General features: G+C 59.0%; 106 protein-coding genes, 6 tRNA genes, 1 rRNA gene and 1 riboswitch (1 of these 114 only partly in view). Of the genes, 47 read left to right on the top strand and 66 right to left on the bottom strand.

Annotated elements, in window-relative coordinates; translation table 11 throughout:
• A protein-coding gene (gene gltX / locus ACB035_RS11570; protein WP_257696650.1) for a glutamate--tRNA ligase crosses the window boundary here: on the bottom strand, positions 1-671 show its start. Its footprint begins 745 nt before the window's first position; only the first 671 of its 1,416 coding nucleotides appear in the window; the start codon lies at positions 669-671; its stop codon lies beyond the left edge, outside the window.
• Between the two features lie 274 nt (positions 672-945).
• On the opposite strand from gltX, the gene ACB035_RS11565 reads away from it, so the two are divergent.
• The 3 genes from ACB035_RS11565 to ACB035_RS11555 all read left to right on the top strand — a co-directional run bounded on the left by ACB035_RS11565 (position 946) and on the right by ACB035_RS11555 (position 4,300).
• Positions 946-3,048, top strand: coding sequence for a methyl-accepting chemotaxis protein (locus tag ACB035_RS11565; protein WP_371167326.1), 2,103 nt, complete (start codon positions 946-948; stop codon positions 3,046-3,048).
• Between the two features lie 99 nt (positions 3,049-3,147).
• Positions 3,148-3,816 (top strand): LysM-like peptidoglycan-binding domain-containing protein, encoded by a 669-nt coding sequence (locus tag ACB035_RS11560; protein WP_279464387.1) that lies wholly within the window; start codon positions 3,148-3,150, stop codon positions 3,814-3,816.
• A 274-nt stretch (positions 3,817-4,090) separates the two neighbouring features.
• The gene (locus ACB035_RS11555; RefSeq protein ID WP_005338972.1) at positions 4,091-4,300 is read left to right on the top strand and encodes a cold-shock protein; all 210 of its coding nucleotides are present in this window, start codon (positions 4,091-4,093) and stop codon (positions 4,298-4,300) included.
• Between the two features lie 228 nt (positions 4,301-4,528).
• Here ACB035_RS11555 and ACB035_RS11550 read toward each other — a convergent pair.
• The 7 genes from ACB035_RS11550 to orn form a co-directional block, all read right to left on the bottom strand.
• Positions 4,529-4,604: transfer RNA gene (locus ACB035_RS11550), tRNA-Gly, on the bottom strand.
• Positions 4,605-4,628: 24 nt separating this feature from the next.
• Positions 4,629-4,704: transfer RNA gene (locus tag ACB035_RS11545), tRNA-Gly, on the bottom strand.
• Between the two features lie 24 nt (positions 4,705-4,728).
• Positions 4,729-4,804 (bottom strand) — tRNA-Gly (locus tag ACB035_RS11540).
• Between the two features lie 25 nt (positions 4,805-4,829).
• A tRNA-Gly gene (locus tag ACB035_RS11535) sits at positions 4,830-4,905 on the bottom strand.
• Between the two features lie 33 nt (positions 4,906-4,938).
• A tRNA-Gly gene (locus ACB035_RS11530) sits at positions 4,939-5,014 on the bottom strand.
• 37 nt (positions 5,015-5,051) lie between these two features.
• Positions 5,052-5,127, bottom strand: a tRNA-Gly gene (locus tag ACB035_RS11525).
• A gap of 178 nt (positions 5,128-5,305) precedes the next feature.
• Positions 5,306-5,851, bottom strand: coding sequence for an oligoribonuclease (gene orn, locus ACB035_RS11520; protein ID WP_042080584.1), 546 nt, complete (start codon positions 5,849-5,851; stop codon positions 5,306-5,308).
• 91 nt (positions 5,852-5,942) lie between these two features.
• Between orn and rsgA the strand changes: the two genes are divergently transcribed.
• From rsgA to ACB035_RS11495, 5 genes are read left to right on the top strand one after another with little or no spacing between them, the layout of a single operon-like run.
• Positions 5,943-6,977 (top strand): small ribosomal subunit biogenesis GTPase RsgA, encoded by a 1,035-nt coding sequence (gene rsgA / locus ACB035_RS11515; protein ID WP_043822940.1) that lies wholly within the window; start codon positions 5,943-5,945, stop codon positions 6,975-6,977.
• A 28-nt stretch (positions 6,978-7,005) separates the two neighbouring features.
• Complete coding sequence (asd, locus tag ACB035_RS11510) at positions 7,006-7,878, top strand: archaetidylserine decarboxylase (protein WP_026034874.1); 873 nt, start codon at positions 7,006-7,008, stop codon at positions 7,876-7,878.
• Positions 7,875-8,144 carry a VF530 family DNA-binding protein gene (locus ACB035_RS11505; protein ID WP_005349372.1) on the top strand — a complete coding sequence of 90 codons (270 nt, stop codon included), beginning with the start codon at positions 7,875-7,877 and terminating at the stop codon, positions 8,142-8,144. Before asd ends, ACB035_RS11505 begins: the two co-directional genes overlap by 4 nt.
• Entirely contained in the window at positions 8,134-8,385 is a 252-nt protein-coding gene (locus ACB035_RS11500) for a DUF2960 domain-containing protein (protein ID WP_005338984.1), read from the top strand. The genes ACB035_RS11505 and ACB035_RS11500 overlap by 11 nt, the downstream gene beginning before the upstream one ends.
• Positions 8,386-8,387: 2 nt before the next feature.
• A complete protein-coding gene (locus ACB035_RS11495) occupies positions 8,388-8,777 on the top strand; it encodes a hypothetical protein (protein ID WP_371167325.1) in 390 nt (129 codons plus the stop codon).
• An 85-nt stretch (positions 8,778-8,862) separates the two neighbouring features.
• Here ACB035_RS11495 and ACB035_RS11490 read toward each other — a convergent pair whose 3' ends face one another.
• From ACB035_RS11490 to gpt, 5 genes are all read right to left on the bottom strand, one after another.
• Positions 8,863-10,116: a glutamate-5-semialdehyde dehydrogenase gene (locus ACB035_RS11490; RefSeq protein ID WP_236372646.1), complete on the bottom strand. Its 1,254-nt coding sequence runs from the start codon at positions 10,114-10,116 to the stop codon at positions 8,863-8,865.
• 34 nt (positions 10,117-10,150) lie between these two features.
• Positions 10,151-11,254: a glutamate 5-kinase gene (proB, locus tag ACB035_RS11485; protein ID WP_279497509.1), complete on the bottom strand. Its 1,104-nt coding sequence runs from the start codon at positions 11,252-11,254 to the stop codon at positions 10,151-10,153.
• Positions 11,255-11,434: 180 nt separating this feature from the next.
• Positions 11,435-11,827, bottom strand: a complete 393-nt coding sequence (gene crl / locus ACB035_RS11480; protein WP_005339003.1) for a sigma factor-binding protein Crl — start codon at positions 11,825-11,827, stop codon at positions 11,435-11,437.
• A 62-nt stretch (positions 11,828-11,889) separates the two neighbouring features.
• Positions 11,890-13,158, bottom strand: a complete 1,269-nt coding sequence (gene frsA, locus ACB035_RS11475; RefSeq protein ID WP_005349360.1) for an esterase FrsA — start codon at positions 13,156-13,158, stop codon at positions 11,890-11,892.
• A gap of 172 nt (positions 13,159-13,330) precedes the next feature.
• Positions 13,331-13,798, bottom strand: coding sequence for a xanthine phosphoribosyltransferase (gene gpt, locus ACB035_RS11470; protein WP_005339007.1), 468 nt, complete (start codon positions 13,796-13,798; stop codon positions 13,331-13,333).
• Positions 13,799-14,745: 947 nt separating this feature from the next.
• On the opposite strand from gpt, the gene ACB035_RS11465 reads away from it, so the two are divergent.
• The gene (locus ACB035_RS11465; protein ID WP_371167324.1) at positions 14,746-16,197 is read left to right on the top strand and encodes an aminoacyl-histidine dipeptidase; all 1,452 of its coding nucleotides are present in this window, start codon (positions 14,746-14,748) and stop codon (positions 16,195-16,197) included.
• 81 nt (positions 16,198-16,278) lie between these two features.
• Here ACB035_RS11465 and djlA read toward each other — a convergent pair whose 3' ends face one another.
• The 3 genes from djlA to ACB035_RS11450 are packed head-to-tail and all read right to left on the bottom strand — an operon-like array spanning position 16,279 to position 18,807.
• Positions 16,279-17,112, bottom strand: coding sequence for a co-chaperone DjlA (gene djlA / locus ACB035_RS11460; RefSeq protein WP_040065084.1), 834 nt, complete (start codon positions 17,110-17,112; stop codon positions 16,279-16,281).
• A 19-nt stretch (positions 17,113-17,131) separates the two neighbouring features.
• Complete coding sequence (murU, locus tag ACB035_RS11455) at positions 17,132-17,800, bottom strand: N-acetylmuramate alpha-1-phosphate uridylyltransferase MurU (RefSeq protein WP_371167323.1); 669 nt, start codon at positions 17,798-17,800, stop codon at positions 17,132-17,134.
• Positions 17,797-18,807: an aminoglycoside phosphotransferase family protein gene (locus ACB035_RS11450; protein WP_371167322.1), complete on the bottom strand. Its 1,011-nt coding sequence runs from the start codon at positions 18,805-18,807 to the stop codon at positions 17,797-17,799. Before ACB035_RS11450 ends, murU begins: the two co-directional genes overlap by 4 nt.
• A gap of 174 nt (positions 18,808-18,981) precedes the next feature.
• Between ACB035_RS11450 and lptD the strand changes: the two genes are divergently transcribed.
• From lptD to ACB035_RS11420, 6 genes are read left to right on the top strand one after another with little or no spacing between them, the layout of a single operon-like run.
• The gene (lptD, locus tag ACB035_RS11445) at positions 18,982-21,426 is read left to right on the top strand and encodes an LPS assembly protein LptD (RefSeq protein ID WP_088870070.1); all 2,445 of its coding nucleotides are present in this window, start codon (positions 18,982-18,984) and stop codon (positions 21,424-21,426) included.
• 26 nt (positions 21,427-21,452) lie between these two features.
• Positions 21,453-22,751: a peptidylprolyl isomerase SurA gene (gene surA / locus ACB035_RS11440; protein WP_005349338.1), complete on the top strand. Its 1,299-nt coding sequence runs from the start codon at positions 21,453-21,455 to the stop codon at positions 22,749-22,751.
• Positions 22,751-23,746 carry a 4-hydroxythreonine-4-phosphate dehydrogenase PdxA gene (gene pdxA / locus ACB035_RS11435; RefSeq protein ID WP_371167321.1) on the top strand — a complete coding sequence of 332 codons (996 nt, stop codon included), beginning with the start codon at positions 22,751-22,753 and terminating at the stop codon, positions 23,744-23,746. The genes surA and pdxA overlap by 1 nt, the downstream gene beginning before the upstream one ends.
• Positions 23,736-24,548: a 16S rRNA (adenine(1518)-N(6)/adenine(1519)-N(6))-dimethyltransferase RsmA gene (gene rsmA, locus ACB035_RS11430; protein WP_005339016.1), complete on the top strand. Its 813-nt coding sequence runs from the start codon at positions 23,736-23,738 to the stop codon at positions 24,546-24,548. The genes pdxA and rsmA overlap by 11 nt, the downstream gene beginning before the upstream one ends.
• A gap of 4 nt (positions 24,549-24,552) precedes the next feature.
• On the top strand, positions 24,553-24,915 hold the full coding sequence (gene apaG / locus ACB035_RS11425) for a Co2+/Mg2+ efflux protein ApaG (RefSeq protein WP_204419561.1): 363 nt from the start codon (positions 24,553-24,555) through the stop codon (positions 24,913-24,915).
• A gap of 6 nt (positions 24,916-24,921) precedes the next feature.
• Entirely contained in the window at positions 24,922-25,743 is an 822-nt protein-coding gene (locus tag ACB035_RS11420) for a symmetrical bis(5'-nucleosyl)-tetraphosphatase (RefSeq protein ID WP_005339018.1), read from the top strand.
• A 119-nt stretch (positions 25,744-25,862) separates the two neighbouring features.
• On the opposite strand, the gene ACB035_RS11415 is transcribed toward ACB035_RS11420, so the two are convergent.
• The 3 genes from ACB035_RS11415 to ACB035_RS11405 form a co-directional block, all read right to left on the bottom strand.
• Entirely contained in the window at positions 25,863-26,363 is a 501-nt protein-coding gene (locus ACB035_RS11415) for a 2TM domain-containing protein (RefSeq protein ID WP_279499101.1), read from the bottom strand.
• A gap of 123 nt (positions 26,364-26,486) precedes the next feature.
• Complete coding sequence (locus ACB035_RS11410; protein ID WP_236563162.1) at positions 26,487-26,933, bottom strand: VOC family protein; 447 nt, start codon at positions 26,931-26,933, stop codon at positions 26,487-26,489.
• 3 nt (positions 26,934-26,936) lie between these two features.
• The gene (locus tag ACB035_RS11405) at positions 26,937-27,926 is read right to left on the bottom strand and encodes a luciferase-like monooxygenase (RefSeq protein ID WP_371167320.1); all 990 of its coding nucleotides are present in this window, start codon (positions 27,924-27,926) and stop codon (positions 26,937-26,939) included.
• A gap of 301 nt (positions 27,927-28,227) precedes the next feature.
• On the opposite strand from ACB035_RS11405, the gene ACB035_RS11400 reads away from it, so the two are divergent.
• Complete coding sequence (locus ACB035_RS11400) at positions 28,228-28,566, top strand: hypothetical protein (protein WP_236340950.1); 339 nt, start codon at positions 28,228-28,230, stop codon at positions 28,564-28,566.
• An 84-nt stretch (positions 28,567-28,650) separates the two neighbouring features.
• Here ACB035_RS11400 and ACB035_RS11395 read toward each other — a convergent pair whose 3' ends face one another.
• The 4 genes from ACB035_RS11395 to rplU form a co-directional block, all read right to left on the bottom strand.
• Positions 28,651-30,021, bottom strand: coding sequence for a YjiH family protein (locus tag ACB035_RS11395; RefSeq protein ID WP_101531092.1), 1,371 nt, complete (start codon positions 30,019-30,021; stop codon positions 28,651-28,653).
• 366 nt (positions 30,022-30,387) lie between these two features.
• Positions 30,388-31,590: an Obg family GTPase CgtA gene (gene cgtA / locus ACB035_RS11390; protein ID WP_005339026.1), complete on the bottom strand. Its 1,203-nt coding sequence runs from the start codon at positions 31,588-31,590 to the stop codon at positions 30,388-30,390.
• 200 nt (positions 31,591-31,790) lie between these two features.
• On the bottom strand, positions 31,791-32,048 hold the full coding sequence (rpmA, locus tag ACB035_RS11385) for a 50S ribosomal protein L27 (RefSeq protein WP_005339028.1): 258 nt from the start codon (positions 32,046-32,048) through the stop codon (positions 31,791-31,793).
• A gap of 17 nt (positions 32,049-32,065) precedes the next feature.
• Complete coding sequence (gene rplU / locus ACB035_RS11380) at positions 32,066-32,377, bottom strand: 50S ribosomal protein L21 (protein WP_371167319.1); 312 nt, start codon at positions 32,375-32,377, stop codon at positions 32,066-32,068.
• A 242-nt stretch (positions 32,378-32,619) separates the two neighbouring features.
• Between rplU and ispB the strand changes: the two genes are divergently transcribed.
• Positions 32,620-33,591 carry an octaprenyl diphosphate synthase gene (gene ispB / locus ACB035_RS11375; RefSeq protein WP_371167318.1) on the top strand — a complete coding sequence of 324 codons (972 nt, stop codon included), beginning with the start codon at positions 32,620-32,622 and terminating at the stop codon, positions 33,589-33,591.
• An 81-nt stretch (positions 33,592-33,672) separates the two neighbouring features.
• On the opposite strand, the gene ACB035_RS11370 is transcribed toward ispB, so the two are convergent.
• The 10 genes from ACB035_RS11370 to ACB035_RS11325 form a co-directional block, all read right to left on the bottom strand.
• The gene (locus ACB035_RS11370; RefSeq protein WP_005339036.1) at positions 33,673-33,861 is read right to left on the bottom strand and encodes a DUF2065 family protein; all 189 of its coding nucleotides are present in this window, start codon (positions 33,859-33,861) and stop codon (positions 33,673-33,675) included.
• A gap of 105 nt (positions 33,862-33,966) precedes the next feature.
• On the bottom strand, positions 33,967-34,851 hold the full coding sequence (gene hflC, locus ACB035_RS11365; protein WP_005339038.1) for a protease modulator HflC: 885 nt from the start codon (positions 34,849-34,851) through the stop codon (positions 33,967-33,969).
• A 3-nt stretch (positions 34,852-34,854) separates the two neighbouring features.
• Positions 34,855-36,006 carry an FtsH protease activity modulator HflK gene (hflK, locus tag ACB035_RS11360; RefSeq protein WP_216949617.1) on the bottom strand — a complete coding sequence of 384 codons (1,152 nt, stop codon included), beginning with the start codon at positions 36,004-36,006 and terminating at the stop codon, positions 34,855-34,857.
• Between the two features lie 91 nt (positions 36,007-36,097).
• Positions 36,098-37,384, bottom strand: coding sequence for a ribosome rescue GTPase HflX (hflX, locus tag ACB035_RS11355; protein ID WP_371167317.1), 1,287 nt, complete (start codon positions 37,382-37,384; stop codon positions 36,098-36,100).
• A gap of 63 nt (positions 37,385-37,447) precedes the next feature.
• Positions 37,448-37,711 (bottom strand): RNA chaperone Hfq, encoded by a 264-nt coding sequence (hfq, locus tag ACB035_RS11350; protein ID WP_005339045.1) that lies wholly within the window; start codon positions 37,709-37,711, stop codon positions 37,448-37,450.
• Between the two features lie 72 nt (positions 37,712-37,783).
• Positions 37,784-38,713, bottom strand: a complete 930-nt coding sequence (miaA, locus tag ACB035_RS11345; RefSeq protein WP_371167316.1) for a tRNA (adenosine(37)-N6)-dimethylallyltransferase MiaA — start codon at positions 38,711-38,713, stop codon at positions 37,784-37,786.
• The gene (mutL, locus tag ACB035_RS11340; RefSeq protein ID WP_371167346.1) at positions 38,703-40,571 is read right to left on the bottom strand and encodes a DNA mismatch repair endonuclease MutL; all 1,869 of its coding nucleotides are present in this window, start codon (positions 40,569-40,571) and stop codon (positions 38,703-38,705) included. The genes miaA and mutL overlap by 11 nt, the downstream gene beginning before the upstream one ends.
• Before the next feature lie 73 nt (positions 40,572-40,644).
• Positions 40,645-42,336, bottom strand: a complete 1,692-nt coding sequence (locus tag ACB035_RS11335; protein ID WP_371167315.1) for an N-acetylmuramoyl-L-alanine amidase — start codon at positions 42,334-42,336, stop codon at positions 40,645-40,647.
• A gap of 23 nt (positions 42,337-42,359) precedes the next feature.
• Positions 42,360-42,833 (bottom strand): tRNA (adenosine(37)-N6)-threonylcarbamoyltransferase complex ATPase subunit type 1 TsaE, encoded by a 474-nt coding sequence (tsaE, locus tag ACB035_RS11330; protein WP_005358296.1) that lies wholly within the window; start codon positions 42,831-42,833, stop codon positions 42,360-42,362.
• A 10-nt stretch (positions 42,834-42,843) separates the two neighbouring features.
• Positions 42,844-44,355 carry an NAD(P)H-hydrate dehydratase gene (locus tag ACB035_RS11325; protein WP_371167314.1) on the bottom strand — a complete coding sequence of 504 codons (1,512 nt, stop codon included), beginning with the start codon at positions 44,353-44,355 and terminating at the stop codon, positions 42,844-42,846.
• Positions 44,356-44,415: 60 nt separating this feature from the next.
• On the opposite strand from ACB035_RS11325, the gene queG reads away from it, so the two are divergent.
• Together queG and ppgK are read left to right on the top strand one after the other, a co-directional pair.
• The gene (gene queG / locus ACB035_RS11320; protein ID WP_371167313.1) at positions 44,416-45,570 is read left to right on the top strand and encodes a tRNA epoxyqueuosine(34) reductase QueG; all 1,155 of its coding nucleotides are present in this window, start codon (positions 44,416-44,418) and stop codon (positions 45,568-45,570) included.
• A 111-nt stretch (positions 45,571-45,681) separates the two neighbouring features.
• Positions 45,682-46,422, top strand: a complete 741-nt coding sequence (gene ppgK, locus ACB035_RS11315; protein ID WP_005339062.1) for a polyphosphate--glucose phosphotransferase — start codon at positions 45,682-45,684, stop codon at positions 46,420-46,422.
• Between the two features lie 105 nt (positions 46,423-46,527).
• On the opposite strand, the gene ACB035_RS11310 is transcribed toward ppgK, so the two are convergent.
• Positions 46,528-46,983, bottom strand: coding sequence for a hypothetical protein (locus ACB035_RS11310; protein ID WP_043822996.1), 456 nt, complete (start codon positions 46,981-46,983; stop codon positions 46,528-46,530).
• Between the two features lie 505 nt (positions 46,984-47,488).
• On the opposite strand from ACB035_RS11310, the gene metN reads away from it, so the two are divergent.
• The 4 genes from metN to rfaH all read left to right on the top strand — a co-directional run bounded on the left by metN (position 47,489) and on the right by rfaH (position 50,589).
• Complete coding sequence (gene metN / locus ACB035_RS11305) at positions 47,489-48,532, top strand: methionine ABC transporter ATP-binding protein MetN (RefSeq protein WP_371167312.1); 1,044 nt, start codon at positions 47,489-47,491, stop codon at positions 48,530-48,532.
• On the top strand, positions 48,513-49,166 hold the full coding sequence (locus ACB035_RS11300) for a methionine ABC transporter permease (protein ID WP_005339070.1): 654 nt from the start codon (positions 48,513-48,515) through the stop codon (positions 49,164-49,166). Before metN ends, ACB035_RS11300 begins: the two co-directional genes overlap by 20 nt.
• Before the next feature lie 25 nt (positions 49,167-49,191).
• The gene (gene metQ / locus ACB035_RS11295) at positions 49,192-49,992 is read left to right on the top strand and encodes a methionine ABC transporter substrate-binding lipoprotein MetQ (RefSeq protein WP_236282801.1); all 801 of its coding nucleotides are present in this window, start codon (positions 49,192-49,194) and stop codon (positions 49,990-49,992) included.
• Between the two features lie 96 nt (positions 49,993-50,088).
• Positions 50,089-50,589 carry a transcription/translation regulatory transformer protein RfaH gene (gene rfaH, locus ACB035_RS11290; protein WP_005339074.1) on the top strand — a complete coding sequence of 167 codons (501 nt, stop codon included), beginning with the start codon at positions 50,089-50,091 and terminating at the stop codon, positions 50,587-50,589.
• A 59-nt stretch (positions 50,590-50,648) separates the two neighbouring features.
• On the opposite strand, the gene ACB035_RS11285 is transcribed toward rfaH, so the two are convergent.
• The 6 genes from ACB035_RS11285 to arcB form a co-directional block, all read right to left on the bottom strand.
• Positions 50,649-52,625: a methyl-accepting chemotaxis protein gene (locus ACB035_RS11285; protein WP_371167311.1), complete on the bottom strand. Its 1,977-nt coding sequence runs from the start codon at positions 52,623-52,625 to the stop codon at positions 50,649-50,651.
• Between the two features lie 39 nt (positions 52,626-52,664).
• Complete coding sequence (locus ACB035_RS11280) at positions 52,665-53,876, bottom strand: EAL domain-containing protein (RefSeq protein ID WP_371167310.1); 1,212 nt, start codon at positions 53,874-53,876, stop codon at positions 52,665-52,667.
• Positions 53,857-58,098, bottom strand: a complete 4,242-nt coding sequence (locus ACB035_RS11275; protein ID WP_371167309.1) for an ATP-binding protein — start codon at positions 58,096-58,098, stop codon at positions 53,857-53,859. The genes ACB035_RS11280 and ACB035_RS11275 overlap by 20 nt, the downstream gene beginning before the upstream one ends.
• 223 nt (positions 58,099-58,321) lie before the next feature.
• Positions 58,322-58,525 carry a hypothetical protein gene (locus tag ACB035_RS11270; RefSeq protein WP_005349248.1) on the bottom strand — a complete coding sequence of 68 codons (204 nt, stop codon included), beginning with the start codon at positions 58,523-58,525 and terminating at the stop codon, positions 58,322-58,324.
• 315 nt (positions 58,526-58,840) lie between these two features.
• The gene (gene dgt / locus ACB035_RS11265; RefSeq protein WP_371167308.1) at positions 58,841-60,205 is read right to left on the bottom strand and encodes a dGTPase; all 1,365 of its coding nucleotides are present in this window, start codon (positions 60,203-60,205) and stop codon (positions 58,841-58,843) included.
• A 51-nt stretch (positions 60,206-60,256) separates the two neighbouring features.
• On the bottom strand, positions 60,257-62,569 hold the full coding sequence (gene arcB, locus ACB035_RS11260; RefSeq protein ID WP_371167307.1) for an aerobic respiration two-component sensor histidine kinase ArcB: 2,313 nt from the start codon (positions 62,567-62,569) through the stop codon (positions 60,257-60,259).
• Between the two features lie 206 nt (positions 62,570-62,775).
• Here arcB and ACB035_RS11255 point away from each other — a divergent pair, with 206 nt between their 5' ends.
• Positions 62,776-63,762 (top strand): DUF2860 family protein, encoded by a 987-nt coding sequence (locus tag ACB035_RS11255; RefSeq protein WP_129504681.1) that lies wholly within the window; start codon positions 62,776-62,778, stop codon positions 63,760-63,762.
• 67 nt (positions 63,763-63,829) lie between these two features.
• Here the strand turns inward: ACB035_RS11255 and ACB035_RS11250 are convergent, their stop codons facing one another.
• The 4 genes from ACB035_RS11250 to ACB035_RS11235 form a co-directional block, all read right to left on the bottom strand.
• On the bottom strand, positions 63,830-64,528 hold the full coding sequence (locus tag ACB035_RS11250; protein ID WP_021231953.1) for a DUF3334 family protein: 699 nt from the start codon (positions 64,526-64,528) through the stop codon (positions 63,830-63,832).
• An 89-nt stretch (positions 64,529-64,617) separates the two neighbouring features.
• Entirely contained in the window at positions 64,618-65,064 is a 447-nt protein-coding gene (locus tag ACB035_RS11245) for an HIT domain-containing protein (protein ID WP_005358267.1), read from the bottom strand.
• Positions 65,065-65,137: 73 nt separating this feature from the next.
• Complete coding sequence (locus ACB035_RS11240) at positions 65,138-65,779, bottom strand: DUF2057 domain-containing protein (RefSeq protein ID WP_371167306.1); 642 nt, start codon at positions 65,777-65,779, stop codon at positions 65,138-65,140.
• Between the two features lie 71 nt (positions 65,780-65,850).
• On the bottom strand, positions 65,851-66,750 hold the full coding sequence (locus ACB035_RS11235) for a LysR family transcriptional regulator (RefSeq protein WP_371167345.1): 900 nt from the start codon (positions 66,748-66,750) through the stop codon (positions 65,851-65,853).
• Positions 66,751-66,847: 97 nt separating this feature from the next.
• Here ACB035_RS11235 and ACB035_RS11230 point away from each other — a divergent pair, with 97 nt between their 5' ends.
• Positions 66,848-67,450, top strand: a complete 603-nt coding sequence (locus ACB035_RS11230) for a short chain dehydrogenase (RefSeq protein WP_064338734.1) — start codon at positions 66,848-66,850, stop codon at positions 67,448-67,450.
• A 128-nt stretch (positions 67,451-67,578) separates the two neighbouring features.
• Here the strand turns inward: ACB035_RS11230 and ACB035_RS11225 are convergent, their stop codons facing one another.
• The 3 genes from ACB035_RS11225 to dapA form a co-directional block, all read right to left on the bottom strand.
• Positions 67,579-68,682: a phosphoribosylaminoimidazolesuccinocarboxamide synthase gene (locus ACB035_RS11225; protein ID WP_181269940.1), complete on the bottom strand. Its 1,104-nt coding sequence runs from the start codon at positions 68,680-68,682 to the stop codon at positions 67,579-67,581.
• A 167-nt stretch (positions 68,683-68,849) separates the two neighbouring features.
• The gene (gene bamC / locus ACB035_RS11220) at positions 68,850-69,977 is read right to left on the bottom strand and encodes an outer membrane protein assembly factor BamC (protein WP_005349235.1); all 1,128 of its coding nucleotides are present in this window, start codon (positions 69,975-69,977) and stop codon (positions 68,850-68,852) included.
• Positions 69,970-70,857, bottom strand: coding sequence for a 4-hydroxy-tetrahydrodipicolinate synthase (gene dapA / locus ACB035_RS11215; RefSeq protein WP_371167305.1), 888 nt, complete (start codon positions 70,855-70,857; stop codon positions 69,970-69,972). The genes bamC and dapA overlap by 8 nt, the downstream gene beginning before the upstream one ends.
• A gap of 205 nt (positions 70,858-71,062) precedes the next feature.
• Here dapA and ACB035_RS11210 point away from each other — a divergent pair, with 205 nt between their 5' ends.
• The 3 genes from ACB035_RS11210 (at position 71,063) to ACB035_RS11200 (ending at position 72,749) form a co-directional block, all read left to right on the top strand.
• Positions 71,063-71,596 (top strand): glycine cleavage system protein R, encoded by a 534-nt coding sequence (locus ACB035_RS11210; RefSeq protein ID WP_005349229.1) that lies wholly within the window; start codon positions 71,063-71,065, stop codon positions 71,594-71,596.
• 24 nt (positions 71,597-71,620) lie between these two features.
• Positions 71,621-72,085: a thioredoxin-dependent thiol peroxidase gene (gene bcp, locus ACB035_RS11205; protein WP_371167304.1), complete on the top strand. Its 465-nt coding sequence runs from the start codon at positions 71,621-71,623 to the stop codon at positions 72,083-72,085.
• 163 nt (positions 72,086-72,248) lie between these two features.
• Complete coding sequence (locus ACB035_RS11200) at positions 72,249-72,749, top strand: YfbU family protein (protein WP_371167303.1); 501 nt, start codon at positions 72,249-72,251, stop codon at positions 72,747-72,749.
• 59 nt (positions 72,750-72,808) lie between these two features.
• Here ACB035_RS11200 and yfbV read toward each other — a convergent pair whose 3' ends face one another.
• Positions 72,809-73,249, bottom strand: a complete 441-nt coding sequence (yfbV, locus tag ACB035_RS11195) for a terminus macrodomain insulation protein YfbV (RefSeq protein ID WP_371167302.1) — start codon at positions 73,247-73,249, stop codon at positions 72,809-72,811.
• A gap of 304 nt (positions 73,250-73,553) precedes the next feature.
• Here yfbV and ACB035_RS11190 point away from each other — a divergent pair, with 304 nt between their 5' ends.
• The 5 genes from ACB035_RS11190 to ACB035_RS11170 all read left to right on the top strand — a co-directional run bounded on the left by ACB035_RS11190 (position 73,554) and on the right by ACB035_RS11170 (position 80,308).
• Positions 73,554-74,756, top strand: a complete 1,203-nt coding sequence (locus tag ACB035_RS11190) for an acetate kinase (protein ID WP_005349210.1) — start codon at positions 73,554-73,556, stop codon at positions 74,754-74,756.
• 55 nt (positions 74,757-74,811) lie between these two features.
• Complete coding sequence (gene pta / locus ACB035_RS11185) at positions 74,812-76,992, top strand: phosphate acetyltransferase (RefSeq protein ID WP_005339119.1); 2,181 nt, start codon at positions 74,812-74,814, stop codon at positions 76,990-76,992.
• Between the two features lie 377 nt (positions 76,993-77,369).
• Complete coding sequence (locus ACB035_RS11180) at positions 77,370-77,690, top strand: ComEA family DNA-binding protein (RefSeq protein ID WP_139440512.1); 321 nt, start codon at positions 77,370-77,372, stop codon at positions 77,688-77,690.
• A gap of 95 nt (positions 77,691-77,785) precedes the next feature.
• Positions 77,786-78,697 (top strand): UTP--glucose-1-phosphate uridylyltransferase GalU, encoded by a 912-nt coding sequence (galU, locus tag ACB035_RS11175; protein WP_111900684.1) that lies wholly within the window; start codon positions 77,786-77,788, stop codon positions 78,695-78,697.
• A 213-nt stretch (positions 78,698-78,910) separates the two neighbouring features.
• Positions 78,911-80,308, top strand: coding sequence for a peptide MFS transporter (locus tag ACB035_RS11170; protein WP_021231963.1), 1,398 nt, complete (start codon positions 78,911-78,913; stop codon positions 80,306-80,308).
• Between the two features lie 74 nt (positions 80,309-80,382).
• Here ACB035_RS11170 and ACB035_RS11165 read toward each other — a convergent pair whose 3' ends face one another.
• The gene (locus tag ACB035_RS11165; RefSeq protein WP_371167301.1) at positions 80,383-81,354 is read right to left on the bottom strand and encodes a response regulator; all 972 of its coding nucleotides are present in this window, start codon (positions 81,352-81,354) and stop codon (positions 80,383-80,385) included.
• Between the two features lie 240 nt (positions 81,355-81,594).
• Between ACB035_RS11165 and ACB035_RS11160 the strand changes: the two genes are divergently transcribed.
• The 3 genes from ACB035_RS11160 (at position 81,595) to ACB035_RS11150 (ending at position 83,988) form a co-directional block, all read left to right on the top strand.
• Positions 81,595-82,293: a DnaT-like ssDNA-binding domain-containing protein gene (locus tag ACB035_RS11160; RefSeq protein ID WP_021231965.1), complete on the top strand. Its 699-nt coding sequence runs from the start codon at positions 81,595-81,597 to the stop codon at positions 82,291-82,293.
• Positions 82,294-82,364: 71 nt separating this feature from the next.
• The gene (locus ACB035_RS11155) at positions 82,365-83,219 is read left to right on the top strand and encodes a DnaA ATPase domain-containing protein (protein ID WP_019445022.1); all 855 of its coding nucleotides are present in this window, start codon (positions 82,365-82,367) and stop codon (positions 83,217-83,219) included.
• A gap of 133 nt (positions 83,220-83,352) precedes the next feature.
• Entirely contained in the window at positions 83,353-83,988 is a 636-nt protein-coding gene (locus ACB035_RS11150) for an SDR family oxidoreductase (protein ID WP_371167300.1), read from the top strand.
• Between the two features lie 109 nt (positions 83,989-84,097).
• Here ACB035_RS11150 and ACB035_RS11145 read toward each other — a convergent pair whose 3' ends face one another.
• The 4 genes from ACB035_RS11145 to ACB035_RS11130 all read right to left on the bottom strand — a co-directional run bounded on the left by ACB035_RS11145 (position 84,098) and on the right by ACB035_RS11130 (position 88,923).
• Positions 84,098-85,294, bottom strand: a complete 1,197-nt coding sequence (locus ACB035_RS11145; protein ID WP_371167299.1) for an ABC transporter permease — start codon at positions 85,292-85,294, stop codon at positions 84,098-84,100.
• Positions 85,294-86,448, bottom strand: coding sequence for an ABC transporter permease (locus ACB035_RS11140; RefSeq protein ID WP_371167298.1), 1,155 nt, complete (start codon positions 86,446-86,448; stop codon positions 85,294-85,296). The genes ACB035_RS11145 and ACB035_RS11140 overlap by 1 nt, the downstream gene beginning before the upstream one ends.
• Positions 86,448-87,452, bottom strand: coding sequence for an HlyD family secretion protein (locus ACB035_RS11135; RefSeq protein WP_371167297.1), 1,005 nt, complete (start codon positions 87,450-87,452; stop codon positions 86,448-86,450). Before ACB035_RS11135 ends, ACB035_RS11140 begins: the two co-directional genes overlap by 1 nt.
• Positions 87,453-87,525: 73 nt before the next feature.
• Positions 87,526-88,923 (bottom strand): TolC family protein, encoded by a 1,398-nt coding sequence (locus ACB035_RS11130; protein WP_371167296.1) that lies wholly within the window; start codon positions 88,921-88,923, stop codon positions 87,526-87,528.
• A 292-nt stretch (positions 88,924-89,215) separates the two neighbouring features.
• Between ACB035_RS11130 and dusB the strand changes: the two genes are divergently transcribed.
• The 3 genes from dusB to ACB035_RS11115 all read left to right on the top strand — a co-directional run bounded on the left by dusB (position 89,216) and on the right by ACB035_RS11115 (position 91,483).
• On the top strand, positions 89,216-90,181 hold the full coding sequence (gene dusB / locus ACB035_RS11125) for a tRNA dihydrouridine synthase DusB (RefSeq protein WP_019445016.1): 966 nt from the start codon (positions 89,216-89,218) through the stop codon (positions 90,179-90,181).
• A gap of 26 nt (positions 90,182-90,207) precedes the next feature.
• Complete coding sequence (gene fis / locus ACB035_RS11120) at positions 90,208-90,504, top strand: DNA-binding transcriptional regulator Fis (RefSeq protein ID WP_005309538.1); 297 nt, start codon at positions 90,208-90,210, stop codon at positions 90,502-90,504.
• A gap of 112 nt (positions 90,505-90,616) precedes the next feature.
• On the top strand, positions 90,617-91,483 hold the full coding sequence (locus ACB035_RS11115; protein ID WP_371167295.1) for a DMT family transporter: 867 nt from the start codon (positions 90,617-90,619) through the stop codon (positions 91,481-91,483).
• A gap of 175 nt (positions 91,484-91,658) precedes the next feature.
• Here the strand turns inward: ACB035_RS11115 and ACB035_RS11110 are convergent, their stop codons facing one another.
• The 7 genes from ACB035_RS11110 to ACB035_RS11080 all read right to left on the bottom strand — a co-directional run bounded on the left by ACB035_RS11110 (position 91,659) and on the right by ACB035_RS11080 (position 97,545).
• Positions 91,659-92,291: a LysE family translocator gene (locus tag ACB035_RS11110; protein WP_371167344.1), complete on the bottom strand. Its 633-nt coding sequence runs from the start codon at positions 92,289-92,291 to the stop codon at positions 91,659-91,661.
• Positions 92,292-92,395: 104 nt separating this feature from the next.
• Positions 92,396-92,890 carry an acetolactate synthase small subunit gene (ilvN, locus tag ACB035_RS11105; RefSeq protein ID WP_005311605.1) on the bottom strand — a complete coding sequence of 165 codons (495 nt, stop codon included), beginning with the start codon at positions 92,888-92,890 and terminating at the stop codon, positions 92,396-92,398.
• A complete protein-coding gene (locus ACB035_RS11100) occupies positions 92,890-94,608 on the bottom strand; it encodes an acetolactate synthase 3 large subunit (protein ID WP_371167294.1) in 1,719 nt (572 codons plus the stop codon). Before ACB035_RS11100 ends, ilvN begins: the two co-directional genes overlap by 1 nt.
• Before the next feature lie 390 nt (positions 94,609-94,998).
• Entirely contained in the window at positions 94,999-95,151 is a 153-nt protein-coding gene (locus tag ACB035_RS11095) for a hypothetical protein (RefSeq protein ID WP_005339147.1), read from the bottom strand.
• Positions 95,152-95,188: 37 nt separating this feature from the next.
• A complete protein-coding gene (locus ACB035_RS11090; protein WP_371167293.1) occupies positions 95,189-96,298 on the bottom strand; it encodes an MJ1255/VC2487 family glycosyltransferase in 1,110 nt (369 codons plus the stop codon).
• Positions 96,295-96,798 carry a phosphatase PAP2 family protein gene (locus ACB035_RS11085; protein ID WP_005358196.1) on the bottom strand — a complete coding sequence of 168 codons (504 nt, stop codon included), beginning with the start codon at positions 96,796-96,798 and terminating at the stop codon, positions 96,295-96,297. The genes ACB035_RS11090 and ACB035_RS11085 overlap by 4 nt, the downstream gene beginning before the upstream one ends.
• Positions 96,799-96,924: 126 nt before the next feature.
• Positions 96,925-97,545, bottom strand: a complete 621-nt coding sequence (locus ACB035_RS11080; protein ID WP_005349170.1) for a TetR/AcrR family transcriptional regulator — start codon at positions 97,543-97,545, stop codon at positions 96,925-96,927.
• Between the two features lie 408 nt (positions 97,546-97,953).
• Between ACB035_RS11080 and leuA the strand changes: the two genes are divergently transcribed.
• From leuA to ACB035_RS11055, 5 genes are all read left to right on the top strand, one after another.
• Positions 97,954-99,516, top strand: a complete 1,563-nt coding sequence (gene leuA / locus ACB035_RS11075; RefSeq protein WP_005341192.1) for a 2-isopropylmalate synthase — start codon at positions 97,954-97,956, stop codon at positions 99,514-99,516.
• A gap of 132 nt (positions 99,517-99,648) precedes the next feature.
• Positions 99,649-100,734 carry a 3-isopropylmalate dehydrogenase gene (gene leuB, locus ACB035_RS11070; protein ID WP_201952726.1) on the top strand — a complete coding sequence of 362 codons (1,086 nt, stop codon included), beginning with the start codon at positions 99,649-99,651 and terminating at the stop codon, positions 100,732-100,734.
• 33 nt (positions 100,735-100,767) lie between these two features.
• The gene (gene leuC, locus ACB035_RS11065; protein WP_201952728.1) at positions 100,768-102,165 is read left to right on the top strand and encodes a 3-isopropylmalate dehydratase large subunit; all 1,398 of its coding nucleotides are present in this window, start codon (positions 100,768-100,770) and stop codon (positions 102,163-102,165) included.
• Between the two features lie 12 nt (positions 102,166-102,177).
• Complete coding sequence (gene leuD / locus ACB035_RS11060) at positions 102,178-102,777, top strand: 3-isopropylmalate dehydratase small subunit (protein ID WP_100654506.1); 600 nt, start codon at positions 102,178-102,180, stop codon at positions 102,775-102,777.
• Positions 102,778-102,894: 117 nt separating this feature from the next.
• On the top strand, positions 102,895-103,824 hold the full coding sequence (locus ACB035_RS11055) for a transglutaminase domain-containing protein (RefSeq protein WP_265776353.1): 930 nt from the start codon (positions 102,895-102,897) through the stop codon (positions 103,822-103,824).
• A 30-nt stretch (positions 103,825-103,854) separates the two neighbouring features.
• Here the strand turns inward: ACB035_RS11055 and ACB035_RS11050 are convergent, their stop codons facing one another.
• Positions 103,855-104,145 carry a PilZ domain-containing protein gene (locus ACB035_RS11050; RefSeq protein ID WP_005339160.1) on the bottom strand — a complete coding sequence of 97 codons (291 nt, stop codon included), beginning with the start codon at positions 104,143-104,145 and terminating at the stop codon, positions 103,855-103,857.
• Between the two features lie 89 nt (positions 104,146-104,234).
• Positions 104,235-104,325, top strand: a riboswitch (TPP riboswitch).
• Between the two features lie 60 nt (positions 104,326-104,385).
• On the opposite strand from ACB035_RS11050, the gene thiB reads away from it, so the two are divergent.
• The 3 genes from thiB (at position 104,386) to thiQ (ending at position 107,762) form a co-directional block, all read left to right on the top strand.
• Positions 104,386-105,366 carry a thiamine ABC transporter substrate binding subunit gene (gene thiB / locus ACB035_RS11045; protein ID WP_371167292.1) on the top strand — a complete coding sequence of 327 codons (981 nt, stop codon included), beginning with the start codon at positions 104,386-104,388 and terminating at the stop codon, positions 105,364-105,366.
• Positions 105,363-106,985: a thiamine/thiamine pyrophosphate ABC transporter permease gene (thiP, locus tag ACB035_RS11040; RefSeq protein WP_371167343.1), complete on the top strand. Its 1,623-nt coding sequence runs from the start codon at positions 105,363-105,365 to the stop codon at positions 106,983-106,985. The genes thiB and thiP overlap by 4 nt, the downstream gene beginning before the upstream one ends.
• A gap of 81 nt (positions 106,986-107,066) precedes the next feature.
• Positions 107,067-107,762, top strand: coding sequence for a thiamine ABC transporter ATP-binding protein (thiQ, locus tag ACB035_RS11035; RefSeq protein WP_129504702.1), 696 nt, complete (start codon positions 107,067-107,069; stop codon positions 107,760-107,762).
• A 78-nt stretch (positions 107,763-107,840) separates the two neighbouring features.
• On the opposite strand, the gene ACB035_RS11030 is transcribed toward thiQ, so the two are convergent.
• The 5 genes from ACB035_RS11030 to rrf form a co-directional block, all read right to left on the bottom strand.
• The gene (locus ACB035_RS11030) at positions 107,841-109,211 is read right to left on the bottom strand and encodes a PhoH family protein (RefSeq protein WP_279464349.1); all 1,371 of its coding nucleotides are present in this window, start codon (positions 109,209-109,211) and stop codon (positions 107,841-107,843) included.
• A 220-nt stretch (positions 109,212-109,431) separates the two neighbouring features.
• Complete coding sequence (locus tag ACB035_RS11025; RefSeq protein ID WP_201908708.1) at positions 109,432-110,115, bottom strand: NrdJb; 684 nt, start codon at positions 110,113-110,115, stop codon at positions 109,432-109,434.
• Positions 110,116-110,125: 10 nt separating this feature from the next.
• Entirely contained in the window at positions 110,126-112,273 is a 2,148-nt protein-coding gene (locus tag ACB035_RS11020; protein WP_371167291.1) for an adenosylcobalamin-dependent ribonucleoside-diphosphate reductase, read from the bottom strand.
• Between the two features lie 211 nt (positions 112,274-112,484).
• Complete coding sequence (locus tag ACB035_RS11015) at positions 112,485-112,937, bottom strand: pullulanase (RefSeq protein WP_371167290.1); 453 nt, start codon at positions 112,935-112,937, stop codon at positions 112,485-112,487.
• 284 nt (positions 112,938-113,221) lie between these two features.
• Positions 113,222-113,325: ribosomal RNA gene (rrf, locus tag ACB035_RS11010) — 5S ribosomal RNA — on the bottom strand; the annotation flags it as partial.

Below are 113,325 nucleotides of genomic sequence, written 5' to 3'. Positions count from 1 at the left end.
AACTCCGGCACCGGCGCGTTCAGCGCCTTGTAGATGTTGATCTGGCGCGGGGTGTTGTTGATGTGATCTTCACCACGCACCACGTGGGTGATCTCCATGTCCCAGTCATCGACTACAACACAGAAGTTGTAGGTCGGCGCGCCGTCGGTACGGCGGATGATCAGATCGTCGAGCTCGGTGTTGGCGAACTCGATGCGGCCACGGACGTGGTCATCGAACACCACGGAACCTTCGGTCGGGTTGCGGAAGCGGATAACGTGCGGCGCATCGGCCGGGTGATCGTGGGCGTGGTCGCGGCACTTGCCGTCATAACGGGGCTTCTCGCCGTTGGCCATCTGGCCTTCACGCAGCGCTTCCAGACGCTCTTTGGAGCAGTAGCACTTGTAGGCGCGGCCATCGGCCAGCATCTCGTCGATCAGCGCGTTGTAGCGATCGAAGCGCTTGGTCTGGTAGTAGGGGCCCTCATCCCAGTTCAGCTCCAGCCATTCCATGCCCTCAATGATGGCGTCGATCGCCTCCTGAGTGGAACGTTCCAGGTCGGTATCCTCAATACGCAGCACGAACTCACCGCCCTGGTTCTTTGCAAACAACCAGGAATAGAGTGCGGTACGGGCACCGCCGACATGCAAAAAGCCGGTCGGGCTGGGAGCAAAACGGGTTTTGACTTTCATCTTTAAGCCTTGTGTAGAGGGCCTTGGGCCAATTCGTTAGAAAAAACCGTCGCATTTTAGCACCGACAATCACGGATGGGAAAACCATGACGCCATTGCGGGCTAAAGTAGGGGATTAAATCTGTCGCCATTTGCATCTGTAGCCCGATATTTGAAGAGGATCGCAAAACAGAAGCCCCGTTTCCGATTTGCTATGCACAATGCTGGAGAGCTGCCTCCTCCGGTCGATACCCAAATAACGCTCACCACACTTCTCACGAACAAGGAAGAGACGATGCAGTTCCGTTCTATCCAGAATCGCATTCTAGTGATGGCCGGGATCGCCATGACCGCAGCCCTAGTCATCCTGATCCTGCTCAACCAATACTCGGGTCAGCAGACTCAACAACTCACCATCAGCTCCAGCCGTGAAGCGCTGCAGCAGGAGGCCTGGCAGAAGGTCAGCGCCAATGCCCGCGCCGAGGCGGCCACCATCACCCAACTGCTGCAAAAAGGGCTCTCCTACACCCAGCAGATGGCCAGCGCCCTCGCCCTGCAACAACAGGGCAAACTGCCGCTGGATCGCCAGCAGGCCACCGACCTGCTCAAAGCACAGTTGGCGTTGGAGCCCCAGCTCTATGGCGCCTTTGCCGGCTTCGAGCCCAACGGTTTCGACGGTCAGGATGCCAGCTTTGCTGGCCAGAGTGCGCTGGGCAGTGATGACAAGGGGCGCTTCGTGCCCTACTTCTATCGCGACAAGGATCAAATCGGTACCGATCTGCTGCTCTCCATCGAAAAAACCGACCCGGACGAATTCGGCAATCCCGCCAACGACTACTACGCCTGCCCAAAGCGGGAAGGACGGTCTTGTCTGATCGATCCCTTCAAGGTGGATATCAACGGCCAGCAGGTGCTGGTGAGCACTATCACCACCCCCATCATGGTGGATGGTCAGTTCAAGGGGATCGCCGCGCTGGATCTGGCGGTGGACTCCATCAGCCGTCAGGCCAAGAGCCTCAACAGCAACATCTATGACGGCAAGGGCGAAACCCTGATCGTCAGCGCCGCCGGTGTCATCACCGGCACCAGCGGCGATGCCAGCCTGCTCGGCAGCAGCGCAAGTAAGGTGCTGGGCAACCAGTGGCAGCAGTACCTGAAACCGGAAGTTCAGCGTCAAGAGCTGGACGAGTCATTCCGTATTTCCGTCCCCATCATGGTGCCGGGAATGAGCCGCAACTGGGCCATCATCGTCACCCTGCCCTACAAGGTGGTACTGGCGGGCGCCGATCAACTGGAGAGCCAGCTCAATGAGATGAACCGGGCCGCGGTGACCCAGCAGCTGGTCGGTGCCTTTATCGTACTGGTGCTGGCGCTGGCCACCATGCTGGTGATTGCCCGCAGCATCACTGGTCCCATCCGCAAGATGGTCAGCCTGGTGGATGACATCGCCGATGGTGAAGGGGACCTCACCAAACGTCTCGCAACCCGCTCTGTCGATGAGCTGGGGGATCTCGCCAAGGGGATCAACCGCTTTATCGACAAGCTGCAAGGGCTGCTCGGGGATGTGCTCAAGACTGCCAGCGAGGTGAACCGCTACGCCGGTGACACCGATCGCATCGCCGGTCAGACCGACAACAACCTGCAGCACCATCAGGCGGAGATGGAGCAGATGCTGACCGCGGTACAGGAGATGTCCTACGTCAGTCAGGAGGTCGCCACCCACGCCAACAACACCGCCGACTCGGCCAAACAGGCGCAAGGCGCAGCCGATCAGGGCAAGGAGCGCTTCCAGCAGGTGATCCAGTCGATGCACAAGGTCGCGGCAGAAGCCGGCAAAGGGGCCGAAGTGGTGGAAGGGCTGGCTCACGACAGCGCCCAGATCACCAGCATCCTCACCGTCATTCAGGGAATTGCCGATCAGACCAACCTGCTGGCTCTCAACGCCGCCATCGAGGCTGCACGGGCTGGCGAACAGGGCCGCGGCTTTGCGGTGGTGGCCGACGAGGTGCGCAAACTGGCGGGCAATACCCAGCAGGCGGTGCAGAATACCCAGGAGTTGATAGAGAAGATCCGCCTCAGCTCCACCAATGCAGTCAACGCCATCACCCAGAGCCAGCAGCTGACCCATCAGGCGGTGGGCGAGGCGGATCTGGCGGAAGAGGCGCTCGGCAGCATCTACCAGGCCATCTCCACCATCAACGACATGACCTATCAGATCGCCTCCGCCGCCGAAGAGCAGAGCTCGGTCTCAGAAACCGTCTCCGGCAACCTGTCAAAAACCAACGCACTGGCCAACGACATTGCTCAGGATGCGACCGAAACGGCCAAAGCCAGTCAGGCATTGCGTCAGGCGGCCGACAAATTGCAGCAATTATTGGGTCAATTTCGTCTCAGCTGATAATTTTCCGCCTCAGGACTCTCCCCCTCGGGGGCGAGTCCGTTTACCATAGGCGGCGAATTTGCCTGATGGCAGGCAATGTAGTGAGAGGTAAATGCCGTGCCCACCCCGGACCGTCGCCCACGAGGCCATAACAGACGAGCCCAGCAGCGTCGCCAAGACGAATCACAAGGATCCCTGCTCCATCGCATCAATGCCGCGACCCTGTCCCTGCGCCAACGTTTTGGCCAAGGGATGAGCAACCTCGGCCAACGCCGCCAGGATGCCAAAGCAGGCAAATTCAAGCTGTCCAGCCCGCTGCCCCGCAAAAACACCATAGGTCTGCTGATCCTGATCCCGCTCTGGTTGCTGGTGCTGGCCTGGGAGCCGGCACCATCCGCCCCCAAAGCCGCCCCTTCCGGCTCGCTGGAAGTGCCGCTGGCCGTGCCCGCTCAGGCGCTAACTGTCGGTAATGGCGCGGCAGGCAGTGCCCCCATGGCAGCCAAACCAGTCGAAGAGAAGGTCAACGGTACCTGGCTGCAACACGATGTGCAGGCGGGTGAGACCCTCTACTCCATCTGGCGCAAATTCGAGTTGCCGGGTGCCGAGCTGAGCCGCCTGATCGCCATCGAGGGGCCGGATCGTCCCCTGACCCGCCTGCAATCGGGCCGCTCTATCTTCATCCTGGTGGACGACACCCGCCGCATCCAGCGGGTGGAGATCCGCTCATACGGTCAGGCGGTTTACCGCTACGACCGGCAGGGTGAAGGGTTCGCCCTCAAGGAATAACAAAAACGGGAGGCGCTGGCCTCCCGTTTTTTTCAGTCAAATATCTTCAAATAAGCTACTGACTTCACAATATTTTTAGCTTGTTCAAAAAACGAAAGGGGTCAAATTGACAAGGATCGGCGCTAACGTACAATCGTTTGTGCTTTAGACAGGGATTGTTCTACGTGCTACTGGGACAAAGAGACGTGGTCAGTCATGAGCCAACCCCTGATTGCAAGGCAAATGCAGCCCAGCACGGGCTTAGTTTCATTTTGTTATTGATAGGATTTAGCACATGTCTGACATTCGCACCGGCCAGGTAAAATGGTTCAACGAAACCAAGGGTTTTGGCTTTATTGAACAATCCCAGGGTCCGGACGTATTCGTTCACTTCTCCTCCATCCAGAGCACCGGTTTCAAAACCCTGGCTGAAGGTCAAAAAGTCCAGTTCACTGTGACCCAGGGCAAAAAAGGCCCTCAGGCTGAAAACGTTACTCTGGTCTAAGCCCGCGCCAGTGAATCATGCAGGAGGAGCCAAGGCCCCTCCTCTTTTTTGCCCGCAATTCTTCCTGCCAACCACCTTTCCCACGTACAACCCGCACAATGAACCCGTACCGCCTTCCTGTTTGCAGGAGGTGGTAGAGACGCGCCTAGTAAACGCCAGATACGATAAAGCATCGCAGTGCGATGTGAGGGGCAATTCAGAGGGATTATGAAAACTTCGAAGAGATATTGGAGCGGGAAACGAGACTCGAACTCGCGACCCCGACCTTGGCAAGGTCGTGCTCTACCAACTGAGCTATTCCCGCAACGGAATGTCACTTACAAATGTTTGGAGCGGGAAACGAGACTCGAACTCGCGACCCCGACCTTGGCAAGGTCGTGCTCTACCAACTGAGCTATTCCCGCAACAGAATGTCATTTACAAGTGATTGGAGCGGGAAACGAGACTCGAACTCGCGACCCCGACCTTGGCAAGGTCGTGCTCTACCAACTGAGCTATTCCCGCATCGGAATATCACTTACAAATTTTTTGGAGCGGGAAACGAGACTCGAACTCGCGACCCCGACCTTGGCAAGGTCGTGCTCTACCAACTGAGCTATTCCCGCAACAATTTGGTTGTCTTGAGGCTGGCTGATGATTGGAGCGGGAAACGAGACTCGAACTCGCGACCCCGACCTTGGCAAGGTCGTGCTCTACCAACTGAGCTATTCCCGCATCGGGCTGGTTTGCACCAGTGTCATCATCAGATTTTTGGAGCGGGAAACGAGACTCGAACTCGCGACCCCGACCTTGGCAAGGTCGTGCTCTACCAACTGAGCTATTCCCGCAACTACCTTAAAACAGGCCGTACAGCATTTGGTTGCTTGCGCTACTGTACGGGAGCCGAATTATAAGAGCAGTCATTCCAATTGCAAGGGCTTTTTTGTCTGGTTGCGCGCGTTCGCTCAAAAGCTGGCCGAACTGTCGATTTTAGCAGCCAGAGTATGACAACCCCTTGCCGGGGAATCAGATCTTGAAGACGTGGCTGCGATAGAACTGCAGCTCGGCGATGGATTCGCGGATATCGTCCAGCGCCTGGTGGGTGCCGCTCTTCTTGAACTGATCCAGCAACTCCGGCTGCCAGCGGCGTACCAGCTCCTTGATGGTGCTGACGTCGACGTTGCGGTAGTGGAAGAAGGCTTCCAGCTCGGCCATGTGCTTGACCATGAAGCGGCGATCCTGACCGATGCTGTTGCCGCACAGCGGGCTGGTGCGCTCCGGCACCCACTGGCGAATGAACTCGAGGGTCTCGGCAATAGCTTTCGCCTCATCGTGCTGACTCGCCTTGACCCGGGCCACCAGACCGCTCTTGGTATGGGTGTTGACGTTCCAGTCGTCCATCTTGGCCAGCTCTTCATCACTCTGATGAATGGCGATGACCGGCCCTTCGGCCAGTACGTTCAGATCCTTGTCGGTGACTATGGTGGCAATCTCCAGTACCACGTTCTCTTCGGGGTCGAGACCCGTCATCTCCATGTCGATCCATACCAGGTTCTGCGCGCTGACTGTCATGATTGCTCTCTCTATTGGGAGGAATGGCGGAATTTTGCCAATTTGCATGTATCATACTGGCTTTGGATCTGTTCATAAACTGGCGAATCGAGTGGCAAAGAAAGCAAAACTCAATCTGGGTCAACAAAGGCGCGTCCAGGCCAACCGCGAGCGGCGGCTGCAAAAAGATCACACCACAGTGGTGGATGACACCCTGTTTGGCCCCGCCATCGAAGGGGTGGTGATCAGCCGTTTTGGTCAGCACGCAGACGTGGAAGCGGTCGATGGCACCATCCACCGCAGCAATCTGCGGCGCAGCAGCATCAGCAGTCTGGTGTGCGGCGACAAGGTGGTGTGGCGTCCCGGCCTCAATGCCGCGACAGCGGGCGTTATCGAGGCGGTGCATCCGCGCCACTCGGTACTGACCCGGCCGGACTTCTACGACGGGGTCAAACCCATCGCCGCCAATATCGACCAGATCATCATCGTCTCGGCGGTGATGCCCGAGTTCTCCACCAATATCGTCGACCGCTACCTGGTGGCCGCCGAGGATGTGGAGATCCGCCCCCTCATCGTGCTGAACAAGGTCGATATGCTCGATGATGCCGCCAGAGCGCGCATCGAAAGCCAGCTCGAAACCTACCGCAAACTCAATTACGAGGTGCTGCTGGTGAGCTGCGAGAGCGGCGAAGGGCTGGATGAACTCAAGGCAGCCCTAACCGACAAGATCAGCATCTTCGTCGGCCAGTCCGGGGTGGGCAAGTCGTCGCTCACCAACGCCCTGATGCCGGGGCTGGATGTACTCACCGGCGAGATCTCCGAAAACTCGGGGCTCGGCCAGCACACCACCACCACGGCGCGGCTCTACCACTTCCCGAGCGGTGGCGATCTCATCGACTCCCCCGGGATCCGCGAGTTCGCCCTCTGGCATCTGGAGGCCGACCGCATCACCTGGTGCTTCGTTGAGTTTCGAGACTATCTGGGTGGCTGCAAGTTCCGCGACTGTACCCACAAGGACGATCCCGGCTGTGCCCTGCGCGCCGCGGTCGAGGCGGGCGCCATCAGCGCCGATCGCTTCCACAACTATCACCGCATCCTGGAAACCATGCAGGAAGCCCGTCACGGTCGCCAGCAAGCGCGCCTGTGACCCTAATAAACCTACGTTGATGATGAACATGAGCATTACTGACAACCTGAAAATTGCCGGTCAATACTGTCTGCCCAAGCACGCCCTCTCCCGTCTGATCGGCAAATTTGCCGCCGCCGAAGCGGGTAACATCACCACCAAAGTGATCGAGGCCTTTATCAAGCAGTATCAGGTCGACATGAGCGAGGCGCTGCACGAGAGCCCGGCCCACTACAAGAGCTTCAACGAGTTCTTCACCCGCGAGCTCAAGCCCGGTATCCGCCCCGTGGTAGAAGATGCCATGACTCTGGCGCTGCCGGTGGATGGCACCGTCAGCCAGCTCGGCCCGATCCAGCAGGGGCGCATCATCCAAGCCAAAGGTCACGACTACAGCGCCCGCGAGCTGCTGGGCGGCTATGAGGATCTGGTGGCGCCGTTCAAGGATGGCGACTTCGCCACCATCTATCTGGCGCCCAAGGATTACCACCGCATCCACATGCCGCTGGATGGCGTGCTGGAGAGCATGGTGTTCGTGCCGGGGGATCTCTTCTCCGTCAACCCGCTCACCGCCGAGAACGTGCCAAACCTGTTTGCCCGCAACGAGCGGGTGGTCGCCACCTTCCGCACCCCGCACGGCCCGATGGCGCTGGTGCTGGTCGGTGCGACTATCGTGGCCAGCATCGAGACCATCTGGGCCGGCAACATTGCGCCGACCAAAGAGAAGAAGGTGGTGCGCTGGGACTACACCGGCGACGAGGCCATTACCCTGCAAAAAGGTGCCGAGATGGGGCTGTTCAAACTGGGCAGTACTGTCGTCTGCCTGTTTGGCCCGGGCATGCTGGCCGGTTTCGAGCCCCATCTGGCCAATGGCGTCACCACCCGCATGGGTCAGCCCTTTGCCAAGCTGGCGGAGCAGGCATGAGCGAGCAACCGAACGCCTCGCAGAAGAACAACCCGCTGCACGGGCTGACGCTGGAAGCCATCGTCACTGCGCTGGTCGAACACTACGGCTGGGAAGAGCTGGGGCAGCAGATCAATATCCGCTGCTTCACCGATAATCCCAGCATCAAGTCCAGCCTGAAGTTCTTGCGCAAGACCCCCTGGGCTCGGGAGAAGGTCGAAAGCCTCTACCTCTACGTCCAGCGCAAGCAAGCCAAATCGAAGAAGGAAGGGCAAGATGGCCTTTAAGATTACGTACACCTATAAAAAACAGGCCAAAGAGATCGGCTACGCGAACGATAAGTTCCGCAGCATCTACGACGCCATCGCCGCTGCCGAAGGGCTGGATCTCACCAGTTTTCACGCCATGGAGGCCCAGCTGGCTCAGGTTTGCCGCCGTGACAAAAAGAGCGTGAAAGATTATCAGGAGAACTACTTCAAAGAGTTGGGATTCTCCAACATCGTCATCGAACGGGATCTTCAGGAGTAACCATGCGCACCTTGACTCTGATGGCCGCCTCTCTGCTACTGGCGGCATGCAGTACACCGGAACAACATCTGGTTGGCAGCGATCGCGACAGCCACGGCTGTATCGGCAGTGCGGGCTATCAGTGGTCAGCACTGACTGGCAAATGTATGCGCCTGTTTGAAGAGGGTATCCGGCTCAATCCAACCGATGCCAGCCAGACCAGCAGCGCCTTCGTGCTGTTCAACGCCGATCAGACGCAGGCCGAACTGCATCTACCAAGCGGCGAGCTGCTTGCGCTGACCCGTCAGGGTGCGGAGGGCAACTGGTCGTGGCAGGGCAGCGGCTACACCCTCTTTATCTGGAAGGGTTATGTGCTCAAGCAAGGTGACAAGGCGCTCTATCACGGGGAATAACCCGAGCGCCTGATATCTTCACGATATCCACCAAATAAAATGCCGACCCTGGGGTCGGCATTTTTGTTTTTGCAAAAGCCTGTTATCAGGCGCGGCTGAGGTAATCGGCCTGCCCTACCCACTTGTAGCTGGTGAGCTCGGTCAACCCCATGGGGCCACGGGCATGCAGCATCTGGGTCGACACCGCCACTTCAGCCCCCAGCCCAAACTGGCCGCCATCGGTGAAGCGGGTCGAAGCGTTGACGTAGACAGCCGCCGAACCGGCCCCGTTGACGAAACGCTCGGCGTTGGCCAGATCGTTGGTGAGGATGGCATCGGAGTGGCCTGCGTTATGCTCGCGCATATGGGCCAGCGCCTCGTTCACATCCGCCACCAGCTTGACCCCCAGAGTCAATCCCAGCCACTCGGTATCGAAATCCTCCGGCCCCGCCTCGCACAGGTTGTCGGCGCCCGCCAGCAGCGTCATGGCGTTGGGCGCAGCCACCAGCGTCACCTTGCGCTCGTTCATCAGCGTCACCAGCTGCGGCAGGAAGGTGGCAGCCACCTTCTCGTGCACCAGCAGGGTATCGAGGGCATTGCAGGCGGAGGGGCGTTGCACCTTGGCGTTGTCGATAACCGCCAGAGAGCGCACCAGATCGGCGCTCTCGTCGACGAAGATGTGGCTGATGCCGAAACCGCCGATGATGACCGGAATCGAGCTGTTCTCCTTGCACATCTTGTGCAAGCCGGCACCACCGCGGGGAATGATCATGTCCACATAGCGGTCGAGACGCAGCAACTCGCCGACCAGCGCCCGATCCGGGTTGTCAATGTACTGCACCGCCGCCTCGGGCAGACCGGAGGCCGCCAAGGCATGCTGGATCACCCGCACCAGCTCCAGATTGGAGTGGAAGGTCTCGCGCCCGCCACGCAATATGCTGGCGTTGCCAGTCTTGAGGCAGAGGCTGGCGATATCGATGGTGACGTTGGGGCGCGCCTCGTAGATGACGCCGATAACCCCGATGGGCACCCGACGACGGGAGAGCCGCAGGCCATTTTCCAGCACTCGGCTATCCATTTCGGCGCCGACCGGATCATCCAGAGTAATTACCTTGCGCACATCCGCCACGATACCGGCCAGCCGGGCCGGATTGAGTAGCAGGCGATCCAGCATCGCTTCTGACAAGCCTGCCTCACGGCCGGCGGCGATATCTTTCGCATTGGCGGCGAGGATCTGCTCACTGCGCGCCTCCAGCTCGTCGGCGATGGCGGCCAGCGCCCGATTCTTCTGCGCCGTGCTGATGGTAGCCAGCTGATAGGCGGCTTCTCGGGCCGCCTGCCCCATTTTCTCCAGACTCATCTCATTTCCCTTTGTTCATGCTGTGCCGCCCTGATTAGAGCAGCACCATATCGTCTCGATGGATGGCTACTGAACCATATCCATAGCCCAGTACCTGCTCAATCTGATCCGAGTGGACGCCGCGCAGTTTATCCAGCTCCAGATGGTCGTAACGGCAGATACCGCGCGCCAACTCGGCGCCTTTGGGATCAAGAATACGCACCACATCGCCCCGAATGAAATCGCCCTTGACTGCCACAATCCCCTTGGGCAGCAGGCTGGAGCCTTTCTCCTTCATGGCGGCCACTGCGCCCGGATCCACATGCACTTCGCCGTGAGGAGGTGGGCCTGCCAGGATCCAGCTCTTGCGTCCTTCCAGCGGGGACGCCAGCGCGGGAAACAGGGTGCCAATCCGCTCACCCTTGGCAAGACGGCCAATCACCTCCGGCATCTGGCCGGTCGCGATCACCACGTTGACGCCGGCGCGGCGCGCCACATCGGCGGCCTGCAGCTTGGTAGCCATGCCGCCGGTGCCGAGGCCACTGACACTGTCACCTGCCAGCGAGCGCAGGGTATCGTCGATGGTCTGCACTTCTTCGATCAACTGGGCATCCGGATTGGTGCGCGGATCGGCGGTAAAGAGCCCCTTCTGATCTGTCAGCAGGATCAGCAGATCCGCATCCGCCAGAATGGCGGCCCGTGCGGAGAGGTTGTCGTTGTCGCCGACCTTGATCTCGGCGGTCGCCACCGCATCGTTTTCGTTGATCACCGGAATAATGCGGTGATCGAGCAGGGTGCGCATGGTGTCGCGGGCGTTGAGGTAGCGCTCCCGATCTTCCAGATCGGCGCGGGTCAGCAGCATCTGGCCGATATGCAGACCGTAGAGGTTGAACAGATCCTGCCATACCCGAATCAGCTGGGTCTGACCAACCGCCGCCAGCATCTGCTTGTTGGGCAGGGTTGGCGCCAGTGGCGGGTGACCCAGATGTTCACGCCCGGCGGCGATAGCCCCTGATGTGACGACCACGACCCGATGGCCGTGACGGTGCAAGGCCGCACACTGTCTGACCAGCTCGACCATATGGGCACGATTGAGCTGGGAAGACCCCCCTGTGAGCACGCTGGTGCCCAACTTGACGACTATGGTTCTGTTTTCCATGGGAGCATAAAGGCTAAAAAAGTAAGGAATATCTTTATACCCACGGCCATGGTGCCCTGCAAGGCAATTAACGCTGGGGTGAGGAGATGGGGCAAAGGCCCGGATGATTGCGGTCGGAAGGGGAGATGGCTGACTGATGGCCCGGCAAACAGCGGGATGCTGCTCGCCGGGCATCAGGGATCAAGCGGCGGTCACGGTCAACTCATTGGTGACCTGATCCGCTGGCGCTAACTGACACTCCAGAGCCGTCAGTTTGTCGCTGATGAGCTTGTAGAAACGGTTGAGGGTCCGTTCCACTTCTACCTGGTGCTTCTTGGGGATCGGCTTGTCCAGCCACTCACCATCAGCATTGTAGAAACCGAGTTGATAGTGGTAACGGAAATGGTGATCGTCCTGCTCCAGCACCAGCCACCAGCCCCAGAACTCCCGTTTGTCCGGCGCCGGCTTGGCGCTGACACAGACCGACAGGCAGTCGAAACGATAACGCCCCTCTTCGCAGAGATCTTCGCGCAAATAGGGGCCAATGGCAGCAAACTGCCTCAGCAGTCGCTTGTAGGTCACTCTTTCAGACATGTTAACCTCCCTGTTAAACAAGCCGCGCCACCTCGGGATGGCGTCAGTTCTTTAGCGCAATATCAGGTACACAAATGCTGTTTCAGCCACTCGACGATTTCGTCCAGCGCCTTGTCATACACCTCCAGCAAAGGCTGTTTGTCGAATACGATGGCCTTACCGTTACGACTGGCCGCCGCCAATGCCCGTACATCCTGCTCGGGACAAATAAAATCTCGCTTGTGTCCAATACTCAATATCGGCACAGAGGTGCGAGTCCCCAGTAATCCTTGTGTTTTAAGTGAAAATACCTGGCACTTGGTACGCATGCCATCCCACTGCGCCGCATCAGCCCCCAACCGGTTGGCCAGACTGTCCCGCATCATGCGCGGACACTTGGCAAACAGCTCCTGATTGGTAAACACCTGATTGACACCGGCGCCGACACAGACCACGGTGCGCAGCTTAAAGGGTTCGATAAAGGCCAGTCTGGCTGCGATATTGCCCGCCAGACGCATTCCCACCATGGCGATACGCTGATGATCGACCCAGGCCACTTCGGAAAGGTAATGGAGCACCGCCTGATGAAGGCGGCTGGTATCCTGCACCAGCGGCCAATGCTCGGCATAGCCAACCCCGGGCATATCGAGGGAGAGCATGCCGATGCCGTTGGGCTCGAGCCGTTTGAGATAGAAGTTGAGGAAATCGAGCTGCAGGGAGTCGATCCCGCCGCTGATGATCACCAGCGGCACCGGTTTTTCGGTCGTCGGCAGGTGGAGATAACCCTGAATATGCTTGCCGCGAAAAGGCACCTGGATCTCTTTGAGCGGCACCTTGAACAGGCGACCTGCCTCGCGATAGGCCATGTTGCCAAGCAACTGGGCTTGATCCGCCAGCTCGTCATCCTTGAGATGGGGATAGCTGGCGATGGAGTAGTAGCGCACCGCCTTGAGCAGCTGTTTCAAGGCGCCAGAAGGATCACCCTTCTCGCGCAGTTCGCGGCCCTGCTTGAAATAGTTGCCAGCCACCTGACTCCACTCGTAGATCCAGTTGCCGGGCACATAGCCCTTGATGGTATCGAGATAGCAATCGTGGGTGCGCTCGCCGGTCGCCATGGCGATACGGGCCAGGGTCTGCTCCACTTCGATGGGATCAGCCCCCTGCCAGGTCCAGGAGGGGCGGCGCAGCAGGCGATACCAGCTCTTTGACATGGATCCGTCGATAAACATCTCGTCTGACTCGGCTTGCGCCAGATCAGCCGCACTGGAGTTGGAGATCTCGGATGTTTCCAATACCTTCTTGACGCGGGTAAAGAGCTGTTCGGTCAGGTTTAGGTCTTCGTTCAAGTCCAAGATAGTGTCCCATTCATATCAGGCAATAGCTCATCTTAACCACTTTTACTGCCCATCAGCCACCCTGCAACAGATTGATACACAAAAAAACAGGGCTCCAAATTGGAGCCCTGTGAAACCATTATTGCCGGTTGCGACCAATGGACGCAGCGAGCGTCACATCCCGATCCTGTTACTTTTCGTCGCAAATCGGTGTGGCGAACTCCAGTGCCATATCCCACGGCTGTTCGATCCAGGTATCCTGCGGGATCGCCACTTCGAAATCGTCCAGCAGCGCTTCGCCCATCGGCTTGGCGAAAATAGCGATGAACTTGGCTTTCGGGTAGAGCTCGCGGATCGCCTTGGCGGTAGTGCCGGTGTCGACCAGATCTTCCACCACCAGCCAGCCTTCGCCGTCACCGGCGGTGGTGGCAGCCTTCACGACCACCAGCTCGCGCTGGCTGTCATGGTCATAGCTGGAGATGCAGAGGGTTTCCACATTACGAATGCCAAGTTCACGGGCCATCAGGGCTGCGGGCACCAGACCACCACGGCTGACCGCGATGATACCTTTCCACTGGCTGACAGGCAGCTGACGACGGGCCAGACGGCGAGCTTCACGTTGCAGGTTGTCCCACGACACATAGAACTTTTTCGGCATGTTATCGATCTCGAATAGTTATTTAAAAACAATCACTTAAAATAACAACACCCGCAATTATCCCTGCGGATGCCAGTAAATGGCGGCCCTTGCCCGACTGAATTCAGATTGCACTTCGGCTGCCTCAGGGCTAAGCCTCGGCAGCAAATCTGATAACAATGGAAGCAAGATGGGCTTATCCGGCGATCGGTTAGATGATGTGTCCAAACCGCGGACAGGCTGTTGGGCCGATATGATAGCACCGTTTGCAGAGAAAATGCCTGGCAAACGTATGCCAAAAACAGGAAAAATCGGCATCACCCTCTCCATTCGGCACATCTAGAGAGCCAAACGACCAACCTGCCGTCCCTGCTGCCGAGTCCTAATGGGCTGTGCGGCAAATCGCAGATAAAAAAATAGCAGGGGGGAGGTTTAACCTCACGCACCTGCTGCTTTCTCGCCTCTGCCTGGTTGGGCAGCTCGTCTTAGCGACGAGTGACGAAGGGGTTAGGGTAGCTGAAACCCTGGGTATACAAAGAGGGGGCAAACCAATAGGTTGAGTTGCTGCCTGGCATATTGAAACTCCTGATTGCTTAACAAGTTACGTACCTTTATGCGGGCTCAAATCCTTGAACGAACACTCGGTTCCATGGAGGCGCACTTGCTTTGCTTCGGTTCCCTGGAGGCTTTCATCGTCATCCTGACGGGTGGCGAACCACGGGAGCTAATTTACCAGTCGGTGCATTAAATTCAATATTTTTGTGAGATCGGTCACACATTTTCTTTTCTATCGGTCAGCGTCGTCCGAACTTGACGATCGTACTGCCTGGTTGCCATCAGCCAGCACAAGCTGCCTGCGATTTGCGCTGATTGCTCACATTTTTGTGTGATTGACTGTATTATCGTTATCCTCTTCCCCGGCCCGCTGATGGGGCCCTGTTAATTCCGTGCTGGTAAGGAGTCCCGACGTGGCACAGCTTAGCTCTCTCTCTCCCAAACTGATTTGGCATTTCTTCGAACAGATCTGCTCCATTCCCCACCCTTCCAAACATGAAGCCAAACTGAGCGCCTGGATCATCCAATGGGCTCAAGGGGAAGGTCTGGCGGTCAAGCAGGACAAGGTCGGCAACATCATCATCAAGAAACCGGCCACCCCGGGGATGGAAAATCGCAAAGCCGTGGTACTGCAGGCCCACATCGACATGGTGCCTCAAGCCAACGCCGACACCAAACACGACTTCGCGACCGATCCCATCGATGCCTATGTAGATGGCGAGTGGGTCACTGCCCGTGGCACCACCCTGGGTGCTGACAACGGTATCGGCATGGCCGGTTGCCTGGCAGTGCTGGCTGACAAGAGCATCAAGCACGGCCCGCTGGAAGTGCTGTTGACCACAGACGAAGAGACCGGCATGACCGGTGCTTTCGGTCTGGAAGCGGGCTGGCTGGAGGGCGAAATTTTGCTCAACACCGACTCCGAAGAGGATGGCGAGGTCTACATGGGCTGCGCTGGCGGTGTGGATGCCAATATCCGCTTCCCGCTCGAGCTGGTTGATGCCAGCGAAGGCGAAGCGTTCGAACTGGCCGTAAAAGGACTGCGCGGCGGTCACTCAGGTTGCGATATCCATCGCGGCCGTGGCAACGCCAACAAGCTGCTGGTGCGTCTGCTCAAAGCAGCCGAGCCGCTGGGTGTGCGTCTGGCCGAGATCCACGGCGGCACCCTGCGCAACGCCATCCCGCGCGAAGCCCGCGCCACCCTGCTGGTGCCCGCTGCCAGCGTAAACGAGTTCAAGGCGCTGGTTGACCGCTACACCGGGATCTACCAGACCGAACTGGCCGCCACCGAGCCGAACCTGACCGTGCTGGTCAACAGCGCCGCCAAACCGGCCAAGCTGATGAGCGTCTCCCTGCAGCAGCGCCTGCTGGATGCCCTGATGGCCTGCCCAAATGGCGTGATGCGCATGAGCGACGCCATGCCCGGCGTGACCGAAACGTCCACCAACCTGGGGGTCATCAAGACTCAGGATGGCGAAGTGTACGTCCAGTGCCTGATCCGCTCCCTGATTGACTCCGGCCGCGAGAGCATCGAGCAGATGACCCGCTCCCTGTTCACCCTGGCAGGCGCCAGCTGCGAATTCACCGGTGCCTATCCGGGTTGGGCGCCGAACGTGGACTCCCCCGTCATGGCGCTGGTACGCAACAGCTACCAGACCCTGTTTGGCACCATGCCCAACGTCATGGTGATCCACGCTGGTCTCGAGTGCGGTCTGTTCAAGAGCGCCTATCCGGAGTGGGACATGGTCTCCTTCGGCCCGACCATCCGCGGTGCCCACTCCCCTGACGAGAAGGTACATATCCCGGCGGTCGAGCGTTTCTGGCAACTGCTGGTGCACGTACTGGAAGCGATTCCGGCCAAATAACCCGGCATACGCCACACGGCAAAGCAAAGCCCCGCACTGCTGCGGGGCTTTTTATTGTCTGTTCCAACCTGACGTTGGCGCTTACCGGATGCCGCGGGCCTCGCGGATCCACTCCCAGGCTTGCTGGATCTCCTGGGTCTTCTCCTTGGCCATCTCCATCATCTCCGGCGGCAACCCTTTGGCGGCCAGCTTGTCCGGGTGATGTTTGCTCATCTCCTTGCGGTAGGCGCGCTTGATATCCTGATCGCTGTCGCTCTCGCTCACCCCCAGCAACTGGTAGGCATTCTTGAGGCGATCCGCAGAGGGTGCCGCCTGCCGATACTGCTGACCACCGGAATGGCCCCCCTGATACTGGCCATGGGCCTGATTGAAGAAGTTCATCTGCGCTTCGGCCATCGCCAGAATGCGGGCCAACTCAATGCGGCTGAAACCCAGCTCGTCGGCAATGGTGTGCAGAATGGCGCGCTCGCCATCCTCCACCCGACCATCTGCAAAGGCCGCCTGCAACTGCACCTCGAGGAAGAAGCGCAGGATATCGCGCTGCCCCAGACTGGCACGGCGGAACTCGGCCAGGGTCTCGCGCAGCGGGAAGTCGGCCTCTTTACCGAGACGAAACGACTCCTGCGCCCGGGCACGCTGTTCGCCCGCCAGCCGCATCCGATCCATCAGGTTGGAGGCAACCCGGATCTCCTGCTCGGTCACCTGACCGCTGGACTTGGCGATGTGACCCATCACCGAGAAAGTGGCATGGAAAAAGACGGCTTGCTGCTCCTGACTCGGGCCGCGACGAAACGCCCCCTGCAGCCCCATGCCACGGTCGAAACGGTGCCCAATCCAAAGGCCAATCAGGGCGCCGATGATATTGCCGAGCAGAAAACCGAAGAAGGCGCCCAGCACCTTACCCCAAATACGCATGGTTCAAGACCTCTTGAAGTTAATGAGTGCGGGTCTGGAGCTGGTCATCCAGCTCGCGCAGTCGATCGACCGTGCCGATATCGCGCCACTCGCCAGCGAGCAGGCTGCCGCCCACCCGCCCTTGCGCCATCCAGTCACGGAGCAGGGGCGCCAGTTTGCGGGCGCCGCCCGCGAGACCAGCAAAGGCCGCCGGATCATATAGTCCGACCCCGCTGAAGGTAAACGCTGGCGTATCCACGACTCGCCCTTCTTGCAGGGCAAAATCCCCATTCGGGTGCTGGGGCGGATTGGGCACCAGCCAAAGGTGGGCCAAATCATCGCCAAGGGGCTGGCTGACCAGAGTGTGATAATCGAGATCGAGCCAAGTATCGCCGTTGATCACCAAAAAGGCTTCAGAGCCCAGCAGCGGCAGCGCCTGCACAATGCCGCCCGCGGTCTCCAGTGCGCTCTCCTCGGCTGACCAGTAGATGGTCACGCCATGCGCACGGCCATCACCCAGGCTCTCAACCAGCTTGTGGCCAAGCCAGGCGTGGTTGATGACCAACTCGGTCACCCCGGCGGCTTTGAGTTTTTCGATGTGATGAACGATGAGCGGCTTGCCCCCCACCGCCAGTAGAGGCTTGGGCAGCAGGTCAGTCAGCGGGCGCATCCGCTCGCCACGGCCAGCGGCCAGGATCATCGCCTTCATGATTTAACTCCTGCATTGGCGATCCCCGGCAACACCACCTGCTCCAACCACTGACCAAAACGGGCCAATACCGGATAGGCACCACCATGAGTGCGACAGACATCCACCACGTAGCCGAGGGTACGGGGAATATCCTTGAGATAGCCGGACTTGCCGTCGCGATGATAGAGCCGGGTGAAGATCCCCGCCGCTTTGAGGTGGCGCTGCATGCCGGTCAGGTCGGCATCACGACGGAAACTGGCATAATCAAGCTCGCCAAGCAGACCCTCCTGTTGCAGGGTGACAAAGCCGTGGCGCATCCCTTCATCGATCACCTCGTCCGGCCAGCGTACGTAGCAATCTTTCAGCAGGGAGACCAGGTCATAGCTCAGGGGCCCGATGACCATGTCTTGAAAATCGATGATGGCCAGCCGGCTGCTCTCGGGGGTATCCCCGCCACACACCATCAGGTTGCGACTGTGAAAATCTCTATGCATCACCCCCTGCGGCTGGGCCAGATTGCAGGCGGTGAGACAAGCAAAGGTCTCGTCCAGCAGTTGCTGCTCTTCATGGCTCAGAGTCAGTTTTAGATGGTGGCCCAGCAGCCACTCGGGAAAAATGCTGTTCTCCCGTGCCATAAAGGCGGCATCGAAGGGTTCAAGCGCCAGTTCAACCGCCCCCAGGCGGGGCAGCAAATCAATCGCCTTGCCATACCAGGCCAGCACGTTGTGCTCGTTCAGGCGGCTGATAAGCTGGGTATCGCCCAGGTCACTGACCGCCAGCAAGCCCTGTTCATAGTCCACCGCCTTGACCTCTGGCGCCAACAGCTGACGCGCCAGCAAGGCCGCCGCGTTACGAACAAACTCATGATTTTTTTCGGTTTTCGGGTTGGCATCCACCCAAACCAGACCACCACCGCGATAGTAGCGGCGGAAGCTGGCATCACCGGAAATGAGGGTAAGCGTGAGAGTGGCATCACCGCAAATACGGCGTGCCCACTGCAATAGCAGGGAATCGCGATCGTGCATAAGTAGAGGACCAAGGTGGAAAGCAGCACTTGGCTGTTAGCCCTGGCCGCAATAATGCTTTATCATTGCCGGCTAACATAAAGCAATGACATGCAATGTCAACTCGATGAAACCTGTCGTAAAATGCATGCCTTGGATCAACCGTATCTATCACGGATTGCACGAGTCTTTCACATGACAAAATGGACACTGGGGTACCGCTATCCCATCGCCCTGACTATCAGCCTGGCCCCCGCACTCACCCCTATGATGGTGCAGGCGGCCCCGTTCGAAGCGCCGCCAGCCACCGGCATTCTCGATAGTCTCTGCTATGACTATGTTCCCAAGATAGAGAAGCCTGCATCGGATCAGGATGCCAACGCACAGCCGGTCGAGGTTGATGCTGACCGTCTCGAGGCCAAACAGGGCGGCACCGCCGTCTATGAAGGTGACGTCAAGGTTCGTCAGGGTGTTCGCAAGTTTGACTCTGACTATGCCCAGCTCGACCAGAAGAGCCGGGATGTCATCGCCATCGGCAACATCTATTACAACGACGGTCAGGTGACCGTCACCAGCGACAAGACCCTCAAATCCAACCTGGATACCAAGAACTCCGAACTGGAAGAGGGCAAGTATCAGGTGCATGGCTCACCGGTGCGCGGCTTTGCCAAGCGCGTGGTGATGACCAACAACAACCAGAACATCACCATGGAGGGGGCCCAGTACACCACCTGCCCCCCCGGTCAGGAAGTGTGGACCCTCAAGGCGGGCAGTATCGACATCGACCAGAAAGAGGTGTTCGGCGAAGCCTGGAACGCCAGCCTCTGGCTCTATGACTACCCGGTGTTCTACTTCCCCTATATCAACTTCCCCATCAAGGATGAGCGGAAGACCGGTCTGCTCTACCCGGGTTACAAGCAAAGCTCCAGCAACGGCATGGATATCACCCAGCCCTTCTACTGGAACATTGCCCCCAACTATGATGCCACCATCACCTCCCGTTTTATGGACAAACGCGGCCTGATGGAGCAGGTGGAGTTCCGCTACATGCCGGACCCTGCCCACACCGGCACCCTCTATTTTGAAAATCTGGCGGATGACAAGCAGTACAGCCCGAGCAATCCGAGTCTGGCGGGCCTGTCCGATGGACATCGCTACCTGATGAACGTCCGCCACGGTTCAGCCCTGATGGATGGCAGCCTGCGTTTTGGTATCGACTACACCCAGGTGCGCGACAAGGATTACAACTACTTCAACGACTTCAGCCCGCAAGTGGGCACTCAGGTCGACAGCCAGTTGCAGCAATCCTTTACCGCCGGCTACTACCAGCCCAACTGGAACCTCACCTCCGAGGTGCGCCGCTACCAGATCCTGAGCCCATATGCGCTGCTGCCCCACGAGATGCTGCCGCGTATCGACTACAACTACTATCAGCAAGGCAAGTGGTTCGATCTGGCCTGGAACAGTGAACTAACCAAGTTTGGCTATGACAGTGGCAGTGCCGCCACTCTGCAAGCAGGTGAGCGCTATACCGCCACCCGCCTGCATCTGGCGCCAACCCTGACCGTGCCCCTAGTGGATGCGCCGGGTTACTACCTGACCAGTCAGTACAAACTGATGTTTACCTCCTACAACCAGGAGGTACCCGATAATCTGGTTAGCCAGGACCGCAGCCGCTTCACCGATGCAGACAGCAAACAGCTGACCCTGAAAGAGGGCACCATTACCCGTACTCTGCCCTCCTTCCGCCTCAAGGGGGGCGTCAACTTCGATCGGCCGCTCGACTGGTATGATGGCAAGGGCACCCAGACCCTGGAGCCCGAGTTCCAGTACCTCTATATCCCTTACAAAAATCAGGACGAGATCGGGATCTACGACTCCACAACCACCCGTCAGGATTACTACAGCCTGTTCAGTGACCGCCGCTTTGCCGGTCTCGACCGCATCAGCGATGCCAATCGGGTCACCGTTGGCCTGACCAGCCGGGTCTATGACAATGTGGGTGATGAACGGTTGCGTCTGGCGGTGGCCCAGGCCTTTGAGATGACGCCACCCAAGGTGCGCCTCTACCCTTCAAATCCGGAAAGCACCAACGCCCGCTCCCTGCTCTCGTTCGAGGGGGATGCCCGGATCACCGATGAGTGGTTTGCCCATGCGGGGACCCAGTACGATACCTCCGAGGGGGAATTTACGGCTGGCAACGGTGCAGTCGAGTACCGGACCGGCAAGCTGACCACTCAGGTCAACTACCGCTACATCAAGGATGGCAACCTGGACTATCGCTATCCGACCAACACGGCGCTGGCAGAAGATCTGAGCCAGGCGGGCCTGGTGATGATGGCGCCGATCGCCGATCAGTGGCAGATGTATGGCGGTTACTACCGTGACATCAAGCAGGATGTGAACATTGACCGCAAGATCGGTGTCAAATACGACTCCTGCTGCTGGAGCATCAACATGAGCCTGGAGTGGCACAATCAGCCGGACAACGTCACCCTGAAGCCCACTTCGGAAAAAGTCATTGGTCTGCAGTTTGAAATGAAGGGACTTGGCAGCGTGGGTACCGGTGGCCGCAGCGTCACCCTGGATACCGAGCTGTTGCCCTATGTTCGCCCGTTTAATCTGAAAGGCCAGCAATGATGCTGGCCCAGCCTTGAGAGATGGATATGAAAAAGACCCTGATTGCCCTGCTGACCGCGGGAATGTTCGGTGCCATGAGCCAGGCCGCACTGGCTGCGCCCGAGCTGATGGACAAGGTGCTGGCCGTGGTCAACAAGGACGTGGTGCTGTCCAGCCAACAGGACGCACTGGTCAACAAGGTAAAACTCTCCGCTCAGGAGAGCGGCCAGTCCCTGCCTGACGATGCCACCCTGCGCAAACAGGCGCTGGATCGGCTGATCCAGGAGAGCCTGCAGTTGCAACTGGCGGAGCGCCAGGGGCTGAAGATCAGCGACACCCAGCTGGAACAGGCTATTCAGGGCATCGCTGCCGACAACAAGATGACCCTGGATCAGCTGCGGGCCCAGCTCGCCCGTGAAGGGATGACCTATGCCCAATATCGGGAAGAGGTTCGCCGCGAGATCCTGATGAACGAGGTGCGCCGCAACCAGGTGCGCCGCCGTATCAACATCTCCGAGCAGGAGGTGAAGCAGGTGGTGGAGATCCTGAAGAAACAGGGTCAACAGCAGAACGAATACCACGTCGGCCATATCCAGATTGCCCTGCCGGACAACCCCACTGCCGCCCAGCTGGATGCCGCCAAGAGCAAGATCGAGCGCATTCTGGCCGCCCTCAAGCAGGGTGCCGACTTCCGCAAACTGGCCATTGCCGAGAGTAACGGTCCCAAGGCGTTGGAAGGGGGCGACTGGGGCTGGATGAGCCCGCAAGAGATGCCGACCCTGATGGCGGAAGCGGTACAGGGTGCCAAGAAGGGCGACATCGTCGGCCCGCTGCGCTCCGGCGCCGGCCTGCACATCGTCAAGGTGTTCGACACCAAGGGTCAGCAGCAAGTGATGCAGACCGAGGTGAAGGCCCGCCACATCCTGATCAAGCCGTCCATTATCCTGAGCGAAGAGAAAGCCAAGGGGATGCTGGACGGCATTCTGCACGACATCAAGAGCGGCAAGGCAAGCTTCGCCAGCATGGCGGAGAAGTACTCCGAAGATCCGGGCTCTGCGGTGCAGGGTGGCGAACTGGGCTGGTCTGATCCCAACGTCTATGTCCCCGAGTTCCGCGACATGGTCAACCGTCTGCAACCGGGCCAGATCAGTGCCCCGTTCCGTACCAGCCACGGCTGGCACATCGTGCAGGTGGAAGATCGCCGCAGCCAGGATGCGACCGACAAGGCTCAGGAGCAGCGCGCCTACCAGCTGATCTACAATCGCCGCTTCGTGGAAGAGTCCCAGGCGTGGCTGGATGAGCTGCGTGACGAGGCCTACATCCAGATCGAAGGAGCCGGTAGCTGATGAGCTGCCGTCGCCTTGCCGTTACCCCGGGCGAACCGGCCGGGATCGGCCCGGATCTGGTGCTGCAGATTGCCCAGCAGGATTGGCCCCACCAGTTGGTGGTGATCGCCGATCCGGCGCTGCTGCGCGAGCGGGCAACCCTGCTTGGTCTGCCCATTGAGCTTGAGCCCTACGATGCCGCCGCCCCTGCCCGCCCCCAGCGGGCGGGCACTCTGACCGTCTGTCCGGTCACCCTCGGCGCCCCCGTGATACCGGGCGAGCTGAACGAAGGCAATGGCGCCTATGTGCTGGCGACCCTGCAGCGTGCCTGCGATGGCAACATGAGCGGCGAATTTGCCGCCGTGGTGACCGGGCCGGTGCACAAGGGGATCATCAACCAGGCCGGGGTCTCGTTCAGCGGCCACACCGAGTTCTTTGCACAGCAATCCAACACCGCCGATGTGGTAATGATGCTGGCAACCGAGGGGCTGCGGGTCGCACTGGCGACTACCCATATTCCGCTGGCCTATGTAGCGATGGCCATCACCGAGGATCGCCTCGGCAAGGTGATCCGGATCCTCAACGAGGATCTCGCCACCAAGTTTGGCATCGCCAAACCCCGTATTTACGTCTGCGGCCTCAACCCCCATGCGGGGGAAGGTGGCCATCTCGGACGTGAAGAGATTGACGTGATCGAACCTGCCCTGGCCACCCTGCGCCAGGAAGGGATCGATCTGGTCGGCCCATTGCCGGCCGACACCCTGTTCCAGGAGAAATACCTCAAGGATGCGGATGCGGTACTCGCCATGTACCACGACCAGGGGCTGCCTGTGCTCAAATACAAGGGCTTCGGCAGTTCGGTCAATATCACCCTGGGGCTTCCCTTCATCCGCACTTCGGTGGATCACGGCACCGCGCTGGATCTGGCAGGCAAGGGCCTGGCCGATCCGGGCAGCCTTGTCACCGCGATTAACCACGCCATCAAGATGGTAGAGAAAAAAAGATATGAGCAGTAAGGTGCACATGGGCCACACGGCCCGTAAGCGTTTCGGTCAGAACTTCTTGCACGACCGGTATGTGATCGATCAAATCGTCGCCGCCATCAACCCGCAGCCGGGTCAGAATCTGGTGGAGATCGGTCCGGGTCTGGCCGCGCTGACTGAGCCGGTTGCCGCCCAGATGGACAAAATGACCGTGGTCGAGCTTGACCGGGACCTGGCAGCTCGCCTGCGCGAGCACCCGACTCTCAAAGACAAGCTGACCGTCATCGAAGCGGACGCCATGCGTTTCGACTTCGGCACCCTGATGGGTGAAGGCAAGGGGCCGCTGCGCATCTTCGGCAACCTGCCCTACAACATCTCCACCCCGCTCATCTTCCACCTGTGCGAATTTGCCGACCGGGTTGAAGACATGCACTTCATGCTGCAAAAGGAAGTGGTGTTGCGTCTGGCCGCAGGCCCGGGCAGCAAGGCTTATGGCCGTCTGAGCGTGATGACCCAGTACTACTGCCAGGTGGTGCCGGTGCTGGAAGTGGGCCCGGGCGCCTTCAAACCGGCGCCGAAAGTGGACTCTGCCGTAGTTCGCCTGATCCCGCACAAGAATCCGACCATAGTCGCAAAAGACATTCGTTGTCTGAATCGCGTCTGTACCGAAGGCTTTGGCCAGCGTCGCAAGACCATCCGCAACAGCTTCTCCAACTTCATCACCGACGCCCAGCTGACCGAGCTTGGTATCGATGGCAACCTGCGCCCGGAGAATCTCTCCCTCGAGCAGTTTGTCATGATCGCCAACTGGCTGGCGGATCAGCAACAGGCCTGATCCTGTGGCACTCCCGCACATCGAGATCCGCCCATACCCCCTGTATGTGGCGGGCTCCAGAGACCCTTACCAGTTTCACTATCTGATCGAGATTGAGAATCTGGGGCCCGGCCCGGTGCAACTGCTGCATCGGCGCTGGCTCATCACCGATGCCAATGGCAAGATGCTGGAAGTGGCAGGCCCGGGCGTGGTCGGGGAACAACCCGTCATTGCCGAAGGTGAGACCTACCGCTACCAGAGCGGCGTGCCGCTGGCGACCCCGCTTGGGGTGATGGAAGGGAGCTATACCCTGCAAGATGGCTCTGGTCAGCAGTTTGAGGCGCCCATCGCCCCCTTCACGCTGGCCATCCCCAATATTATCAACTGAGGTTTCATGGCGAACTGTTTTGTCGGTGACATCCAGGGCTGTTACGACGACTTGCGCCGTCTGCTGGATCTTGCCGCGTTCGATCCCGAAAATGACGTGCTCTGGCTCTGCGGCGATCTGGTCGCCCGCGGCCCGGACTCCCTCAATACCCTGCGTTTTGTCAAAGGGCTGGGCAACCGCGCCGTTACCGTGCTCGGCAACCACGACCTGCACCTGCTGGCGGTCGCCGATGGCGTTGCACCGCTCAAGAAGAAAGACAAGCTGCAAAGCCTGATGGATGCCCCTGATCGGGATGAACTGCTGGAGTGGCTGCGCCACCGCCCGCTACTGGCCGAACATCCGGATCTGCCCATCATGATGGTGCATGCCGGGATCTCCCCCGCATGGGATGTCCGCACCGCGCGCAACTGCGCCCGCGAGGTAGAGAGCCTGCTGCGCGGTGACCAGTACAGCTGGCTGCTGCACAACATGTACGGCGACCAGCCCGATGGCTGGAAAGATGATCTGGTCGGGATCGACCGCTACCGCTACATCATCAACACCTTCACCCGGATGCGCTTCTGCTATTTCGACGGTCGTCTCGACTTCAAATGCAAGAAGGGGCCCAAGGAGTCGACCCCGGGGCTGCGTCCCTGGTTCGAACAGCGCGAACACCACGTGGATGACCCCATTCTGGTGTTCGGCCACTGGGCGGCCCTGATGGGCAACACCGGCAAGAGCGATATCAAGGCGCTCGATACCGGCTGCGTCTGGGGCAACAGCCTCACCCTGTGGCGCTACGAGGATGATGCCCTGATCACCACCCCCTGCCCGGTTCACGCCAGCTAGAAAGTGCGCAGCAATCAGGCGATTGCTGCCGCACGGATGGCCACAACCCGCTCCAATAACAAAGCCCGGCTGGTTGCCGGGCTTGCTGTTTTAGGTTCCCTGTTTTCCGGCGAATGAAGTTACAACTTGCGCCCCAGCCGCTTCTCGATCTGGCGCCGCTCCCACTCGGGGCCAAACAGCTTGAAGGGCTGAAACACCCGAACAGCATGGGAGGCAAGTCCCAGCCCCCAACCCAGGGTTGGCCACCAGGCCCAGATGTACTCCGGATTGCTCAGGTAGTTGATGACAAACAGCCCGCAGATCACCACCACGTAGCTGGCAACATGGTGATAGAAGCCCTTGAGCTCCTCCACATAGCGCATTGCCGCCCGCTCCTCTGCCGATACCTGCACCGCATCCTGACCCATAGTGTCACTTCCTCTCATCTCGCGCTCCTGTTGCTCTGATCCATCCAGTTGAGCCACATCGAGTTCAAAGACGGAGGCCAGGGCCTTGAGAGATTCCAGTCCGGGTTGCTGCCCCTGCTCGATCCGCTGGATAGTGCGGACACTCAAACCAGTCAACGTTGCCAACTGATCCTGAGACCAACCCCGTTGCAATCTCAACTTCCTGACGATCATCTCGAACTCCTTGTGGTAATTGACAGGGCCAGCATAGGGCTTGCGCCGCGAAAGGTGACACGACAGATGGCCGACATACATCTGACAGTCCTTTAAAATCAGATGGTTAAGATTTTGATCTTGTCAGTCAGCCGCTCGTTCCCCCAGATATTGCACAAACCGTAACAGATAACCATCGGGATCCTGCAGCAAAAATTCGCGCTGCCCGGCCAGCATCTCGCCCACTGGATACCAGACCTCAGTGGGCTGCCGGAAAAGTGCAATCCCGGCGGCCTGCAAGCGGTCGAGTAGCGGCTGGATCTCGGTCAGCTCCATCTGCAGATTGATTCCCCGGCCGAACGGTGGCTCCAGCGCCCCGACCTGCCAACCCGCCGGATGTACCTGCTCCAACATCAGTTGTACCTGTTGCTGCTCAAGATAAGCAAAAGGAGGGTCATCGCGCTGATAGCGGACCGAGAAGCCCAACAAACCGGTATAGAAAACCAGAGCTCGAGCCAGATCGGTAACCGACAGCTCCGGTACCATGGGATTCCAATACGGCCCATCCACCGCGACAGTAGGGTTCGTCATGGCTTACAGGCTCTGCATCAGCTCGGCGGCAATCTCGAAAGAACGCAGTCGAGCCTGATGATCGACGATGGGCCCATTGAACATCAGCTCATCGGCACGGGTTTCCGCCAGCAGCGCCTTGAGGCCATGACGAACCTGCTCCGGGTTGCCCACTAGCGAGCGGGCCAAGGTCTGCTCCATCGCCATCAGCTCACGGGGCGCCCACTCGTCACCAAGCTGGACGACCGGCGCGGGCAGCTTTCCCGCATCACCGCGATGAAGGCGCAAGAACTGCTGCTGCACGGTAGTGAACTGGAAGCGGGCCTCACGCTCGCTGTCGGCGGCGATCATGTTGATGCAGACCACCGCATGGGGCCTGGGCCAGCGAGCGGAGGGGCGATACTGGCTGCGGTAGATCTCCAGCGCCTGCAGCAACATGGCGGGCGCGAAATGGGAAGCAAAACCGAATGGCAAGCCCATCGCCGCTGCAAGTTGCGCGCTGTAGAGGCTGGAGCCCAGCAGCCAGATGGGCAGATGCAGCCCCTGACCGGGCACCGCCTGCACCGCGCCAATCTCGTCGCCAAAGTAGCTCATCAGCTCACGCACATCGGCTGGGAAATCATCCACCTCGCCACTGCGCATACGTCGCAGCGCCCGCATGGTGCGCTGATCAGTACCGGGGGCGCGACCAAGGCCCAAATCGATGCGGTCGGGATAGAGCGAAGCCAAGGTGCCAAACTGCTCGGCAATCACCAGCGGCGAGTGGTTCGGCAGCATGATGCCACCCGCCCCGATCCGCAGAGTGGTGGTGGCTTCGGCCAGATGACCGATCAGCACCGAGGTAGCTGCACTGGCAATGCCAGGCATGTTGTGATGTTCGGCCAGCCAGTAGCGCAGGTAACCCCAACCCTCGGCATGGCGGGCAAGATCCCGTGAACGGCGAAACGACTCGGCAGGCACGGAACCTTCGGCAACAGGCACCAGATCGAGCACGGAATAGGGGATGGCAGACATGGGGCACTCCATTGATTTACAGGCCAGTAACAAGTGGGGCAATGTAGCACGGGATACCTGAATGAATCACTATCTCCTGCCACACTCTGCCTGCCAAGCGGCAGCAATCGAACGGAACAAATCTCAGGCAAGTATTGTTTGAACGCTCATCTTGCTGGCCGCGCAAGCCGGGGGATCATATTTTCTTACATTTGCGGGCTGGCCTGAGCGCCCCCGGCTGGTTATAACGGAGCCCCTATAGCGAAGGGGGAGCAACAGACTCCCCCTCACTCTTTGTCACACAACACTGTTCAGGTTATCTATGTCAAAACATCTCGTTCTGCTGGGCACGCTGACGCTCTCCGGTTGCGCCCTGTTGTCTCCCCCCGCCCCTACCGTCACCCCTGTGCACCTTGCCGATCCCAGCCTGCGCGGCTTCTACATCGAGTGCAGCAGCATGAAAGCCTGCTTCCAGCAGGCCAACCAGACCTGCCCGCAAGGTTACAAGGAGACCGATCGTCGTCAGCAGACGCTCTACAGCACCCAGTATCTGGGAGGAAGCTATGATGACGAGAATAAGGTCTACAAGGCAGCCAAGCCCTATCGTATCGCCAACACAATCCACTCTCTGACCATCCAGTGTCCCGTCACTACAGGCTGAGCCAACCGAAGGGGTACTCTCTCCCGTCACTGCGAAAAAGAAAACGGTCAACCGAGGTTGACCGTTTTTCACTGCGCTGCGCCCTTAGAACAGCAGGTGTGCCACCCCGGCAATAACCGGCAAGGTAACCAGAGTGCGCAGCAGGAAGATAACGAACAACTCCCACAGCTTGACCGGGATCTTGCTGCCCAGCAGCAGGGCGCCCACTTCCGACATATAGATCAGCTGGGTCACCGACATGGCGGCAATCACGAAGCGGGTCATGTCGCTCTCGATGGTCGAGGCCAGCACCGCCGGAATGAACATGTCGGCAAAACCGACCATGATGGTCTTGGACGCCGCTTCCGCCTCAGGCAGTTGCAGCAGCTCCAGCAAGGGGACAAACGGAGCGCCAAGCCAGTTGAAGATAGGGGTATGTTCGGCCAGCATCAGGGCGCAGGTACCGATCGCCATCACCACCGGCAGCACGCCAAACACCATATCCAGTGCATTCTTCACCCCTTCCCGCGCGACGGCGCCGAGATCAGTCATGCTGTCAGCCTTGGTCAGCGCACGCTCGAAACCATAGCTCATCACGCTGTGCTGGTGCGGCACTGCTTCCTGCTTGCGGCACAGGGGAGTGCCATCGGCATAGATGTCCTTCTTCCAGCAAAGTGGCGGCAAACGCGGCACCACGATAGCGGCGACCACCCCCGCCAGACAGACGGTCAGGTAGAAGGGGACGAACATGTGCTCCAGCTTCACCTGGGAGATCACCACCAGACAGAAGGTGATGGAGACCGCAGAGAAGGTGGTGCCAATCACCGCTGCTTCACGCTGGGTATAGAACTTCCCTTCGTACTGCTTGCTGGTCAGCAGGATACCGACGCTACCATCGCCGAGCCAGGAGGCAAAGCAGTCCACTGCGGAGCGACCCGGCAACCGGAACACCGGACGCATGATGCGGGTCATCATGGTGCCGACAAATTCCAGCAGCCCGAAATCAAGCAGCAACGGCAGCAACAGGCCGGCAAAAATGAAGACCGAAAACAGCACCGGCAGCAGATCGTTGAGCACCAGTCCACCGGTTGCGCCGGAGTAAAGCACCTCTGGCCCCACCTGGAAGAAGGTCAGCAGCACGAAGATACCGCCCAATACCCGCACGCAGGCCCAGAAAGGGGAGACATTGAACAAACTGTTGAGGAAAGGACGACGCACCAGAATCGCCGGCTTGAAAAACCAGGCAATCACCGTCATCAGCATGGTGGTGGTGATCACCGCACTGACCATGGCGACCAGATAATCGGCAAAAACACGCTGCACCAGCTTGGCCAGCACGGCCACCGGGATGGTGACGTTACCATCATAGACGACCGGCGTCATGAACAGCAGGATCCCGATGAGTGACGGAACCAGAAACATCAACAAGTTACGGCGAGTATTGACCGCAGGTGCTTCGAGACTCTTTTCCAACATGATATGACTGCCCTAATGTTACTTTTCCCTAGTCCGGCCAACCTGCGTATTCATGCATTAACCGGCAAAGCGGGCGCAAGAATACTCTAAAAAAATGCACAAACAAGCCCTTAAGGCAGAAATCTGCGCATAAATATTTCCACAGGTAAACCTTCCATTAAAACAATAAGATACAGCGGCGCATATCGATTCAATCGACATCGCCAGATGATTGTTTCGTTATTGTTAATTTTGGTGGGCAGTATAATCGGTTATCAGTAGCAGGCAATAAGTGACATCACAAATATACCTAATGAGTTGCTGCTCGATAGACATAAAAAAACCGGAGCCTGTTCAGGCTCCGGTTTTCAATGAGAGTGACGGGGATCAGTCACGGACGTAGATGACTTCAACGCCATCATCTTCGTCGTCATCCCAATCGTCATCATCAAGCCCTTCATCGAAGGCAAGAGAGGCAGCCAGTGCTTCCGCTTCAGCCTTGGCCAGCTGGTTCTTGTGGTAGTCGTCCCACTTGAACTCCACCTTCTCGATGGCGTCTTTGGCATCTTCCGCCAGCTGACGGGGCATGGTATCCAGCAGATCCAGAATGTCGTAGCAGACCTTCTTGGTGCCTTCCTTGCTGATGGCAGTGATGGCATAGACCGGACCTTCGTGGTTCAGGGCCGCCTTGACGCGATCCATCACCTCCTGGGCTTCCTCTTCCAGGATCAGATCCATCTTGTTGAACACCAACCAGCGCGGCTTGCCAGCCAGTTCCGGGCTGTACTTCTCCAGCTCCTTGACGATGGTCACGGCATTTTCAGCAGGATCGGAGCCATCAACCGGGCAGATATCCACCAGGTGGATCAGTACGCGGCAACGCTCGAGGTGTTTCAGGAAGCGGATACCCAGTCCTGCGCCTTCGGCAGCACCTTCGATCAGACCCGGGATATCGGCGATCACGAAGGAGCGGGAGTTTTCACCACGCACCACACCCAGGTTCGGTACCAGGGTAGTGAAGGGGTAATCAGCCACTTTCGGGCGAGCCGCAGAAACGGCGCGAATAAAGGTTGATTTGCCTGCGTTGGGCAGACCCAGCATGCCGACATCGGCCAGCAGCAGCAACTCCAGCTTCAGGGTACGCACTTCACCCGGAGTGCCGTTACTCTTCTGGCGGGGAGCACGGTTGACGGAGCTCTTGAAGCGGGTGTTGCCCAGACCATGGAAACCACCTTTGGCAACCAGCAGCTTCTGCTCGTGGTGGGTCAGATCCCCCAGCAATTCGCCGGTATCTTCATCGGTCGCACGGGTACCGACCGGCACGCGCAGGATCTTGTCCTTGCCGCGGCGACCGGTACAGTTGGCGCTCTGGCCATTCTCACCGCGCTCGGCAGCATGGAAACGCTCGAAACGGTAGTCGATCAGGGTATTGAGGTTCTCGTCGGCGATCAGATATACGTCGCCACCGTCACCGCCGTCACCGCCATCCGGACCACCGTTGGGAATATATTTTTCACGGCGAAAGCTTACACAACCGTTACCACCGTCACCGGCATCGACTCGAATCTGGACTTCATCAACAAACTTCATAGGTAACCGTCACCTTAATTCGAAAAACCGATACGCAATTATAGTGGTACAGACCCCTGCGGGCGATACGCATCTTGCCAATCATGCCCGTCAGAGCCAAAGTCAGCTGCGTTCCGTTTTTTCGTCAACGACATCAGAAAGACGTCAGAAAAACAAAAGCCCCGCCTGTTGGCGGGGCTTCGGATCCTTGCGGTCCGTAATTACTCAGCAACGATGCTAACGTACTTACGATTCAGCGGACCTTTAACTTCGAACAGGATTTTACCAGTCGCGGTAGCGAACAGGGTGTGATCCTTGCCCAGACCAACGTTGGTGCCAGCATGGAACTTGGTACCACGTTGACGAACGATGATGCTGCCAGCCAGAACTGTTTCGCCGCCGAAACGCTTCACGCCCAGGCGTTTAGCTTCAGAATCGCGACCGTTGCGGGATGAACCGCCAGCTTTTTTGTGTGCCATTTATCGGACTCCTCTAATTAAGAGCTGATGCCAGTGATTTTGACTTCAGTGAACCACTGACGGTGGCCCGCTTGCTTACGATGGTGCTTACGACGACGGAACTTGACGATAGTCACTTTCTCGCCACGGCCGTGAGCCACAACTTCAGCTACAACCTTGCCACCTTCAACGAAAGGAGCACCTACTTTAAAAGTGTCGCCTGCAGCAACCATCAGAACTTCGTTGAAGTCGATGGTAGCGCCAGTCTCAACGTTCAGCTTTTCCAGACGAACGATTTGACCTTCGGCCACACGGTGTTGTTTTCCGCCGCTTTGGAATACCGCGTACATTTGATTAACTCCGTAAAGGCATGTCTTTTGCTCAAGGCTAGACATGCGCAAAAACCTATAACAATGGGCGGGCATTCTACGCAAATCGATCTGCTCAGGCAAGGCCAATTTAGCAAAAAGTTTATTTTGTGCGCATATCTGCCGCCGTGGATAAACGCCTAACTGTAACCCATTGTGAAATCGTGTAGAATCCCTGCCATTACTAAAATCGCAGTTATTGCTGCTGTCACGTTACGAGACTTATGGACCAACAGACTATCCGTGCGCTCTGTGCCGCCGACATGACGGCGGTCAATGAACTGATCCTGGCCCGACTCCAGTCCGACGTTAGTCTGATTAATCAGCTGGGTTTCTACATTGTCAGCGCCGGCGGGAAACGGATGCGCCCCATGCTGACCGTGATGGCTGCGCGTGCGCTGGGCTATGAAGGTGAGGATCACCTGAAACTGGCCGCCATCATCGAATTCATTCACACCTCTACCCTGCTGCATGACGACGTGGTCGACGAATCCGACCTGCGCCGCGGCCGGGAGACCGCCAACGCCCTGTTTGGCAATGCTGCCAGCGTGCTGGTCGGTGACTACCTCTACAGCCGCTCCTTCCAGATGATGTCCGAACTCTCCAACCTGCGGGTGATGGAGATCCTTTCGGATGCCACCAACACCATCGCCGAAGGGGAAGTGTTGCAGCTGATGAATTGCAACGATCCGGACACCACCGAAGAGAGCTACATGACGGTCATCTACTGCAAAACCGCCAAGCTGTTCGAGGCCGCTACCCGACTCGCCGCCGTGCTGACCCATCAGCCGGAGCCCGTCGAACAGGCCATGACCGATTACGGCAAGTATCTGGGCACCGCGTTCCAAATCATCGATGACGTGATGGACTACTGCTCCCAGAGCGAAGAGATGGGCAAGAACGTCGGAGACGATCTGGCCGAAGGCAAACCGACCCTGCCGCTGCTGCGCGCCATGGAAGTGGGCACGCCGGAAGAGCGCCAGCTGGTGCGCGATGCCATCGAGCACCGCAACGGCATGGAGCATCTTGAGCAGATCCTCGGCATTCTCGACCGCACTGGCGCGCTGGAGTACTCCCGCATGCGTGCCAGGGAAGAGGCCGACAAGGCCATTGCCGCCCTCGCCATCCTGCCGGACTCCCCGCACAAACAGGCGCTGGAAACACTGGCCCACATGGCCGTGCAGCGCAGTGCCTGAGTAAACGACATGGATGAAAAAAGAGGCCTTCGGCCTCTTTTTTATTGTCTGCTATCTGCTGGACAGTGCATTGCACCCGACTCAGCGACTCAGCATCCAGAGGATCACGCTACCCGCAACCACTAACGAGCCGCCGATACGGCGCAACTGCTCCGGTGGCTGATCGCTCAGCAGCCGCAACATCTGCTGCCATGCCCTGGGCATCAACAACGGGCCTAGCCCCTCGAACAACAGCAGCAATCCCAACCCCATCAGCATGGATGTCAGCATCCGACCTCCTTCAATGCAACCAGCCACCCGGGTCGACGGCTGGCATTGGCACCAAAAACAAAAGGGTCTGACAATGCAGACCCTTTGAATGTGACCTCGTGGCGATTACTGCTTGGTGCCGTGAGGAGACTTGAGGTAACGGAAGAACTCGCTGTCCGGCTTCAACACCATCAGGTCGTTGCCACCGGCAAAGCTCTTGCGATAGGCCTCCATGCTACGCACGAAGCTGAAAAACTCGGGGTCTTTCTTGTAGCTGTCGGCATAGATCTTGGCGGCTTCCGCATCCCCTTCACCACGCAGTTGGCGAGCGTTACTCTCGGCGTCGGCGATCATGACGGTCACCTTGCGGTCGATATCGGCACGCAGGATTTCAGCCTTCTCGCGACCCTGAGAGCGGTGCTCACGGGCAACTGCGGTACGCTCGGCGCGCATCCGCTGGTAGATGGAGTTGGAGACTTCCACCGGCAGGTTGATCTGCTTGATCCGCACATCCACCACCTTGATACCGAGCTCGGAGGAGCGCGCCATCTTCTTCAGGGCATCTTCCATCACGGTACTACGCTCACCGGAGACGATGTCCTTGATGGTGCGGTTACCGATCTCGGAACGCAGACCGTTGTTGATCTTGCGCTTGAGCAGATCTTCAGCCTGCAGCTTGTTACCACCACCAGTTGCCAGGTAGTACTTGGAGAAGTCCTCGATCTTCCACTTCACGTAGGAGTCGATGATCAGGTCTTTCTTCTCGGAGGTGACAAAACGGTCGGCCTGGCTGTCAATGGTCTGGATGCGGGCATCCATCTTGCGAACCTGGTCGATGAGCGGCACCTTGAAGTGCAGGCCCGGCTCATAGAGGCGGGGTTCACCGGAGTCAACCCGCTTCACCTTGCCAAACTGCACCACAATCCCCTTCTGACCTTCATCAACGATAAAGACAGAGGAGAAGCAGACCATGGCCGCGACAGCGATTGCACCAATAGCTAGCTTTTTCATCTATCAGTTTCTCCCTGAGCTGAAGCGGTCACCGCTACGCAGCGGCGTTGTCGGGGTAGAGTTGGCACCCTCGTTGGAAACGGGGACCTGCTCTGTGACCGGGGCGACAGTGGCACGATCAGACTGGGCAGCCTTCGGCTTGCCAGACAGCTTGTCGAGCGGCAGGTAGATCATGCTGTTGTTGCCAGCCGGCATGTCGACCACCACCTTGTTGGCCTGCTGATAGAGCTCTTCCATGGTTTCCAGATAGATACGCTCACGGGTCAGCTCGGGGGCAGCCTGATACTGGGGCAGCAGCTCGTTGAAGCGAGCAACTTCACCCTGGGCTTTCAACACGATCTGGGATTTGTAAGCTTCCGCTTCCTGTTCCAGACGCTTCACCTGGCCACGGGCCTTGGGCTCCACTTCACGAGCATAGGCTTCTGCTTCACGAATGAAGCGCTGTTCATCCTCCTGAGCGGAGATGGCGTCATCAAACGCATCTTTCACCTCTTCCGGCGGACGCGCCGGCAGGAAGTTGACATCGACGATCTGCAGACCCATCTGGTAGGGCTCGATGATGCCATCGATCACCTGCCAGGTCTCCTGACGCACCTTCTCACGACCGGTGGTCAGCACGTCATCCATCCGAGTATGACCCACCACGTAGCGCAGGGCGCTATCGGTGGCCTGACCCAGACTCTCGTCGGCATTGGTCACGCTGAACAGATACTGCTCGGGATTGACCACACGGTACTGCACGTCCATCTCGACCCGTACCACGTTCTCATCCTGAGTCAGCATGAAACCGGAGGCAGGCAGGGAGCGCACGGACTCGACGTCCACCGGGATCACCTGATCGATAAAGGTCGGCTTCCAGCGCAGGCCCGGCTCGACAATATGGGAAAACTTGCCAAACCGCAGCACGGCACCACGCTCCGCTTCGCGAATGGTGTAGAAGCCGCTGACGACCCACACCACCACAGCCACAACCAGCGCGATGGAGATACCAAAGCGACCTACATCGCCGCCAGATTTGCCGCCACCAAACAAGCCACCGAAACGGCGACTCACTTTGCGCAGCATTTCATCCAGATCAGGGGGTCCCTGATTCTTGCCGTTATTCCCCCAAGGGTCACGGTCTTTGCCGTTGTTACCAGGCTCATTCCAAGCCATCAGCGTCTCCATTAATACATGCGGATGGATATCATCTCTATCGGGCCGTCATACGTCGCGAAGCCCCTAAGGGTTCATCTTCATCAACGAATCAATGCCTGATAAAGCGTTGTAAACTCTCACCTTCCTGTTTCACAAGGCGGTTCCAGTCGGCCACTTGCAAGCGGACTTCCAGCACGAAATCACCCTCCTCGCTAAAACCTTCCTGCTCAATCCCTTTCAGCTGATAGAGCGCACTGCGCAATCTCGCGGCAGAAGGAGGCAACTGCAGGGTATGATGCACCATGGAGCCAGCCAGCAATTCGGTCAGCGCCGTAAACAGATGCTCACAACCTTCACCAGTCTGGGCCGACAACCAGACGCGCAACGGGCGCCCCTCGTCATCTCGCTCCAGACCTGCCGGACGATCCGCCAGCTTGTCGATCTTGTTGCAGATCATCAGCTGGGGCCTTTCATCGGCTTCGATCTCGGCCAATACCTGCTGCACGGAGTCGATATTCTCCTGCATCTGCTCATCGGCACAGTCCACCACATGCAGCAGCAGATCCGCTTCACGGGTCTCCTGCAGGGTCGCCTTGAAGGCCGCGACCAGATCATGGGGCAAGTGTCGAATAAATCCAACTGTATCCGCCAAAATCACATCACCCACATCCCGGATCACCAGTTTACGCAGGGTGGGATCCAGAGTTGCGAACAATTGGTCGGCAGCATACACGCTGGCAGCTGTAAGTTGGTTGAACAAAGTGGACTTTCCGGCGTTGGTATAACCAACCAGTGACACCGTCGGCACTTCGTTGCGGTTGCGGGCGCGGCGTCCCTGCTCCCGCTGCTTGGCCACCTTGTCGAGCCGACGCAAAATCGCCTTGATGCGTTCCCGCAGCAGACGTCGGTCAGTTTCAAGCTGGGTTTCACCCGGGCCACGCAGACCGATCCCGCCCTTTTGACGTTCAAGGTGGGTCCAGCCTCGCACCAGACGAGTGGAAAGATGGCGCAACTGGGCCAGTTCGACCTGCAGTTTACCTTCGTGGGTACGGGCGCGCTGGGCAAAGATATCGAGGATCAGGCCGGTTCGGTCCACCACCCGGCACTGGAACAGACGCTCCAGGTTGCGCTCCTGGGCAGGGGTCAGGGCATGGTTGAATATGACGACGTCGGCATCCAGCATCTGGACTTGGGACGCGATCTCTTCAGCCTTGCCACTGCCGACAAAAAATTTGGCACTGGGCGCACTGCGACTGGTGGTAATTACCCCCAGCGCATTGACTCCGGCCGAGCTCACCAACATCTTGAGCTCTTCCAGATCCTCCCGCTCACCCTCATCACTGAAGTTGACATGCACCAGAACGGCCTGTTCGCCAGCTTCATAACGGTCAAACAAGCGCTTGCTCCTTAACAGGAATCATGATGAATCTGAGTTGGCGAGTTGACTCGCCCAGGGATATCACGCCTCGGCATCACCCTGTTCATCAGCCGCGCCACCCGGAGTGGGCTGGTGATGATTGACGGCACGGGCCGGTACGACAGTCGAGATGGCGTGCTTGTAAACCATCTGGCTCACGGTGTTTTTCAGCAGGATAACAAACTGGTCAAAAGACTCGATCTGACCTTGCAGTTTGATGCCGTTCACCAAATAGATAGAAACAGGAATCCGCTCACGGCGCAGCGCATTCAAAAACGGGTCTTGGAGAGATTGCCCCTTAGCCATTTTTCTTTTCCTTATAGTTTGTTGTTTTTAAACACCGAATATCAATATAACAACCTGATTATACAGGGAGTGTCAAGCCGCACCAGCGCGAGCAAGCACGCGGTCGAGATTGCCAGACTCACCAGATTCCAACCAGGTCACATCGGGCCAGCCGCGCAACCAGGTCATCTGTCGTTTTGCCAATTGGCGTGTGGCAACAATGCCACGATAACGCATCTCATCATACCCCACTTCACCGCACAGGTAGTCCCACATTTGGCGATAACCCACACAGCGAATGGAGGGAAGATCCGGGTGCAGATCGCCGCGCGCCATCAGCGCACGAACCTCCAGTTCAAAGCCGCCTTGCAGCATCTTGTCAAAGCGCAGTTCGATCCGCTGATGCAGCACGGCGCGATCGCTCGGGGCGATGGCAAACTGCTGCACCCGATAGGGCAAGCCCTCCCCCTGCACCTGCGTCAGCTCGGTAAGGGTCTTGCCGCTGATGCGGTAGACCTCCAGCGCCCGGGAGAGTCGTTGCGGGTCATTGGGGTGGATCCGCGCCCCGGCCACCGGGTCGATGCGCACCAGCTCGTCATGTAGAGCCTGCCAACCGAGGCGGGCAGCCTCTTCCTCAATCCCGGCACGAATGGCGGGATCGGCAGAGGGCAGCGGGGACAATCCCTCCAGCAGCGCCTTGAAATAGAGCATGGTGCCGCCCACCAGCAACGGAATGCGGCCACGGTCGGCGATCTCTTTCATCTCCCGCAGGGCATCCTTGCAAAAATCGGCTGCCGAATAGCTCACTGCGGGATCAAGAATGTCGATCAGCCGGTGCGGGGCACGTGCCAGTTCATCGGCGGTCGGCTTGGCCGTACCTATATCCATGCCGCGATAGATCAGCGCCGAATCGACGCTGATGATGTCGCAGGGCAGCGCCTGGCACAGTTCAATGGCGAGATCCGTCTTGCCGGAGGCCGTCGGCCCCATCAGAAAAATTGCGGTCGGCAAGTCACTCGCCATGTTCAAACTCCTCCAGCACGGTCGCTAGCGAAAGCGGGCGTACCATCTTCGTGTCACCAAGCTGGTCACTGAAATCGGTCACAAGTTCCGTCAGCAGACGACTGGCAGTTGAAAAATCGTATATCTTCTCGCGGCTTATCCCCTGCTCCACCAGCCATTGGCATAATACTTCAGCCTGCTGACCAGCATCACTGTCAGATCCGCCCTCGATAATTTGCAGCAATTCGGGTAACAGACGAACCAGATCGGTCTGGCGCAGCAGAGCCGGCACCCGAGTCAGGATCATGGTGTCGCGCCCCCCGCTTTTCAACTCCAGCCCCATCCGTTTCAGCAAACGTTCCTGCTCGGTCACAAGCGCAATCAAATTCTTCGGCAGCTTGAAGGAGACCGGCAGCAACAGCGGCTGGGCCGCCAGTCCCTGACCCCAGGTCTCCAGCAGCCAGTGGCGCAGCAGCACCCGCTCGGCGCGTACCAGCGAGAGCAGGGCCAGCTGATTATCCCGCTCGATCAACAGGTAGGCCTGCTCCACCAGTGTCAGGGCGCGACATCCCCCTTCTCTGGGTGACGGCACTGGATCAGTGGGCTGCGCAGGAGCAGCCTCAGTTGCGATAGGCAGCGTAGTGAGCAGAGCGCCCATGCCGCGCATCGCCTCCCGGCTTGGGAGCTCGGGTGGTTGATAGTTGCTGACCCGGCCTGCACCACCACCGTTCCCTTCCCGCACCTGTGCAGGTGCCCGGTAGCTGTGCTCGGCACCGTACCACTCCGGGCGTGGCGCCTGACCGGGATATTCGATCTGCGGACTGACCGGCAACTCGACCAGGGTTTCGGCCAGCGGCGCGTCCTGATGAGCGGCGCTGACTCCTTCGCGGCGCAGAGCGGTAAACAGCGCCTGAAAGATAAAGTCGTGGATCAGTCGCGCCTGATGGAAGCGCACCTCATGCTTGGCCGGGTGGACGTTGACATCCACCTGACGGGGATCCAGCTCGATATAGAGCACATAGGCGGCAAAGCGGTCGGGAGGCAGCAACTCGTCATAGGCCTGACGAATAGCGTGGTTGATGAGCTTGTCGCGCATCATCCTGCCGTTTACGTAGGTGTATTGCAGATCGTTTTGCGGTCTTGCCCCCTCCGGAGTCGCCAACCAGCCCCACAGCCGCACATCGCTGTGCTCGCTCTCCACCGCCAGCGCATGGTGCATGAAGGGGGTGCCGCAAACGGCGGCGAGGCGACGCTCCTGCTCCGGCACGGTATTGGCGGCCTTGTACTGGCGCACCACCTTGCCATTGTGGCGCAGGATCAGGGTGGCATCGAAGCGGGAGAGCGCGATGCGGCGCACCAGCTCGTCGATGTGGGCAAACTCGGTCTTTTCGCTGCGCATGAACTTGCGCCGCGCGGGGGTATTGAAGAAGAGATCCACCACCTCCACCGTGGTGCCCACCGGATGGGCCGCCGGCTTGATGGTGACGCTCATCTCGCGCCCTTCCGCCTGGGCTTGCCAGGCTTCGGACTGCTCGGCGGTACGGGAGGTGAAGGTGAGACGGGAGACCGAGCTGATGGAGGCGAGCGCCTCGCCACGAAAACCGAGGCTGTTGATCCCTTCCAGATCATCCAGCGTGGCCACCTTGGAGGTCGCATGACGCGACAGCGCCAGCACCAGCTCATCTTTGGCGACGCCACAGCCGTTGTCACGGATGCGGATCAGCTTGGCGCCCCCCTTATCGATGTCGATCTCGACCCGGTCGGCCCCCGCATCCAGGCTGTTTTCCACCAGCTCTTTCACCACAGAAGAGGGCCGCTCCACCACCTCTCCGGCTGCAATCTGGTTGGCCAGAATGGGTGGCAAAATACGGATCGGCATCATTTACTCCTGAATTTCAATCTTGCTGATGGTATTCGCTAACAGCGGGAGCGGCATCACCCGCTCCCGCGCGTCAGTTTTGCGGAATGTAGAGCACCTGCCCTACCTGAATATTCCGCGACTTGAGCTTGTTGATCTCTACCAGCCGAGCCTGACTCACCCCATGTTTCTCGGCAAGGCGGGAGAGACTCTCGCCCCGCTTGACCACATGGCGGATCATCTGCGACTTGTCGTCACTGCGAACGGGGGCAGCAGCGCGGCTCTGCCCCTGCTGGGGAATATAGATTGTTTGACCAATCTGAATATCCCGGCTGCGCAGCTGGTTGATCTCCACCAGAGTGGACTGACTCACTCCATGCTTCTCGGCAAGGCGGGAGAGGCTCTCACCCCGTTTGACCACATGGCGGAGCATCCGCGATTTGTCATAGTCCCCCACACTGCTGACCGGCGCACCGCTCTCTTGCGCTGCCGCCGAGTAAGGCTTGATTACTCCGGCACCAGAGCCGCTCGCCGTGCCGCTGTCGCGGGCAGTAGCGGGCATCTTGTTTGTCACTACCGGCTGCGACTGTGCCTGCCTGGGCTGGCTCACCGGCTGCCGGGCTACCGGTGCAGGGCGAGTGGTCGCAGCAGGTTGGCTCACCTGCCCCTTGCCGGTCAGCATGGCCCCCTTGGTCGGGTGGGCGCGGTAGTAGTTGCGGATCCCCTCGAAGATGGCGCGGGCGAGCTGGTCCTGATAGCTGGCGGTGGCCAGCAGCTTCTCTTCCGCATGGTTGGAGATAAAACCGGTCTCCACCAGCACCGAGGGAATATCCGGCGCCTTCAGCACAGCCAGACTGGCGTGCTCCGGCGCCTTCTTGTGCAGTCGGGCAACCTTGCCCATGGAGCGCAGGATCTGGCGGCTGACGTCATACCCTTCGGCACGGGACTTGTCCATTGAGAGGTCGAGGAAGGTCTGTGCCAGATAGGGGTTGGGATCGGATTCCGCCAACACCTTGCCGACACCGCCCAGCAGCTCGCCCTGCTTCTCCTGCTTCTCCAGCCAGCTGCCCATCTCGCGGTTGGCACGGTTGGTCGAGAGGACCCAGACCGAGGCGCCGCGCGGGGTCGAGTTATGAAAACTGTCTGCATGGATAGAGACCAGCAGATCCGCCTTGGCCTTGCGGGCAATCTCGGAGCGCTTGTTGAGATCGACGAAGTAGTCGCCACGACGGGTCATCACGGCACGCATCCCCGGCTCGCGGTCGATCAGTGCCGCCAGCTTCTGGGAGACCGCCAGCGTGACCCGCTTCTCGTAGGTACGGCGCGGGCCGATGGAGCCTGGGTCTTCCCCGCCGTGGCCCGGGTCGATGGCAATCACCACCCCTTTGCCCTTGCCACCGACAGGCGTAGATTGCACCGCTGCCGCCGAGCGCTTCTCTTCATAAGGCAGGTCGATGACCAGACGGTGGCCATAGGGTCCGGCAGGCGCCAGCGGAAAGACCACCGGTTTGATGGCGGAGCTGAGATCCATCACCAGCCGCAGACCGCCCTTCTCCAGCGGAGTGCTCTGGCGGATCTTGCGCACCAGTTCGCTGTTGTTCTCGATCCGGGCCAGATTGGCGGCGTTGCTCGCCCCTTTCAGATCGATCACCAGCCGATCCGGGCCGGTGAGGGTGAAGTAGTTGTAATTGGGGGCGCTGCTCATATCGAGCACCACCCGGGTGTTATCCGGTGATGGCCAGATTCGTACGCTCTTGAGCTGATTCGCCCAAGAGGGTAACGCCATCAAAGAGAGAGCAATAACAAGGATCAAGCGCACGTAGATGACAACCGTTCCAGAATGGCTTCGCCAATAGCAGAGCGAGCCTCTATCAGAACCTCGCGCTGCTCGCCTACATAAGTGAGGGTAATTTCCAGGTCGGGAGCCGGTAACCAGCCCTCGCCCTTCTCGGACCACTCCACCAGACAGAGAGTGTTGGCGGCAAAATAGTCCCGAATGCCCATGAATTCCAGCTCTTCCGGATCTGCCAGGCGATAGAGATCAAAATGGTAGACCTGCCAGCCATCGAGCTCATAGGGTTCGACCAGGGTGTAAGTCGGGCTTTTTACCTTGCCCTGATGGCCAAGGCCCTGCACCCAGCCGCGGGTCAGGGTGGTTTTACCGGCGCCAAGCGTGCCATGCAAAAACACTGTGGTCGCCTGCTGGCAAGCCTGTGCCAGACGGCCACCCAGTGCCACGGTTGCCGCCTCGTCCGGCAGTGTCATCATCAACTGTTTTGCCATGTTCTTCTTTTTAACTTGTAATGGTGTCGGGATTAACCAGTTTGCGGATCAGCGGCAGCAGATCTGACGCCAGCATGCCCCGCTCGCCGTCAGCGGCGGCCTGATCTGCAGCCTCGCCGTGGATCACGGCGCCCAGCCAGCTTGCCATGGTGGCAGACCAGCCCTGGGCCAAAAGGGCGGCGATTATACCAGATAACAGATCGCCCATGCCGCCACTTGCCATGCCGGGATTGCCTTCACAACAGAGAGCGACCCGCTCGCCGTCATAAATAAGTGTTCCCGCCCCTTTTAACAACACCACACCGCCATAACGCCGCTGCAGCGCCTGCACGGCGGCAAACCGGTCGGTTTCAATCTCGGCAATGGTGCATCCCAGCAGGCGCGCCGCTTCGCCGGGATGGGGCGTGAGCACCCAATTATCCTGATGGCGGGGAGATTGCGCCAGCCAATTCAATCCATCGGCGTCCAAAACCAGTGGCAGCCGTTCGGTGAGATAACGGACGATTTGCGCGCTTCCCCACTCATCCTGACCGAGGCCGGGACCGATGACCCGCACCGACGCCCACCCCTCGTCACCAGCGCTGGTGAGGCTCATCAGTTCGGGTTGGTAGAGGCTGACCGGCGGATGATCCGGATGCTGACACACCCTCACCAGCCCGGCCCCCGCCCGCAGGCAGGCGCGGGCAGCCAGCACGATGGCCCCCTGCATGCCGCGATTGCCCCCCACCAGCAGCACCTTGCCATAAGAGCCCTTGTGGGAAGCGCGCGGGCGCGGGGTCAGCTGCGTGCTCAGCTGCGGATAATCGATACGCCAGGCAGCGGGCAGCATAGTGTCATCAGGCGTCACGCCAAGGGGATCACAATCGAGCTGGCCGACGCAATCCACCCCGTCGCCGGTGAGCATCCCCTGCTTGATACCGATAAAGGTGAGGGTGCGAGTGGCCTGCACCACGGCCCCCATGGCACGGCCGGTATCGCCGTTGAGGCCGGAGGGGAGATCCACCGCCAGCACGGGCACAGCCAAGCCATTGATTGTTGCGACGATCTTTGTCAGTAGTGGCGAGAGGGACGTGTTGACGCCGGTGCCAAGCAGGGCATCGACCACCAGCTCCGGGGCGGAGTGCTGGTCCCCATCAAACTGCTCGGCCAGCCAGACCCGGCCACCGGCCGCCAGCCACTCATCGGCGGCCCGTCTGGCATCCCCCTTCAGCTGGTCGGGTGCTCTGGCGGCAATCACCACCACCTCGATGCCAATCTGGCGGGCAAGGCGGGCCAGCACATAGCCATCACCGCCGTTATTACCGGGGCCGACGAAAATCCACCAGCAGCGACTGTCGGGCCAATGCAGGGTGGCATAGGTGCGCAGCGCGGCACCGGCTCGCTCCATCAGGGCATAGAGAGGTTGCCCCTCACGCGCGGCCCAGTTGCGCTCCAGTGCGCGGATCTGTTCAGTCTGCCACAGCCCCTGTGGTAAACTGCCCCCCTCTTTTGTGCCCAACGCGCCCCTGATGATCTCTACCATGACGGCTCCTGCCTCTTATCAATCGACCCACGCCAGCAAACGCCGGCCAGGCCAAGCCGCATGAGCGCACCTGACTTCCACCAGCTGGCCCACGATATCAAGCTCTGGGCACGGGAGCTAGGATTTGACCAGGCGGGCATCACCGACACCGATCTGCGTATCGAAGAGCCGAGATTGCAGGCCTGGCTGGATGCGGGCTATCACGGCAGCATGGATTACATGGCGCGCCACGGCATGATGCGCGCGCGCGCCCACGAGCTGCTGCCGGGCACGGTGCGGGTGTTGTCGGTGCGGATGAACTACCTGCCGTTCGAGGCGGGTTTTGCCGCCACCCTGCGCGATCCGACCCTCGGCTATATCAGCCGCTATGCCCTCGGCCGCGACTATCACAAGGTGCTGCGCAACCGGCTCAAACAGCTGGGTGATCGCATTGAAGCGCGCTGCGCCGAGCTGTTTCAAGGCACTGAAGAGACCTTGGGTGAGTGGCGCCCCTTCGTCGACTCCGCCCCCATCCTCGAGCGGCCACTGGCAGCAAAGGCTGGCCTCGGCTGGGTTGGCAAACACTCACTGCTGCTCAACGAATCGGCCGGATCCTTCTTCTTTCTCGGTGAGCTGTTGCTCAACCTGCCGCTGCCGCTCGACCAGCCAGTGGAGAAGGAGCAGTGCGGCAAGTGCGTCGCCTGCATCAACATCTGCCCGACCGGCGCCATTGTCGCACCCTATGTGGTGGATGGCCGCCGCTGCATCTCCTATCTCACCATCGAGAATGACGGCCCTATTCCGGAAGAGTTCAGGCCCCTGATGGGCAACCGCATCTACGGCTGCGACGACTGCCAGCTTATCTGCCCCTGGAATCGCTACGCCGATGCCAGCCCGGAACCCGATTTCAGCCCGCGCCCCAGTCTGCATCGCCCACCCCTGCTGGCGCTGTGGTGCTGGAGCGAGAGCGATTTCCTCAAACAGACCGAGGGGAGCCCGATCCGCCGCATCGGCTATCAACGCTGGCGCCGCAATCTGGCAGTCGCCCTTGGCAATGGCCCGGCGACCCCCGAGGTGATCGCGGCCCTGGAACTGGGGCTGACCACCGCCGAGCCCATGGTGGCCGAACATATCGAATGGGCGCTGGCCACCCTTGCCCGGCGTCAGGATGAAGAGAACAAGAAGACCCGTTTGCTGATCCGCTGCATCGAAAAAGGTCTGTCGGATCACGCATAAGTGATCTGCCCCTTGCCGGATTGCAGCACTTTTTTCATGCTCTGCCGACCTGCAGTGCCCATAACAGCGTGGTCACTGCAAACTGCTCGGCACACAACAAGGACAACACAGATGCATATGTTGGGAGTGGATATTGGAGGCTCGGGGATCAAGGGCTGTCTGGTCGATACCAAAACCGGCGAGTTGATTGGCGAGCGCCATCGTATTGCCACACCGCAACCGGCCACCCCGGCCGCCATCGCCCATACCCTCAAGGCGCTGGTCGAACACTTCGACTGGAAAGGGCCGGTGGGCTGTGGCTTTCCCGCCACCATCCACAACGGGGTTGCCAAGAGTGCCGCCAACATCGACAAGAGCTGGATTGAGACCGATGCCGAGCATCTGTTTGCCGATGTCACCGGCAAGCCCTGCTATGTGCTGAACGATGCCGATGCCGCCGGTCTGGCCGAGATGCGCTTTGGCGCCGGCAAGGATCGCAAGGGGGTCATCATCCTCATCACGGTCGGCACCGGTATCGGCACCGCCATCTTCGTCAATGGCCATCTGCTGCCCAACACCGAGCTGGGCCATCTGATGCTGGAAGGAATGGTCGCCGAGCACTACTGCTCCGATGCGGCGCGCAAACGGGAGGATCTATCCTGGAACCGCTGGGGCAAGCGCTTCAACAAGTATCTGGCGCGCCTCGAGTTTCTCTTCTCCCCCGACCTCTTCATTCTGGGGGGCGGCAGCGCAGCCAAGCTGGATAAGTTTGTCGATCGCATCGAGACCCGGGCGCCGCTTATTCCGGCGGCCAGCCTCAATCAGGCGGGCATTATCGGGGCTGCACTCTACGCGGCCGAGCAGCAGGGCTAACCGACGCTCACTGCAAGTCAGCAGATACCAATTGAAAGGGCCCAGCACTGCTGCCGGGCCCTTTGTGTTTGGCCGTCATCTTGCGAGTTTGGCGCTTATCACCCGTTACATGTCGTCGAGTCGATGCACCCCGTGCACCAGTCGGGTCAAGCGGGTCTGCTCCAGCCCGGCCAAATTCTCGAGCAAAGCGGTGGTGGCCGGTGTCGGGCACTCCCGGGCCAGATGACTCAGTTCGCCCACCAGCTGCTCTTCCCAACGGCATACCTGAGTAACGATATCCTGGGTCTGGACTGATGCCGGCAGCTCGAAGCGGGTAATGGCAGGCAGCATATCCTCGCTGAAACTCTGGTTCAGCCAGGTCTCCCTGACCGCCTCTCCCAGCTGAGCGGCATATTCGTGCAGATGGGCACTGGCCGCATCCTCACGCCCTTGCAGATAGACCAGCAACATCCGGCTGCGTTCGCTGTCCACCTGACTGGTCAAACGCCCGTAACAGAGTCCGAGCTGGTGGTGAACCTGCTCAAGATAGTGCAGCAACTCTTTGATCTGTTGGAATCTCATCGCACTGCCCTCCATGCTTGTCGACATCATCAGTATAAAAAACCGGCGCCACCGACCCAATCCCTATCCGTGCCCCCCTTGCGCTGCATCAAGGTTGACGCCGACAAAATGGCGATCAGGTGATCCGGTCACGAATAGGGAACGATTTGTGCAGCAATTTGTGTAACGATGGAGGAGCATCAGGCTCGATAGCCGATGTGAACAGAAACGGGCTGGCACACTAATAAAACCAGCATTTACCCGGCATAAACCATCTTTAATTCGGTAATGTGCCGCAGGGACGAAACAGGATCTGGAAGAGCAACAATACCATCCTGATCGTTATCCGCCTGACAGAAATCCTTATCACTTTTTTAGACGTCTAGACGTAAAAACATGCGTTGACATGGCCATCCAGACATCTTAGCATCATCCTCCATGATGACAGAGTAACCCAGTGGAACCTCTGCCCAATTTCCCCGCCTGTAGCGCCCTGTGCTTTAAGGCTGTTAGCACGGAAGAATCCATGATTAAGTTGATCGGTCTCAACAAAGTCTACGGTACAGGCAGTGACGCCGTGCACGCCCTGCGTGATGTGAGTCTGCATGTACCCCAAGGCAAAATTTTCGGGGTGATCGGTGCCTCCGGTGCCGGCAAGAGTACCCTCATTCGTTGTGTCAACCTGCTGGAGCGCCCGACAGAGGGCCAAGTCATCGTTGATGGCCAGGATCTGGTCGCCCTGAGCGAACGGGATCTGACCCAGGCTCGCCGCCAGATCGGGATGATTTTCCAGCACTTCAACCTGCTTGCCTCCCGCACCGTGTTTGCCAACATCGCCTTTCCGCTGGAGTTGGCAGGCTGGAGCAAAGAGAAGATCCAGCAACGGGTTGCCGAGCTGCTGGCGCTGGTCGGGCTGGAAGCCCGTGCCCAGGCCTATCCGTCCGAGCTTTCCGGCGGTCAGAAACAGCGCGTCGCGATTGCCCGCGCACTGGCACCGGCCCCCAAGGTACTGCTTTGTGACGAGGCCACCTCTGCTCTCGACCCGCAGACCACCCGCTCGATCCTGGCCCTGCTCAAGGAGATCAACGTCAAGCTGGGGCTCACCATCCTGCTCATCACCCACGAGATGGATGTGGTGAAAGGGATCTGTGACGAAGTGGCCATCATCAGCGACGGCCGTCTGATCGAACAGGGCGAAGTGGCCTGGTTCTTCAGCAACGCCAAGACCCAGCTGGCCCGTGACTTTATCCACTCCACCATCCATCTGGAGGTACCGCAGGAGTATCAGGATCGGATGAGTGCGGAGCGGGTGCCGGGCAGCTACCCACTGGTGAAGCTCGGCTTTACCGGCAGCACGGTCGATACGCCGTTGATTTCCGAGGCGAGCCGCCGCTTCAATATCGATATCAGCATTCTGAGCGCAGACATCGAATACGCCGGTGGCGTCAAATTCGGTTTCCTGCTGGCCGAGCTGTTCGGGGATGAAGCCCAGTGTGAGGCGACCCAGCAGTTCCTTATCGACAACCACATTCAGCTGGAGGTAATGGGTTATGTCCGAAGCCATGATTAATCTGCTCATCACGGCCCTGGGCGACACCCTTATCATGGTGTTTGCCTCCGCTCTGTTCGGCTGCCTGCTGGGTCTGCCGCTCGGCGTGGCACTGCACGTGACCAAGGCGGGCCAGATCCTGGCCAACCCCTTGCTCAACCGTACTCTGGGTATGGTGGTCAACGTGGGTCGCTCGGTGCCCTTTATTATCCTGCTGGTCGCCATCATTCCGCTAACCCGGCTGATTGTCGGCACCAGTATCGGCACCATCGCCGCCATCGTGCCGCTGACTGTCGGCTGCATCCCTTTCATCGCCCGTCTGGTGGAAGGGGCCCTGATGGAAGTGCCGGACGGCCTGCTGGAAGCGGCCAAGGCGATGGGCGCCAAGCCGCTGCAAATCATCACCAAGGTGCTGCTGCCCGAGGCTCTGCCCGGCATCCTCAACAGCGTCACCATTACCCTCGTCACTCTGGTGAACTACTCGGCCATGGCCGGGGCCATCGGTGGCGGTGGTCTGGGGGATGTGGGTATTCGTTATGGTTATCAGCGCTTTGACCCGACCGTCATGCTGGTGACCGTGGTTATCCTGGTAGTACTGGTTCAACTTATCCAGAGCGCGGGTGAGCGCCTGGTCAACAAATGTGATCATCGTTAATCGTCGATTTCTGACAGGAGGTTTTATGAAATTTGGCATCAAATCCGTTGCGGCTGCCCTGCTGGCTGGTCTGGTTCTGGCCGGTTGCGGTCAAAAAGAAGAGAGCAAGGTTCTGAAAGTGGGCGCTATTGCCGGCCCGGAGACCGAACTGGTTGAAGTGGCTGCCAAGGTAGCCAAAGAGAAATACGGTCTGACAGTCGAGGTGGTCAACTTCTCCGACTACGTCACCCCGAACGTGGCGCTGAACGATGGCAGCATCGACGTCAACGCTTTCCAGCACAAACCCTATCTGGATGCACAGGTACGTGATCGCGGCTTCAAGCTGGTGCCGGTTGGCAACACCTTCGTCTACCCGATTGCCGGTTACTCCAAGAAGATCAAGACGCTGAGCGAGCTGAAAGATGGCGCCCAGATCGCGGTGCCGAACGATCCGACCAACCTGGGCCGCTCGCTGATCCTGCTGGCCAAACAGGGTCTGATCACCCTGAAAGATGGTGCCGGTCTGGAAGCGACCGTGCTGGATATCGCCAGCAACCCGCGCAACTTCAAGATTGTGGAACTGGAAGCAGCCCAACTGCCGCGCTCGCTGGAAGACGTAGACTTGGCCATCATCAACAACACCTTCGCCGGCCAGATTGGTCTGACCCCGACCGAGAACGGCCTGTTTGTTGAAGACAAAGAGTCCCCGTACGTCAACCTGATCGTCGCCCGCGACAACAACAAGGATGACGAGAAGGTCAAACAGTTCGTACAAGCTTTCCAGACCGATGATGTTTACAAGAAAGGTCTCGAGCTGTTCAAAGGCGGCCTGGTAAAAGGTTGGTAATTGCTCACTCGGCAAAAAAGGCCACGCAATGCGTGGCCTTTTTTATTGGCGCCGCTATCATATCCGCGAGCACGGCAACACGAACATACTCATAACATGAAAAAATGGTATCTGGCCTACTGCAAGCCAAAAGAAGAGGCCCGCGCCCGCGCCCACCTCGATGCCCAGGGTATCGAATCCTATTACCCCATGGTGGAGATCGAAAAGCTGCGCCGGGGCAAGCGAGTTCCGGTACGGGAACCCATGTTCCCCAACTATCTGTTTATCTTCGTTGATTTGGAAGAGGTGACACCGGTCACCCTGAAATCGACCCGCGGCATCAGCCGGATCATCCACTTTGGCAGTGAATGGACCCCCATCAGCAGCAAGCTGGTATATCAGCTGATGAGTCGCGATGACAGCGACGAGGCGAGAGCCAGCTACGCCAGCCTGCCCTGCTCGGGCGACAAGGTGCTGATTGAAGAGGGACCGCTTGCCGGCTTCGAAGCCATCTATATGGAGCCGGATGGAGAGAAACGGGCAATTTTGCTGGTCAGCCTGCTCAACCGGGAGACCACCAGCAGCTTCGACAACCACACCTTCAGACGTCTGGACTAAACCCACGGGCCAGACGGCACGGTGAATGACAATAGCAATGGCGGGATGATCCCGCCATCTCACGCATCAAGATCAAAGCGGGCGATGACCGCCTTCAGCTTGCCGGTATCACCAGCCAGTCTGGCTACGATCTCCTCCCCCTGCTGACTACGCTGACAGGATTGCCGACTGAGCGCAGCAATGTCATCGACCGTCCCGGATACCTCGGCGGCCACCCGCGACTGCTGCTCGGTTGCCACCGAAATGGCCTCCAGCTGGCCCGACAGCGACTGTACCAGCTGGTTCATGGCACTCAGGGTATCTGTCACCAATCCAACAGCATTCCGCCCTTGCTCCACCAACCGGGTTCCGCTGCTGACGGTGCTCACCGTCTGGCGAGTCTGCTGGGAGATGGCCGCAATAGTCTGGCTGATCTCGGCAGTTGATTGATGGGTGCGGTTCGCCAGCTGGCGCACCTCGTCGGCCACCACCGCAAAACCGCGCCCCTGCTCGCCTGCCCGCGCCGCTTCTATCGCCGCATTGAGTGCCAGCAGATTGGTCTGCTCCGCAATGGTGGCGATTACCTCGGTGATCTGCCCCACTTGTTCACTCTGATGCTCCAGCAGCCCCATGGCTTCGTTGGCCTGTCCAATCATGGCGGCAATCTGCTGCATGGTATCGCTCATTCGTGCCAGCGCGGCCTCTCCCTGACGGGTCTGCTGCCGCACCTGATGGGCACCATCCGCCACACCGGCAATGTTACCAGCCACATCACGGGCGCTAACCGACATCTGATCGATAGCCGCCGCCACCGCATCGACCCGCTGATCCTGCTCCGTCAGATCCGCCACTATGGCTCTGGTGGTGCTGCCCACATCGAGACAGGCCACCTCGACCTGCCCCACAGCCCCCTGCAACTCCCCGACCAGATGATGTAACTGGGCAGACATCCGGTTGATGGAACCAGTCAATTCTCCCAACTCATCCTGCCCTGTGATTGGCAAGGGCTCGGCCGCCAGCCGACCATCTGCAACCTGCCCCGCCCGGTTCACCAGACAGGCAATGTCACGGGTCAGACGGCGACTAAAGAACCAGGCGACTACCATGCCAAGCACGATGGCGCTGCCGGTAGCCAACAGCAGAGTCTGGTTGATGGCCCTCCCGGCTCCGGTCATCTGCGCCGAAATCTGATCCACCTCGGCACGGGTTTTCCCCACCTGCTGGACCAGCTGCTCGCTGAGGCTGGACTGCATCGGCTCGATGTCGGTGGCCATCAGGTAGTTTGCCTGATCCCAATCCGGTGCCTGGCGCTTCTCGATCACCTGTCCCACCAGCTCGGAGAAGGGGGTCGCCATCTCTTCAAACAGCTGCCAGAGGCTCTGCTGGGTGTCGGTAAAGAGCGCGGCTTGCTGTTTAACCTCAGCCACCCGCTGCTGATGAAACTGGTAGTAATCCTGATACTTGCTGCGGTATTCGGGGTCGCCTGAGATGAGAAAATCCCGCAGGGCTGAGAGGGCGTTGGCGAGGCTGTTGTAGGCATCCCCCACCTGTTTGAGCAGCATGCGGCGATCGCCGGAGAGTTGATCCTGCGGAGTGCCAACTTCTTCATTGGCAAAGGATTGCAACTGATCGAGCGCCGCCTCCGCCAGCGGACCCGCCTCCTGCAGCATCAGGGTGTGAGCGGGCAGATTCTCTTCACTCTGGGCTATGGTCCACACCTTCTCCTGATGGCTTTTGAAGGTCTCGAGAGACTTGGCGAGCGCCGGACTGAAGGCCTGATGGGCAATGGCCTGCCAGGCCGACTCCCACTCCTGCTTGAGGCGGGAGGCCTGAGCCGGATCCTTGCCGAGGATAAGATAGCCACGCAAGGCGGAAACGGTGGCAACCAGCGCCTTCTGGCTCGTTTCATCCCGCTGCAGGGCGGGCAGCGCCTGCTCCAGCAGGGTGTGTTGGGCCTGATTGATCTGGGTCAGCCGGTAATAGACCAGCGTGGAGGAGAGCAGGATCAGCAGGTTGATAAAACCGAAGCTGAGCAGCAACTTGCTTGAGATTTTCATGAACATCCTTGTTCAAACGGAGGGATCCAGCCAACAGAATCAGATAGATATCAGTGTAGGCAATCTATCTTGCCAAGTCCGGTGCCAATTAGCCAATTCACTGCGCGGCATCGGGCGGGCAGAGAAAAATCCCTGACAGAGGTCGCAACCGAGTTGGGCCAGCACTCGCCAGGTCGCCTCATCCTCTACCCCTTCCGCCACCGACTTCAGCCCCAGCTTGCGGGCCAACTCGATACTGGACTCGATGATAGCCAAACGTGACGGATCGGCATGGCAGCGATCGACAAAGGAGCGATCCAGTTTGAGTTCGGTGAACGGCAACAGTGCCAGCTGCTGCATCGAGGAGTAGCCGGTACCAAAATCATCGATGGAGAGACCAAAGCCATGCATCCTTAGCCGGGTCAGCACCTCCAGAGACTTGCCCAGATCCTGCACGAATGCGCTCTCAGTCACCTCGAGGGTGATGAGCTCAGGATTGATACTCCAGCGCTTGCACTGATCAATCAATAAGTTGCAAAGATCCCCTTCAATGAGTGAGGTGGTGGAGAGGTTCATCGACAGATTGAGTGACAACCCGGTTTCCTCCCATAAATGGCCATCACTCAGAGATTTGCTGATGATCACCTCGGTCAACGGATCGATAAGTCCGTTGCTCTCCGCCAGTGAAATAAAACGCCCGGGCGGGATCAGGCCAAACTCGGGGTGTTGCCAGCGGGCCAACGCCTCCATCCCGACCCACTCGCCGGATGCAAAACTCACCTTGGGCTGATACCAGGGCAGCAGTTGATCTTGCTCGATCGCCCGACGCAACTCATCGACTCCTATTCTGTGCCCCTCTTCTTCTCTGACTGGTTCCTGCCGGGGTGACCAAGCCTGGATAAGCCGCTGGAGCTGCTGCGGCGTTGAGGGTTTCTCTATGCGACCGAGCACCTGCAAGCCATAAGCGGTACTCATACGCAATACGGCTTCCACCACATCCCCCTCAAGCGCGCTGGAGAGGATAATGCCGCCCTGAAAACCACCCAGCGACAGGCGGCGCAACAGCGCCATGCCATCCATTCCGGGCATTCGCAGATCGCAAAACAGGATATCGACGTTGTATTGCTGGCTAAGCGCCAACGCCTCGATACCATCAACCGCTTCCAGCAGATTCTGGTAACCCAGGCTGCGGATCTGGTGCAGCAGCGCCTTGCGCTGAAATCCATGGTCTTCCACGACCATGATGACCAACTCATGTTGTGCTTTTTTCATCGAGCCATAATCCAATGTCGTGGGCAATCGCCGTCATCAACCTCTGCACTGTGCTGACCAGATCGTCGAGCTCGTCGAGCCGCTTCAATCGCGCTGCCGATTCCAGCATGGCGGCCTGACTGGCAAGCTCCTCCAACCCGACCATTCGGGCAGCCCCCTTGATCCGGTGGGCGGTCTCGACCAAGGCGCTGGCATCATGACAAATCAGCGCTGCCATCATGGCCTCGCCATCCTGCCGGTTGGAATCGAGATACTCCACCGCCATGGCTCGCGCGGTCAGCTCGTCACCAAAGAGCGCCAACCAGCGCTCAGCCTGCATGCCTGTAGCCCCAACAACGGGCGCAACCGCGCTTCTGGTTGGCGTCCTCTCTGCCAGCCAATGGGCCAGCATCTGGCGCAAGATATCCAGCGGGTAGGGCTTCAGTAACATGTCACTCATGCCTGCCTCTACCATACGAGCACTCGCCTCTTCCGACGTATCTGCCGTTACCCCTATGATGGGGGCCGTCACTCCCGCAGCCCGCAGCGCCTTGGTCAGAGCATAACCATCCATCACCGGCATATGGCAATCAGTCAGCAGCATCGAGAATTGCTGTCCCTGCCAGGCCCGCAGAGCCTTGTCGCCATCTTCCACAACCTGAGCCTCGATACCAAGAATGGCCAACTGCCGTGCCAGCAAGGCACGATTGACCGGATGATCATCGGCCACCAGTACTTTGCCACCCAGCTTCTCTGCAAGCGCAGGGAGGATTGGTGTGACTCGCTCCTGCAGCAATTCGTGGCAGCTCTCCAGCAGAAGATCCGGATAGAGAGGAGATAGACCCAGGCGCCACCATTTCTGTTCACCAATCCGACCCCGTAACGCCTCATCGGGTGACGCTATGATCCCCTTCAGCGCAGAGTGTTGCAGCCAGCTTTGCCATTCCCCCCCCAGCGCTTGCTCAAGCCACCGTTGATCGGCCAACAGCAACCCTTCCAGTGAGCGACTGAGCTCATTGGCCCCCAAGTACCTGAGCTTGGCCCCCTGCCGTACCATGGCCGCTTCGAGGTTGGTGTCATCGCTGAAAAACCACCATTCTGTATCAGCCAGAGCAGGGGGATCCCACTGCGGATTGGTAAGCGGTACGGTAAAGCGGAAGCAGGAGCCCTCTCCTGCCTTGCTGGTCAGTGTCAGTGCCCCCCCCATTTTGCATACCAACTGCTCACAGATTGCCAACCCCAGTCCGGTGCCACCAAAACGACGGTTGATATCTGACTCCACCTGCTCAAAAGGCGTGAACAGCAGCGCCTGCTTCTCTTCGGCGATCCCGATGCCGGTGTCACTGACACTGATGGTCAATTGCTCGCTCAGGTAGCTGACCCGGATAGTAATCCCCCCTTGTTCGGTAAACTTCACCGCATTGTTGAGCAGGTTGGAGATGACCTGACCAATACGCACCCCATCGATGTCGGCCCAATCCGGCACATGATGCTCCCACTCCAGCACCACGTTGAGCCCCTTGTTATGAGCCAGTGCCGCATGGCCACGAATGGCATCGCAGATCACCGTTTGCAAACGGCTGCTCTGGTAATTCAACTGCAACTGACCCGCTTCTATCTTGGAGAAATCGAGGATGTCATTGACCAGATAGAGCAGGTTGTTGGTCGAGGTGACCACATTGCGCACCATAAAACGCTGGTCGTCGTTGAGCTCGCTCATTTGCAGCAATTCGAGCATGCCATGCATGCCTGAAATGGGTGTTCGTAGTTCATGGCTCATGGTTGCCAAAAAGCGGCTGCGAGCCTGCATCGCCTGCTCGGCATAGGCGCGAGCTTCGCGCAGCTCATATTCCTGTTGCTTGAGGGCAGTGATGTCCTGAATCACCCCGTTAAGGATCAGTGCCTGCTGCTCCTGTCTGACAAAGTTGCCACGCACTTGCAGATAGCGATCTCCATCAGGTCGCTCCACCTTGACCTCCAGGTCGAGGGGAGCCAGAGTCTCGGCATGATTGGCCACCTTGCTGACAAAATCCTGAAGCGCCTCTTCGGTAAAGCCGAACACCTCACCACCCGATTCGGCATTGAACAGATCCTGCCGGGAAGCCCCGAGGATCTCGCTGGCACCCTGAGAGGCATACAAAAACCGCCCCTTGCCGGGTCCTTGCCAAAAATACTGATAGACCACCCCAGGCATGCTGTCGGTAATCTGGGTAAGGCGATTTTCAGCCTGACGGGCGCGCTCCTCCGCCTCCTTGATCCGGCTGACATCGGTCAGTACTGTCAACACCCCCAGCATATTGCCATCGGGATCGCGATAAGGGCGTTTGGCATAGATAACATGGCAGGGCGTACCATCAGCTCGCAGGTTACTCCCTGCCCCCTCCAGATCCTGTCCGGTCTGCCACACCCGGCGCTCTTCTTCCAACACACTGTTTCTGAGTGTCTCGGGCATGTTTTGCAGCTCCTCACTGCTACTGCCAGCACCAAGGAAAGCATCGCGATAGGCCTGATTGCACAAGGTGATCCGCTGCTCGCTATCACGTAGCGCCACCATGGTTGGCAGTGAGTTGAGCAAGGTCTGCACAAACAGCAACTGTTCGTTCAGCTTGTCCTCTGCGATTTTCCGCTGCGCAATCTGGCGACGCAAACTGCGAGCCCAGAACATCACCAGCAAACCGCTGACGAGCAAGGCGCCCCCCCCTATGGCCAACCATTTGTAAATCAGGGTGTAATCAGACTCGATATTGACCGACACATTGAGCCAGCGTCGTTCCAGCAGTTGCCATTCCTCATCCGTGATGGTCAGCAGCAACTTGTCCATGATGCGGAGCAACTCGGGCTGAGCATTATCGACGGCCATACTGATAGGTACGGAAAATTCGGGGGAGCTCAGCACTACCTGATACTTATCATTGAAACCCTTCATCGCCTGCTGTCCCAGATTGGTCATGGTCAACAGCACATATTCGGCTCGCCCAGTGTCAAGCAAGGTCAGTAAATCGGCATCTTTGCCTACTTCGATAATATTGGCGCCCAGCGCGTGAATGAGAGAGGCTTCGTAAGAACCCGTCACACCACCAATCAGACGCCCTTTCAGCTCGACCAACGACTTCAGCGGGCGAGCACCGTGTCTGGCTACAACATAGCTGTCGAACTTCAGATAGGAGGAGGTAAAAGAGGCAAAGGACTGACGATCCTTGAGCGGTGTCATCAAGGGAATAAGGTCCACTTTGTGCTCTTTCAGCAGTTTAAGTGACTCCTGCCAGGTATTTGTCGACACCAGCTCAAAGCGGATCCCGGAGCGCAGACTCAACAACTTCATCAGGTCTGCCGTATAGCCATGCAATTCACCTTCGTCATCAATTTCGCTGATGCCGGCAAATCCGGGGGCAACGGCGAACTTGATGACCTTGTTTCTCTGCTTCAGCCAACTAGCCTCATCTGGTTCCAGCAACAGACCTGCGTTGGCGCGTTCATTTTTCTGATGCAACCGTAATCGTGAGTCTGCAACGGGTATCCGTTGATATGCCTGCCAAAGCTTCTCGCTCAGCTCTGGCTGGCGGGAGCTGGTCGCTATCGTCAGCGTGCTGCCAGAAAGCCACCCAGGAGCGACAACCCCCATTGATGCAGGCATTCTCTCCATTTTAAAGGAAACAATTGGTTCCAAATCAAGATATGCATCGACAGCGCCCAGCTTGACCATATAGGTCGCCTCAGTGCGGCTCTCCAGCTCAGTTACATCAGAGATCCCCAAACGAGCCAATTCATTACAACTGCCAAACCCGCGAATACAGACCCAGCGTAACTTGCGCGCCTGCTCCAGGGTCAATCGCTGATCCGGGGTATGCATTAAAATGGAGCGAGCATAAGAACCGATACTGCCAATAGGGTTTATCCCCTTCAATTCAAGAGCATTACGTTCAACCCCGATTAATGCATCGATCTGGCCGCCTTGGAGAGCAATCTGGGCATCCACGTAGGAGTTGTAGGGGATATAACGCAATGACACGCCCATTTCGGCTGCAATGCGCGAGGCCAGCTCCTTGAGCGGACCGGCATAACGCAGGTTGGGGAGTTGATAGATGAAAGGGAGATAGCCGCCACGGGGAACCCCAACCAGCAGCTCCTTTTGTGCAGAAATCTCGTTACTTGTGCTCTCATCTTGCGGTTGGGGAGCCGCAACAGCCAACATGCCCGAAAACAACAGCAACATGGGAAGAAAAAGCTGACGAAGGAGTGGCATAAGGTCTTGTCCTGATAAGTAAAACAGATAGGGCTGCCACCTCTAATCTTGCAGATCCTGACGACGCAAGGCGAGAAAACAATCACAGCTGTTACAAAGAGGGCAGAGAGGATAATACTGAGTCACCAACATGTGAACCTGGAATCAACCATAAGATGGAAAAATGGCAGGCATGCAGCCTGCCATTTCACTAGCGAGAGGGATCTTATTCTCCCCTTCGCGATCAGGTTATTCGATTCCCGAGGCGGAAGCCGGTTTGATACTCCCGCTCGCGAACGAGGGCAATTTGACCCTGATATCCTTCCAGCCCGATATCCCTGAGCAGGGCGGGTGACAGATTGACCTGCACGAGACGACGCTCGACCCGGGCAATCCTTCTCTGGACCAAGGATTCAACACTGCGCAGTAAAACCAGTTCGATAGACATGACATTCTCCAGTTGAACATGCGGTTCTCCCGGAGAAAGTGGATATCACCCTGCGGGACGAACCGCGGGTGATAAAAAGACAGGGGTTACCTGTTTACGCCACGCGGTAAAAGAGCACGAGATTTCACGCCGCACGCAGTGCCGCGAGAGAATGCAATATTGAGCATCAGATGTTGCATTTTCGTCTCCTTACCGAGTAAAAGTTGAACAGACTGCAGAAGTCTAAAAAATATCCGAATTTAAAACAAGCCTCTTGCGACTCCTTTTTAAACGTTTTTACGGCATTTTATGCTGCCCGAAGGGGAGCTTGGGGCATCAGATCCCCGAGAGTAGCCGGTACTCCTCCAGCACGTAGGTATCCGTCATGCCGCTGACATAATCGAGCAGCAGCCGCACCCGGTAATACCACTCCTGCTCGTTCTGGCAGGCAAAGCGCGGATCCGGGGTGGCGATCGCCAATCGATAGGCCTTGAGATGGCGGGCCGAGAGACGGTGATAGAGGCGGCGCGCAAAGAACAGCGCCTGACTCCCCTCCCCGGCCAGCAGGCGAGCAAACTGTGGCGCTGGCAGCGCCAATAGACAGGCATAACTGGTCAGCACCCCGCGCAGCGCCGCATACCCCTCCAGCTCGAGCGCTTCCACCTCGGGGCGCATAAAGACCAGCTCGCGGGCCACCCGTTTGAGGATATCTAGCACCCGCGCCGCCGGCGCCTGACCATGCAGCAGTGCTTGCGGATAGGAGCCCTGCAAAATGGCCTGATGTTCGCTGACATAGCTCTGCGCCGCCAGCGTAACCAGATCCCGGGTCAGCTGCTGGCGAAAATGGGGGAAAAAGCCCCGACCAGAAGCCAGCGCCTCATCCAGCAAGGTGCCCATGTAGTCACTCTGGTCAGCGGCCCGCAGTGCCGCCAGCAGTTCACCCTGAGTCAGGATCCGCCGATCTACCGCATCTTCCAGATCGGCGATGCAGTAGGAGATGTCATCGGCCGCCTCCATGATGTAGACCAGCGGATGACGGCAGCCGGGGGCCAATCCCAGACTCTGGCCGAGGGCGCGGTAGAGCGGCTGCTCGCTAAAGAAGATGCCCCGCTTGCTGCTCCAGCCATGATGCTGGCCATAGCTCACGCCGGGCCGGGGCTGCTGCGGGTATTTGCAAAGCGCTGCCAGTTGTCCAAGTGTCAGGTTGAGCTCGTGCAAGCTGTGCACCAGCCGCAGACTCTGGGCGTTGCCATCAAACAGTTGCAGATCCTGACGCAATTCAGCCCACTGGGCCGAGGGGGGCTGCGCCAGCGCCTGCTGATAGAGGGGATCGAGCATCTCGCCGAGCCACTGGCTCATCACCTGCTCGCCAAAGTGGCCAAATGGCGGGTTGCCCACGTCATGAAGCAGGCAGGACATCTCCACCAGATTGATAAAGGCCCCTTCGCAGACCATCCCGACTGGCAAGGCGGCCAGAATACGACGGCTGATCTGGCGACCGGTCTCCTGCACCTCCAGCGAGTGGGTGAGGCGACTGCGCACCGAGGCCTTCACATCGAGCGGAAAGACCTGGGTCTTCTGCTGCAACCGGCGCACCGGCGCGGCCTGCACGATGCGGGCGCGATCCTGCTCGGTCGCCTCCAGCAGATCCTCGTCCCCCCAGGGGTGGATGCGCGCGGGGGTAATCAAACGGCTATACATCTCGCAGCTCCTTGCCAGCCACTTCCATCAGACTCAAGATAACCTCCAGCCTCAAGACAGCAACCAGCGCCGCAGACGGGCGATATCGCCCGGATATTCCCGGCGCAGCGTCTCAATCCAGTCTTCCACGTTTTCCCACCAGGCGGGATGATCCGGGCTCTGGATCAGCTGTGCCGTCTGCTGCAATCGGCGCAGGCCAATGGAGCCTGCCGCCCCTTTTATCTTGTGTGCCTCTTCCACCACCCCAGCTTGATCCTTGGCAATCATGTTGGAGTCGAGCACTGCCATGTAGTCCGGCATCATCTTCTCGAACAGATCGACGCTGGAGAGCAGCACCGGCTTACCCACGGTATCGGCGTAATCGGTGAGGAAGGGGATATCCAGCAGGGCATCCTGATTGCCCGCATCAGCCTGCTCGTCCGCTTCATCCTCGGCCAGATCGGCAAACAGGTGACCAATCACCTCCCGCACCGCTTTGGAGCCAAGCGGCTTGTTGATCACATCCTGCATGCCGTGATCCCGGTAGTACTGGCGATCGCCGGTGGAGTTGGCGGTGAGCGCCACCATGGGTGGCAGGCTGTCGCCATAACGATCCAGCAGGGTTTTAGCCACATCAAAGCCGGTCATGTCCGGCAGCTGGATATCGAGCAAAATGAGGTCGAAATCATCCGGGTTGGCCATCGCCAACGCCTGGGTGCCGTCCCGTGCCACCTGCACCTGATGACCCAGCTTGCCCAGCAGGGCGCAGGCTACTGTCACGTTAAGCTCCACATCCTCCACCAGCAGGATATCAAGGGAAGGCATCTCCTCCTCCTGCTCTGGCAACACTGGCTCGGCGCAAGCTACCTCCAGCTCGGCGGTGAAGCAGGAGCCTTCGCCCGGATCGCTGTCCACATAGAGCTGCCCGCCCATCGCCTGCACCAGCTGACGGGAGACCGCCAACCCAATGCCGGTGCCGGTGGCGTGCTTCTTGCCCTGCACCTGATAGTACATGGCGAAGATCTTCTCCTGCTGGGCGCGCGGGATGCCGATACCGGTATCCTCCACCTCGAAGTGCAGGGCCAGCTTGCCCGGCTCATCGGCGGGATGGGAGAGACAACGCACGGTGACGCCCCCCTCATCGGTAAACTTGACCGCGTTGCCCACCAGATTCCACAGCACCTGACGCAGGCGGGTGCCGTCAGCCATCACGAATTGCGGCATGTCGCCATCCCGATCGAAATGGAGATAGAGCCCCTTCTGCTCCGCCTGAATGCGCGACAGGGTCTCCAGCTCGTCGAGGAAGGCGGGCAGATCGATACGGGTCGGTGCAATTTCGAGGCGACGGCGATCCAGTTTGTCCAAGTCGATGATGTCGTTGAAGATATTGCCAAGGGTCACCGCACTCAGGTGAATGGTCTTGAGCTGCTGATGCTGCTTGGGATCGAGGGGGGTATCCATCAGCATCCGGCTTAAGCCCACGATGCCGTTGAGCGGGGTGCGCAACTCGTGGCTGATGGTGGAGATGAAGGTGGTCTTGTCGCGGCTCGCCTTCTCCAGCTTGTCCTGATACTGCTTGCGCTCGGTGATGTCACGGCCAAAGCCGAGCAGGCCGAGTCGCTTGCCGAAGCGGTCGAAGAAGGGCACCTTGCGCAGCTCGAAGTAAGCCTTGCGGCCATCGGGATACTCCAGCCACTGCTCGTAGGTGAGCGGCTCGTTGCTGGCAAAGACCTGCTTGTCGGTCTCCACCACCTTGTTGGCGATCTCTTGCTTGTAGACATCGAACGGGGTCAGACCGATCAGCTCGGCCTCCACCTTGCCGGTTAGCTCCTCCATGGCGCGGTTGCAGCCGGAGAACTGCTCATCCTCATTGCGGTAGTAGACCAGATCCGGGGAGCAGTCGATAAAGGAGCGCAGCAGCGCGGTGCGCTCCCCCAGATGAAGCTGGGCTTTCTCCCGCTGGAACACCTCGTTCTCGAGATCCTCGATGGCCTGCAGACGCAGACTCTCGGCCCGGTTGGTCTCGGCAATCTGGGCGTTGAGGCGGCTGATGTTCTCCTGCAGCTGGGTATTGAGCTCCAGATCCCGCTCGCGCATATCTTGCAGCTTGCGCACCATCCGGCTCAGTCGCTGACGGGAATCCTCCAGCTGATCCACCACGATGGAGAGAAAATAGACCGCCCAGGGGGTCACCAGCAGGCCAAAGAAGACCGAGCGAACGAAGTCGATCACATCGATATTGCCGCGCAGGAACAGGGTCACCCCCATCTGGATGGCGACCGCCAGCACGATAATGCCCGCCGCCAGGAACATGCTGAAGCGCACCAGTCCCAGCTTGGTCATCAGATCGACATAATATTGCGCCCAGGATTTAATCTGTTTCATCTTATTGTTTTCCCCCGATATTCGCGGTACAGAATACCAGCACAACCGAGTGAACTCTTCTTAATCTCGCACAATTAATTAACGATTCGCCGAATGAAATGAGTGGGTTAGGATAATTGGCAATATTGAGTCAGTTGCCATTAAGGTTTTTTCTTTATACTCACCGGCCGAAAAAATTCACCACCATTTAATTTAGGAGTTATCCGATGCGCAATACCACCTTGCTGGGCCTGGGCCTGCTGGTCGCAAATAGTGCTTATGCTGATTTGGGTGAAATTCCCAAGGAGTCTGGCTGGTCCGGTTTCCTGCTTGGCGGGGTCAGTGTCATCAATTACGAATCGAATTTTTATAGCGGTGATGATGAAAACCGCCGCCTGAGCGGACTGGGCAGTGCCGAGAGCAGCTCCGCCGTTGCCCCGCTGCTCAACGCCGATATCCGCTACACCTTTGCCGATACCCGTACCCAGGTCTTCCTTGGTAACCTGATCCAGGATGCCATCCGTTTCGACTTCACCCAGCAGCTCGGTATCCGTCAGGAGATGAGCGACAAGGGCATCGTAGCTGGCTCCGTGGTCTTTAATGCCATGCCGACCGAGCAGTGGAGCGATCCCTTCGCCGTAGGCGTTGATCGCCAGTCGACCGATATCAAGTCAAAAGGGGTGCGCTTCGCCTGGGACAGCATCTGGGGTAGCAACTTCAATGGCAGCCTGACCACCCGCAACATCGAGGTAGATGAGGAGCGCAGCGGCAGTCAGTACGGCGCCGATACTGCCGCCAAACTGGATCGCAACGGCAAGATCCACGCCCTCGACCTCTCCTACAAATGGCAGCTGGCACCCGGTCAGATGCTGGAGCCAGCCTTTATTTACCGCCAAGCCGATCTGGATGGCAGCGCCCAAAGCTACAAGAGCAACGGCCTGCAGTTGACCTACGGCATGCGCGCTTCCCAGTGGTCTTTCGTCAGCAACGCCTATCTGGGCCAGACCAAATATGATGAGGCCAACCCGATCTTTGGCCAAAGCGCCGACTCCGACGAGTTTGCCCTGACCGGTACCTTCTTCTGGCACCGCCTGTTCGGTATCGCGCCGCTCTCCGCAACCTTTACTGCTGGCTATGCCAAGTCCGATTCCGACATCAACTTCTACGATTCTGAATCCGTAATGTTCAACACCGGCCTGCTCTACAACTTCTAACAACTGTTGTGCGCACGTATACAACAAGGCCACCCGAAGGTGGCCTTGTTGCTATCCAGCGTTTGCCTCAGATACCCAGAGAGTCGAGCAGATCGTCGTGATCGTTGGCGACCGGGGCCGCAGCCTGAACCGGCTTGGCGGCATCCTGCTTGGCCTGGGCGATCAGCGCATCGGGATCCAGCTCTTCATGCTCCATCCCCTCATTGTGGATGCGAATGAACTCGGTTTTGTCCATCGCCAGCTCCAGATAGAAGATGTTGTTGCGGGCGGTGAAGAAGGTGACACGGCGGGACTCCGGGCTGTCGAGATTGGTATCGACGCTCAGCATCACCTGCTTGTTGAGGGCCAGCATCTTCGGCTGGTTCTGGGTGATGTGGGTCTGCAGATCCCGGCCCACCTTGACGGTAAAGCTGCCGACGATCTGGTTCATCAGCTCGCCCATCACGTTGCTCACCTCGTCAGAGGTGTGGGAGATGGCGAGATCCTCCTTGGAGAGTCCCATGCTCAACATGTAGCTCTCGTACAGCTCCATGGCGGCGGCGGCGGAGAAGTTGATCACCACCAGACCGGAAAAACCGCCATCGAACAGCACGAAGCAGCCGATATCCGGCTTGAGGCAGGTCTTGCTGATCCGCTGCACCATGCCGGAAAACCGCACCTGACTCATGGTCGCGGCACTCAAAACGTCCGTCACCGAGTTGCACAGGCTGAGCAGCACATCCTCTGTGGTCAATACGGCATCGTCATCGGATCTTGTCACTATCATGGGACCTTCCTGAACATCGAAAATGGGCTTATCTATACCATAACTCTAACAGATGGCGCGGCCCGGAGACTGAAATAGCGACACGCCTCTCAGTTGACTCCGTTATCAGCAGCCACAGGGGTGAAACCGCTCAGCTTGGCGAGCCGGGCACGCCATATATCGGCCTGCTGTGCCAAAACTTGTGGCTCATAAGGCACGACCGGATGAGCGCCCCAGATGGGGCCTGGCCAGGCACGATCCGTCGCAAAGCGGGCGACATGGTGAAGGTGGAGTTGCGGCACCAGATTACCCAGCGCCCCAATGTTGATCTTGTCCGGGCTGAGGGCCTGTTCCATCAGGGCGGCGACGGCGCAGGACTCCTGCATCAGCTGTTGCTGCTGCTCTGGCGCCAGATGGTGAATTTCCCGCAGGTTGGCTACTCGCGGAACCAGAATGAGCCAGGGATACTGGCTGTCTTTGGCCAGCAAGACACGGCAGAGGGGCAGATCCCCGAGCCACCGGGTATCTGCCTGCAGGCGTGAATGCAATTCAAACATGAAAACCTCGTTGAGTACGATGAACAGAGCGCCTGAAAAAGGAGTGTCCACGTTACTGCAACGGGCAGAAAACTTAAAGCTGTGGCACGGCCCAACCGATAAAGCGCTTGCGCAGGGCCGGATCTGCCTTGAGGAACAGCTGCTGCAACTGCCCTTCCAGCTCGCTGGCTGCCACAACGGGTTGCCCCCCACCGGATAGCGTAGCCGTTGGCTGTGTAGTAACAGCGACGGCCGTCAGCGCCGCCTTGCCGCCGCTGCGGTTGTATTCAGCCAGTTTGCCGTTCCAATCCACCCCAAGCAGCATGCCACTGGTCACCAGCGCGTCCTGCTGGATGGCAAGCGTGCGGCCATTCTCCTGCAACGTCACCACCGGATCCTTGGCATAGGCCTGCATCCCCCGCTCGTCTCCCGGTACGCTGGCCGTCAGCTGCAAATGCTGATTGCTGCCCTGATAGCGCACCACCTGCGGCTCGGAGCGTACCTGCCGATCATTCTCACTGCTGCTGCGACTGGGGATCACCCCCTCGAAGCGTACCAGCAGTTGCTGCTCGCCATCCGCCAGGGTGGCATGCTGCTCATCCTGCAAGGTGCCGTTGCTCACCGCGAGAATGCGGAAATTCTCCGGCACCTTCACGTCCACCATGGCCTGTACACTGCCTGCCCCCAACACTGCACAGAGCAGCACAAAACCGGTCAACCCTCTATTACTCTTCATTCCCGCTGATCTTCCTGATGCCGATGATGGGCGCAGGGTAGCAGCCTAAGATGACAGAAAAATAACGCCGCTCAGAGCAGGTAGTGGGGTCGCTCGGCAAACCACTGGGCCAGCACCTGCTTGAACAGCCTGATCTTGCGCGGCACCCGCCGCTGCTGGGCATGCAGCACATGAAGCTGATGCAGGCCGCTCTGCCACTCGTCGAGCACGGTCACCAGCTCTCCTGCCGTCAGCAGCGACTCCACCAGCATCAGCGGGCACTTGGCATAGCCCATACCGGCACGCGCCAGTTGTAACACGGTACTGTAGTGGTTGGCCCGCACCTTGCCCTGCACCAGAATGTGAGCCTCCTCCCCCTCACGGATAAAGTGCCACTGCTCCCAGGCCGGATTGTGTCCCTGCAACAGGCAGCTGCGCCCGCTCAGCTCATAGGGAGTAGCTGGACGCCCCTCTCGCGCCACCAGTGCGGGGCTGGCCACCACCACATCCTTAAGTCGGCCAAGAGGAAGTGCGACCAGATTGTCCGGCACCTCGTTCATGGCGCGCAGGGCGATGTCGTTCTCCCCCTGACTCATGTCGACCATCTGGTTGGTGAAGTTGAGCTCCACCTCCACTCCCGGACAGAGCACGGCAAAGCTGGCCAGCAGCTCGCTCACCATGCGATCGCCGGTGCTGACCGGGCAGGTAAAGCGCAATCGTCCGCAATCCTCTTCGGTCAGCGCCTGAATATCCTGCTCCGCCTGCCGAGCCAGCGCGAAGATCTCCCCCGCCTGCTGATAGAGGGTCTTGCCCGCCTCGGTCAGACTGAGGCGGCGGGTGGTGCGCTGCAACAGTTGTGCATTGAGGGAGGTCTCCAGCGCGCTGACATGGCGGCTCAGCATCCCCTTGCTAACCCCCAGCGTATCGGCAGCAGCCGAGAAACTGCCGCGCAGCACCACTTCGTAAAAGCTGGCCAGATGGGCGATATCCATCATTAGCTCCAATATGGAAACAATGGGTTTATTTTACGCGCTTTTTCGCATTTTCTGTTGCGCTAGAATCGATACATCCCAACCAGGAGTGATGCAGATGAAAATTGTGATTGTGGGTGCCTCCGGCACCGTCGGCTCCGCGGTCAGTGAACTGCTTGCCAAAGATCATCAGGTGATCCGGGTCGGCCACAGCCGTGGCGATGCCACGGTCGACATGCGCGATCCAGCCTCTATCAAGGCGCTGTTTGCCAAGCTGGGGCAGTTCGATGCGCTGGTCGTCGCCAGCGGCAGCGTGGCCTTCAACGGCCTGACCGAGATGACCGACGAGCAGTGGCAGGTGGGACTGGAGAGCAAGCTGATGGGCCAGATCAACCTGACCCGAGCCGCCATTCCCTATCTGACTGACAAGGGTTCCATCACTTTGATCAGCGGTATTCTGAGCGAGGAGCCGATCAACTGGGGCGTGAGCGCCAGCACCGTCAACGGCGCCATCGATCACTTTGTGAAAGCGGCCGCCTGCGAGCTGCCAAGGGGCCTTCGCATCAACGTGGTGAGCCCTACCGTGCTGGCGGAGTCGATGGACAAATACGCCGACTTCTTCCCGGGATTCGTGCCGGTGCCCGCCGCCAAGGTGGCGCAGGCTTACAAGAAGTCGGTGCTGGGCATCCAGACCGGTCAGGTGTTCAGAGTGAACGGTTGAGCGCCGCTCGCTTGCCGCCAGACCAGCAATAAAAATGGGCCCCGCTGAGGGGCCCGTCTGTTTATTTGCCTCTATCTTTCGCCACCAGCAAACGTTTGTTTCTGGGCGACAAAAAAAGAGAGCAACCCTTAGTCGATCAGACCGTACTGATCGCGCAGCACCTCGATGATCTCCTGCTTGGGATTGGCAGAACGCGCCAGCTTGTGGCCGATGATCTTCTCGGCGATCCCGACGTAGGTGTTGGAGATATCCATCATCACTTCGGTCGGCAGCTTGTTGTCGCGGGCAAGAGCAAAACGTTCCGGCATGCGGTTCTTGTTGAGCAGGATGTCCGGATCCGGGAAGTGGTTGAGCAGCCACTGACGGAAACCCTCTTTAGACTTCTCGACAATCTGGCCGTCGCGCAGGGCCGCGCCATCCCAGATACGGGAGCTGTCGGGGGTACCCACTTCGTCCATGTAGATCAGCTTCTCGTTGCCTGCCGCATCGTGGACGTAACCAAACTCGAACTTGGTATCGACGAAGATCTGATCCAGCCCGGCCAGCGCGTCGCTGATGACGTTGAAGCCCTCTTTGAGCAGCACTTCGTAACGGTCGATGTCAGCCGGTTTGCTGAAGTTGAAGCCCTTGTAGTGGCGCTCGATATCGGCACGGGAAACGTTGACGTCATCGGCTTCCGGCACGCCATCCAGCCCAGTCAGCACGCCCTTGGTGGAAGGGGTGATGAGGATCTCCGGCAACTTCTGATCCTTTTTGAGCCCTTCCGGCAGGGTGATGCCGCAGAACTCGCGCTCGCCATCCTTGTAGGCACGCCACATGGAGCCAGTGATGTACTGGCGGGCAATCGCCTCGATCATCACCGGACGGGCTTTTTGCACAATCCAGACGAAGGGGTGCGGAATATCCAGAATGTGGCTGTCGGCCAGTCCCTTCTCCTTGAACAGCTTGAACCAGTGGCTGGAGATGGCATTAAGCGCAGCCCCTTTGCCCGGCACGCCGTTCAGGCCATCCACACCTTGCCAGATGCAATCGAAGGCCGAGATGCGATCGCTGATCACCATGAGGGCGAGGGGCGCATCGGCCGGCACATCATAGCCTTTCTCTTTTATGAGCCGGGCACTGTCTTCGGGGGTCAACCAGTAGACGCTGCGCACTTTGCCGGAATGGACAGGTTTATCGGTACGGATCGGCAAATCGTCATTCACCGCCAATACTTGATCTGCAAGACTCATGGCTAATAACACTTCCTGTTTGTGGGGGGTAAACATCGCGAGTTACTCACCTGCGCGCTCTGTTTGCAACGGGCTGGCAAGGGGGCTCGCATCATCGAAAACTGCTCGGAATCCCCGCGTTTTCAGGGGGATTTTGATAACAAAACAGGGGCACAAGGCCCCTGTATTTATTCTGCTTTTGCTGCTGCCTGATCGGCCAGCCCCTTGGCGAACGCCTCGGACAGGCTGATATACATCTGGGAGATAACCCCGGACGATACCGGCTTCTTGTCCTTGTCGAACAGGGTGATGGAGGTCTTGCCTCCCGCCATTTCGCCAAGCTGGAAGCGGTATTTCTCCTCCTCCAGTTTGAACGGCTCGCTCCCTTTCGCCTTCCAGAACTCGGCGCCCGGCTCTTCGTACTCGACGTCGATCCAGCCCAGTGACTGCTGGGTATCCTTGATGGTGAAACCGTAAGCGGGCAGTACCTGGTTGAGACGACGCCACACCTGATCAAAGGAGCCTTCGGCAATCCAGGCGCTCAGCTCGTTGTTGTCCAGACCCAGTTGCAGACCCATGCCATCGTTGGACTTGTGCTGCTCGCGGGCTTTCAGCTGGCTGTCGTAATAGAGAGAGAACTGGTTCAGCACTCGCGCAGCATAGCGCTGGGCATCGGCTGGGGTCAGCTTGTTGCTGGTCTCGCCGTCGATGGTCTCTTCGTGATCCAGTACCCGGACCGACATATTGACGGCGTGGCGCTGGGCATCGTTGCGCACGGTGAACTGGTAACGCTGACGGATTTTGAAGTCTTCGTCATCTTCACCCCAGCCATCGAGGGCGACTGTGTTGTCAAACCAGCCGGTCTGCAATACGCCATCCTGCTGATCCAGCTTCTCGGTGGTGACCTTGTATTTGGCCAGGAAGTTCATCAGGAACGACCAGGTATCGCGCTCCACGCTCTGGCTGGTGCTCAGGGCATAGAAGGCAACGGTCGGTTCGGTTGCGCTCTGCACCACCTGACTGCCCGGTACCACTGTCAGCAGTTGAGCGGGTGGGCGCACATCGACCTGGGCGCCGAGGGCACCTTCACGGCTGCTTTCGGGAAGCGGCGGGATGTCGTACTGGCTGTTGAAGGTGGGGGCACTCAATCCTGCGGGGATCAAGAACGCGCGGCCCTCGAGGCGGGCATCTTCGTAACCGAAGTCGCGGTTGGCCATTTTGCGATCCTGGGGGGTGCTGCAACCGGCCAAGACGGCCACAGTCGCAACGCTCAGCACCAGACGGGCTCTATTTCCCTTTCCATTAGATTTAAACACTCGCCATCAACTCCGCTGTGGTCAGTGCTCGCGCCATCAGCTGTTCGCCCTCGGGGGTGAGGTCAACCAGCGGCAGACGCAAGGTGGCTGTTGCAATCAACCCCAGTTGGGCACAGGCCCATTTCACCGGGGTGGGGCTCGGTTCGCAGAACAGAGTCTTGTGCAACGGCATCAAGAGATTGTTGATGTCATGCGCCTGCCCGGCATCACCGGCCAGCGCAGCACGACACATGTCGGCCATCTGGGCCGCTGCAATATTGGTGGTGACCGAAATCACGCCATCGCCACCTTGCAGCATAAAATCACAACCAGTGGCATCGTCGCCACTGTAGAGAGCAAACTCCGGCCCGCACAGCTCGCGCAGCAGCGGGGTGCGGCTCAAATCGCCGGTTGCCTCTTTCAAACCGATAATGCAGGGAACCTTGGCCAGACGGGCCACGGTCTCCGGTTTGAGATCGCAACAGGTGCGACCGGGCACATTATAAAGAATTTGGGGCAGACCACTAGCCTCGGCGATCGCACAATAGTGGCGATAGAGACCTTCCTGAGTGGGCTTGTTGTAGTAAGGAGTCACCGAGAGGCCCGCCACCACGCCGGTTTTGGCCAGTCGCTTTGCCAATTCAATGGCATGGGCGGTATTGTTGGAGCCGCAACCGGCGATGACGGGAATGCGTCCGGCGGCATACTCAACGGTCTTTTCAACGACGGCGATATGCTCCTGCTCGCTCAGGGTCACCGATTCCCCTGTGGTACCCACCGCAACAATGGCGCTGGTCCCGGCGCTGACATGATAGTCGACCAGTTTGGCCAGACTGGCCCAATCGACTTCACCTGAAGCCAGCATGGGGGTAACGAGCGCAACAATACTACCGCGTAACATGGACTTTTCTCCCGATTTTCAGGGGCGTAATGGTAAAGCTGACCCCTTTGAAAAACAAGGGAGAGAGGGGGCAAGCCGTGATACCATCCGGAACAAAAAGTAATGAACGAAAGTCGGCAGCGTCCCTCAGGGAGTGGTCATCAGGGCCGGAGGGTTGGCTTGCCAGCGCGGCTTTCGCAACGAAATAACGGACGAGAGAAGATTTATGACTCACTACCTGGTCGTAACGGCCATCGGCACGGACAGGCCTGGCATCGTCAATGAAGTGACCCGCCACGTCAGTGGCTGTGGTTGCAACATTGTGGACAGCCGCCTTGGCATCTTCGGCAATGAATTTACCTTTATCATGCTGCTCTCGGGCGACTGGAACAGCATGATGCAACTCGAAATCAGCCTGCCCCTGCGTAGCCAGGAGTGGGATCTCATCACCATGATGAAACGCACCGAACGCCACCAGTCCCTGCAGTATGACGTCCGCGCCAGTGCCGACCTGTTGATCCGCGACGAGCCCGGCATCGTAAGCCAGTGCACCCAGTTCTTCAGCGAACATGGCTGGAACATTCAGGCGATGCAATCCATGACCCTGGAGCAGCAGCCGTTCAACCTGCTGAAGATCAGTTTTCAGCTCAATCTGGCCAGAGAGGGTGAAGTGGAAGGTTCGCAAACCGCCTTCGCCGAATTCTGTCGTCAACTGGGTGCCGAATCGTTCGAGTTTATCGTCAATCGCAAACACGCCTGAGGGCGTTTTACCCGAGGAGACCCCATGCAACCACTACAAGCTGGCAGCCCCGCCCCCGATTTCTCCCTGCCCGACCAGAATGGCAATCAGGTCAGCCTTGCTGGCCTGCGCGGCAAGAAGGTGCTGGTCTATTTCTATCCCAAGGCAATGACTCCCGGCTGCACCACCCAGGCCTGCAGCCTGCGCGATGTGAACGCCGAGCTGGCCGCCCTCAATGTGGTGGTGCTTGGCATCAGCCCGGATCCGGCCAAACGTCTGAAGAAATTCGAAGAGCGGGACCAGCTCAACTTCACCCTGCTGGCTGATGAAAACCACGCCGTCGCCGATGCCTTTGGCGTCTGGGGCCCGAAGAAGTTCATGGGCAAGGAGTATGACGGCATTCACCGCCAGAGCTTCCTGATCGACGAAGAGGGCAACATTGCCCACCACTTCGACAAGTTCAAAACCAGCGATCACCATCAGGTGGTACTGGATTTCCTCAAGGGATAACCCTCCCCTGCGTCATTGAAAGGCCTGCCATGCAGGCCTTTTTCGTCTGCTCAGCCGCCCCTTGCCAGCGGATTTTTCTCACCAACTCCCCCGCCCAGATCAAAAAATTCATTTTATATATGGGTTAACGTGACCCCAGAATCATCTTCCAGCGAGATATCCCATGAACATGAGCAACACTGAGCGTTTGATCCTGAGCAACCAGTACGAAATTCTGGCGAAACTCAACCCGGAGAAAGCGGACGTCTACCAGCGCGCCAGCACCATCATCGAGCGCGGCTACTGCCTGCAGATCCTCGAGCTGGAGAAGAGCTTCAGCCATCTGGATCTGGCTACCTGCCAGGAGGTAATCGACACCCTGGAGCTGCACCACGCACTGGCCATCTCATGGGGCAATCTGGATGCGGCCGATCAGGGCGAGATCAATGCCAGCCGTCTGGAGTTCAACGGCTACAGCCGCAGCCAGGAGCGTGAACTGGCTGACTACGTCTGCTTCCTGCTGGAGGTGGACAAGCGCTTCCCCGAGCTCAAGTGCCCGTGCGACGAGCTCTCCAGCGACATCGCCATGCGCGACAAGTACCAGCGGATGCTGCAGGTGTGGCGTCAGTGTCCACGTCAGTACAAGCTCTCCATCCAGGAGATCCGCAAGGTGCTGGCGGCCTGATCCGCATACCAACCGCAACAAAAAAGGCGCAACTGGCGCCTTTTTGCATCTGAATCGGGTTATTCGTAGAGAAACGATTTGTCCAGCTGCTGAAACGCAGCCTTGAGGGTATCGGCCAGCTCTTCATAGCGGGGCTGGGAGACCAGCTGACGGCGGCCCCCCTGCTCGTTCATCTTGCCGTTGATCTCCCGATACCAGCTCGCCAGCGACGGGGGCAACCGGGTGCCGGCCCGCTGACCGAGCCAGTAGTAACCCTGCAGCGGCAAACTGAGCAGAAACAGCACGGAAGTGATGACGGAAGGCCAGTAGTGCAGCTCTCCAAACTGGAACTGCAACATCACGCTCAACACCGCCAGCGCCGGAATCACCTTGAGAGCGAATTCGGTCGCCTTGATCACCCGATTTTCAGGAAACATCGAATTGAGCTCGGGACGGCGCGGCCAAAGCGTCATATAATGGCGGCCTTGCTGTAACTTAGTTCCAAAAATGTTCATGCTCATACTACCTCCGAGCGCTTTTTGAACGTACTAACGGCAAAACCTCGACAAAATTTGATGCAAAGTAACAAAGGTTGAGGATGACTTTGTTATTTTTCAACAATCGGGTTATCCTTTGTACGCCCATTTTTGCGTCAAAAGCTTCTTGCTATTGACCTGTCAGGGACGTCTGGATTTCGGGTCTTGTATCACTATACAAGGGGCAAGCAACAGATTGCCAACCCTCATAAGGATAAGTTGAAAGTTTTTGGCCGCACCGCGTCCAACGCATCCGCCTACACAACCCAATCTGCGATAGGATTTATTCATGAGTAAGCTGGTTCTTGTTCTTAACTGTGGCAGCTCTTCCCTGAAGTTTGCCGTCATTGACGCAACCACCGGTGATGACCTGCTGTCCGGCCTGGCCGAGTGCTTCAACCTCGACGACGCCCGCATCAAGTGGAAACTGAATGGCGAGAAAGGCAGTGCCGATCTGGGCGCGGGTGCCGCTCACCAGGAAGCACTGGACTTCATCGTCAACAAGATCCTGCCGCTCAATCCGGAACTGTCCAAGAACCTGATCGCCATCGGTCACCGTGTTGTTCACGGTGGCGAGCGCTTCACCTCTTCCGTTGTCATCTGCGAAGACGTGATTGCCGGCATCGAAGCCGCCGTTCCGTACGCACCGCTGCACAACCCGGCTCACCTGATCGGTATCCGTGAAGCTCGCCGCGTATTCCCGGCGCTGGCTGACAAGAACGTGGCCGTATTCGATACCGCGTTCCACCAGACCATGCCGGAAGAAGCCTTCCTCTATGCTCTGCCTTACAAACTCTACAAAGAGAACGGCATCCGTCGCTACGGCGCTCACGGCACCAGCCACTACTACATCAGCCTTGAAGCTGCCAAGCAGCTGAACAAGCCGGTTGAAGAGCTGAACATCATCAACTGCCACCTGGGCAACGGCGGTTCCGTCTGCGCCATCAAGAACGGCAAATCTGTTGATACCTCCATGGGCCTGACCCCGCTGGAAGGTCTGGTGATGGGTACCCGCTCCGGCGATCTGGACCCGGCCATCATCTTCTTCCTGCACGACAAGCTGGGCATGAGCGTTGCCGATATCAACACCATGCTGACCAAAGAGTCCGGCCTGCAAGGTCTGACCGAAGTGACCTCCGACTGCCGTTTCGTTGAAGACAACTACGACAGCAAAGAAGAAGCCAAGCGTGCTATGGACGTTTACTGCTATCGCCTGGCCAAGTACATCGGCGCCTACGCTGCCGCCATGGACGGTCGTCTGGACGCCGTTGTTTTCACCGGTGGTATCGGTGAAAACTCCGCCCCGATCCGTGAAATCACCCTGAACAAGCTGGGTCTGCTGGGCTTTGACGTCGATCACGACGCCAACCTGAAGGCTCGTTTCGGCAAGGGTGGCGAGATCACCAAGGCTGGCTCTACCAAGGCCCTGGTTATCCCGACCAACGAAGAGTGGGTTATCGCCCACGACGCGCTGGAACTGGTCGGCGCTTAATTGACGCAGTAACTCGAGGCCGCCCACCAGGGCGGCCTTTTCCTGATCCCAAAAAATGAACAAGGGGTATAAAGTGGCACGCACTATTATGCTTATCCCGGTCGGCACTGGTGTCGGCGTAACTTCCGTAAGCCTTGGCGTTGTTCGCGCCATGGAGCGTCACGGTGTCAATGTCAGCTTCTTCAAACCGGTTGCCCAGCCGCGTCCGGGTGAAACCGGTGCCGAGCGCTCAACCGCCGTTATCCGCGCTGCTGCCAACATCAATCCGCCCGAGCCCTTCACCCTCTCCTACGCCGAGAACATGATCAGCTCCAGCAACACCGACATCCTGCTGGAAGAGATTGTGGCCCGCTTCGAAGAGCACGTGAAATCCAGCGGTGCCGAAGTGCTGGTTGTCGAAGGTATGGTGCCGACCGACAAGCAGCCCTTTGCCAACAAGCTGAACTACGACGTCGCTAAAGCTCTGGATGCCGACATGGTATTCGTGACCCATCCGGGCCATGACTCCAGCCAGAAGCTGAAAGAGCGCATCGAGCTGGCCTGCTCCAACTTCGGTGGTGTCAACAACCCCCGCATCGTTGGTTGCGTGATCAACAAGGTGGGCGCGCCGGTTGACGAGCATGGCGTAACCCGCCCTGACCTGACCGAGATGTTCGAAGCTCATCACCACGCTTCTGACGCGGCTCACAACCTGGAAGTGCTGCAAGTGTTCGGCAAGAGCCCGCTGCGCATCCTGGGTTGCATCCCCTGGAACACCCAGCTGATCGCCCCGCGCGCCAAGGATCTCGCCAAGCATCTGGCCGCCAAGATCCTGCACAAGGGTGAGCTGGACAGCCGTCGCCTGCAGACCGTGACCTTCTGTGCCCGCTCCATCCACAACATGGTCGAGCACTTCCGTCCGGGCAGCCTGCTGGTCACCTCCGGCGACCGCTCTGACGTCATCGTCTCCGCCTGCCTCTCCGCCATGAACGGCGTCAAGCTGGGCGCCCTGCTGCTGACCGGCAACTATCATCCGGAGCCGCAGGTAATGGCGCTGTGCCAACAGGCCATGGCCACCGGCCTGCCGATCATGATGACCGGTACCAACACCTGGCAGACCGCCGTCAGCCTGCAGAACTTCAACGTCGATATTCCGGAAGATGACCGCGAGCGTATCGAGCTGGTACAGGACTACGTCGCTGGCCACATCGACAAGCACTGGATCGAGTCACTGACTGTCAGCTCTACCCGTTCCCGTCGTCTGAGCCCGCCGGCATTCCGTTATCAGCTGACCGAGCTGGCCCGTCAGGCCAACAAGCGTGTCGTGCTGCCGGAAGGCGACGAGCCGCGCACCATCAAGGCTGCCGCCATCTGTGCCGAGCGTGGCATTGCCCGTCCGGTACTGCTGGGTAATCCGGAAGAGATCCGTCGCGTTGCCGAACAGCAGGGTGTGGTACTGACCGATCGCGTCGAAATCATCGATCCGGCCGTTGTGCGCGAGCGCTATGTGCCGCGTCTGGTCGAGCTGCGCAAGAACAAGGGCATGACCGAAGTGGTTGCCCGCGAGCAGCTGGAAGACAACGTGGTACTGGGTACCATGATGCTGGAGCGCAATGAAGTTGACGGCCTGGTATCCGGCGCGGTCCACACCACTGCCAACACCATCCGTCCGCCGATGCAGATCATCAAGACAGCTCCGGGCTCTTCCCTGATCTCCTCCATCTTCTTCATGCTGCTGCCTGACCAGGTGCTGGTCTACGGTGACTGCGCGATCAACCCGGATCCCACTGCCGAGCAGCTGGCCGAGATCGCCATCCAGTCCGCCGACTCCGCTGCCGCTTTCGGCATCGAGCCGCGCGTCGCCATGATCTCCTACTCTACCGGTACCTCTGGCGCCGGTGCCGATGTAGAGAAAGTGCGTGAAGCGACCGAGCTGGCCAAGGCCAAGCGCCCCGACCTCATCATCGACGGCCCGCTGCAGTACGACGCGGCCATCATGGAGAACGTGGCCAAGTCCAAGGCACCGAACTCACCGGTTGCAGGTAAAGCCACCGTGTTCGTCTTCCCTGACCTGAACACGGGTAACACCACTTACAAAGCGGTGCAGCGTTCCGCTGACCTGGTCTCCATCGGCCCCATGCTGCAAGGCATGCGCAAGCCGGTCAACGACCTCTCCCGTGGCGCCCTGGTTGACGACATCGTCTACACCATCGCCCTGACCGGTATCCAGGCTGCCCAGGCTGACGAACAAGCCTAATCAGCTTTAGTCTGAAAAAACCGATCACAAAGGCTGCTCACCCCAGGTGAGCAGCCTTTTTTATTGGTTCTTTTTTGAAGACCAGTGAAACATGCCATCAGCACAGTGTTATGTAGAATAATGCCATGTGATGTGCAAGAAATGTTTCGAGCGTAACTCTGCGGGAAAGCGTGTCCGCCACCTTAAAGATGCATCTAAAATAGATTCAAGATCATACTCTTAGATATATGAGGGCATTCATAGCGAAGCGCTTATAGCAAATATTTCGCCATCGGCATGAGGATTTGACCTGTTAGAAATAGCAGTGAAAAAGACCCGTTTGATACGCTATTCATCAATGTGCCACTCGGCAATATCCACATCATGGAGGAATGGAAATGCTGATGAAGAAGCTCTCTGCAGTCATGCTGTTAGCCTGCTTGCCCCTGTTCAGCCAACCCGTGTTGGCCGCAGATAAGGCAGCACCCAAGCAAACAACCACAGCCGAGGTCGCCAAGGAGTCCGGCAAGCTGAACATCAATACCGCCACCCTTGCCGAACTCACCAGCCTGAAAGGGATTGGCGACAAGAAGGCACAAGCCATCGTCGACTATCGGGAAAAACAGGGAAAGTTCACCTCGGTCGATCAGCTGGCGGATGTCAATGGCATTGGCCCGGCCACGCTGGAAGCCAACAGGGACATGATAATAGTCAAATAAAGTCGAATGGATCAGTTGCAAATGGGGCAGCCTGTGGCTGCCCCATTTTTCTTGGGGTATGATTGCCGCACTTTAATCCCGCTGGATAGTTTTCCATGAAAAAGACTCCTCTTGTTGTTCGTAAGGCCGTGCTCCCGGTAGCCGGTCTGGGTACCCGTATGCTGCCAGCCACCAAGGCCATCCCGAAAGAGATGCTGCCGGTGGTCGACAAACCACTGATCCAGTACGTAGTGCGTGAAGCCATCGCCGCCGGTATCAAAGAGATCGTGTTGGTCACCCACTCAAGCAAGAACTCCATCGAAAACCACTTCGACAAGAGTTTCGAACTGGAAGCGACCCTCGAGAAGCGAGTCAAGCGTCAGCTGCTGGAAGAGGTACAACAGATCTGCCCGAAAGACGTCACCATCATGCACGTCCGTCAGGGTGAGGCCAAAGGTCTGGGCCACGCTGTGCTCTGCGCCCGCCCGCTGATCGGTGACAACCCCTTCGCCGTGCTGCTGCCGGATGTACTGATTGATGAAGTGGCCAGCGACCCGAAAAAAGACAACCTGGCCGAGATGGTACACATGTTCGAAGAGAACCAGATCAGCCAGATCATGGTGGAAGCGGTTCCCGAGAGCGAAGTGGACAAGTACGGCATCGCCGACATCAAGGGCGAGGCCCTGAGCGAGGGGATGTCCCTGCCGATGCAGGCCATTGTCGAGAAGCCGCCCCGTGACGAAGCCCCCTCCAATCTGGCGGTGGTGGGTCGTTACGTCCTCTCCTCCAATATCTGGCCGCTGCTGGAGAAAACCCCGGCCGGTGCCGGTGACGAGATCCAGCTGACCGATGCCATCGCCATGCTGATGGAGCAGGAACAAGTCAACGCCTACTTCATGAAGGGCAAGAGCCACGATTGCGGTAGCAAGCTCGGTTATATGAAAGCCAATGTGGAATATGGTGTTCGCCATCACGAGCTGAATGGTGAATTCATCGGCTGGCTGAAGCAGTTCGTCAAGCAGTTGTAATCGCTGATAAATCTGTTTTTTATAGACGTATTTAAGGGGCATCAAATGATGCTCCTTTTTCATTTTTGCAACAAAAAATCAATCAAGAGTAAATAAACTCTCAGCAAATCATAATGTTGTAATTTATTCACACATGCTCTATAAGGATTGAGGCGTGTTTCTCGCCCTTGCATAAAAAACTCAAAAAAATATAAGACACAGGTGGAAGTTCCAATGAATAACCCGTCAAAAGGGACCTTTTTAGGTCACCCTAAAGGGCTTTTTTTGCTCTTTAGTACCGAACTGTGGGAGAGATTCTCCTATTACGGCATGCGTGCCGTACTGGTGCTCTATCTGACCGACCTGACTGCCAACGGCGGTCTGGGCTGGAGTCAGGCAGATGCCCTCAAACTCTACGGTATCTATACCGGTCTGGTTTATATCACTCCGCTGATCGGCGGCTGGCTGGCTGACACCTTCCTGGGTCAACGTCGCGCCATCCTGATCGGTGCCGTGCTGATGGCCGCAGGTCAGTTCACCCTGGCACTGCCCCACGCTATGTTCCCGGATATGGTCAACACCATGTTCTACGCGGGCCTCGCGTTGCTGATCGTGGGTAATGGCCTGTTCAAGCCGAACATCTCCACCATGGTGGGTGACCTCTATGAAGAGGGCGATCACCGCCGTGATGGTGCTTTCACCATCTTCTACATGGGTATCAACCTGGGTTCCCTGCTGGCAGGCGTGATCTGTGGTGCTGCCGCTACGGCCTACGGCTGGCAAGCTGCCTTCGTCGGCGCCGGTATCGGTATGCTGCTCTCTCTGGTGATCCAGGCCACCATGGCCCAGCGTTTCCTGGGTGACATCGGTCGCGTCACTGCCGCCCAGCGCGCAGCCGCCCTGCGTACTACCGAGCAGAAAGCACCGCTGACCAAGCAGGAAGTGGATCGCATCAAGGTTATTCTGGTACTGGGTCTGTTCACCATCATCTTCTGGGCCGGTTTCGAGCAGGCCGGTGGTCTGATGAACCTCTACACCCAGGAGTATACCGACCGCATGATCGGCAGCTTCGAAGTGCCGACCGCCTGGTTCCAGTCCCTGAACCCCTTCTTCATTATCACCCTGGCACCGGTCGTTGCGGCCATCTGGATCAAGCTCGGCAAGAAAGAGCCGAACTCTCCGGTGAAATTCGCCATGGGTCTGCTGTTCCTGGCTATCGGCTTCCTGTTCATGGTCGGTGCCGTGCTGCAGCAGGGTGGTGACAACACCGTCAAGACCTCCATGTTCTGGCTGGTAGGTGCTTACCTGTTCCACACCTTGGGCGAGCTCTGCCTCTCCCCGATCGGCCTCTCCATGGTGACCAAGCTAGCTCCGCTGCGTCTGGCTTCCCTGATGATGGGCGCCTGGTTTGGCTTCGTTGCCCTGGCCAACTACGCTGCGGGCTTTATCGGCTCCTTCGTGGGTGAAGCCGGTCCGATCGCCATCTTCGGTGGCATCGCCCTGGCGGCGGTACTGAGCGCCCTGATCCTGCTGACCATGGCCAACCGCCTGGTCTACTGGATGCACGGTGCCGAAGGCCCGGCCAAAGAGCCACAAGCTCAAGAGAAGAAACTGCAATCCGCCACCGTCTAAACGGTCAGGATTGTAAACAACAAACAGGGCGCCCATCGGCGCCCTGTTTGTTTTCGCCTGTTTATCAGGCGGCATCAGTGATGACGAACCTGCACATCCAGCGAGCCGCCGCTGTCGCTGCGAAACTGCAGGGCGAACGGTTCATGCCAGCTGCGTTTGTGCAGGGCGTAGTGGCTGCTGCGCATCAGACCAAGGGGTAGGCCGCCTGAGCGCATCAGCCAGTGGGGAGAGGTGAGCCCTGCGTTGGCAAACACCAACCCATCATGCTGATCAAACAGTAGCGCCGCCATGGCAAAAGAGTGGCGAAGCCCGGACGCCATCAACTGATGGTTGAGGTAGTCGAGCAACCGGTGCGGCTGGCTCAGCAACCGGCTCTCGTTCTGCTGAAACTGGCGGTAGGGGACGTTCATCAAGGATCGCACCAGTGCCCCACAAAATGCCGCATCCGTCCCCATGATCGGCAGTTCCATCACCAGCACCAGCAGCTTGTCTTCCACCTTGAAGGTATCGGGAATAAACAACTGCCCCAGCCCCTTGAACGTGACCTGCCAGGGGCCCCACTCCTGCAAGCCCGGCGGCTTGAGCCCCGCCAGCAGGCGGCTGGCCGCCTTGTCGTGGGCACTGAAATAGTCGATGTGATCCATCAGCTCCAGCTGCTGCGCCCGGTTGGCGCTGCCGTTGAAACACTGTTCAATGCTGCGCTCGACCAGTGCGTAATCCTCGAGGGGTTTGAGCAGATAGTCCCGCGCACCGGCACGCAAGGCGCTGGCGACCGCCTCCATGGTGCTCTGGGCCGAAATAACGATCACCGGGATATGGGGATAGCGCGCAGAGAGGCAGGCGATCACCTCGTGGCCATCCATATTGGGCATGTTGAGATCGCAGAGCACCACATCGGGATGGTAGAGAGCCGCGGCCGATAACCCCTCAATACCATCTTCGGCCTGAAACACCGTTGCCCCGTCCCGTGCGAGGTAACTCACTAACGAGTGGCGAAAAACGGCCTCATCCTCCACCACCAGAATCCGTAGCCCGGCTTTTGACATCTTGATAAAGCTCTTATTAGTCAATTGGTTATTTAGGTATTAAGACTAGCTCAAAAGTGTGGTCAGCGCGGAAACCCTGCGTCAAAAGTAGACCTCGCTCATATGATGGCATCAAGAGAACCCCATCCGTCCGCGCAGCTCTATTCACTCGGGTGGCCCCGCGACTGCGACCGCCATCCGAATTGTGCAAGTGGGCGCCATAAGGGATAATGCCCCCCACTCCAGCTCGTGAAGAAGACCATGACCCCAGCCGAATACAGCGCCCTTGCCCACCCCAGATTGTCCCATCCGGCTCGCAGTCTCTATACCCTGCAGCTGCGCCGACTGGTGCTGGAAAATCAGGCGGCAAGGCTCAACTATCCCGAGCTGGGTCGGGCGCTGGCGGTGGTCGATCCGGGTGATCCCTGCGGCTTTTCGTTTCAGGTCAATGCCCGCCAGCTCACCGAGCTGTTCGATGAACTGATGGAGGCGGGCCTGCTGCAGGTCGAGGCTCAGCCCGAGAGTGAGCACTACCATCAGTGCCCGTTTCAGTTGCCGCTGCTGACCCAGAAATTGCGCAGCCCGCTGCCGGAGCGCCCCTTCCAGATGCATCTGCAATGGCGACCGGACGAGGAGCTGCCCGCCCTCGCCCGCCTGTGCGGGGTGATCGATGCCAGCTATAGCGAAGAGGATCTGGGGGAGTTTATCGCCTACTGGCTGGGGCGCCCCGAGGTGTTCGACTCCCAGCATCAATGGATGCTCAAGTTTATTCGCGCCCTCAAGACCCGCCGCTACACCCGTCGCAAACCGATGGAGGTGCAGGGCTACCAGCAGGTGACGCCGGCCCCGCCAGAGTCGGGCCCCAGCAAACGGGCCCAACAGATGATTGAAGAGGCCAAGCGACTGGCCCAACAGCAGACGCAAGAACCCGCAGCGCAGCAGGAGCCGGATAATGATTGATAGCGGCCCCCGCCTGCAGGCAGAATCAACCCCTTGTCTACCCATCCCTGATCGAGCAGAAGGAGCATTCCATGACTGACCCGCAAGATCCCCTGCGCCAGGAGCTGGAAGAGATCGAAGCCAAGCGCCAGAAGATCGCCAAGGCCAAGCAGGATCACCGCATTCACGACCCGGAATTGAGCCGCCATGTGGGTGGCCTGCTGGAGCGCATTCGTCGCCTGCAACAAGAGACCGGCGGCGGTCAGTATGACTACGAGACCCTGCGCAAGGAGTACGACGCCAAGGCCAACGCCGAGGTGCGCGAGCTGCAGAAGGCAGCCCGCCAGGAACGGATCCAGAAACTGATCGCCCAGGCCGACCTCAACCCCGACTGGGTGTTCGACAAAATGGATGCCACAGATCCGGCGCTGCAATACCCTATCGAAACCGCCCGTTACTTTATCAGCGGCTTCGAGCACTGGGAGAAGAGCGGTGGCGGCTGCATGCTGATCTATGGCGACTACGGCACCGGCAAGTCGACCCTGGCGGGGGCGGTAGCGCATGAGCTGATCGCCCGTCACCAGAAATCGGTGATCTTCCAGCAGTGGGCCTCCATCGTCGATCGGCTGTTCTTCAACGTGATCCCCGATCAGGACGAGCGCAACCAGTACCGCCGCGCGCTGGAAGAGGTGGATCTGCTGATCATCGATGAGGTATCGGCCAACCGCGCCAAGATGGCGGAGAGTCAGTCAAGCTTCCTCGGCCACCTGCTGCGCCGTCGTCGCAACCTGTCAAAGAGCGTCATCATCATCACCAACCACACGCCCCAGACCCTGCATCAGGCGATCGGTGATTTCAGCTATGAGGCGATCAAGGCATTCAATCCGGTGGATATCCACCTGAGCGGCCCCAGCCGTCGCCCCAGCATCGGCAACTACAACGGCTGATGCCTCTCAAAGAGTGCGAGTCGCTGACGGCTCGCACTCTCTCCTCCCTGCCAGCTCACAAATAGAAACAACTCTCATTTACAGCAAGCAAACAAGCCACTAGGCTAGCCCCTTTTGCCAAGGGAGCTCATCTATGCCAACCACACTGATTTTCGGAGCCAGCCGCGGGCTGGGCCGCGCCTTTACTCATCACGCCTTGAGCCAGGGTCACCGGGTCGTTGCGCTGGTACGCAACCCCGAGATGGCCACAGAACTGAGTGCGCTGGGAGTTGAGGTGATCGAAGGGGATGCGCTTGATCAGGCTGCGGTGCAGCAGGCATGTGCCCGTGCGGGGCAAGATGCACAGGTCGTCTCTACCCTCGGCAGCTTCCGTCAAGCCGCGCCGGTGGACTATCAGGGCAACCGCCATGTGATCGATGCCATGGAGCAGGCAGGGCTGAAACGGCTGCTGCTGGTCACCTCCCTCGGCTGCGGCGACAGCTGGCAATATCTGCCGCAGCGGGCCCGCGCCGCCTTCGGTCACGAGGTACGTCTCAAGAGTCTGGCGGAGAGCTGGCTGCAGACCAGCTCCCTCGCATGGACCATTCTTCGCCCGGCGGGCCTTCAGGATGGCGACGCCACCGGCCGCGCCGAACTGAGTCAGGACAAGGAGGTTCATGGACTGGTACGCCGCGCCGATGTGGCCGCCCAAGGCTTGCGTCTGCTGGCGGATGAGACGGCGGTAGAGCAGATCTACGCCATCGGCGATCCCACGCTCCAGCGTGGCTAAAGCAGCAGTAAACCGCTTAACCCCACCACATAACAAAACGGTCAGCCCAAGGGCTGACCGTTTTCGCCTTACCGCACACGCCATCTCACGGGCGCTTGCCCTATCCGGCTTAACCGGCGGTCGTCTCACTCTGCACGATCGGCTGGCTGGCCACCGGCAATGACTGCTGCCGCCAACGCAGTAGCAGGCAGGCCAGCACGCCGTAGAGCAGCGCCAGACCCCACAGTTGCCACCAGTAGCGGGCAACCTGCGCAAAGTCGGCCCCCATCTGGTTAAGGCGCAGAAAACCCTCGATGGCCGGGATAGTGGGCACCCACTGAGCCAGCCAGTTGAGAGGCGCCGGGATCAGCTCGAGCGGCCAGATAAAGCCCGCCAGAAAAACCAGCGGCAGGGAGGAGATCAGCACCACCTGAGTCGGCAGATCCCGCCGGGTAAAGAGGGCCCCCAGCACAATCCCGAGCCAACATGTCGCCAGCAGGAACGGCAGGGCAAACAGCCAAAGCTGCACCGGATCTGCATGACGAGCGATATTGTAGTGATCGAAGCAGAAGCCGAGGAAGTAGCTCACCGGCAGCAGGAACAACCCAGCCAGCACCAGGGTTCTGGCCAGCAGCAGCGGCAACACCGGCGCGTTTTGCCAGTAACCATGCTCGCCGCGACAGCTGCGCTGGTTCTGGGTTGCCCCCAGGATCCCCGCCCCCATCAGCAACACCTGATGGAGGATCAGCACGAACACCGCCGGCACCACGTAGTTGACATAACCCATGGTGGGGTTGAAAACCGGCACCACGTTGAGGGCCACCGCATTCCAGCCCATGACCGCTTGTGGCAGTGCCTCGCCGTGGCTCAACAGCCGCGCCACCTTCACCTGCGCGGCGAGAGTGCCACCGGCCTGCGCCAGTCCTTCGGCAATGGTGCCGTAGACCAGAAAGTAGGAAGCATCACCGGCATAGCTCAGGGTGACGCTCTTGCCCAGCATCAGATCCCGATAGAAGTGGCTGGGGATATGCAGGATCCCGCTCGCCTCCCCGGCCATCATCAGCTGGCGCGCCTCGGCCAGCGAATTGGCCCGCGCAACCAGCTTCACCTGCGGCGTGGCATCGGCCATAAACTCCAGCTGACGGGACAGCTGACTGCCATCGTCGTTGACCACCACTACCGCCTCTTCCCGCGGCAGCTGATGCAGATAGGGCTGGGGATAGAGAAACGAGTAGAAGATCACCCCGCCAAACAGGGTCAGCATGATGGCGCGATCCGCCAGCAGGGTGCGCAGCTCTAGGCGCAACAAATCGACAAATCCCAGCATCACTCAGGCTCCTTTTCGGCGCTCGCCACTGCGGCTGATTGACGGGCCAGCTCGGCCTGCTGCTTGTAACGACGCACCACCAGCAGCAAGGGAAGCAGAAACAGCAACAGCGCCCCCAGTTGCGGCAACGCCGATGCGAGAGGCAGACCGTAGTTGCTCTGACCAATCTGCAGCTCCACATAGTGAGAGACCGGCAACAGGCTGCGCCAGAAGCGGGCGAAATCCCCCATGGCGCTCACCGGAAAGGTGACTCCCATAAAGGCGAAACCGGGCGCAGTGTAAGCCCCCGCCAGCGACAGGGCGCGGGCCGGATCCCGAATGATGCCGTAGAAAAAGGCCCCCATGGTGACGCAGGCCGCCGAGGCGAGCCCCAGACCTACCACCAGCACCAGCCAGCTGCCGTGCATGGGGTAGGAGAAGCCCTTGAACAGCAGCAGTGTCCAGACAATTCCCCACCCCCAGCCAATCAGCATGTGGGGCAGCAGGGTGCGCCAGAGACCAAACCAGACACCGCGAGTAGTCCAGTCCAGCCCCAGCCGATCATTACGGGCCAGTGCATTGAGGCCAAACAGCACCACCAGGATCTGCCATACCGCGGGCAGAATGGCACTCAGCAGAAACTGGGCGTAACTGGAGTTGAGGTTATAGAGCGCAGTGACCTGACTGCTGATGGGCACCGACTGCCCGAGTGCGCCGGGCAGTGCCTTGCCGTCAGCCATCGCCTCCAGCACGCCCACCTGACCGTTAAGGGTGCCTACCACCTGCGCCAGCGCCGAGTTGACCAGCTTGGCGATCAGAATGAACTGGCCGTTGTTGAACACCGTCACCTGCGGCTGGGTGCCCTGACGGGCATCCCGCTCCAGATGGTTGGGGATCACCACCAGCGCATAGATGTCGCCGCCGCGCAGGGCGTGGGCACCAGCATCGATGGAGTCAAACTGTTGCGCCACCTTGAGCCCGGCCGAGCCATCCAGCGAGAAGGCGAGCTGGCGCGACAGCACGCTGTGGTCGAGATCCACCAGCCCTACCTTGAGGTCGCGGGCCAGCCCTGCCGAGAAGATCCAGCAGAGGATCCCCATCAGCAGCAGCGGCACCCAGCTCATCAGGGCACGGCTGAAGGGATCCTGCCACAGCAGCCGAAATTCACGTCCCATCAGAGTTCAACCAGCACACTCATGCCAACCCGCAACCCCTCAACCGGTTGCAGCGGGCGAGCCTCCACCTGGAAGCTCTTCATATCGAAACCCTGACGGGTATCGGTGGCACGCCAGGTGGCGAAATCCCCCATCACGGCCACATGGGTCACCTTGAAGCGCACGGTCTGATCGCCAAGGCCCGGGATGCGGGCATCAAACTCGGTACCGACCGGGAAGCGGGGCAGCAGATCCTCGCGAACGTGGAACTGGGCCCAGGCATCGCTCATGTCGAGCAGGGTCACCACCGGGAAGCCTTGTGGCGCCAGCTCGCCGCTACGCAGCAGTACCTGACTCACTTCACCATTGTGGGGGCTGGTGATGCGGGTATCGGCCAGATAGGCTTCAACCTCGGCCACGGAACCCGCCGCCATCTTGGCCTTCTCGCGAGCGGCGATCTTGGTCTCTTCCCGCGCCCCTTCCAACGCCATCTGGTACTGCTGCCATGCCATCCCTTCGCTGTAGCGGGCGGCTTGCCAGGCAGTCCAGGCTTCATCGCGTTTTTGCAGCGGCATCACGCCATCGCGGTGCAGGCTGGCAATCCGCTCATAGGTCTTGCCGCGCAGCTGGGCGGCAGCCTTGGCTTTTTGCCACTGATCCTTGGCAGCGGCGATCTGCTGGGCTCGGGCCCCTTTCTCGGCCTCTTGCGCCATGGCGCCCGCAGCGGCCTCACCGGCCTTGGCCTGGCTCAGCTTGGCTTCGATCTCGGGGCTCGCCAGGGTAAAGACCAGTTGATCCTTGGTCAGCTGATCACCCTTTTTCACCAACACTTCGTCGATGCGACCCGGCACCTTGGAGGAGACCGAATACTGCTGCGCTTCAATTTGCCCTTGCAGATGCACCGGCTCCGGCTGATAGGCCAGCCAGAAACGCCAACCGAGCCACACCACCAGGATCACCAGCGCCAATGGCAACAACAGCGGTTTACCCTGGCTCATCTTCTTTTTGATGGGGGGATGGCTCATCACTTCACCTCGACAAACGGGCGACCCTTGACGGTCGGAAAAGACATGAAAAAAGGAACAGACAGGACCGGGATCATGAGTTCACCTCGATCACCTGACCATGCTGATATTGATTGAAACTGTTCATCTGGCCGGAGAGTGCCAGCAGGCGGGCCAGCGACACCACATATTGATAAGCCGCCGCCGCACGCTGGGTCTTGACTCCTGCCAGCTGGTTCTGGGCATCCACCACATCGAGTGACGTAGAGAGCCCCTGCCCAAAGGCCTTGTCCCGCAGCAGCACGTTCTCCTCTGCCAACGCCTGGGTGGAAGAGAGGGATTGATACTCCTCCAGCCCCTGCGCCGCTTCGCGCCAGGTCTTCTCCACCAGCAGCTTCAGATCATCGCGAGTTTTGGCCTGCAGCAGATTGACCTGCAGCTCGGCACTCTTGGCGGCCTGCACCGTCTCGGAGCGGCCATCGCGGCTCACCAGCGGCATGCTGACACCCACCCCCACCAGCCAGTCCGGAGCGGTCTTGGAGGCGAGTGAATCATCTTCATAGAGGTTGTAGTTGCCGAACAGGAACACCTCGGGGGCATATTTGCCCTGCTCGACACGGATCAGCCCCTTGGCCTGCTCCTTCTTGGCGCTGAGCAGCTTGAGACCGGGGTGCACCTCCAGGGTCTGGCTCACCAACCCCTCAAGGCGCGGCAGCTCCTTGTTGACGAACAGGCCGCTGCCCGGCTGGGCATCTGGCAACTTCAGCATGCGGCCAAGGGCCAGCTCGGCGATCTCGAGGCTGCGGCACGCCTTCTGGGTATCGATGCGCGCTCTGTCATAGGCCGACTGGGCGGAGAGGCGCTCCACCCTGGCTATCTGCCCCTGTGCTTCGAGCTTCTTGGCGTGATCCAGATGGTGGGCGAGCCCCTCTTCGATCTCCTGTTTGGTCTGCACCACCTGAGCAGCCAGCACCACGCCGAAATAGGTCTGGGAGAGGCTCTCGAAGGTGGATTGCTGCTTGAGCACCAGCAGCTGCTGAGCCTCGCTCACCTGCGCCTGGCGGATATCCTGCGCCGCATCGATGCGACCACCGGCAAACAGCGGCCAGAGCATCTTGACCGAGCTGGTCACCACATTCTGTTTGGTCAGGGGGGTGACAAATGCGTTGGCCCCGACCCCGAACAGGCTGCCGAGCGCCAGGATCAGATCTTTCTGCTTGGCCAGCGGATTGAGATCGAGGGCATCAAGTTCAATCGGCTGATCAAGATGGGTATAGCTGGCCCCCAGATCCACCTTGGGCAGATACATATCCTTGGCCGCCTCGCGCAGTTGCTTGGCCCGATCGACCCCGGCCTGCTCGGCAGCCAGCCCTTCATCCTGCTGGATGACCCGGGTCCAGGCTTCGCCAAAACTGATGGTTTGCGCCTGCGCCGACCCCAGCACGGCCCCCATCAGACACGGCCAGAGTGATTTAATGAACCTTGACGTCATAGATCCCCAATCCGCTTTTGTTGCATAAATGTTTGGAGCATTTGCTCGACTTAAGCCCGCTATCATAACGCAAAGCGGGCCTGCAAGTGGACTGACAATTATGCAGGCGTCCGACCCGAATGGTACAGCGATCAGTCTCCGGCAATCTGGCCGTTTTTCAATAACTCCAGAATTTGCAAGCCTTGGCGCGACGTTTTTTTCAGAAAAAAATGGCTGACGCTCAAATACTAACCTTTTCTCCTGCCTAAAAAATGCGTAATATACGCCGCCCTAAGCCGATGGTAACCGTGGAATGCAGATAGGTCCCCACACGCTTGAAACTCCCTTGATTGTGGCTCCCATGGCCGGTGTAACTGACCGACCATTCCGTGAACTTTGTTTGCGATTGGGGGCTGGCATGGCCGTTTCCGAGATGCTGCTGGCCAACCCGGATGTCTGGGATACCCAGAAAACCCGGATGAGGATGGATCACTCTGCAGAAGGCGGATTGCGATCGGTCCAGATTGCCGGAGCCGACCCCGAGATGATGGCGTTTGCTGCCCGCTACAACGTGGAGCAGGGCGCACAGATCGTCGACATCAACATGGGATGTCCGGCAAAAAAAGTGAATAAGAAGTTGGCAGGTTCTGCCCTGCTGCGTGCCCCCGATCAGGTCAAAGCAATTTGCCGGGCCGTGGTTGATGCAGTGGAGGTGCCTGTCACCTTGAAGATCCGCACAGGATGGGATCCGGATAACCGCAATGGCGTGGAGATCGCCCGAATCGCCGAAGATTGCGGTATCGCGGCCCTTGCCGTGCATGGTCGTACCCGTGCCTGCCTCTACAAGGGCGAAGCGGAGTACGACACGATCAGGGCGATTAAGCAGGCCGTATCGATTCCTGTTGTCGCCAATGGTGACATCAACAGCCCGGAGAAAGCCCGGTATGTCCTCGACTATACCGGCGTTGACGCCGTGATGATCGGCCGAGCTGCGCAAGGACGACCCTGGATTTTCCGGGAAATCCGTCATTTTCTTGAGACGGGCACCAAGCTGCCGCCTCCCGAGAGGGAAGAGGTTCGCACCCTGATGAACGAGCATGTAACCAACCTGCACCGGTTTTATGGTGCATATCTGGGAGCGCGCATAGCCCGTAAACACGTGGGCTGGTATCTGGATGAAGAAGAGACGGGCCGAGAATTCCGTAAGCACTTCAATGCCCTGGATTGCGCAGACGCGCAACTTGAGGCACTCGAAGCGTATTTCGATGGATTAGGTTAACAAGATAACTAAAGAGCCGACCGAATATGTTCGAACAAACCCTGACTTCTGATGCATTGGTAACAACTACTCACAATCACGCTGCCGAGCCGACCCAGCGCCCCCTGCGTGACTCTGTGCAACAGGCCCTGCGTAACTACCTGGCCCAGTTGAACGGTCAGGAAGTGATTGATCTGTACGATATGGTTCTCTCCGAAGTCGAAGCGCCGATGCTGGACGTGATCATGCAGTACACCCGTGGTAACCAGACTCGCGCTGCCGTGATGATGGGTATCAACCGTGGCACCCTGCGCAAGAAGCTCAAGCGTTACGGCATGAACTGATTGCTGGCCGCGAGCCGCGACGGCGGTTCAAGGCAGATGCGAAAGGCGCCAGGTAGCAATACCTGGCGCCTTTCCTTTATGCTCTCCCCTCCATTTCACCATGACGACCCCGATGAACCGCACTCCCCTGCTGCTGATGGTACTGGTCACCCTGCTGGCCGCCGCTGGCTGGCTCTTCTCGAAAGAGGCGATCCGCGAACTGCCCCCTGCCGCCTTTATCGGCAGCCGCTTTCTGCTGGCCGCGCTGCTGTTGCTCCCCTTGGCCTGGTTGCGCGAGCCACCGCCGACTCGCGCCCAGCTGGTGCGCGCTGCCGGTTGCGGCACCCTCCTCGGCGCCAGCCTGCTGCTGTGGGTCACCGCAATCAGCCAGAGCGATGCGCTGGGCAGCGGCGCCTTTATCATGAGCGTCGCCACCCTGATGGCCCCGCTGGCCGCCTGGGGAGCCTTTCGAGCCAAGCCCGGCCGCCACTACTGGCTCACCCTGCCCATCGCCATCGCCGGTTTGCTGCTGCTCTCCAGCAGTACCCACTGGGGCGTGTCACTCTCGCTGTTCTGGTTTCTGGCGGCGGCCACCACCCTCGGTATCCAGCTTGCCGTCCATCGCCACTTCGCCCAATCTATTGCCCCCACCTGGCTCACCTGCATCCAGCTGGCGATGACCGGCCTGCTCGGCACCCTGCTCTCCCTGCTGACCGAACAGTGGCCCGAGGCTGGAGTCAGCCACGGCATCTGGGGCTGGTTTGCGGCGAGCGTCTTGATCGCCACCACCCTGCGCTACTGGCTGCTCACCCATGCGTTGAGCAAGATGACCACCGCCCACGCCGCCCTGATGATGCTGCTGGAGCCGATCTGGACTCTGCTGCTGAGCACCCTCTTCTATAGCGAACCCCTCGGCGGCGCCAAACTGGCCGGTGCCGGACTGGTACTCGGCGCCCTGGTGCTCTACCAGCTTCCCCTGCTGTTGCGCAGCGCACGCTGAAACCGGCACGCTAGCTGCCCACTGCAAACGCCTCTATGCGGATGAAACAATCAACGAAAAGGGGCCTGCAGTTGCAAGCCCCTTTTGTTGCATTGTCACAGCGACCTGCTTGGGGCCATGTTCTCGGCTCGGCCCTGTGCGCCAGCTCCCTTCTTGAACGCCCCTTGGCAGCCAGTTAGCGGCTTGAAAAAGCCAGCTTGATCCCGAGCCCGACAAACAGGGTGCCGATGCCCCGGTTGAACCAGCGACCGAGACGCTGCGACAACCGAACCTTGTGGCTGGCATAGACGGTGGTAAAGACCAGCAGGTGACACCAGATGATGCCGCCCAGATTGAAGATGCAACCGAGCAGGATAAAGGCGAGCGCCTTGTCGGGGGCATCCGGTGCGATGAACTGGGGCACGAAGGCGAGGAAAAAGAGCGCGACCTTGGGGTTGAGTACATTGGTCAGCACACCCTGCCGGTAAATCTGGCCATAGGATAGGGCGGGCAAGGTGAGCCCTCTCTCCATGGAACCCGTTGCTTGCTGGCGCAGCAGGGAGAACCCCAGATAGATGAGGTAGATGGCGCCAGCCAGCTTGATGAGGGCAAACAACTCGGCCGACGCACTGAGCAGGGCCGACAGACCCAGCGCCGCCGCCAGCACATGCACCATGACACCTGTGCCGATGCCAAGGGCCGCGACTGAACCGGCACGCCACCCTTGCGAGCCGCTGCGCAGCATAACCAGCAGGGAATCCGGCCCCGGCATGATGTTGAGCAGCAGCCCCGAGACCATAAACAGTGCAAGATCATGAATACCGAACATCATCCCTCCCCTCGTAAAGCAAAACCAAACAAAGAGGGCTCCGCAGAGCCCTCTTTTCTTTCACTCTGCGGCAGCTGACGTGTCATCAGCTGTCCCGCCAGCCATCAGGGCCGCAGCGCCTTGTCCGCCCGCGAAATGCCGCAGACGCCGGAGCGCACCACTTCGATGATCTCGTTGGTCTGGGCTGCGGTCTTGATGAAAGCATCCAGCTTCTCGCTGGTGCCCACCAGCTGCACCGTGTACTGCTCGGGGGTGACGTCGACGATCTGGCCACGGAAGATATCCGCCAGCCGTTTCAGCTCGTCACGAGCCCCACCGGCGGCACGCGCCTTGACCAGCGCGATCTCCCGCTCGATATGCTCCCCTTCGCTCAAGTCGCACACCTTAAGCACATCCACCAGCTTGTGCAGCTGCTTCTGGATCTGCTCCAGCACCCGCTCGTCACCCATGGTGACGATAGTCATGCGCGACAGGGTGGGATCCTCGGTCGGCGCCACCGTCAGGGTCTCGATGTTGTAGCCGCGCTGGGAAAAGAGGCCCACCACGCGGCTCAGGGCGCCGGATTCGTTCTCCAGCAGTACTGAAATGATGTGTCTCATCAGGTCCTCTCCGTCTTGCTCAGCCACATCTCATCCATGGCACCAAACTTGATCTGCATCGGATAGACGTGCTCATCCGGGTCGACCGAGATATCCATGAACACCAGCCGATCCTTCATGGCGAAGGCCTTCTCCATGGCGCTCTCCAGCTCGGCCGGATCGCTCACCGCGATACCGACGTGGCCGTAGGCTTCCGCCAGTTTGACGAAGTCCGGCAGGGACTCCATGTAGGAGTGGCTGTGACGACCGCCGTAGAACATCTTCTGCCACTGCTTGACCATGCCCAGCGCACGGTTGTTGATGGAGATGATCTTGATGGGCACCCCGTACTGCATGCAGGTGGAGAGCTCCTGAATGTTCATCTGCACCGAGCCATCGCCGGTGACGCAGCAGACCACCGCATCCGGGTTAGCAAACTGGGCCCCCATGGCGGCCGGAATGCCGAAGCCCATGGTGCCTAGGCCCCCTGAGTTGATCCACTGGCGCGGTTTGGCAAACGGGTAGTAGAGGGCAGCAAACATCTGGTGCTGGCCCACGTCGGAGGCAACGAACGCCTGACCCTGAGTCACCTTGTAGAGGGTCTCGATCACCTGCTGTGGCTTGATCTGGGTAGCCGACTTTTCGTAGGCCAGACAGTGACGGGAGCGCCACTGGTTGATCTTGCTCCACCAGTCCGCCAGCGCCTCCTTGTCGTTATCGAAGCCACACTCGCGGATCACTTCCAGCATCTGCTCCAACACGGTTTCCACCGAGCCGACGATGGGCACATGGGCCTGCACCGTTTTGGAGATAGAGGTGGGGTCGATATCGATATGAACCACGGTCGCATTGGGGCAGAACTTGGCCACGTTGTTGGTGACGCGGTCATCGAAGCGGGCACCCACGGCGAAGATGAGATCCGCGTTGTGCATGGTCTTGTTGGCTTCGAAAGTGCCGTGCATCCCCAGCATGCCGATAAATTGCGGATGGACGCCGGAGAAAGCCCCCAGCCCCATCAGGGTGGTGGTCACCGGCAAGTTCAGCAGCTCCGCCAGTTTGGTCACCAGATGGTCCGCATTGGCGTTGATGGCGCCGCCGCCCACGTACATTACCGGGCGCTGGGCTTCTACCAGCAGCTTGGCTGCCCGCTTGATCTGCCCTTTATGGCCAGACTTGGTCGGGTTGTAGGAGCGCAGGGAGACCGTCTCGGGATACTGGTAGGGGAATTTTTCTTTCGGGTTCTGCACATCTTTGGGCAGATCCACCACCACCGGCCCCGGGCGGCCGCTGGCGGCAATGTAGTAGGCCTTCTTGATGGCCTCAGGGATATCGCTCGCCTTCTTGCACAGGAAGCTGTGCTTCACCACCGGGCGGGAGATACCGATCATGTCGGTCTCCTGGAACGCATCCTCACCGATCATGCTGGTCGGCACCTGACCGGAGAGGATCACCAGCGGAATAGAATCCATATAGGCGGTGGCAATACCGGTAATGCAGTTGGTCGCTCCCGGGCCTGACGTTACCAGCACAGTCCCCACCTTGCCGGTGGAACGGGCGTAACCGTCAGCCATGTGAACCGCGGCTTGCTCGTGCCGCACCAAGACATGCTCCATCTTGCCGTTTTCGAAGAGAGCGTCATAGATGTCGAGCACTGAGCCACCAGGGTAGCCGAAGACGTGCTCAACTCCCTGATCTTCCAGCGCTCTAACCACCATCTGGGCGCCTGATAACATCTCCATGATAAAGCCCTCCAGGCTTTGCTCCGTTTAGCGAATCCCGCCGACGATGCCGTGCTTCCCGGCACGGCCCGATCCGTTTCTTGTTGTTATCTGAATGCAGATCGGCCCAATTCAGCCCCGTCGACAGTAGAAAAAAAGGATTTTTCCGTCATTCACCCGAAAATAGGGTGAAAAACCAACTTAACCCGCTTCATAACGCTTGTCCACGGCTTTATCTGACCAGAACAGTCATACATTTCAACCGGCTATTAACATTCAATGACTTGCCGTAGCGACCATGAGACAAAAGGGAAGGAAGTCGGGGAATGGCCAGCGGATCATTCCGCAGAGGGGAAAAACAGCCACAAAAAAGCCCACCGCTCAGCGGTGGGCTTGATGCCGAATGATGACTCAGTTCTCCTGATCCGGCTCCGCCAGCCAGATCTGCTGATCCGGATCGGTCTCTTCACTGACCGAAATGCTGACACCCATATCGAGCAACTCGTGCAGGGTGAGATTGTCAGCCAGGTTCATGACTTCGCCGTTTTCATTGGTAAAGCGCATTTGCTCCGTCCTCTCCTTGGTGGGATCGCCTTTCAGTCTAGTCAACAACGCTCACTTGCGATAACCAGCAACTGGATAAACAGTCGCCCCCATCCAGCTCGCTCAGGCGATCACTTACCTCCTCCGGAAACAGAGTGCGCGCCCAGAGCCGCCGTGACAGAGAGGCCACGCTCTCGTCAGCGCCCGCCGCCAGCCAGCGGGCCAGCTCCCCCGCTACATCGGGGTAACAGACACCCCCCGGCGAGGCGCTGTCGAGCCAGGTACGTACCAGATTGGCATCGAGCACATCCATCAGAGTTGCCAGCCCCATCATCTCGAGCGTCTTGCCGTTGGTCAGCTGTTCGAACTGGCCGCCGAGGGGCTTGACCAGCAGCTTCTTGCCGAGGGTGAGCGCCTCGGAAGCCAGCTCGAAACCCGCGTTGGAGATGACGCCGCGACATCCCGCCAGCACCGTCAGAAAAGCGGGGCGCGAGGGGGGCTCAAAGCGCAGGTTGCGCCATTGGCTGGGGGTGCGAATGGCGGGGTGAAAGCAGACGAAGCGCTGCTGACCAAAGCGCGACAACAGGGCGGCGATCGCCTCGGTCTGCTCGAACGGCAGATAGACCAGGATCTCGCCGTTATCCGGCGCAGCGGCAATGGGGTCGATCACCGGCGGCAACAAGGGGTGGCCGAAGTGAAACCAGTGCAGCCCGAGCGGCTGATCCACAGGAGCAAAGTGGCGCATCAGCTGGCGGCTGACCCCATCCTCCCCCCAGCGCGGGATGGGCCAGTTGAAGCTGGCCTGATGGCTGACGGTGAGGCTCGGCTTGCCATAGCGGCGGGCAGCGTGGGCGGTCAGCGGCTCAAAATCGCTCACCACCAGATCGTATTCGCTGCAATCGAGAGACCGCAGATCCCGCCAGAAGGTGAGCGGCGAGGCGGCTTGCAGGGTGCGCCACGGAGAAACTCGCCCCTCGTGACTGACAAAAGTGAGGCCGGGAAAGGCGCGGTAGGCGCCGAACTCCTCCATGTCGAAGTAGCGGTCGGCGGGGCGGCCGCTAAAGAGATAATCCACCTCGACCCCTGCCGTGCGCAGCGCCCGCGCCAGGGTACGACTGCGACTGATATGACCGTTGCCGGTGCCTTGCACCCCAAACAGTATCCTCATGAGTGGCTCCAGCTGAGCGCCAGCACGGCGCAACCGCCCCCCAGCAGGGCACCGGCTACCAAATCACTCAGGTAGTGCACCCCGAGCAGCAGCCGGGATGCTCCCACCAGCGCCGCCCAGCCAAACAGCAGGGGTGCCCAGAGCGGAAAGCCGGTGGCCAGTATGGTAGCCATCAGAAAAGCGGCAGCGGTGTGACCGGAGGGGAGGCTGTAACGATCGGAAGGAGTGATAAAGACCGGCAAGCCGACCGGCCGTTGCCGTTTCAGGCTGTTTTTCAGCAGCAGATAGAGGGGCAGTTCGATGGCGAAGGCGAGCAGCGCCAGTCGCACCAGTTCCCGCTCTGCCTCCCCCTGCCACCAGAGCAGGGCGGCCAGCACAGCGTAAAGCGGGCCATCGCCGGTGCGGGAAATGAGACGACTCACCCTCGCCTGCTGCCGGTTGTAGCCGTGAAGCAGACAGACCCGGCACACCTGCAGGTCCCATTGCTGGATCTTGTTCATATCCCCTCCTTCCCTGAATTCTGCTTGCAGAGTAAGAAAGCGGGATGACGTTACGTTGAACAAGGGATAACAGATTTATGAAAAAAGGGCCGAATGGCCCTTTCTAATCTCGATGTGGCGGCAAAATCAGTGACTGCCGCGCAGACCGGTCTCCATCAGACGGCAATTGTGGTCCGCCAGACGGGCCATGAAGTGCTCATCCACTTTCAGGCCAAACACCTGCTCGTAGAGATCTTTCATCACGAATGGCTGCCACATCATGCTGAGGAAGGAGATCTTCAGCATGTCGGGATCCAGGTTGTCACCCAGCTCGCCGTTGGACTTCATGGTTTCCAGCAGGGCATCGAACTGCGGCAGCTGGCGTTCCAGCAGGCGGTTCAGCACAAAATCCCGGCCCGGGCTCTTCTCGGTCGACAATGCGCTGGAGATGGCAGAGGTCAACTCGCTGTTGGGCGCCATCACCTGATAGTAGGTGTTGAGCAGCTCGTTGAGGCTGTGATTGCTGTGTTCATCTTGCCAGGCATGGTCGAGGGGCTCGGCGACATCGCCCAGCACCGCTTTGTAAAGACCCTCTTTACTGCCGAAGTAGTAGTGGATCATTGCCAGATTGGAGCCAGCAAGCTCCGCGATTTCGCGTGTAGTCACCTTGCTATAGGGAGTATTGAGAAAACGCTCACGGGCGGCAGCAAGCAACTTGTCACGAATGTCAGAACGTCCGACCGGACGACCAGGTCTACGTTTTTCCATTTAACACCTCAGATAATTCAGCCAATGCTGATAAGTCGATCTGGTTGTGCAGAGAATAGAGCACAGCAGGAATGACCAGATAATCGGTCATGGGCCGAATATGGGACAAGGAAATTTGCAATCCTTTACAATCCGATTAAATACGTCAGCAGATTGCCCCTGACCTTCCGTGTTGACACAGCATAAAAATCTCGATATTGGTAAAAGCGTTATCGACTGGAAGGAATAACAACGTCATGCGTATCGCCACCCCGCTACTACTAATCTCCCTAATCGCGTTAACTCGCGCGGGATCCTTGTAGCCGGGCTAAGGCATAGCCGGAATTTACAAAAACCCGTGCACCCTGCACGGGTTTTTTTATGCCGCCGCAGGATGCACGTTACCGAACTTAGGAAGAGGGAAGTCACATGTCAGATCGGGTCATCATATTCGACACCACCTTGCGTGATGGTGAGCAGGCCCTGGCGGCCAGTTTGACAGTCAAGGAGAAGCTGCAGATCGCCCAGGCGCTGGAGCGGCTCGGTGTCGACGTCATGGAGGTGGGCTTCCCGGTCTCCTCTCCCGGCGATTTTCAATCGGTGCAGACCATCGCCCGCCACATCAAAAACAGCCGGGTCTGCGCCCTCGCCCGCGCCCTGCCCAAGGATATCGACGCCGCCGGCGAAGCCTTGCGGGTCGCCGAGGCGTTTCGCATCCACACCTTTATCTCCACCTCCTCCATCCACGTGGAGAGCAAGCTGAAAAAGAGCTTCGAGGATGTGCTGGAGATGGGGGTCGGCGCCATCAAGCACGCCCTGCGCTACACCGATGATGTGGAGTTCTCCTGCGAGGATGCAGGCCGCACCCCCATCGATAACCTCTGCCGCATGGTGGAGGCCGCCATCAAGGCGGGCGCCCGCACCATCAATATCCCCGATACCGTGGGCTACACGGTGCCGACAGAGTTCTCCGGCATCATCCACACCCTGTTCAACCGGGTCCCCAACATCGACAAGGCGATCATCTCGGTCCACTGCCACGATGATCTGGGGCTCTCGGTGGCCAACTCCATCGGCGCGGTGCAGATGGGGGCCCGCCAGATCGAGTGCACCATCAACGGCATCGGCGAACGGGCGGGCAACTGCTCGCTGGAAGAGGTGGCGATGATCCTCAAAACCCGCGCCGACCTGCTCGGGGTGCAAACCAATATCCGTCACAACGAAATTCATCGCACCAGCACGCTGGTCAGCCAGCTCTGCAACATGCCGGTGCAGCCCAACAAGGCGATCGTCGGGGCCAACGCCTTCTCCCATAGCTCCGGCATCCATCAGGATGGGGTACTCAAGGCGAAAAATACCTACGAAATCATCACCCCCGAGAGCATTGGCCTGACCCAGAACAACCTCAACATGACCTCCCGCTCCGGCCGCCACGTTATCAAGCACCGGATGGAGTCTATGGGTTATGCCGAGAGCAGCTACGACCTCGACCACCTCTACGGCAAGTTCCTGACCCTGGCCGACAAGAAGGGGCAGGTGTTCGACTACGACCTCGAAGCGCTGGCCTTCTTCAGCCAGATCCACGAAGAGCCCGAGCACTTCAAGCTGGAGTACCTCGGGGTGCAGAGCGGCAGCTCGGTACTGGCCACCGCCTCGGTCAAATTGAAGGTGGGACAGGATCTGATCTGCGAAGCGGCTACCGGCAACGGCCCGGTGGATGCGGTCTACCAGTGCATCAACCGCATCACCGGCTATGAGATCCGCATCGATAAATATGCTCTCAAGAGCAAGGGCGAAGGGGAAGATGCCCTCGGTCAGGTCGATATCGTCGCCGAGTACAAGGGGCGCAAATTCCACGGCATGGGGCTGGCCACCGACATCATCGAATCCTCGGCCCACGCCCTGCTCCATGTGATCAACAGCATCTGGCGCGCCGATCAGGTGGCCGAACAGATGGAACGAAATAACAGCATCAAATCAGAAACCGTCTGAGCCGAACTAGGTACCAAACAGACAGAATGGAATGACAACATCGGGACGGGGAACGTCTGAACCGGCAACCGCGCGCAGCGTCGGGGAAACCGGACAGAGGGCTCTCAAAGACAATATCAGGATGGAGAGTGTATGAGCAGTTATCGGATCGCAGTATTGCCGGGTGACGGCATTGGCCCGGAAGTGATGGCCGAGGCCGTCAAGGTGCTGGAGAAGGTGCAGGCCAGGTTCGGCCTCGCCTTCGAGTATGATCGCCATGACGTGGGCGGCATCGCCATCGACAACCACGGCACCCCGCTGCCGCAAAGCACCATCGCGGGTTGTGAAGCGGCCGATGCCGTGCTGTTTGGCTCGGTGGGCGGCCCGAAATGGGAACATCTGCCCCCCAACGATCAGCCTGAACGTGGCGCCCTGCTGCCCCTGCGCGCCCACTTCAAGCTGTTCTGCAACCTGCGTCCGGCCCGTATCTATACCGGTCTGGAACAGTTCTCCCCGCTGCGTGCCGACATCTCCGATCGCGGTTTTGACATCGCCTGCGTGCGCGAGCTGACCGGTGGCATCTACTTCGGCCAACCCAAGGGGCGCGAGGGAGAAGGGGCGAACGAAAAGGCGTTCGACACCGAGGTGTACCATCGCTTCGAGATTGAGCGCATCGCCAAGATTGCGTTCGAATCGGCTCGCGTACGCCGTGGCAAGGTCACCTCCATCGACAAGGCCAATGTGCTCGCCTCTTCCATTCTGTGGCGCGAGGTGGTGACGCAAGTCGCCAAGTCCTATCCGGACGTAACCCTCAACCATATGTACATCGATAACGCCACCATGCAGCTCATCAAGGATCCGTCCCAGTTCGATGTGCTGCTCTGCTCCAACCTGTTCGGTGACATCCTCTCCGACGAGTGCGCCATGATCACCGGCTCCATGGGGCTGCTCCCCTCCGCCAGCCTCAACGAATCAGGTTTCGGCCTGTTCGAACCGGCCGGTGGTTCGGCCCCGGATATCGCCGGCAAAGGGATTGCCAACCCCATCGCCCAGATCCTCTCCGCCGCCCTGATGCTGCGTTACAGCTTAGGGATGGAGGCTGCCGCCCAGGCCATTGAGCAGGCCGTGGCCCAGACCCTGGCCGAGGGTTACTTCACCGCCGACCTGCATCAGGCCAGCGCCCGCCATCCGGTGCAGAGCACGTCCGAGATGGGTAGCCAGATCGCCGCCCGGATCTGAGCCGCATAACTGAGAACAAGGAAGAGAGAAGCAATGGCCAAGACCCTCTATCAGAAAGTATTCGACGACCACGTGGTACGGGAAGTGGAAGGGGAGACCCCCCTCATCTACATCGACCGCCATCTGGTGCATGAAGTGACCAGCCCGCAGGCATTCGACGGCCTGCGCGCCATGAATCGCCAGCTGCGCCGCCCGGACCTGACCTGGGCCACCATGGATCACAACGTCTCCACCACTACCAAGGACATCGCCGCCTCCGGCGAGATGGCTCGCATCCAGATGGAGACGCTGGCCGACAACTGCAAAGAGTTCGGGGTTCGCCTCTACGATCTCAACCACAAATATCAGGGGATCGTCCATGTTATGGGCCCCGAGCTCGGCATCACCCTGCCCGGCACCACCATCGTCTGCGGCGACTCCCACACCGCTACTCACGGCGCCTTCGGTTCGCTGGCGTTTGGCATCGGCACTTCCGAAGTGGAACATGTGATGGCGACCCAGACCCTGAAACAGGGCCGCGCCAAGACCATGCGCATTTCGGTCAACGGCAAGCTGGCCGAGGGCATCAGTGCCAAGGACGTGGTACTGGCCATTATCGGCAAGGTCGGCCACGCCGGTGGTACCGGCTACGTGGTGGAATTCGCTGGCGATGCCATTGCGAGCCTCTCCATGGAAGGGCGGATGACGGTGTGCAACATGGCCATCGAGCTGGGCGCCAAGGCGGGGATGATCGCCCCCGACCAGACCACCATCGACTATATCCGTGGCAAGGAGTTTGCCCCCAAGGGCGAGGTACTGGAGCAGGCCATCGCCTACTGGCAGAGCCTCAAGAGTGACGAAGGTGCCCGTTTCGATGCCGAAGTGGTGCTGGACGCCGCCGATATCGCCCCACAGGTCACCTGGGGTACCAACCCGGGGCAGGTGATTGCCGTTAATGAACCCATTCCGGCGCCGGAATCCTTCAGCGATCTGATGGAGCAGCAGTCAGCCCGCAAGGCGCTCGCCTACATGGACTTGCAACCGGGTCAGAAGCTCTCCGACGTTGCCATCGACAAAGTATTTATCGGGTCGTGCACCAACAGCCGCATCGAGGATCTGCGCGCCGCCGCCGCCATCGCTCGCGGTCGCAAGGTGGCCGCTGGCGTGCAGGCGCTGGTGGTGCCGGGTTCCGAGCAGGTGAAGGCGCAGGCCGAAGCCGAGGGTCTGGACAAGATCTTCATCGAGGCCGGTTTTGAGTGGCGCCTGCCCGGCTGCTCCATGTGTCTGGCGATGAACAACGACCGGCTGCAACCGGGAGAGCGCTGCGCCTCCACCAGCAACCGCAACTTCGAAGGGCGTCAGGGCCGCGCCGGCCGCACCCATCTGGTCAGCCCGGCCATGGCCGCCGCCGCCGCCGTCACCGGCCGCTTCGCCGACATTCGCGTACTGTAAGAGGACATTACGATGACAGGATTCAAACAGCATAAAGGGATCGTCGTCCCCCTCGACAGCGCCAACGTCGACACCGACGCCATCATTCCGAAGCAGTTTTTGCAGAAGGTCAACCGCATCGGTTTCGGCAAGCACCTGTTCCACGACTGGCGCTTTCTGGACGATGCCGGCCAGCAGCCCAACCCCGAGTTTGTACTGAACCAGCCGCAATTCGCCGGTGCCAGCATTCTGCTGGCCCGCGAGAACTTCGGCTGCGGGTCTAGTCGCGAGCACGCCCCCTGGGCGCTGGCCGACTACGGCTTCAAGACCATCATAGCCCCGAGCTTTGCCGACATTTTCTACGGCAACGCCATCAACAACGGCATGGTACCGGTGCGTCTGAAGGAGGAGGAGGTCGATGCCCTGTTCCAGCTGGTGGCCGCCAAACCGGGCATCGAGATCGAGGTGGATCTGGAAGCCAATCAGGTACGTGCAGGTAGCCTCTGCTTCGGTTTCGAGATCGATGAATTCCGCCGTTACTGTCTGCTCAACGGCTTGGATGCCATCGGTCTGACCCTGCAGCACGAGGCCGCCATCAGCGCTTTTGAGGCGAAGCAGCCGAGCTGGATTTAACGCGCCAGTTGCAAAAAAACGAGTAGAATCAACAGGGAGCTTCGGCTCCCTGTTTTACTGTCCGCGAAGCTTCCCACTTTGGGCCACCGGAACTGGCCCGTGCCACAGGAAAGGATGATGAAGAGACCGATGGCAATCCCTCTGCTCTGTGCCCTGCTGCTTGCCATGCCTGCGGGGGCCAGCCAAACCAGCTTCAACAACAGCCTCGGCCAGATCAGCGTCGGCTGGCAGGATAGCGAAGGCAAATCCCAACAGCTCACCTACCGGCTCGAACAGGGCAAGTTGCCGCCCCTTATCGCCTATCGTCCGGCGAGAATGCAGGAGGAGGTGTTGCAGGTGTTGCTGCGGGAGGTGCGCCAGAACTACCCCGAGGTGCAGTTCACCCTCGCTCGTCCCTCGCTGGAGCTGCATCTGAAAAGCCGCAATCAGGACAAGGCGCGCGAGGCGATGGCCTTTCTGCAATCCAAGCGGAGCAAAGAGGAGCAGGCGTGGCTGACCAAACACTACTTCCAGTACTTCAACACCCCGGACGGGCAGCTGGCAGTGAAGCAGGATCATGTGCGCATCGCGCTGGAGAGTCGCAGCGGGCTGGCTCCGCTGGCGGATCAACTCAAGCAGCAGGGCAGCACCGAAACGGAAGCGCGCCAGAAAACCGTGGCCCATATGCTCACCTTTATCCAGAGCATCCCCTATCAGCAGCTCGACAGCCTGAACGGCAGACAGGGCAAGGGATTTCTATCTCCCCGTCAGGTGCTGGAGCAGAACCGGGGTGATTGCGACAGCAAGGTAACCCTGATGGCCGCCATGCTGGCCCAGCTCTTTCCCGAGCTGAAACAGGCCATGGTGTTCGTCCCCGGCCATGCCCTGCTGGCCGTTGACCTGCCCGCCAAGCCGGGGGATGTGACCCTCAACTGGCAGGGGCAGAACTACCTGCTGCTCGAACCTACCGGCCCCGCCACCTTGCCTGCGGGCCAAATAGCATCGACCAGCAAAACGCTGGTCGATAGCAAGCAGTTGAGTGTGCAGCCGGTTCAGGAAAAAGGCTAATCCCCTCCCTCTGCCGATGGGGAGAGAGGATTAACCCTGAGGCAGAAACTCTACCGCCAGCAGCAACCCGCTCTCCTCCTCCAGCACCCGGATAATACGGGCATGGGCTTCAAAGGGAGGCAACAGGTTGTTGTTGGTGGCAAGACTGATCCGGATGGGCTGATTGATGTCGAGCTGGTGTTCAGAGACCGCAATCCCCATGCCGTTAGCACTGAGATCCCGGCAGATCCCCTCCAGCACCAGCTGCTGCTGATAGACGGTGACCGGAGCATTGATGACCATGCGCGCAAAGGCACGCCTTTCCTTGGTATTGGTAAGCACGCGAACATCCTCTGTTGGGTGGGCGTCATCTCATGGGTATTGCACAATTGTGCTGGTCTACCCAAAAGAACGTTAATACAATGCGGTTCGTTTCTCAAACGGGGTGCGGTTTACCGCTGAGATTATACCCGTGTACCTGATCCAGATAATGCTGGCGGAGGAATTTGAGGCATGGCGCTCATTTTTTGCGCCCTCACCCGCTGGCACCTCGTTATTAACAAGTAATAGGGAGTGCCACCCATGAAGACCCTGCTGCTGATCACCACCGGCCTGCTGTCGGCCAATGTGTTCGCCGCCGACACCCTCACCGTCTACACCTACAGCTCCTTCACTGCCGACTGGGGACCCGGTCCCAAGATCAAGCAAGCCTTCGAGAAGGAGTGCGGCTGTACCCTCAATCTGGTTCCCCTCGAAGATGGCGTAGCCATCCTCAACCGGCTGCGACTGGAGGGCAACCACAGCAAGGCCGACCTAGTGCTGGGGCTGGATGATGCCCTCATCAGCGAAGCCAAGCAGAGCGGCCTGTTCGCCCCCCATCCCGCCAAGCTGGATGGCATCAAGGTGCCGGGTGGCTGGCAGGATGACACCTTCGTCCCCTACGACTACGGCTACTTTGCCTTTGTTTATGACAAGGACAAACTCAAGCAACCACCCAAGAGCCTGAAAGAGCTGGTGGAGCGCCCCGACCTCAAGGTGATCTATCAGGATCCCCGCACCTCTACCCCGGGACAGGGGCTGATGCTGTGGATGAAGTCTGTCTACGGCGACAAGGCGCCTGCCGCCTGGGCCGAGCTTGCCAAAAAGACGGTCACCGTCACCAAGGGGTGGTCAGAGGCTTATGGCATGTTCCTCGATGGCGAAGCGGACATGGTGCTCTCCTACACAACCTCTCCGGCCTATCACCTGATTGCCGAGAACAAGCCCCAGTATCAGGCTGCCGCCTTCGAGGAGGGTCACTACCGTCAGGTAGAAGTGGCCGCCAAGCTGAAGAGCGCCAAACAGGAGAAGCTGGCTGACCAGTTCCTGCAATTTATGGTGAGCCCCGCCTTCCAGCAGGAAATCCCGACCGGCAACTGGATGTATCCGGTTATCGACACGCCGCTGCCCAAGGGCTTCGAGCAGATGATCACCGTAGCCAAGCCGCTCGCCTTCAGCAGCGATGAGGTGGCCGCCAATCGCAAAGGGTGGATCCGCGAGTGGCTGCAAGCCGTCACCCAGTGAGCCGTTATCTGAAACCACAGGCTCGTCCCCTCTGGTGGCTGCCGGGCAGTGCAGCCACCCTGTTGATCCTGCTGTTATCCCTCGGGCCGCTCGCGGCCCTGCTGTGGCAGGCCGGTTCGCTGGCACCCCGCACCCTGTTCGCAGATCCTTATCTGCGTCATGTGCTGGGCTTCAGTCTGGGGCAGGCACTGCTCTCCACCTTGCTGAGCCTGGGGCTGGCCATTCCGGTGGCCCGCGCCCTGGCGCGGCGCCGTTTCATTGGCCGTCCCCTGCTGATCAAGTTGTTTGGCCTCTCGCTGGTGCTGCCGGTCATCATCGCCATCTTCGGCATAGTAGCGGTACACGGCAAACAGGGGTGGCTGCCGCAGCTGCTGCGCACCCTGGGGCAGGATCCCGGCAACTATCTCTACGGCCTGTTCGGTATCCTGCTGGCCCACATCTTCTTCAACATGCCGCTGGCGGCACGCCTGATGCTGCAGAGCATAGAGAGCATCCCCGAATCGAGCTGGCGCCTCGCCAGCCAGCTCAGCATGCGCTCATCCCACATCTTCCGGCTGCTGGAGTGGCCGCTTATTCGCAGCATATTGCCGGGGCTGGCCAGCCTCATCTTTATGCTCTGCTTCACCAGCTTCACCACAGTGCTGGCGCTGGGGGGCGGGCCGAAATCGACCACCCTGGAGGTGGCTGTCTATCAGGCGCTGCGCTTTGACTTCGATCTCGCCACCGCGGGCGGACTGGCGCTGGTGCAGCTGATCCTGACCGCCGCCTTGCTCGCCCTGCAGCACAAGCTGCAGAGCCCCCCGGCCAGCAGGGTGACTCCCCGTCGCCCCTGCCTGCGACCGGACCGTCATCAGCCGGGCACGGCCGTGGTGGATCTGCTCTCGCTCTGTATCGGCCTCGCCATCTTTCTGCCACCGCTGCTGGCCATCGTCGTCGCTGGCCTCCACCCCGGCCTGCTGACGGCGCTCACTTCCGCCAAACTGTGGCAGGCGAGCGGCCAGTCGCTGCTGATTGCGCTGGCGGCGGGCACCCTGGCGACCCTGCTCGGCAGCGGCCTGCTGCTCACCAGTCGCCACCTCAAGGTACGCACCCGCCAGCGGCGAGCTGCCGCCCTTTGGGAGGCCAGCGGTTCGATGATCCTGATGATCCCGGCCGTGGTGCTCTCCACCGGTCTCTTCATCCTGTTTATGCCGTTCGCCGATGTGTTCGCCCTCGGCCCCTGGCTGGTGGTGCTGGTCAACGCCCTGATGGCGCTGCCCTACGTGCTGCGCACCCTCTCCGCCCCCATGCAGCTGGTGGTGCGCCAGTATGACCGGCTGGCGGACAGCCTGGGGGTACGTGGTCTGCATCGCCTGCGGCTGGTGGAGTGGCCGCTGTTGCGCCGTCCGCTGGCACTGGCGATGGCGCTGTCGATGATCCTCTCGCTGGGGGATCTCGGTGCCATCGCCATGTTTGGCAGTCAGGAGCTCACCACCCTGCCCTGGCTGCTCTATCAGCAGCTCGGCAGCTATCGATTGACCGAGGCAGCCGCCACCGCTCTGCTGCTGCTGACGCTCTGTTTCTCCCTGTTCTGGCTGGTGGAGCGGGGTCTTGGAGGAAAAAATGGCGAGCAACATTGAGATACTAAACGCCTTGCGCCCCTGTGCTAGCGTTTCTGCGGCTGTTTTGGCTGGTCGAACGGACCCTTTGAGGAGGAAAACATGCTGAACATTGATACGCTGGTGACCAGCTACCCCGACTGGCGCGTCAGCTTCAGCGCGACCCTGCCCAAGGGAGAGATCACCGCGCTGATCGGCCCAAGCGGCGCAGGTAAATCGACCCTGCTCGGGATGATCGCCGGATTCGTGCCGGTGGAGTCGGGCCGCCTCAGCTTCGATGGCGAAGATCTGCTGCCACTGGGCCCCGCCGAGCGACCAGTCACCACCCTGTTTCAGGATCACAACCTGTTCCTCCATCTGTCGGTGTTCGACAATATCGCCATCGGCTTGCACCCGGGTCTGCGCCTGAGTGCAGCCCAACGGGCACAGGTGATCGATGCAGCCGAGCGTGTTGGTCTTGGCGAGATGTTAAACCGCCAGCCTGAACAGCTCTCCGGCGGCCAACAGCAGCGGGTCGGGCTGGCCCGTGCGCTGGTGCGGGGCAAACCGCTGCTGCTGCTGGATGAACCCTTCTCGGCCCTCGATCCGGCCCTGCGTCGGGAGATGCTGGCGGAAGTGGCGCGCCTCGCCTGCGAGCAGGGCATTACCGTATTGATGGTCTCCCACAATCCGGAAGATGCCCAGCTGATTGCAGATCAGGTGCTCTTTATAGACGAGGGCCGCATCGCCCTGCAGGGGAAGCCGGATATTCTGCAGAACAGCAACCACCCGGGGCTGCTGCGCTACCTGGGTCAATAGCCCTTGGCACAAGACTGCGCCGGGATCAAAAAGGGAGGCCGATTGGCCTCCCTTTGTATCTGGAAATATTCAGTTTAATCAGAGGTTTTCCTCGGCGAACGAGGCCAGTCGGCTGCGTACCACGCCGTTGAGGAAGATGTTGGCACTGCCGTCAAAATCCTTGAAACGCTCGACGATGTAGGTGAGACCCGAGGTCACCGGGCTCAGGTAGTTGGAGTCGATCTGGGCCAAGTTACCGGAACAGACGATCTTGGTGCCCTCCCCGCAACGGGTAATGATGGTCTTGATCTGGGAAGCCGTCAGGTTCTGGCACTCATCCAGCAGCACGAAGGTGTTCTGGATGCTGCGCCCGCGCATGAAGTTGACCGATTTGAACTGGATGTTGGCCTTCTCCATGATGTAGCTGAGCGAGCCGCTCATGTTCTCGTCCTGCTTGTGCAGCACCTCCAGGGTGTCAGTCACCGCCGCCAGCCAGGGCATCATCTTCTCCTCTTCGGTGCCGGGCAGGAAGCCGATGCTTTCGGCAATTTCCGGGGTATTCCGGGTGACGATCACCTTCTCGTAAATGCCCTTCTCAATCACCAACTCCAGCGCAGCAGCCATGGCCAGCAAGGTCTTGCCGCAACCCGCCGGGCCAGTCAGGATCACCAGATCGATGTGCGGATCGAGCAGTGCATCCAACGCCATCCCCTGATAGACGTTCTTGGGATGGACACCCCACGCCTTGCGGGACATCAGTCGCTCGCGGCCCAGATCCTTGATGCGGATCTTGTTGCCATCGTGGCTGAGCACCCGGGCTGCGAAGAAATTCTCCTCATCCACCAGATACTGGTTTACGTGAACCCCTTCCAGCAGATTGGCATCGATCACATGGATGGTGTCGCGGCCATGGGTCTCGCTCTCGCACTCGCCAACCCGCTCCCAAAAGCTGCCGGGCACAACCTGAAAGCCTTTAGCCAGCAGGCGGATATCATCGATCAGCTGGTCGCTACGGTAATCTTCAACGTGAGCAAGCCCGGCCCCCTTGGCCTTGAGGCGCATGTTGATGTCTTTGGTGACCAGCACCACCTGACGCTTCAACTCGTGCTTTTGCAGATAGAGGGCCGCGTTGATGATGCGGTTGTCGGCCTCCTTGTCGGTAAACACCTCGGCATCCTGCGGCAGATGGTGATCGCTGAAGATGCAGATATTGCCGCTCGCTTCGCCAACCAGCGGAACGCCCTGGGTGATCTGATCCGGGGTTGCATCGCGGAACACATCTTCCAGCGCACGAATGGCCACCCGCGCGTCGCGGCTGACATCCTTGTTGCGATCCTTGATGTTATCGAGCTCTTCCAGCACCGTCATGGGGATGAGCACGTCGTGCTCTTTGAAGGAGTAGATAGCGAGGGGTTCGTGAAGCAGAACGTTGGTATCCAGGATAAACAGCTTTCGGTCCGTATTGTCCATAAGCATCCTCCTTGGCACTGAAGGGCCACGTGTGTGAATCTCAGATGTCATTGAAACCACACGGCCGTGACAGTTTTATTACCCTCAACGCTACGCCCGATTTTACTATCGCGCAACAAATCACTGGGCCGCCTGATTTGATTGAGCATAAAAACAGCAATAAAAAGACCGACGCTATGGCCGGTCTTTTTTCTATCGTTCAACTACTTGGGTATGTCTGTCAGCCACACTTGGAGTCGCCACAGTTGAGGCAGGTCATGCAGCCATCCTTCAGCACCAGCGCTTTGGTGTGGCACTTGTAGCAGAGCGCCGCATTGGCCGGGAAACCACTGCCCGCCTGTTGCTCTTCGGCCTCCTGAGCGGCTTTCAATTCAGCCTGTTTCTCGGCCAGAAATGCCTGCTGATGCTCGTCCAGCCCGGTTGCCTTGAGCATGCCGATCTCGGTGAGATGGCTCTCGATCACGTTGCCAATTTCGGCGATCAGCGATGGAACGTACTTGCCCTTGTTCCAGTATCCGCCCTTGGGATCAAACACCGAGCGCAGCTCCTCCACCAGGAAGGTGACATCCCCACCCTTGCGGAATACCGCCGAGATGATGCGGGTCAGCGCCACGATCCACTGGTAGTGCTCCAGGCTCTTGGAGTTGATGAAAATCTCGAACGGACGGCGAGTTTCGTGAACCGTGCCCTCGTTGAGAATGATGTCGTTGATGGTGATGAACAGTGAGTGCTCGGAGACATGCTCCGGCGTCTTCAACTTGTAGGTGGTACCCATCAGCCGCTCCGGGCGCAGCACGGTTTCGTGCATGTGCACCACGTCATCCTGCACAGAGAGATCTTCTTGCGGCTCATCCTTGGTACGCACCTTGTAGGCGACGATTTTCTTGTCGATCTTCTTGACCATAATGTCGTTCTCAGAATTTACCGTAATAGCCTTCTTTCAAGGCGTCGTAGAGGTTGGCGGCCGTATGCAGCTCGCCATCGTATTCGATCTCTTCGTTCCCCTTGACGGAGATGACGGAGCCATCCTCCAGGGTGAAATCGTACAGGGTGTTCTCCAGATCCTTCTCCTTCACCAGCACGCCCTGGAAGGCCTCCGGATTGAAGCGGAAGGTGGTGCAGCCCTTAAGGCCGGAGTCCGAGGCATACATGTAGATATCCTTGAACTGCTCGAACGGGAAATCGGTTGGCACGTTTGCAGTCTTGGAGATGGAGGAGTCGATCCAGCGCTGGGCCGCCGCCTGAATGTCCACATGCTGCGCCGGGCTGATGTCATCGGCAGTAATGAAATAGTCCGGCAGACGGCTCGCCTCATCATCGGCATAGGGCATGGCGGCCGGATTCACCAGCTCGCGGTAGGCCAGCAGCTCGAAGGAGTAGACATCGACGCTCTCCTTGCTCTTCTTGCCCGGCTTGATAACGTTGCGGCTGTAGTGGTGGGCAAAGCTCGGCTCGATGCCGTTGCTGGCGTTGTTGGCCAGAGACAGCGAGATGGTGCCGGTCGGCGCGATACTACTGTGATGGGTGAAACGCCCACCCACTTCGGCCAGCTCGGCGACCAGCGCAGGATCCACTTCGGCAACCTGCTGCATGTAGCGGCTGTAGCGCGCATGCAGCACCTTGCCCTTCACCTTGTCGCCCACCTTGATGCCATCAGCCGCCATTTCCGGGCGCAGACGCAGCATCTTGCCGGTCACTTCGAACTCCTGCTCCAGGATGGGGGCTGGGCCCTTCTCCTTGGCAAGACGCAGGGACTCCTGCCAGCCGGTCATCGCCAGATCCTGGGATACCTGCTCGGTAAAGGCGACGGATGCCGCAGAGCCGTACTTGATCTGCAGCATGGTGAGGGTCGAACCAAGACCCAGGAAACCCATGCCATGCCGGCGCTTGGCTGTGATCTCCTCGCGCTGTTTGGCCAGTGGCAGTTGGTTGATCTCTACCACGTTGTCGAGCATGCGGGTAAAGATGGCTACCACCTTGCGAAACGCCTGCCAATCGAACGCAGCGCTTTCAGTAAAAGGGTCGCGCACAAACTTGGTCAGATTGACCGAACCCAGCAGACAGGCACCATAAGGCGGCAACGGCTGCTCGCCACAGGGGTTGGTCGCGCGGATCTCTTCACAGAACCAGTTGTTGTTCATCTGGTTGACCTTGTCGATCAGGATGAAACCGGGCTCTGCATAGTCATAGGTGGAGGTCATGATGACATTCCACAGCTTGCGGGCGGGCATGGTCTTGTAGACCTTACAAGCGACCTGCCCCAACTCATTGAATACAACCCCTTCCTTGTTGGGCCAGTCGGCCCATAGCACCTGAGCGGGATCGTCCAGCGCAATGCCATCCTGCTCCACCTCTTTGGCGGTATAGGGGAAGATCAGCGACCAGGGCGCATCCTCTTTCACCGCCTTGACGAAATCTTCGGTGATGAGCAGGGAGAGGTTGAACTGACGCAGGCGGCCATCTTCACGCTTGGCCTGAATAAACTCGATCACATCGGGATGGCGGATATCCATGGTGCCCATCTGGGCGCCGCGACGGCCACCGGCTGACGAGACGGTGAAACACATCTTGTCATAGATATCCATAAAGGAGAGCGGGCCGGAAGTGTAGGCACCGGCACCGGAGACAAAGGCACCGCGCGGGCGCAGGGTCGAGAAGTCATAGCCGATACCGCACCCGGCTTTCAGGGTCAGACCGGCCTCGTGCACCTTGCCAAGAATATCGTCCATCGAATCTTCGATGGTACCGGAAACAGTACAGTTGATGGTTGAAGTGGCAGGCTTGTGCTCAAACGCCCCCGCATTGGAGGTGATGCGGCCCGCCGGAATGGCACCATTGCGCAGCGCCCACAGGAACGGCTCATACCAGGCCTCAGGTTCCAGCTCCTGCTCTGCCAACGCACGGGCTACCCGCTGGTAAGTCTCATCGATAGAGCTGTCGATGGGAGTACCATCCTTGCTCTTGAGGCAATACTTGCTATCCCAGATCTCGAGGGACGTTTCCTGCATGGGGATAAGGCGGGAGCCAAGCTCACTCTCCAGCACCGGGTTCGATTTAGCCATTTTCAATCAACCTTATGTGAATGCATCAACATCATGACAACAGCAGAAAACACAACCAATGGTGCCATCTAAAATTAATGGCACAACATATAGTACACCTGATGCCATGAGGGCGCCGATTCTAACCTAAAAAAATGCCCCGGCCAGCAGATTTCTGGGCCAGGGCACTTAACTGATTAATTTGCTGAGAGATTTAACACTCAGAGATAGATCAGGGCTTCTTGACGTAAACGGTCGGTGTTTCACCCGCCATATTCAGATAGAACTCGTAGACGCCATCAGCATCCGGTGAGAACTTCATGTCCTCATACTTGGAGCAGGGGTTTACCGGCACCGCCTCACCACCCAACACGGCAACACCATCACTCGGGCTCTTGTAGCCAAAGTTGGTACCGCAGCTCCAGCCTGAATCAGCAAACTTGAACTTGTAGGGGGCCCACTCTTTCTTGAGAGTGCCTTTGGCCATATAGAGTTTGTCGGCCACCTTGACAACCTTGCTTTCATCAGTAGCCATCCAATCGTTCATCTCCCCGCGCAGGTAGATGGACTTGCCACCGAAGTCGCTGTTGTCTGTCCCAGCCTGCTCTGCACCACCATTGGATGCGCAACCGCCTAATACCAGGGTTCCCGCCGCCAGCATCATCGTTACTGTTCTCTTGAACATGAGTCTATTCCTTAAATTATTGTGATTCCTTGGTCCATCAATATGGACTGAAGAATTAAACCAGAGGAGACATCACAAGAAAGGTAGAGGCATCACATTCTGTACTTTTTGTATCCAACACATTGAATTAGTGAGCAAATATCGAACAGAAAAAGAGGTCTTTTTGGGGCTTTAGAAGGCTAATCAATGAATGACAAGAAGGGGGAAGTCTAATAATCCGGCGACGTGATGAATTGCAGGCAATAAAAAAACCCGCTCGATGAGCGGGGTTTCTTGTATTGGGTGCCTGGCAGTGTCCTACTCTCGCATGGCGAATGCCACACTACCATCGGCGCTACCGCGTTTCACTTCTGAGTTCGGCATGGGATCAGGTGGTTCCACGGCGCTA

Origin of the sequence: Aeromonas sp. S12(2024), from assembly GCF_041402305.1 — a bacterium.
Lineage (GTDB): Bacteria > Pseudomonadota > Gammaproteobacteria > Enterobacterales > Aeromonadaceae > Aeromonas > Aeromonas veronii.
The sequence above is the reverse complement of the archived record's forward strand: the minus strand, read 5'-3'. Positions and strand labels throughout refer to the sequence as shown.

Excerpts from the sequence above, each read along its gene's own strand:
- thiQ (WP_129504702.1), top strand. The coding sequence starts at position 107,067 with ATGCTGAACATTGATACGCTGGTGACCAGCTACCCCGACTGGCGCGTC.
- ACB035_RS11250 (WP_021231953.1), bottom strand. The coding sequence starts at position 64,528 with ATGATAGTGACAAGATCCGATGACGATGCCGTATTGACCACAGAGGAT.
- ACB035_RS11085 (WP_005358196.1), bottom strand. The coding sequence starts at position 96,798 with ATGAACAAGATCCAGCAATGGGACCTGCAGGTGTGCCGGGTCTGTCTG.
- lptD (WP_088870070.1), top strand. The coding sequence starts at position 18,982 with ATGACAAAATGGACACTGGGGTACCGCTATCCCATCGCCCTGACTATC.
- ACB035_RS11140 (WP_371167298.1), bottom strand. The coding sequence starts at position 86,448 with ATGGGACGTGAATTTCGGCTGCTGTGGCAGGATCCCTTCAGCCGTGCC.
- ACB035_RS11110 (WP_371167344.1), bottom strand. The coding sequence starts at position 92,291 with ATGTTCGGTATTCATGATCTTGCACTGTTTATGGTCTCGGGGCTGCTG.
- yfbV (WP_371167302.1), bottom strand. The coding sequence starts at position 73,249 with ATGAGCATGAACATTTTTGGAACTAAGTTACAGCAAGGCCGCCATTAT.
- ACB035_RS11405 (WP_371167320.1), bottom strand. The coding sequence starts at position 27,926 with ATGTCTGCCATCCCCTATTCCGTGCTCGATCTGGTGCCTGTTGCCGAA.
- cgtA (WP_005339026.1), bottom strand. The coding sequence starts at position 31,590 with ATGAAGTTTGTTGATGAAGTCCAGATTCGAGTCGATGCCGGTGACGGT.
- ACB035_RS11270 (WP_005349248.1), bottom strand. The coding sequence starts at position 58,525 with ATGTCTATCGAACTGGTTTTACTGCGCAGTGTTGAATCCTTGGTCCAG.
- ACB035_RS11410 (WP_236563162.1), bottom strand. The coding sequence starts at position 26,933 with ATGACGAACCCTACTGTCGCGGTGGATGGGCCGTATTGGAATCCCATG.
- ACB035_RS11150 (WP_371167300.1), top strand. The coding sequence starts at position 83,353 with ATGCCAACCACACTGATTTTCGGAGCCAGCCGCGGGCTGGGCCGCGCC.
- ACB035_RS11280 (WP_371167310.1), bottom strand. The coding sequence starts at position 53,876 with ATGAAAAAAGCACAACATGAGTTGGTCATCATGGTCGTGGAAGACCAT.
- leuA (WP_005341192.1), top strand. The coding sequence starts at position 97,954 with ATGTCAGATCGGGTCATCATATTCGACACCACCTTGCGTGATGGTGAG.
- ACB035_RS11155 (WP_019445022.1), top strand. The coding sequence starts at position 82,365 with ATGACTGACCCGCAAGATCCCCTGCGCCAGGAGCTGGAAGAGATCGAA.
- ACB035_RS11130 (WP_371167296.1), bottom strand. The coding sequence starts at position 88,923 with ATGACGTCAAGGTTCATTAAATCACTCTGGCCGTGTCTGATGGGGGCC.
- ACB035_RS11160 (WP_021231965.1), top strand. The coding sequence starts at position 81,595 with ATGACCCCAGCCGAATACAGCGCCCTTGCCCACCCCAGATTGTCCCAT.
- ACB035_RS11245 (WP_005358267.1), bottom strand. The coding sequence starts at position 65,064 with ATGTTTGAATTGCATTCACGCCTGCAGGCAGATACCCGGTGGCTCGGG.
- ACB035_RS11235 (WP_371167345.1), bottom strand. The coding sequence starts at position 66,750 with ATGGATATCGCCCATCTGGCCAGCTTTTACGAAGTGGTGCTGCGCGGC.
- thiB (WP_371167292.1), top strand. The coding sequence starts at position 104,386 with ATGAAGACCCTGCTGCTGATCACCACCGGCCTGCTGTCGGCCAATGTG.
- metQ (WP_236282801.1), top strand. The coding sequence starts at position 49,192 with ATGAAATTTGGCATCAAATCCGTTGCGGCTGCCCTGCTGGCTGGTCTG.
- ACB035_RS11310 (WP_043822996.1), bottom strand. The coding sequence starts at position 46,983 with ATGAGATTCCAACAGATCAAAGAGTTGCTGCACTATCTTGAGCAGGTT.
- ACB035_RS11400 (WP_236340950.1), top strand. The coding sequence starts at position 28,228 with ATGTCAAAACATCTCGTTCTGCTGGGCACGCTGACGCTCTCCGGTTGC.
- ACB035_RS11095 (WP_005339147.1), bottom strand. The coding sequence starts at position 95,151 with ATGCGCTTTACCAATGAAAACGGCGAAGTCATGAACCTGGCTGACAAT.
- ACB035_RS11420 (WP_005339018.1), top strand. The coding sequence starts at position 24,922 with ATGGCGAACTGTTTTGTCGGTGACATCCAGGGCTGTTACGACGACTTG.
- ACB035_RS11015 (WP_371167290.1), bottom strand. The coding sequence starts at position 112,937 with ATGTTCAAGAGAACAGTAACGATGATGCTGGCGGCGGGAACCCTGGTA.
- ACB035_RS11090 (WP_371167293.1), bottom strand. The coding sequence starts at position 96,298 with ATGAGGATACTGTTTGGGGTGCAAGGCACCGGCAACGGTCATATCAGT.
- murU (WP_371167323.1), bottom strand. The coding sequence starts at position 17,800 with ATGAAGGCGATGATCCTGGCCGCTGGCCGTGGCGAGCGGATGCGCCCG.
- tsaE (WP_005358296.1), bottom strand. The coding sequence starts at position 42,833 with ATGGCAAAACAGTTGATGATGACACTGCCGGACGAGGCGGCAACCGTG.
- ACB035_RS11495 (WP_371167325.1), top strand. The coding sequence starts at position 8,388 with ATGCGCACCTTGACTCTGATGGCCGCCTCTCTGCTACTGGCGGCATGC.
- pdxA (WP_371167321.1), top strand. The coding sequence starts at position 22,751 with ATGAGCTGCCGTCGCCTTGCCGTTACCCCGGGCGAACCGGCCGGGATC.
- ACB035_RS11115 (WP_371167295.1), top strand. The coding sequence starts at position 90,617 with ATGAACCGCACTCCCCTGCTGCTGATGGTACTGGTCACCCTGCTGGCC.
- ACB035_RS11255 (WP_129504681.1), top strand. The coding sequence starts at position 62,776 with ATGCGCAATACCACCTTGCTGGGCCTGGGCCTGCTGGTCGCAAATAGT.
- leuC (WP_201952728.1), top strand. The coding sequence starts at position 100,768 with ATGGCCAAGACCCTCTATCAGAAAGTATTCGACGACCACGTGGTACGG.
- ACB035_RS11370 (WP_005339036.1), bottom strand. The coding sequence starts at position 33,861 with ATGCTGACATCCATGCTGATGGGGTTGGGATTGCTGCTGTTGTTCGAG.
- hflC (WP_005339038.1), bottom strand. The coding sequence starts at position 34,851 with ATGAAAAAGCTAGCTATTGGTGCAATCGCTGTCGCGGCCATGGTCTGC.
- ppgK (WP_005339062.1), top strand. The coding sequence starts at position 45,682 with ATGCATATGTTGGGAGTGGATATTGGAGGCTCGGGGATCAAGGGCTGT.
- ACB035_RS11505 (WP_005349372.1), top strand. The coding sequence starts at position 7,875 with ATGAGCGAGCAACCGAACGCCTCGCAGAAGAACAACCCGCTGCACGGG.
- leuB (WP_201952726.1), top strand. The coding sequence starts at position 99,649 with ATGAGCAGTTATCGGATCGCAGTATTGCCGGGTGACGGCATTGGCCCG.
- rpmA (WP_005339028.1), bottom strand. The coding sequence starts at position 32,048 with ATGGCACACAAAAAAGCTGGCGGTTCATCCCGCAACGGTCGCGATTCT.
- ACB035_RS11300 (WP_005339070.1), top strand. The coding sequence starts at position 48,513 with ATGTCCGAAGCCATGATTAATCTGCTCATCACGGCCCTGGGCGACACC.
- ACB035_RS11565 (WP_371167326.1), top strand. The coding sequence starts at position 946 with ATGCAGTTCCGTTCTATCCAGAATCGCATTCTAGTGATGGCCGGGATC.
- hflK (WP_216949617.1), bottom strand. The coding sequence starts at position 36,006 with ATGGCTTGGAATGAGCCTGGTAACAACGGCAAAGACCGTGACCCTTGG.
- ACB035_RS11135 (WP_371167297.1), bottom strand. The coding sequence starts at position 87,452 with ATGAGCCATCCCCCCATCAAAAAGAAGATGAGCCAGGGTAAACCGCTG.
- ACB035_RS11230 (WP_064338734.1), top strand. The coding sequence starts at position 66,848 with ATGAAAATTGTGATTGTGGGTGCCTCCGGCACCGTCGGCTCCGCGGTC.
- ACB035_RS11395 (WP_101531092.1), bottom strand. The coding sequence starts at position 30,021 with ATGTTGGAAAAGAGTCTCGAAGCACCTGCGGTCAATACTCGCCGTAAC.
- crl (WP_005339003.1), bottom strand. The coding sequence starts at position 11,827 with ATGTCTGAAAGAGTGACCTACAAGCGACTGCTGAGGCAGTTTGCTGCC.
- rfaH (WP_005339074.1), top strand. The coding sequence starts at position 50,089 with ATGAAAAAATGGTATCTGGCCTACTGCAAGCCAAAAGAAGAGGCCCGC.
- ACB035_RS11080 (WP_005349170.1), bottom strand. The coding sequence starts at position 97,545 with ATGGAAAAACGTAGACCTGGTCGTCCGGTCGGACGTTCTGACATTCGT.
- gpt (WP_005339007.1), bottom strand. The coding sequence starts at position 13,798 with ATGCCGAAAAAGTTCTATGTGTCGTGGGACAACCTGCAACGTGAAGCT.
- ispB (WP_371167318.1), top strand. The coding sequence starts at position 32,620 with ATGGACCAACAGACTATCCGTGCGCTCTGTGCCGCCGACATGACGGCG.
- ACB035_RS11100 (WP_371167294.1), bottom strand. The coding sequence starts at position 94,608 with ATGGAGATGTTATCAGGCGCCCAGATGGTGGTTAGAGCGCTGGAAGAT.
- orn (WP_042080584.1), bottom strand. The coding sequence starts at position 5,851 with ATGACAGTCAGCGCGCAGAACCTGGTATGGATCGACATGGAGATGACG.
- arcB (WP_371167307.1), bottom strand. The coding sequence starts at position 62,569 with ATGAAACAGATTAAATCCTGGGCGCAATATTATGTCGATCTGATGACC.
- ACB035_RS11145 (WP_371167299.1), bottom strand. The coding sequence starts at position 85,294 with ATGCTGGGATTTGTCGATTTGTTGCGCCTAGAGCTGCGCACCCTGCTG.
- ACB035_RS11030 (WP_279464349.1), bottom strand. The coding sequence starts at position 109,211 with ATGGACAATACGGACCGAAAGCTGTTTATCCTGGATACCAACGTTCTG.
- ACB035_RS11240 (WP_371167306.1), bottom strand. The coding sequence starts at position 65,779 with ATGAAGAGTAATAGAGGGTTGACCGGTTTTGTGCTGCTCTGTGCAGTG.
- dgt (WP_371167308.1), bottom strand. The coding sequence starts at position 60,205 with ATGTATAGCCGTTTGATTACCCCCGCGCGCATCCACCCCTGGGGGGAC.
- dusB (WP_019445016.1), top strand. The coding sequence starts at position 89,216 with ATGCAGATAGGTCCCCACACGCTTGAAACTCCCTTGATTGTGGCTCCC.
- miaA (WP_371167316.1), bottom strand. The coding sequence starts at position 38,713 with ATGGCGAGTGACTTGCCGACCGCAATTTTTCTGATGGGGCCGACGGCC.
- proB (WP_279497509.1), bottom strand. The coding sequence starts at position 11,254 with ATGGAAAACAGAACCATAGTCGTCAAGTTGGGCACCAGCGTGCTCACA.
- ilvN (WP_005311605.1), bottom strand. The coding sequence starts at position 92,890 with ATGAGACACATCATTTCAGTACTGCTGGAGAACGAATCCGGCGCCCTG.
- pta (WP_005339119.1), top strand. The coding sequence starts at position 74,812 with ATGAACAAGGGGTATAAAGTGGCACGCACTATTATGCTTATCCCGGTC.
- ACB035_RS11275 (WP_371167309.1), bottom strand. The coding sequence starts at position 58,098 with ATGCCACTCCTTCGTCAGCTTTTTCTTCCCATGTTGCTGTTGTTTTCG.
- ACB035_RS11200 (WP_371167303.1), top strand. The coding sequence starts at position 72,249 with ATGAACATGAGCAACACTGAGCGTTTGATCCTGAGCAACCAGTACGAA.
- ACB035_RS11170 (WP_021231963.1), top strand. The coding sequence starts at position 78,911 with ATGAATAACCCGTCAAAAGGGACCTTTTTAGGTCACCCTAAAGGGCTT.
- ACB035_RS11210 (WP_005349229.1), top strand. The coding sequence starts at position 71,063 with ATGACTCACTACCTGGTCGTAACGGCCATCGGCACGGACAGGCCTGGC.
- hfq (WP_005339045.1), bottom strand. The coding sequence starts at position 37,711 with ATGGCTAAGGGGCAATCTCTCCAAGACCCGTTTTTGAATGCGCTGCGC.
- ACB035_RS11025 (WP_201908708.1), bottom strand. The coding sequence starts at position 110,115 with ATGGTCAAGAAGATCGACAAGAAAATCGTCGCCTACAAGGTGCGTACC.
- ACB035_RS11335 (WP_371167315.1), bottom strand. The coding sequence starts at position 42,336 with ATGGCGTTACCCTCTTGGGCGAATCAGCTCAAGAGCGTACGAATCTGG.
- ACB035_RS11180 (WP_139440512.1), top strand. The coding sequence starts at position 77,370 with ATGCTGATGAAGAAGCTCTCTGCAGTCATGCTGTTAGCCTGCTTGCCC.
- ACB035_RS11450 (WP_371167322.1), bottom strand. The coding sequence starts at position 18,807 with ATGCACGATCGCGATTCCCTGCTATTGCAGTGGGCACGCCGTATTTGC.
- bcp (WP_371167304.1), top strand. The coding sequence starts at position 71,621 with ATGCAACCACTACAAGCTGGCAGCCCCGCCCCCGATTTCTCCCTGCCC.
- ACB035_RS11285 (WP_371167311.1), bottom strand. The coding sequence starts at position 52,625 with ATGAAAATCTCAAGCAAGTTGCTGCTCAGCTTCGGTTTTATCAACCTG.
- fis (WP_005309538.1), top strand. The coding sequence starts at position 90,208 with ATGTTCGAACAAACCCTGACTTCTGATGCATTGGTAACAACTACTCAC.
- djlA (WP_040065084.1), bottom strand. The coding sequence starts at position 17,112 with ATGCGTATTTGGGGTAAGGTGCTGGGCGCCTTCTTCGGTTTTCTGCTC.
- galU (WP_111900684.1), top strand. The coding sequence starts at position 77,786 with ATGAAAAAGACTCCTCTTGTTGTTCGTAAGGCCGTGCTCCCGGTAGCC.
- ACB035_RS11555 (WP_005338972.1), top strand. The coding sequence starts at position 4,091 with ATGTCTGACATTCGCACCGGCCAGGTAAAATGGTTCAACGAAACCAAG.
- metN (WP_371167312.1), top strand. The coding sequence starts at position 47,489 with ATGATTAAGTTGATCGGTCTCAACAAAGTCTACGGTACAGGCAGTGAC.
- dapA (WP_371167305.1), bottom strand. The coding sequence starts at position 70,857 with ATGTTACGCGGTAGTATTGTTGCGCTCGTTACCCCCATGCTGGCTTCA.
- ACB035_RS11490 (WP_236372646.1), bottom strand. The coding sequence starts at position 10,116 with ATGAGTCTGGAGAAAATGGGGCAGGCGGCCCGAGAAGCCGCCTATCAG.
- ACB035_RS11325 (WP_371167314.1), bottom strand. The coding sequence starts at position 44,355 with ATGGTAGAGATCATCAGGGGCGCGTTGGGCACAAAAGAGGGGGGCAGT.
- mutL (WP_371167346.1), bottom strand. The coding sequence starts at position 40,571 with ATGCCGATCCGTATTTTGCCACCCATTCTGGCCAACCAGATTGCAGCC.
- asd (WP_026034874.1), top strand. The coding sequence starts at position 7,006 with ATGAGCATTACTGACAACCTGAAAATTGCCGGTCAATACTGTCTGCCC.
- ACB035_RS11055 (WP_265776353.1), top strand. The coding sequence starts at position 102,895 with ATGAAGAGACCGATGGCAATCCCTCTGCTCTGTGCCCTGCTGCTTGCC.
- surA (WP_005349338.1), top strand. The coding sequence starts at position 21,453 with ATGAAAAAGACCCTGATTGCCCTGCTGACCGCGGGAATGTTCGGTGCC.
- ACB035_RS11225 (WP_181269940.1), bottom strand. The coding sequence starts at position 68,682 with ATGAGTCTTGCAGATCAAGTATTGGCGGTGAATGACGATTTGCCGATC.
- ACB035_RS11500 (WP_005338984.1), top strand. The coding sequence starts at position 8,134 with ATGGCCTTTAAGATTACGTACACCTATAAAAAACAGGCCAAAGAGATC.
- ACB035_RS11020 (WP_371167291.1), bottom strand. The coding sequence starts at position 112,273 with ATGGCTAAATCGAACCCGGTGCTGGAGAGTGAGCTTGGCTCCCGCCTT.
- ACB035_RS11165 (WP_371167301.1), bottom strand. The coding sequence starts at position 81,354 with ATGTCAAAAGCCGGGCTACGGATTCTGGTGGTGGAGGATGAGGCCGTT.
- ACB035_RS11190 (WP_005349210.1), top strand. The coding sequence starts at position 73,554 with ATGAGTAAGCTGGTTCTTGTTCTTAACTGTGGCAGCTCTTCCCTGAAG.
- queG (WP_371167313.1), top strand. The coding sequence starts at position 44,416 with ATGAGCGCACCTGACTTCCACCAGCTGGCCCACGATATCAAGCTCTGG.
- ACB035_RS11415 (WP_279499101.1), bottom strand. The coding sequence starts at position 26,363 with ATGATCGTCAGGAAGTTGAGATTGCAACGGGGTTGGTCTCAGGATCAG.
- rsmA (WP_005339016.1), top strand. The coding sequence starts at position 23,736 with ATGAGCAGTAAGGTGCACATGGGCCACACGGCCCGTAAGCGTTTCGGT.
- leuD (WP_100654506.1), top strand. The coding sequence starts at position 102,178 with ATGACAGGATTCAAACAGCATAAAGGGATCGTCGTCCCCCTCGACAGC.
- rplU (WP_371167319.1), bottom strand. The coding sequence starts at position 32,377 with ATGTACGCGGTATTCCAAAGCGGCGGAAAACAACACCGTGTGGCCGAA.